The organism is Pedobacter sp. Leaf41, from assembly GCF_001422545.1.
GTDB lineage: Bacteria > Bacteroidota > Bacteroidia > Sphingobacteriales > Sphingobacteriaceae > Pedobacter.
The window spans coordinates 57,672-173,014 of sequence record NZ_LMLE01000006.1 but is presented as its reverse complement, the minus strand read 5'-3'; the positions used below and the strand labels follow the sequence as shown (position 1 = coordinate 173,014).

The 115,343-nt window shown below is 37.2% G+C and carries 111 protein-coding genes, 6 tRNA genes and 2 pseudogenes (1 of these 119 only partly in view); 64 read left to right on the top strand and 55 right to left on the bottom strand.

Annotated features, from left to right (window positions below):
- Positions 1-264: 264 nt before the first annotated feature.
- The 9 genes and pseudogenes from hisG to ASE92_RS07960 all read left to right on the top strand — a co-directional run bounded on the left by hisG (position 265) and on the right by ASE92_RS07960 (position 9,033).
- Complete coding sequence (gene hisG / locus ASE92_RS08000) at positions 265-1,116, top strand: ATP phosphoribosyltransferase (protein ID WP_056849584.1); 852 nt, start codon at positions 265-267, stop codon at positions 1,114-1,116.
- Between the two features lie 60 nt (positions 1,117-1,176).
- Positions 1,177-2,460 carry a histidinol dehydrogenase gene (gene hisD / locus ASE92_RS07995; RefSeq protein ID WP_056849583.1) on the top strand — a complete coding sequence of 428 codons (1,284 nt, stop codon included), beginning with the start codon at positions 1,177-1,179 and terminating at the stop codon, positions 2,458-2,460.
- 73 nt (positions 2,461-2,533) lie between these two features.
- On the top strand, positions 2,534-3,574 hold the full coding sequence (gene hisC / locus ASE92_RS07990) for a histidinol-phosphate transaminase (protein ID WP_056849582.1): 1,041 nt from the start codon (positions 2,534-2,536) through the stop codon (positions 3,572-3,574).
- A 4-nt stretch (positions 3,575-3,578) separates the two neighbouring features.
- Positions 3,579-4,712: a bifunctional histidinol-phosphatase/imidazoleglycerol-phosphate dehydratase HisB gene (gene hisB, locus ASE92_RS07985; protein WP_056849581.1), complete on the top strand. Its 1,134-nt coding sequence runs from the start codon at positions 3,579-3,581 to the stop codon at positions 4,710-4,712.
- A gap of 210 nt (positions 4,713-4,922) precedes the next feature.
- Positions 4,923-5,513 carry an imidazole glycerol phosphate synthase subunit HisH gene (gene hisH, locus ASE92_RS07980; protein ID WP_056849580.1) on the top strand — a complete coding sequence of 197 codons (591 nt, stop codon included), beginning with the start codon at positions 4,923-4,925 and terminating at the stop codon, positions 5,511-5,513.
- Positions 5,514-5,566: 53 nt separating this feature from the next.
- Positions 5,567-6,316 carry a 1-(5-phosphoribosyl)-5-[(5-phosphoribosylamino)methylideneamino]imidazole-4-carboxamide isomerase gene (gene hisA, locus ASE92_RS07975; protein ID WP_056849579.1) on the top strand — a complete coding sequence of 250 codons (750 nt, stop codon included), beginning with the start codon at positions 5,567-5,569 and terminating at the stop codon, positions 6,314-6,316.
- Positions 6,317-6,395: 79 nt separating this feature from the next.
- Positions 6,396-7,307: pseudogene (hisF, locus tag ASE92_RS07970) on the top strand (imidazole glycerol phosphate synthase subunit HisF); the annotation flags it as partial.
- Positions 7,308-7,430: 123 nt separating this feature from the next.
- Positions 7,431-8,021, top strand: a pseudogene (gene hisIE / locus ASE92_RS07965) (bifunctional phosphoribosyl-AMP cyclohydrolase/phosphoribosyl-ATP diphosphatase HisIE); the annotation flags it as partial.
- Positions 8,022-8,112: 91 nt separating this feature from the next.
- Entirely contained in the window at positions 8,113-9,033 is a 921-nt protein-coding gene (locus ASE92_RS07960; protein ID WP_056849577.1) for a WD40 repeat domain-containing protein, read from the top strand.
- 79 nt (positions 9,034-9,112) lie between these two features.
- Here the strand turns inward: ASE92_RS07960 and ASE92_RS07955 are convergent, their stop codons facing one another.
- Positions 9,113-9,898 carry a C40 family peptidase gene (locus ASE92_RS07955; RefSeq protein WP_056849576.1) on the bottom strand — a complete coding sequence of 262 codons (786 nt, stop codon included), beginning with the start codon at positions 9,896-9,898 and terminating at the stop codon, positions 9,113-9,115.
- Positions 9,899-10,008: 110 nt separating this feature from the next.
- Between ASE92_RS07955 and ASE92_RS07950 the strand changes: the two genes are divergently transcribed.
- Entirely contained in the window at positions 10,009-10,458 is a 450-nt protein-coding gene (locus tag ASE92_RS07950; protein WP_056849575.1) for a universal stress protein, read from the top strand.
- 14 nt (positions 10,459-10,472) lie between these two features.
- Positions 10,473-11,726 carry a serine hydrolase gene (locus ASE92_RS07945; protein WP_056849574.1) on the top strand — a complete coding sequence of 418 codons (1,254 nt, stop codon included), beginning with the start codon at positions 10,473-10,475 and terminating at the stop codon, positions 11,724-11,726.
- 93 nt (positions 11,727-11,819) lie between these two features.
- Here ASE92_RS07945 and ASE92_RS07940 read toward each other — a convergent pair whose 3' ends face one another.
- Positions 11,820-12,170 (bottom strand): 4Fe-4S dicluster domain-containing protein, encoded by a 351-nt coding sequence (locus ASE92_RS07940; RefSeq protein WP_056849573.1) that lies wholly within the window; start codon positions 12,168-12,170, stop codon positions 11,820-11,822.
- Between the two features lie 78 nt (positions 12,171-12,248).
- On the opposite strand from ASE92_RS07940, the gene ASE92_RS07935 reads away from it, so the two are divergent.
- The 6 genes from ASE92_RS07935 to dnaJ all read left to right on the top strand — a co-directional run bounded on the left by ASE92_RS07935 (position 12,249) and on the right by dnaJ (position 18,290).
- Positions 12,249-13,265, top strand: coding sequence for an acyl-CoA reductase (locus tag ASE92_RS07935; protein ID WP_056849572.1), 1,017 nt, complete (start codon positions 12,249-12,251; stop codon positions 13,263-13,265).
- 64 nt (positions 13,266-13,329) lie between these two features.
- Positions 13,330-15,240, top strand: a complete 1,911-nt coding sequence (locus ASE92_RS07930; RefSeq protein ID WP_056849571.1) for a gliding motility-associated C-terminal domain-containing protein — start codon at positions 13,330-13,332, stop codon at positions 15,238-15,240.
- A 51-nt stretch (positions 15,241-15,291) separates the two neighbouring features.
- The gene (locus tag ASE92_RS07925; protein ID WP_056849570.1) at positions 15,292-15,495 is read left to right on the top strand and encodes a hypothetical protein; all 204 of its coding nucleotides are present in this window, start codon (positions 15,292-15,294) and stop codon (positions 15,493-15,495) included.
- A gap of 1 nt (position 15,496) precedes the next feature.
- On the top strand, positions 15,497-16,180 hold the full coding sequence (locus ASE92_RS07920) for a cell division ATP-binding protein FtsE (RefSeq protein ID WP_056849569.1): 684 nt from the start codon (positions 15,497-15,499) through the stop codon (positions 16,178-16,180).
- A gap of 275 nt (positions 16,181-16,455) precedes the next feature.
- A complete protein-coding gene (locus ASE92_RS07915) occupies positions 16,456-17,037 on the top strand; it encodes a nucleotide exchange factor GrpE (protein ID WP_056849568.1) in 582 nt (193 codons plus the stop codon).
- A gap of 89 nt (positions 17,038-17,126) precedes the next feature.
- Entirely contained in the window at positions 17,127-18,290 is a 1,164-nt protein-coding gene (gene dnaJ / locus ASE92_RS07910; RefSeq protein ID WP_056849567.1) for a molecular chaperone DnaJ, read from the top strand.
- A 72-nt stretch (positions 18,291-18,362) separates the two neighbouring features.
- On the opposite strand, the gene ASE92_RS07905 is transcribed toward dnaJ, so the two are convergent.
- Positions 18,363-19,313, bottom strand: coding sequence for a DUF3829 domain-containing protein (locus ASE92_RS07905; RefSeq protein ID WP_056849566.1), 951 nt, complete (start codon positions 19,311-19,313; stop codon positions 18,363-18,365).
- Positions 19,314-19,517: 204 nt separating this feature from the next.
- On the opposite strand from ASE92_RS07905, the gene ASE92_RS07900 reads away from it, so the two are divergent.
- Entirely contained in the window at positions 19,518-20,090 is a 573-nt protein-coding gene (locus tag ASE92_RS07900) for a 2'-5' RNA ligase family protein (RefSeq protein ID WP_056849565.1), read from the top strand.
- Here the strand turns inward: ASE92_RS07900 and ASE92_RS07895 are convergent, their stop codons facing one another.
- The gene (locus ASE92_RS07895) at positions 20,091-22,385 is read right to left on the bottom strand and encodes a BamA/TamA family outer membrane protein (RefSeq protein ID WP_235527317.1); all 2,295 of its coding nucleotides are present in this window, start codon (positions 22,383-22,385) and stop codon (positions 20,091-20,093) included. It abuts the gene before it with no gap.
- Positions 22,386-22,495: 110 nt separating this feature from the next.
- Between ASE92_RS07895 and ASE92_RS07890 the strand changes: the two genes are divergently transcribed.
- The 3 genes from ASE92_RS07890 (at position 22,496) to ASE92_RS07880 (ending at position 23,591) form a co-directional block, all read left to right on the top strand.
- Complete coding sequence (locus tag ASE92_RS07890; protein WP_056849563.1) at positions 22,496-23,242, top strand: RNA methyltransferase; 747 nt, start codon at positions 22,496-22,498, stop codon at positions 23,240-23,242.
- Between the two features lie 70 nt (positions 23,243-23,312).
- Positions 23,313-23,386 (top strand) — tRNA-Cys (locus tag ASE92_RS07885).
- 34 nt (positions 23,387-23,420) lie between these two features.
- Positions 23,421-23,591, top strand: coding sequence for a hypothetical protein (locus tag ASE92_RS07880; RefSeq protein WP_010602219.1), 171 nt, complete (start codon positions 23,421-23,423; stop codon positions 23,589-23,591).
- A gap of 149 nt (positions 23,592-23,740) precedes the next feature.
- Here the strand turns inward: ASE92_RS07880 and ASE92_RS07875 are convergent, their stop codons facing one another.
- Entirely contained in the window at positions 23,741-24,136 is a 396-nt protein-coding gene (locus tag ASE92_RS07875) for a tyrosine-type recombinase/integrase (RefSeq protein WP_082454975.1), read from the bottom strand.
- A gap of 375 nt (positions 24,137-24,511) precedes the next feature.
- Positions 24,512-24,859: a helix-turn-helix domain-containing protein gene (locus ASE92_RS07870; protein WP_056849561.1), complete on the bottom strand. Its 348-nt coding sequence runs from the start codon at positions 24,857-24,859 to the stop codon at positions 24,512-24,514.
- Positions 24,860-24,984: 125 nt separating this feature from the next.
- On the opposite strand from ASE92_RS07870, the gene ASE92_RS07865 reads away from it, so the two are divergent.
- From ASE92_RS07865 to ASE92_RS07830, 9 genes are all read left to right on the top strand, one after another.
- Positions 24,985-25,776 carry an SDR family oxidoreductase gene (locus tag ASE92_RS07865; protein WP_056849560.1) on the top strand — a complete coding sequence of 264 codons (792 nt, stop codon included), beginning with the start codon at positions 24,985-24,987 and terminating at the stop codon, positions 25,774-25,776.
- 20 nt (positions 25,777-25,796) lie between these two features.
- Positions 25,797-26,114, top strand: coding sequence for a hypothetical protein (locus ASE92_RS07860; protein WP_056849559.1), 318 nt, complete (start codon positions 25,797-25,799; stop codon positions 26,112-26,114).
- A gap of 206 nt (positions 26,115-26,320) precedes the next feature.
- Entirely contained in the window at positions 26,321-27,343 is a 1,023-nt protein-coding gene (locus ASE92_RS07855) for a hypothetical protein (protein ID WP_157255689.1), read from the top strand.
- A 187-nt stretch (positions 27,344-27,530) separates the two neighbouring features.
- Complete coding sequence (locus ASE92_RS07850) at positions 27,531-28,244, top strand: hypothetical protein (protein ID WP_056849557.1); 714 nt, start codon at positions 27,531-27,533, stop codon at positions 28,242-28,244.
- A gap of 97 nt (positions 28,245-28,341) precedes the next feature.
- Positions 28,342-29,823, top strand: a complete 1,482-nt coding sequence (locus ASE92_RS07845) for a hypothetical protein (RefSeq protein ID WP_056849556.1) — start codon at positions 28,342-28,344, stop codon at positions 29,821-29,823.
- A 259-nt stretch (positions 29,824-30,082) separates the two neighbouring features.
- On the top strand, positions 30,083-31,111 hold the full coding sequence (locus ASE92_RS07840; protein WP_056849555.1) for a hypothetical protein: 1,029 nt from the start codon (positions 30,083-30,085) through the stop codon (positions 31,109-31,111).
- 159 nt (positions 31,112-31,270) lie between these two features.
- Complete coding sequence (locus ASE92_RS21355) at positions 31,271-31,408, top strand: hypothetical protein (protein ID WP_200926372.1); 138 nt, start codon at positions 31,271-31,273, stop codon at positions 31,406-31,408.
- A 9-nt stretch (positions 31,409-31,417) separates the two neighbouring features.
- A complete protein-coding gene (locus ASE92_RS07835) occupies positions 31,418-31,837 on the top strand; it encodes a DUF6620 family protein (protein ID WP_369817408.1) in 420 nt (139 codons plus the stop codon).
- A gap of 149 nt (positions 31,838-31,986) precedes the next feature.
- Positions 31,987-32,349: a DUF2200 domain-containing protein gene (locus tag ASE92_RS07830; RefSeq protein ID WP_056849554.1), complete on the top strand. Its 363-nt coding sequence runs from the start codon at positions 31,987-31,989 to the stop codon at positions 32,347-32,349.
- Positions 32,350-32,372: 23 nt separating this feature from the next.
- On the opposite strand, the gene ASE92_RS07825 is transcribed toward ASE92_RS07830, so the two are convergent.
- From ASE92_RS07825 to nudK, 4 genes are all read right to left on the bottom strand, one after another.
- Positions 32,373-33,404 carry a quinone-dependent dihydroorotate dehydrogenase gene (locus ASE92_RS07825; protein WP_056849553.1) on the bottom strand — a complete coding sequence of 344 codons (1,032 nt, stop codon included), beginning with the start codon at positions 33,402-33,404 and terminating at the stop codon, positions 32,373-32,375.
- A gap of 180 nt (positions 33,405-33,584) precedes the next feature.
- A complete protein-coding gene (locus tag ASE92_RS07820) occupies positions 33,585-34,259 on the bottom strand; it encodes an NAD(P)-dependent oxidoreductase (protein WP_255352343.1) in 675 nt (224 codons plus the stop codon).
- 118 nt (positions 34,260-34,377) lie between these two features.
- Positions 34,378-34,788 (bottom strand): Rrf2 family transcriptional regulator, encoded by a 411-nt coding sequence (locus tag ASE92_RS07815; RefSeq protein ID WP_056849551.1) that lies wholly within the window; start codon positions 34,786-34,788, stop codon positions 34,378-34,380.
- A 128-nt stretch (positions 34,789-34,916) separates the two neighbouring features.
- Positions 34,917-35,501, bottom strand: coding sequence for a GDP-mannose pyrophosphatase NudK (gene nudK / locus ASE92_RS07810; RefSeq protein ID WP_056849550.1), 585 nt, complete (start codon positions 35,499-35,501; stop codon positions 34,917-34,919).
- Between the two features lie 238 nt (positions 35,502-35,739).
- Here nudK and ASE92_RS07805 point away from each other — a divergent pair, with 238 nt between their 5' ends.
- The 6 genes from ASE92_RS07805 to ASE92_RS07780 all read left to right on the top strand — a co-directional run bounded on the left by ASE92_RS07805 (position 35,740) and on the right by ASE92_RS07780 (position 43,578).
- Complete coding sequence (locus tag ASE92_RS07805; RefSeq protein ID WP_056849549.1) at positions 35,740-37,647, top strand: ABC-F family ATP-binding cassette domain-containing protein; 1,908 nt, start codon at positions 35,740-35,742, stop codon at positions 37,645-37,647.
- A gap of 239 nt (positions 37,648-37,886) precedes the next feature.
- Positions 37,887-39,164 carry a DUF5103 domain-containing protein gene (locus tag ASE92_RS07800; RefSeq protein WP_056849548.1) on the top strand — a complete coding sequence of 426 codons (1,278 nt, stop codon included), beginning with the start codon at positions 37,887-37,889 and terminating at the stop codon, positions 39,162-39,164.
- A 140-nt stretch (positions 39,165-39,304) separates the two neighbouring features.
- Positions 39,305-40,270: an SUMF1/EgtB/PvdO family nonheme iron enzyme gene (locus ASE92_RS07795; RefSeq protein WP_056849547.1), complete on the top strand. Its 966-nt coding sequence runs from the start codon at positions 39,305-39,307 to the stop codon at positions 40,268-40,270.
- 35 nt (positions 40,271-40,305) lie between these two features.
- Positions 40,306-41,625, top strand: a complete 1,320-nt coding sequence (locus ASE92_RS07790) for a Gfo/Idh/MocA family oxidoreductase (RefSeq protein WP_056849546.1) — start codon at positions 40,306-40,308, stop codon at positions 41,623-41,625.
- A gap of 68 nt (positions 41,626-41,693) precedes the next feature.
- On the top strand, positions 41,694-42,626 hold the full coding sequence (locus ASE92_RS07785) for an FAD:protein FMN transferase (RefSeq protein ID WP_235527316.1): 933 nt from the start codon (positions 41,694-41,696) through the stop codon (positions 42,624-42,626).
- Positions 42,627-42,651: 25 nt separating this feature from the next.
- On the top strand, positions 42,652-43,578 hold the full coding sequence (locus ASE92_RS07780; RefSeq protein ID WP_056849544.1) for a hydroxypyruvate isomerase family protein: 927 nt from the start codon (positions 42,652-42,654) through the stop codon (positions 43,576-43,578).
- A gap of 60 nt (positions 43,579-43,638) precedes the next feature.
- Here ASE92_RS07780 and ASE92_RS07775 read toward each other — a convergent pair whose 3' ends face one another.
- Entirely contained in the window at positions 43,639-45,129 is a 1,491-nt protein-coding gene (locus tag ASE92_RS07775; protein ID WP_056850019.1) for an alpha-amylase, read from the bottom strand.
- Between the two features lie 355 nt (positions 45,130-45,484).
- On the opposite strand from ASE92_RS07775, the gene ASE92_RS07770 reads away from it, so the two are divergent.
- Together ASE92_RS07770 and ASE92_RS07765 are read left to right on the top strand one after the other, a co-directional pair.
- The gene (locus ASE92_RS07770; protein WP_056849543.1) at positions 45,485-46,006 is read left to right on the top strand and encodes an acyl-CoA thioesterase; all 522 of its coding nucleotides are present in this window, start codon (positions 45,485-45,487) and stop codon (positions 46,004-46,006) included.
- Between the two features lie 69 nt (positions 46,007-46,075).
- Positions 46,076-47,266, top strand: a complete 1,191-nt coding sequence (locus ASE92_RS07765) for a cation:proton antiporter (RefSeq protein WP_056849542.1) — start codon at positions 46,076-46,078, stop codon at positions 47,264-47,266.
- Here ASE92_RS07765 and ASE92_RS07760 read toward each other — a convergent pair.
- From ASE92_RS07760 to holA, 4 genes are all read right to left on the bottom strand, one after another.
- On the bottom strand, positions 47,256-47,855 hold the full coding sequence (locus ASE92_RS07760) for a hypothetical protein (protein ID WP_157255688.1): 600 nt from the start codon (positions 47,853-47,855) through the stop codon (positions 47,256-47,258). The two genes, ASE92_RS07765 and ASE92_RS07760, sit on opposite strands and share 11 nt — an antisense overlap.
- Positions 47,856-47,902: 47 nt before the next feature.
- Positions 47,903-48,307: an EVE domain-containing protein gene (locus ASE92_RS07755; RefSeq protein ID WP_056849540.1), complete on the bottom strand. Its 405-nt coding sequence runs from the start codon at positions 48,305-48,307 to the stop codon at positions 47,903-47,905.
- Between the two features lie 130 nt (positions 48,308-48,437).
- Positions 48,438-48,797 carry a VOC family protein gene (locus tag ASE92_RS07750; RefSeq protein ID WP_056849539.1) on the bottom strand — a complete coding sequence of 120 codons (360 nt, stop codon included), beginning with the start codon at positions 48,795-48,797 and terminating at the stop codon, positions 48,438-48,440.
- 133 nt (positions 48,798-48,930) lie between these two features.
- Positions 48,931-49,953 carry a DNA polymerase III subunit delta gene (holA, locus tag ASE92_RS07745; RefSeq protein WP_056849538.1) on the bottom strand — a complete coding sequence of 341 codons (1,023 nt, stop codon included), beginning with the start codon at positions 49,951-49,953 and terminating at the stop codon, positions 48,931-48,933.
- 124 nt (positions 49,954-50,077) lie between these two features.
- On the opposite strand from holA, the gene ASE92_RS07740 reads away from it, so the two are divergent.
- A complete protein-coding gene (locus ASE92_RS07740; protein ID WP_056849537.1) occupies positions 50,078-50,536 on the top strand; it encodes a type I restriction enzyme HsdR N-terminal domain-containing protein in 459 nt (152 codons plus the stop codon).
- A gap of 270 nt (positions 50,537-50,806) precedes the next feature.
- Here ASE92_RS07740 and ASE92_RS07735 read toward each other — a convergent pair whose 3' ends face one another.
- The 7 genes from ASE92_RS07735 to ASE92_RS07700 all read right to left on the bottom strand — a co-directional run bounded on the left by ASE92_RS07735 (position 50,807) and on the right by ASE92_RS07700 (position 62,453).
- A complete protein-coding gene (locus ASE92_RS07735) occupies positions 50,807-51,997 on the bottom strand; it encodes a Gfo/Idh/MocA family protein (RefSeq protein WP_056849536.1) in 1,191 nt (396 codons plus the stop codon).
- Positions 51,998-53,362 carry a DUF1080 domain-containing protein gene (locus ASE92_RS07730; RefSeq protein WP_056849535.1) on the bottom strand — a complete coding sequence of 455 codons (1,365 nt, stop codon included), beginning with the start codon at positions 53,360-53,362 and terminating at the stop codon, positions 51,998-52,000.
- A 251-nt stretch (positions 53,363-53,613) separates the two neighbouring features.
- Positions 53,614-54,969, bottom strand: coding sequence for a Gfo/Idh/MocA family protein (locus tag ASE92_RS07720; RefSeq protein ID WP_056849533.1), 1,356 nt, complete (start codon positions 54,967-54,969; stop codon positions 53,614-53,616).
- Positions 54,970-54,984: 15 nt separating this feature from the next.
- Positions 54,985-55,848: a sugar phosphate isomerase/epimerase gene (locus tag ASE92_RS07715; RefSeq protein ID WP_056849532.1), complete on the bottom strand. Its 864-nt coding sequence runs from the start codon at positions 55,846-55,848 to the stop codon at positions 54,985-54,987.
- 846 nt (positions 55,849-56,694) lie between these two features.
- Entirely contained in the window at positions 56,695-59,385 is a 2,691-nt protein-coding gene (locus ASE92_RS07710) for a valine--tRNA ligase (protein WP_056849531.1), read from the bottom strand.
- A 433-nt stretch (positions 59,386-59,818) separates the two neighbouring features.
- The gene (locus ASE92_RS07705) at positions 59,819-60,451 is read right to left on the bottom strand and encodes a Uma2 family endonuclease (RefSeq protein ID WP_056849530.1); all 633 of its coding nucleotides are present in this window, start codon (positions 60,449-60,451) and stop codon (positions 59,819-59,821) included.
- Positions 60,452-60,479: 28 nt separating this feature from the next.
- Positions 60,480-62,453: a heavy metal translocating P-type ATPase gene (locus tag ASE92_RS07700; RefSeq protein WP_056849529.1), complete on the bottom strand. Its 1,974-nt coding sequence runs from the start codon at positions 62,451-62,453 to the stop codon at positions 60,480-60,482.
- Positions 62,454-62,999: 546 nt separating this feature from the next.
- On the opposite strand from ASE92_RS07700, the gene ASE92_RS07695 reads away from it, so the two are divergent.
- Together ASE92_RS07695 and ASE92_RS07690 are read left to right on the top strand one after the other, a co-directional pair.
- On the top strand, positions 63,000-65,036 hold the full coding sequence (locus ASE92_RS07695; RefSeq protein WP_056849528.1) for a M13 family metallopeptidase: 2,037 nt from the start codon (positions 63,000-63,002) through the stop codon (positions 65,034-65,036).
- Between the two features lie 261 nt (positions 65,037-65,297).
- On the top strand, positions 65,298-66,074 hold the full coding sequence (locus ASE92_RS07690) for a DUF2625 family protein (protein ID WP_200926368.1): 777 nt from the start codon (positions 65,298-65,300) through the stop codon (positions 66,072-66,074).
- A 13-nt stretch (positions 66,075-66,087) separates the two neighbouring features.
- On the opposite strand, the gene ASE92_RS07685 is transcribed toward ASE92_RS07690, so the two are convergent.
- The gene (locus tag ASE92_RS07685; RefSeq protein WP_056849527.1) at positions 66,088-66,432 is read right to left on the bottom strand and encodes an MmcQ/YjbR family DNA-binding protein; all 345 of its coding nucleotides are present in this window, start codon (positions 66,430-66,432) and stop codon (positions 66,088-66,090) included.
- Between the two features lie 113 nt (positions 66,433-66,545).
- On the opposite strand from ASE92_RS07685, the gene mnmD reads away from it, so the two are divergent.
- From mnmD to ASE92_RS07650, 7 genes are all read left to right on the top strand, one after another.
- Positions 66,546-67,220: a tRNA (5-methylaminomethyl-2-thiouridine)(34)-methyltransferase MnmD gene (mnmD, locus tag ASE92_RS07680; RefSeq protein WP_056849526.1), complete on the top strand. Its 675-nt coding sequence runs from the start codon at positions 66,546-66,548 to the stop codon at positions 67,218-67,220.
- Between the two features lie 112 nt (positions 67,221-67,332).
- Positions 67,333-68,280, top strand: a complete 948-nt coding sequence (locus ASE92_RS07675; protein ID WP_056849525.1) for an aldo/keto reductase — start codon at positions 67,333-67,335, stop codon at positions 68,278-68,280.
- Between the two features lie 81 nt (positions 68,281-68,361).
- Complete coding sequence (locus ASE92_RS07670; protein ID WP_056849524.1) at positions 68,362-69,471, top strand: AI-2E family transporter; 1,110 nt, start codon at positions 68,362-68,364, stop codon at positions 69,469-69,471.
- 3 nt (positions 69,472-69,474) lie between these two features.
- Positions 69,475-69,771, top strand: coding sequence for a hypothetical protein (locus ASE92_RS07665; RefSeq protein ID WP_056849523.1), 297 nt, complete (start codon positions 69,475-69,477; stop codon positions 69,769-69,771).
- 35 nt (positions 69,772-69,806) lie between these two features.
- Positions 69,807-70,256, top strand: coding sequence for a hypothetical protein (locus tag ASE92_RS07660; protein WP_056849522.1), 450 nt, complete (start codon positions 69,807-69,809; stop codon positions 70,254-70,256).
- A gap of 10 nt (positions 70,257-70,266) precedes the next feature.
- Complete coding sequence (mazG, locus tag ASE92_RS07655) at positions 70,267-71,073, top strand: nucleoside triphosphate pyrophosphohydrolase (RefSeq protein ID WP_056849521.1); 807 nt, start codon at positions 70,267-70,269, stop codon at positions 71,071-71,073.
- A gap of 1 nt (position 71,074) precedes the next feature.
- Positions 71,075-71,470 carry a hypothetical protein gene (locus tag ASE92_RS07650; protein WP_056849520.1) on the top strand — a complete coding sequence of 132 codons (396 nt, stop codon included), beginning with the start codon at positions 71,075-71,077 and terminating at the stop codon, positions 71,468-71,470.
- Here the strand turns inward: ASE92_RS07650 and ASE92_RS07645 are convergent.
- A complete protein-coding gene (locus ASE92_RS07645; protein ID WP_235527315.1) occupies positions 71,467-71,841 on the bottom strand; it encodes a YchJ family protein in 375 nt (124 codons plus the stop codon). The two genes, ASE92_RS07650 and ASE92_RS07645, sit on opposite strands and share 4 nt — an antisense overlap.
- Positions 71,842-71,919: 78 nt before the next feature.
- Here ASE92_RS07645 and ASE92_RS07640 point away from each other — a divergent pair, with 78 nt between their 5' ends.
- Both ASE92_RS07640 and ASE92_RS07635 read left to right on the top strand, forming a co-directional pair.
- Positions 71,920-72,720, top strand: a complete 801-nt coding sequence (locus tag ASE92_RS07640; RefSeq protein ID WP_056849518.1) for a tRNA pseudouridine(38-40) synthase TruA — start codon at positions 71,920-71,922, stop codon at positions 72,718-72,720.
- A gap of 51 nt (positions 72,721-72,771) precedes the next feature.
- Positions 72,772-73,185 carry a hypothetical protein gene (locus ASE92_RS07635; RefSeq protein ID WP_157255687.1) on the top strand — a complete coding sequence of 138 codons (414 nt, stop codon included), beginning with the start codon at positions 72,772-72,774 and terminating at the stop codon, positions 73,183-73,185.
- 89 nt (positions 73,186-73,274) lie between these two features.
- Here ASE92_RS07635 and gyrB read toward each other — a convergent pair whose 3' ends face one another.
- Complete coding sequence (gyrB, locus tag ASE92_RS07630) at positions 73,275-75,233, bottom strand: DNA topoisomerase (ATP-hydrolyzing) subunit B (protein WP_056849516.1); 1,959 nt, start codon at positions 75,231-75,233, stop codon at positions 73,275-73,277.
- 888 nt (positions 75,234-76,121) lie between these two features.
- Here gyrB and ASE92_RS07625 point away from each other — a divergent pair.
- The 3 genes from ASE92_RS07625 (at position 76,122) to ASE92_RS07615 (ending at position 78,280) form a co-directional block, all read left to right on the top strand.
- Positions 76,122-76,721 (top strand): OmpH family outer membrane protein, encoded by a 600-nt coding sequence (locus tag ASE92_RS07625; RefSeq protein ID WP_056849515.1) that lies wholly within the window; start codon positions 76,122-76,124, stop codon positions 76,719-76,721.
- 65 nt (positions 76,722-76,786) lie between these two features.
- A complete protein-coding gene (locus ASE92_RS07620) occupies positions 76,787-77,263 on the top strand; it encodes a nucleoside deaminase (protein ID WP_056849514.1) in 477 nt (158 codons plus the stop codon).
- A gap of 246 nt (positions 77,264-77,509) precedes the next feature.
- On the top strand, positions 77,510-78,280 hold the full coding sequence (locus ASE92_RS07615; RefSeq protein WP_056849513.1) for an EcsC family protein: 771 nt from the start codon (positions 77,510-77,512) through the stop codon (positions 78,278-78,280).
- Here ASE92_RS07615 and ASE92_RS07610 read toward each other — a convergent pair.
- Complete coding sequence (locus tag ASE92_RS07610; protein WP_056849512.1) at positions 78,277-78,678, bottom strand: RNA-binding S4 domain-containing protein; 402 nt, start codon at positions 78,676-78,678, stop codon at positions 78,277-78,279. The genes ASE92_RS07615 and ASE92_RS07610 overlap by 4 nt on opposite strands.
- Before the next feature lie 188 nt (positions 78,679-78,866).
- Between ASE92_RS07610 and ASE92_RS07605 the strand changes: the two genes are divergently transcribed.
- Both ASE92_RS07605 and ASE92_RS07600 read left to right on the top strand, forming a co-directional pair.
- On the top strand, positions 78,867-79,685 hold the full coding sequence (locus ASE92_RS07605) for a 2,3,4,5-tetrahydropyridine-2,6-dicarboxylate N-succinyltransferase (protein ID WP_056849511.1): 819 nt from the start codon (positions 78,867-78,869) through the stop codon (positions 79,683-79,685).
- A 32-nt stretch (positions 79,686-79,717) separates the two neighbouring features.
- Positions 79,718-80,905, top strand: a complete 1,188-nt coding sequence (locus ASE92_RS07600) for a glycosyltransferase family 1 protein (protein ID WP_082454973.1) — start codon at positions 79,718-79,720, stop codon at positions 80,903-80,905.
- On the opposite strand, the gene ASE92_RS07595 is transcribed toward ASE92_RS07600, so the two are convergent.
- Entirely contained in the window at positions 80,906-81,472 is a 567-nt protein-coding gene (locus tag ASE92_RS07595) for a DUF4136 domain-containing protein (RefSeq protein ID WP_056849510.1), read from the bottom strand.
- 196 nt (positions 81,473-81,668) lie between these two features.
- On the opposite strand from ASE92_RS07595, the gene ASE92_RS07590 reads away from it, so the two are divergent.
- The 4 genes from ASE92_RS07590 to miaA all read left to right on the top strand — a co-directional run bounded on the left by ASE92_RS07590 (position 81,669) and on the right by miaA (position 85,476).
- On the top strand, positions 81,669-82,235 hold the full coding sequence (locus ASE92_RS07590) for an L-threonylcarbamoyladenylate synthase (RefSeq protein ID WP_056849509.1): 567 nt from the start codon (positions 81,669-81,671) through the stop codon (positions 82,233-82,235).
- Positions 82,236-82,345: 110 nt separating this feature from the next.
- On the top strand, positions 82,346-83,752 hold the full coding sequence (locus tag ASE92_RS07585; protein ID WP_056849508.1) for a CCA tRNA nucleotidyltransferase: 1,407 nt from the start codon (positions 82,346-82,348) through the stop codon (positions 83,750-83,752).
- A 98-nt stretch (positions 83,753-83,850) separates the two neighbouring features.
- Positions 83,851-84,495 (top strand): hypothetical protein, encoded by a 645-nt coding sequence (locus ASE92_RS07580; protein WP_056849507.1) that lies wholly within the window; start codon positions 83,851-83,853, stop codon positions 84,493-84,495.
- A gap of 75 nt (positions 84,496-84,570) precedes the next feature.
- A complete protein-coding gene (gene miaA, locus ASE92_RS07575) occupies positions 84,571-85,476 on the top strand; it encodes a tRNA (adenosine(37)-N6)-dimethylallyltransferase MiaA (protein ID WP_056849506.1) in 906 nt (301 codons plus the stop codon).
- Between the two features lie 46 nt (positions 85,477-85,522).
- On the opposite strand, the gene ASE92_RS07570 is transcribed toward miaA, so the two are convergent.
- From ASE92_RS07570 to rpsU, 22 genes are all read right to left on the bottom strand, one after another.
- A complete protein-coding gene (locus tag ASE92_RS07570; protein WP_056849505.1) occupies positions 85,523-86,797 on the bottom strand; it encodes an SGNH/GDSL hydrolase family protein in 1,275 nt (424 codons plus the stop codon).
- An 11-nt stretch (positions 86,798-86,808) separates the two neighbouring features.
- Positions 86,809-88,032, bottom strand: a complete 1,224-nt coding sequence (locus ASE92_RS07565) for an OmpP1/FadL family transporter (protein WP_056849504.1) — start codon at positions 88,030-88,032, stop codon at positions 86,809-86,811.
- An 89-nt stretch (positions 88,033-88,121) separates the two neighbouring features.
- Positions 88,122-88,433 (bottom strand): DUF3467 domain-containing protein, encoded by a 312-nt coding sequence (locus ASE92_RS07560; RefSeq protein WP_056849503.1) that lies wholly within the window; start codon positions 88,431-88,433, stop codon positions 88,122-88,124.
- Between the two features lie 134 nt (positions 88,434-88,567).
- Positions 88,568-92,854: a DNA-directed RNA polymerase subunit beta' gene (gene rpoC / locus ASE92_RS07555; RefSeq protein ID WP_056850016.1), complete on the bottom strand. Its 4,287-nt coding sequence runs from the start codon at positions 92,852-92,854 to the stop codon at positions 88,568-88,570.
- A gap of 91 nt (positions 92,855-92,945) precedes the next feature.
- Complete coding sequence (gene rpoB, locus ASE92_RS07550; protein ID WP_056849502.1) at positions 92,946-96,749, bottom strand: DNA-directed RNA polymerase subunit beta; 3,804 nt, start codon at positions 96,747-96,749, stop codon at positions 92,946-92,948.
- Between the two features lie 157 nt (positions 96,750-96,906).
- Positions 96,907-97,284: a 50S ribosomal protein L7/L12 gene (gene rplL / locus ASE92_RS07545; RefSeq protein WP_029279312.1), complete on the bottom strand. Its 378-nt coding sequence runs from the start codon at positions 97,282-97,284 to the stop codon at positions 96,907-96,909.
- 64 nt (positions 97,285-97,348) lie between these two features.
- Positions 97,349-97,870: a 50S ribosomal protein L10 gene (rplJ, locus tag ASE92_RS07540; protein WP_056849501.1), complete on the bottom strand. Its 522-nt coding sequence runs from the start codon at positions 97,868-97,870 to the stop codon at positions 97,349-97,351.
- Positions 97,871-97,872: 2 nt separating this feature from the next.
- Entirely contained in the window at positions 97,873-98,571 is a 699-nt protein-coding gene (gene rplA, locus ASE92_RS07535; protein WP_025143259.1) for a 50S ribosomal protein L1, read from the bottom strand.
- A gap of 20 nt (positions 98,572-98,591) precedes the next feature.
- Positions 98,592-99,035, bottom strand: a complete 444-nt coding sequence (rplK, locus tag ASE92_RS07530; protein WP_010601094.1) for a 50S ribosomal protein L11 — start codon at positions 99,033-99,035, stop codon at positions 98,592-98,594.
- Between the two features lie 165 nt (positions 99,036-99,200).
- Positions 99,201-99,830 carry a hypothetical protein gene (locus ASE92_RS07525; RefSeq protein WP_157255685.1) on the bottom strand — a complete coding sequence of 210 codons (630 nt, stop codon included), beginning with the start codon at positions 99,828-99,830 and terminating at the stop codon, positions 99,201-99,203.
- 2 nt (positions 99,831-99,832) lie between these two features.
- Positions 99,833-101,056 (bottom strand): SprT-like domain-containing protein, encoded by a 1,224-nt coding sequence (locus ASE92_RS07520; RefSeq protein ID WP_157255684.1) that lies wholly within the window; start codon positions 101,054-101,056, stop codon positions 99,833-99,835.
- Between the two features lie 293 nt (positions 101,057-101,349).
- Complete coding sequence (gene nusG, locus ASE92_RS07515) at positions 101,350-101,889, bottom strand: transcription termination/antitermination protein NusG (protein ID WP_029283241.1); 540 nt, start codon at positions 101,887-101,889, stop codon at positions 101,350-101,352.
- 9 nt (positions 101,890-101,898) lie between these two features.
- Complete coding sequence (gene secE / locus ASE92_RS07510) at positions 101,899-102,096, bottom strand: preprotein translocase subunit SecE (protein WP_025143264.1); 198 nt, start codon at positions 102,094-102,096, stop codon at positions 101,899-101,901.
- Positions 102,097-102,188: 92 nt separating this feature from the next.
- Positions 102,189-102,262: transfer RNA gene (locus tag ASE92_RS07505), tRNA-Trp, on the bottom strand.
- Between the two features lie 61 nt (positions 102,263-102,323).
- Positions 102,324-103,511 carry an elongation factor Tu gene (tuf, locus tag ASE92_RS07500; protein ID WP_056849498.1) on the bottom strand — a complete coding sequence of 396 codons (1,188 nt, stop codon included), beginning with the start codon at positions 103,509-103,511 and terminating at the stop codon, positions 102,324-102,326.
- 120 nt (positions 103,512-103,631) lie between these two features.
- A tRNA-Thr gene (locus tag ASE92_RS07495) sits at positions 103,632-103,703 on the bottom strand.
- Between the two features lie 76 nt (positions 103,704-103,779).
- Positions 103,780-103,855: transfer RNA gene (locus tag ASE92_RS07490), tRNA-Gly, on the bottom strand.
- An 88-nt stretch (positions 103,856-103,943) separates the two neighbouring features.
- Positions 103,944-104,026 (bottom strand) — tRNA-Tyr (locus ASE92_RS07485).
- Between the two features lie 37 nt (positions 104,027-104,063).
- Positions 104,064-104,136, bottom strand: a tRNA-Thr gene (locus ASE92_RS07480).
- A gap of 230 nt (positions 104,137-104,366) precedes the next feature.
- The gene (gene hpf / locus ASE92_RS07475) at positions 104,367-104,714 is read right to left on the bottom strand and encodes a ribosome hibernation-promoting factor, HPF/YfiA family (protein ID WP_056849497.1); all 348 of its coding nucleotides are present in this window, start codon (positions 104,712-104,714) and stop codon (positions 104,367-104,369) included.
- 14 nt (positions 104,715-104,728) lie between these two features.
- Positions 104,729-105,613 carry a tyrosine-type recombinase/integrase gene (locus ASE92_RS07470; protein WP_056849496.1) on the bottom strand — a complete coding sequence of 295 codons (885 nt, stop codon included), beginning with the start codon at positions 105,611-105,613 and terminating at the stop codon, positions 104,729-104,731.
- Between the two features lie 158 nt (positions 105,614-105,771).
- The gene (gene rpsU, locus ASE92_RS07465) at positions 105,772-105,966 is read right to left on the bottom strand and encodes a 30S ribosomal protein S21 (protein WP_010601088.1); all 195 of its coding nucleotides are present in this window, start codon (positions 105,964-105,966) and stop codon (positions 105,772-105,774) included.
- A gap of 166 nt (positions 105,967-106,132) precedes the next feature.
- On the opposite strand from rpsU, the gene ASE92_RS07460 reads away from it, so the two are divergent.
- Positions 106,133-106,507 (top strand): hypothetical protein, encoded by a 375-nt coding sequence (locus ASE92_RS07460; protein WP_056849495.1) that lies wholly within the window; start codon positions 106,133-106,135, stop codon positions 106,505-106,507.
- Positions 106,508-106,590: 83 nt separating this feature from the next.
- Here ASE92_RS07460 and ASE92_RS21350 read toward each other — a convergent pair whose 3' ends face one another.
- From ASE92_RS21350 to ASE92_RS07450, 3 genes are all read right to left on the bottom strand, one after another.
- Positions 106,591-106,767, bottom strand: coding sequence for a DUF6496 domain-containing protein (locus tag ASE92_RS21350; protein ID WP_200926367.1), 177 nt, complete (start codon positions 106,765-106,767; stop codon positions 106,591-106,593).
- Between the two features lie 192 nt (positions 106,768-106,959).
- Positions 106,960-108,111: an acyl-CoA dehydrogenase gene (locus ASE92_RS07455; protein ID WP_056849494.1), complete on the bottom strand. Its 1,152-nt coding sequence runs from the start codon at positions 108,109-108,111 to the stop codon at positions 106,960-106,962.
- Positions 108,112-108,480: 369 nt separating this feature from the next.
- Complete coding sequence (locus tag ASE92_RS07450; protein WP_056849493.1) at positions 108,481-109,380, bottom strand: ComEA family DNA-binding protein; 900 nt, start codon at positions 109,378-109,380, stop codon at positions 108,481-108,483.
- 92 nt (positions 109,381-109,472) lie between these two features.
- Here ASE92_RS07450 and ASE92_RS07445 point away from each other — a divergent pair, with 92 nt between their 5' ends.
- Positions 109,473-111,224 carry a lysophospholipid acyltransferase family protein gene (locus ASE92_RS07445; protein ID WP_056849492.1) on the top strand — a complete coding sequence of 584 codons (1,752 nt, stop codon included), beginning with the start codon at positions 109,473-109,475 and terminating at the stop codon, positions 111,222-111,224.
- A gap of 311 nt (positions 111,225-111,535) precedes the next feature.
- Here ASE92_RS07445 and ASE92_RS21470 read toward each other — a convergent pair whose 3' ends face one another.
- On the bottom strand, positions 111,536-111,661 hold the full coding sequence (locus ASE92_RS21470; protein ID WP_255352342.1) for a GNAT family N-acetyltransferase: 126 nt from the start codon (positions 111,659-111,661) through the stop codon (positions 111,536-111,538).
- Positions 111,662-112,622: 961 nt separating this feature from the next.
- Between ASE92_RS21470 and ASE92_RS07435 the strand changes: the two genes are divergently transcribed.
- Both ASE92_RS07435 and ASE92_RS07430 read left to right on the top strand, forming a co-directional pair.
- Positions 112,623-113,792 (top strand): hypothetical protein, encoded by a 1,170-nt coding sequence (locus tag ASE92_RS07435; protein WP_235527313.1) that lies wholly within the window; start codon positions 112,623-112,625, stop codon positions 113,790-113,792.
- A gap of 124 nt (positions 113,793-113,916) precedes the next feature.
- The gene (locus ASE92_RS07430) at positions 113,917-114,192 is read left to right on the top strand and encodes a hypothetical protein (RefSeq protein WP_056849490.1); all 276 of its coding nucleotides are present in this window, start codon (positions 113,917-113,919) and stop codon (positions 114,190-114,192) included.
- On the opposite strand, the gene ASE92_RS07425 is transcribed toward ASE92_RS07430, so the two are convergent.
- Positions 114,189-114,431 carry a hypothetical protein gene (locus ASE92_RS07425; protein WP_157255683.1) on the bottom strand — a complete coding sequence of 81 codons (243 nt, stop codon included), beginning with the start codon at positions 114,429-114,431 and terminating at the stop codon, positions 114,189-114,191. The two genes, ASE92_RS07430 and ASE92_RS07425, sit on opposite strands and share 4 nt — an antisense overlap.
- Before the next feature lie 60 nt (positions 114,432-114,491).
- Between ASE92_RS07425 and ASE92_RS07420 the strand changes: the two genes are divergently transcribed.
- Positions 114,492-114,800 (top strand): hypothetical protein, encoded by a 309-nt coding sequence (locus ASE92_RS07420; protein WP_056849488.1) that lies wholly within the window; start codon positions 114,492-114,494, stop codon positions 114,798-114,800.
- Positions 114,801-114,856: 56 nt separating this feature from the next.
- On the opposite strand, the gene ASE92_RS07415 is transcribed toward ASE92_RS07420, so the two are convergent.
- Positions 114,857-115,343, bottom strand: partial view of a hypothetical protein gene (locus tag ASE92_RS07415; protein WP_056849487.1) — the final stretch only. The gene runs 968 nt beyond the window's last position; 487 of the gene's 1,455 nt are visible here — the last part of the coding sequence; the start codon falls outside the window, past its right edge; it ends in the stop codon at positions 114,857-114,859.

Below are 115,343 nucleotides of genomic sequence, written 5' to 3'. Positions count from 1 at the left end.
TTGTAATAAGTGAGCAACAGCAATTATAAAAATGCAAATGAGGCAAATTAAGTGCCATTATTTTTTGATTTACCGATGCAAACGTTATATTTGCCAATGCATATCAGCTAAAGTATTGATACTGGCAGAAATAAATATATGAATTTAACTTTGAACCATCACTTGCATTTACACCATCGCCGATAGGCGATATGATATGTTTGTTTTGTACTTCAAAACTTTTTTTCCGTAAAATTATTTCTTGTTCATTCTATATTCAATACTTTGAAAACACTAAAAATTGCTATCCAAAAATCGGGTAGGTTAAACGAAAAATCCGTAGAAATATTAAAAAATTGTGGTCTTTCTTTCGAAAACTACAAGAGTTCATTAATATCAACTGTTCAAAATTTTCCATTAGAAATTCTTTTTCTTCGCGATGATGATATTCCAGAATACGTTCAGGATGGCATTGCTGATTTAGGTATCGTTGGCGAGAATGTGATCACTGAAACTCAGGCTAAAGTTGAGTATTTACAAAAGCTTGGCTTTGGAAAATGTACCCTAAAAATTGCAGTCCAAACCGGTAGCCAAATTCAGAATTTGGAGGATTTAAATGGCAAAGCCATCGCTACTTCTTACCCGGTAATTCTTGAAAAATTCTTAACAGAAAAAGGAATAAATTCTGATATCAGAACCATCTCTGGTTCGGTAGAAATTGGCCCCGGTTTAGGATTGAGTGATGCCATTTTTGACATCGTTTCTACTGGCGGAACTCTTAAAAGTAATGGACTAAAACCATTCGCAGATGTGATGCAATCCGAGGCTGTTTTAATTGGAAATAAATCCATTTTAGATAACCGGGAAGTTGTAGAATTGCTACAAAGAATTCGTTCGGTTTTAAGCGCAAAATCTAACAAATATGTGGTGCTTAATGTATCAAAGGATAACCTGCAAAAAGTTGTCGATTTATTACCAGGTGTTAAAAGCCCAACGATAGTTCCCTTGTTCGAACCCAACTGGGTTGCGGTTCATTCTGTGATTGCTGAAGAAGATTTCTGGGAGAAAATCAATAGTCTAAAAGCTGCTGGAGCTGAGGGAATTTTAGTGATGCCAATTGAAAAAATTATCACTTAAAATAGCCCAAAAAACACCTACTTATACATTAACTATTAGTTAATTTAAAATCATAACACCTTGAAAGTCTACAATTATAAAGATTTATCTACATCAAAGATCAAGGAATTGTGTTCGAGACAAATTGAAGACGATAAATTGGTTGAAGAACGCGTTGCAGATATTATTAAAACTGTTAAAAGTGATGGAGATAAAGCACTCTTTAATTTCGCCAAAGCATTTGATAAAGTAGAATTAGAAAAGCTTTATTTAGATGCAGAAGAATTGAAAGTCATTGCATCAACCATTCCTGCGGATGCGAAACAAGCAATTGAAACAGCTTATCAAAACATCAAAACTTTTCACCAATCGCAACTTAAAACTGAAGATAGAATTGAAACGATGCCTGGAGTAGTTTGCTGGCGAGAATCCAGGGCGATTGAAAAGGTAGGCCTCTATATTCCAGGCGGCACTGCAGTTTTACCGAGCACTTTCTTGATGTTGGCTACACCCGCAATAATTGCTGGCAGCAGAGAAATCGTAGTGTGCTCACCCCCACAAAGCGACGGCAAAACGAATTGTTACCTTGCCTATTGTGCTTTACTTCTAGGTATCGAGAAAATCTATCTGATTGGCGGTGCCCAAGCTGTTGCCGCAATGGCTTTCGGAACAGAAACTGTGCCCCAAGTTTATAAGATATTTGGTCCAGGAAACCGCTACGTCACAACAGCAAAAACAATGGTTCAAAATAAGGCTGCAATAGACATGCCCGCAGGCCCATCAGAGGTTTTAGTGATTGCTGATGATACTGCCAATCCGTCATTTATTGCTGCTGACTTGCTAGCTCAAGCAGAACACGGAGTTGATAGTCAGGCTATTTTAGTTTCTACCTCAAGTGAGATCATAGCTGATACTCTTCAAGAACTTCAAAAACAATTATTTGATTTGCCTAGAAAGGAAATTGCAGCGAAAGCTATTGAGAATTCTTACGCTGTTTTAGTCAATGATTTAGAGATTGCTATGGAATTTTCCAATGAATATGCGCCAGAACACTTGATTTTGGCTACAAGCGATTTCGAGAACCTTATTCCACTGATAATCAACGCCGGTTCGGTATTTTTAGGAAACTTTACTCCAGAGAGTGCTGGTGATTATGCATCAGGAACAAATCATACTTTACCTACAAGTGGCTTTGCTAAAGCTTATTCGGGTGTGTCAACTGATGCTTTTCTTAAAAAGATAACTTTTCAGTATTTGTCGGTCAATGGGTTAGAGAACATTGGAGATACTGTTGAAACACTTGCAGCTGCCGAAGGCTTGCAGGCACATAAGAATGCAATTACGATTAGATTAAAAGCGATATGAGAAGTTAGATATGAGATTTGAAGAAATAGAGTGGATTTATCTTCAGATCTCACGTCACAAATCTCCTTAAAAAATGGACATTAACGAATTAGTAAGAGAAAATATAAAAAACCTTAAACCATATTCTACTGCCAGAGATGAGTTTAAAGGACAAGCATCTGTATTTTTGGATGCCAATGAGAACAGCTATGGTTCTCCCCTACCCGCAAATTATAATCGCTACCCAGATCCACTACAATTGGAATTGAAAGATGCCATTAGTAAGATAAAAGGGGTGCCTATTGAAAATACCTTTTTAGGCAATGGAAGTGATGAAGCAATAGATTTGCTTTTCCGAGCGTTTTGTAACCCAGGAAAAGACAATGTAATCGTTCTTCCACCAACATATGGCATGTATGAAGTTTCTGCAAATATAAATGATGTAGAAATTCGCAAAGTCAGCTTGCTGCCGAATTTCCAATTAGACATGGAAAAAATTGCAGAAACGATTGATAAAAACACGAAATTAATCTTCATTTGTTCGCCAAATAATCCAACAGGAAATTCGATAAACCGCGAAGATATTGAAACAATTTTAGCCAACTTTAAAGGCATCGTTGTGGTTGATGAAGCATACATAAATTATGCTCGCCAAAAGACCTTTATTCAGGAGCTAACCGAGTATGCAAACCTGGTAGTTTTACAAACTTTTTCGAAGGCCTGGGGGCTTGCAGCTTTGCGTTTGGGAATGGCGTTTTCATCGCGAAAAGTGATTGATGTTTTGAACAAAATTAAGCCCCCTTACAACATCAATCAGGCCACACAGGATTTAGCTTTTGAGGCGTTAAAAAACATTGCGCAAGTTAACGATTGGATCAAAGAATCTGTCGCCGAAAGAGACCGTCTTTCCACTGTTTTGAATACATTAGATATTGCTAAAAAAGTCTATCCATCTGATGCCAATTTTATATTAGTAGAAGTGACGGACGCAACTCAGATTTATGATAATTTGGTTGATGAAGGAATCATCGTTCGCGACCGTTCGAAAGTGACTTTGTGCGAAGGTTGTTTACGAATTACCGTTGGAACGAGAGAAGAAAATGATAAACTATTATCCATTTTGAAAACGAAATAAAAAGATGAAGAAAGTATTATTTATAGATCGCGACGGAACCTTAAATATTGAACCGGAAGATGAGCAGGTAGATAATTTTGCGAAGCTGAAATTTTATCCACGATCGTTGTACTACCTATCCAAAATTGCAGCAGAGATGGATTACGAATTGGTGATGGTAACGAATCAGGATGGATTGGGAACACCATCCAATCCAGAAGAAAATTTTTGGCCAATCCATAATTTCATGCTGGATACTTTTGCAGGAGAAGGTGTAAATTTTAGCGAAATTATTATTGATAGAACTTTTGCAAAGGATAATGCCCCTACCCGCAAACCCGGAACAGCTTTACTTACCAAATATTTAAATGGAGATTACGATTTGCAGCACTCATACGTCATTGGTGATAGGTTGAATGATGTGGTACTGGCCAAAAATTTAGGAGCGAAAGCTATTTTTCTACGCCAGAATGATGCACTCGGGTCTACAGAAGCTTTAGATAAACATGAAACCCTGCTTGAGATCATTATCCTCGAAACGCAAAAATGGGAAGATGTCTATAATCTTTTAAAAGCAGGCAGCAGAAAAATTAACCACGTTCGCAAAACCAACGAAACCGATATTACCATTAATTTGGATTTGGATGGCACCGGGAAAGCTAAAATTGAAACGGGTTTAAACTTTTTCGATCACATGCTCGATCAGATAGCCAGACATGGCAGTGTTGATTTGGAGGTTATTGCCAAGGGCGATTTACACATTGATGAACACCACACCATTGAAGATACAGGAATAGCACTTGGTGAAGCTTTTGCCCAAGGATTAGGCAATAAATTGGGCATCGAGCGCTATGGCTTCTGCTTGCCGATGGATGATTGCTTGGCTCAAGTTGCCATTGATTTTGGTGGCCGCAACTGGATTGTTTGGGATGCTGAATTCAAACGTGAAAAAGTTGGAGATATGCCAACCGAGATGTTTTATCACTTCTTCAAATCTTTTAGTGATGCTGCGAAATGTAATTTAAACATAAAAGCCGAGGGCGAAAACGAACATCACAAAATTGAAGCTATATTTAAAGCTTTTGCAAAAGCAATTAAAATGGCGGTTAAACGTGATGCAGAGAAAATGGTTTTGCCGAGTACGAAGGGAGTATTGTAAGGTAGAGGGCTGAAAGTTGGAAGGTCGAAGATTAATGCGCAAACTTCAAATTATAAACCTGATAGTAGCGAACACAGATCCCGATTTTTCATCGGGAGGAGTAAAGCGAATAGCAGGACCACAGCACCAATGAAAAACTGACATTCGTTTTCAAATTTTATAAAAAAGTGTCTTGTCTTGATACTCGATACTAAATACTTGATACTAATTATGATTGGAATAGTGAACTACGGAGCGGGGAATATTTTTTCTTTAACCGCTGCTTTAGAAAGGCAAAACATCACTTACGGAATGGTAAATACGGAGACTGATTTAGATAAATACAGTCATATTATCATCCCTGGGGTTGGCCATGCGGGTGCAGCGATGAAAAAACTGGAACAAACCGGTTTAGTTGGTGCAATCAAGGCCTTAAAAAAACCTGTACTTGGCATCTGTGTAGGCATGCAACTCATTACCGAACATTCGGAAGAAGGAGATGCAGAACTATTGGGTATAGTACCCGTGAAGACTAAAAAGTTTGAAAAGACATTGCAAATCAAGATTCCACATATGGGCTGGAACGATGTCGAGCATAAAAACAATTCATTGTTTGAGGGTGTTGAAGATAATGCACAATTTTACTTTGTTCATTCGTACTTTATTGAATATAACCCTACTTTTGACATCGCCTCTGCCAACTATGGACTAAAATTTTCGGCAGCAGTACAAAAAGATAACTTTTACGGCGTTCAGTTCCACCCGGAGAAATCGGGAAAAGCTGGCGAACACATATTAAAAAATTTTTCAAACTTAAGTTGAGGAATGGCTCATATTTAGATAACTTTTCACTTTCAATTTTTAACTAAAAAAAAATGTATATAATTCCTGCAATTGATATTTTGGACGGAAAAGTAGTTCGCCTGCGAGAAGGCGATTACAATCAGAAAACCGAGTATGATGTTTCTATTGCCGATATGATAGAAAAATATCGTTCAAATGGAACTGATTTTATCCATATCATTGATTTGAATGGTGCAAAAGGCGATTTTAGCAACCAGAAATCACTTTTCGAAATCATTAAAAAAACCGAAATGAAAGTGCAGTACGGCGGTGGAATCCGTACGATTGAGCAGGTAACTAATTTACTTGATGCAGGAATTCACCGCGTGATTGTAGGTACGCAAGCGATTACCAATCCTGATTTCTTGCAGGAATTGAGCGAAGCTTTTGCGAAAAAAGACAACTATGCAAACCGGATTGTGATTGCTATTGATGTTTTGGATGAAGTAATTAAATATTCTGGTTGGATGGAAAGTTCGCCGATTAAATTAATGGATTACGTTGATAAATGTTTGGCTTTAGGCTTCTTCCGTTTTTTATGTACAGACATTAGCAAAGACGGAAAATTAGGCGGCGCGGCTGTTGATTTGTACAAAAAATTGTTAGAACATTCTCCAATGATTAAGTTAATTGCATCAGGAGGTGTAAGTTCGATGGAAGATATTCATGAATTAGCTAAATATCCTATTAGAAGTGTAGTGGTTGGAAAGGCGATTTACGAGGATAGAATTACCATTGAGCAGATTAAAGATTGGAATTTGAAGATGTTGAGCTCGATATAAACCCCTAAATCCCCTAAAGGGGACTTTACCTACAAAGGTTTAAAAACATAAAGTTTATAAAACGTATACAGAAGCTAATGAAATTGAAAGGCAAAGAAGTCTTGAAGCGCTTGGCATAACTGTAATAAGGTTTACAAATAATCAATTACATAATAATTTAAATGCTGTTTTGGATAAAATAAAGGAAACCATACAGACTAAGCAATTTGCACCTCTCCCTTCAGGGGGATTAAGGGGGTTAAGTAAAAGAATAATTCCCTGCCTAGATGTAAAAGACGGTCGCACGGTAAAAGGCGTAAATTTTGTTGATTTGCGTGATGCCGGTGACCCGGTAGAACTTGCGGCACAATATGCGCAGCAAGGTGCTGATGAACTGGTTTTTTTAGATATCACTGCCACACACGAACGTCGCAAAACGATGATAGAGATGGTGAAATCTGTAGCTAGGCAATTGAACATTCCGTTTACTATTGGTGGCGGTATAACCGAAATTGCAGATGCTGAAGCCTTATTAAATGCTGGTGCAGATAAAATCAGTATTAATTCTGCGGCAGTAAAAAACCCAAAGTTAATAGAAGATTTAGCTAAAACTTTTGGTGTACAATTTGTGGTTTTAGCAGTTGACACCAAACATATTGATGGCAAAAACATTGTTCATTTAAATGGAGGAAGATTGATAACTGAACTAGAAACTGAAGCGTGGATTAAAAAAGCGGAAGATTTAGGTGCCGGAGAAATTCTTTTAACCTCAATGGATCATGATGGCACAAAAGCTGGTTTTGACTGCAACTTGTTAAGCAAAATAAACAAGATGATTAACATTCCAATCATCGCATCTGGGGGAGCAGGAAAAACTGAACATTTTACAGAAGTCTTCCAAAAAGCCGGTGTCGATGCCGCATTAGCTGCTTCGGTATTTCATTACGGTGAAATATTAATTCCAGATTTGAAACAAGAATTAAAGAGGAACGGAATTCCTGTTAGGATATAAATAAACTCGTCATGTCTTGCTGCGGCAGGCAGGCGAGGCACGAATCAATCTTAAACCTAAGTAGGAAAAAAACCATCGCTTTAGGATTGCTTCGTACCTCGCAATGACCAAACTTTAAAGAAACAAATGAATATAGATTTTAATAAAAGCGACGGTTTAGTTCCAGTAGTGATACAAGATGAGCAAACATTAGAAGTGCTAATGTTGGGTTACATGAATTCCGAAGCATTTGAGAAAACACAAGCTGAAGGTAAAGTAACTTTCTTTTCTCGTTCTAAAAACCGCTTGTGGACCAAGGGCGAAGAAAGTGGTAATTTTCTGTTTGTAAAATCTATTCACATCGATTGCGACAATGATACAATATTAATTAAAGCGAATCCTATTGGTCCAACTTGCCATACAGGCAGTAGAAGCTGCTTCAAAACAGATTACAACCAGAACTTCATTTTCGAGTTGGAGAATATTATCAATGATAGATATGAAAATCCTGTTGAAGGCTCATACATCAATAAAATGCGCAGCAAAGGCTTGAATAAAATAGCGCAGAAGGTTGGCGAAGAAGGTGTAGAAACTGTCATCGCCGCATTGGCAGAAACTGAAGCGGATTTAATTGGCGAAGCAGCTGACTTACTTTTCCACCTCACTTTTTTATTGAAAGAAAAAGGTTTATCGATTAAAGATATTGCTAAGAAACTAGAAAGCAGACATCAATAAGGTAACGAGTTACGGGTTACAAGTTTTTGGGGCAAATTGCCTAATCTAAATCCTAACCTGTAACTCGCAACATGCACCCCATAACTCGAATATGCTTAAACATTTCCATACCTTTCCTGGTCATCAAAATCCTGTTTATGCTTTAGCAAATGCTGAGGAGAATGGTATTTTCTATAGTGCAGGAAATGACAAAGGAGTTGTAGAATGGTCATTAGATACAATGGCTTTCGTAAAGGTAAAAACGCCTGTACAAAGTTCGGTTTACAGTTTGCTTAGCTATAATAATTTGTTATTCATTGGCGAAAGAAGTGGGGCATTTAACGTTTATGATTTAACTAAACAGGAAATCATAATAAGAATTAATGCGCACCCAAAACCAATTTTCGATATCCAGGTAGCAAAAAACAAAAATGAATTGCTAACTACAGGTGAAGATGGTTCGGTTGCAGTTTGGTCGCTAAATGATTATTCGGAAATTTATCGGTTTCAGGTCGCTTATGATACAGTTAGGTGCATTGCAATTTCTCCCGATGAAACTGAAATTGCCTTTGGCTGTAAAGACCACTTAGTAAGGATTTATAATTTGGCGGATTACAGTTTAAAACAAGCTTTGGAAGGTCATTCGTTACCCGTTACTTCTTTAGCTTATCATCCAACTGGGAAACATTTAATTTCTGGAAGCAGAGATGCGCAATTGAAAATATGGAATTGCTCCCAAAGGGGTGCCTATGGCACTAATTACGAATTGGCACAAACTATTCCAGCGCACATGTTTACGATTTATAACATTGTCTTTCATCCAACCCTTCCCTATTTTGCAACGGGCAGTCAGGATAAAAGCATTAAACTTTGGGATGCAGAAAACTTTAAGCTTTACAAAATTTTAAGTCTAGAAAAAGGAGAATTCGGACATACACATTCTATTAATAAGATTATTTGGAGCAGAGATGGCAAATACTTAATTTCTACTGGTGATGACAGAAAAGTATTGGTTTGGGAGATGGAAATCTAACCCTAATTTGAAAATTGTCAATTAAAATTGGAAAAGGTGCTACCATAAATCAGTTTACATTATGGTGCGACCCTATCATTTATTCCACAAACCTTTTAATAATTCGCAACTTATGGCTGTAAACGCCTAATTCTCTATTAAAAATCCCTTGATCATCAATTGGATCAATTTTAACTTTTGCTGATGAGTGGATAATTTCATTCGGACTCAGCATAATACCAACGTGTGTAATTTTACCCTCAGCATTATCAAAGAAAGCTACATCACCAGGTTTAACTTCCGCTAAAAACCCAACCAATTCGCCTTGTTCTGCTTGCTGTGAGGCATCTCGGTTTAACTTAATATTTAACAGTTTAAAAACAGTTTGTACATATCCCGAACAATCGAAACCGAAAAGGTTACGGCCACCCCATAAATAAGGAATATTTTGAAAAAATTTAGCTGTGGATTCGATTTCAGTTTTAAAATCTGTCTTCGATGTATCATGAGGCTCAAAGTTAACCTTGAATTTTTCTTGGCCAGCAAAACAAAAGCCATCAGCTAAATACGGTATATTACTTGCCGGACTTAAATGATAAACACTACCATCGGCAGCAGTTAAAACATTACTGAAACTTAAAGGAGCCAATAAACCACAACTATTCATTTCTACAAATTGTGTATCCGAAATTGCAGCCAGTTGTCTAAAATCCATCCAGCCTTCGTAGCCATCGTAGCCATTTTTTACCAGCCACCATCTATCGTCTTTTCCAATAACCTCTACGTAATCACCGAACAATAACTGCGAAACTATCTCTGCCCTATCTGATGGTTCAGCCCTTAAAGGAGCTACTGCAATTCTACAAATACCGTATTGATTTTCCATTTAATTTTGCTCGTTGAATTGGAAGTAAAACTAACAATTTACAATCAATGCCTAACATTTTGAATTGAAATTTGTTAATTTTATGATGTTCACATTTAAATCTGCTCGTTATGAATTTTAAAAAGATATTAATTGCTGTAGATAATAGCACTTGTTCAGAAAAAGCTGCTAAAGCCGGATATGATATGGCTGAAAAGTTTGATGCTGAGGTTGCATTGGTAAACATTATTGAGCCGATCCCTGCCAATGTAAATCCCGATTTAACGTTAGCGCCTGTTTTTTTAGAAACTTACGATAACAGCGAAGAAAACAGCCATGTCTTACTGAAAGAGATGGAAACCAAATTCGGTAATGGGATAAAAACAACTTATTTGAGTGTGGTAGATACGGCCGCCCACGGAATTATTCAACAATCTGATGAGTGGGGATCTGATTTAATTGTGATAGGAACCTACGGCAGAACTGGCTTGTATCATTTTTTAATGGGAAGTGTTGCTGAGCATGTGGCAAGAAAATCTGCTTGTCCGGTATTGATTATTCCTAATAAATGCGACATTTAGGAAGACACCTTATTATGAAAAAATTCATTTACGCACCATTATTTTTCCTGTTGCTTACGTTTAATAGTTCGTATGCACAACTAAATGAGGTTAAAAGTTCGATATCGTCAAAAGAACTTTCTAAAATTGATAGTCTTTTCAAACAATATCTTGATAGCGGATGGATTAAAGGCATTACTGCAAATATTGCCGTTGATGGCAAAACAGTGTATAATAAGGCCTATGGAAACCAACTGAATCGTCCGTTTAAAACAGATGATATTTTGAGAATTGCCTCGCAAACCAAGGCCATAACCTGTGTAGCGGTGATGATGCTTTTTGACGAGGGAAAATTTACACTGGATGATCCCATTTCTAAATTTATTCCGGCATTTAAAAATCCGAAAGTGCTTGATAAGTACAATAAAAAAGATGGTAGCTATACCACGGTGCCAGCTAGACGCGAAATAACCATTAGGGATTTACTTACACACACTTCAGGTTTAGGATATGCGCAAATAGGATCGCCAGAGATGAACGCCATATACGCTAAAGCTGGTATTGAAGCTGGGTTTGTAACGAATAAAAAACTTTTAGAAACCGAAATTAATAAATTAGGAAAGCTGCCGCTCGCTTTGCAGCCTGGCGAAAAGTGGCAATACAGTCTGGCTATGGATGTTCTAGGGAGATTGGTAGAAGTAACGTCAGGTTTAAGTCTGGATCAATTTTTTAGAGAAAGAATCTTCCGCCCTTTAGAAATGAAAGATACCTACTTTGCGTTGCCCAAAGAGAAACAAGATCGATTAGCAACGGTTTACACCGAAGACGAAACTACAAAAACTGTAAAACCTTGGGTAGATGGTGCGTTTCCAGGGGCAACCGTTAACTATCCAATCAATAACAACGGCTACTTTGCTGGCGGTGCCGGTTTGGTTTCTACTTCAAAAGATTATGGTTTGTTTCTCCAAATGCTGTTAAATAATGGTGAATTAAATGGAAAAAGATTATTGTCTAAACGAAGTGTAGATTTGATGACCACAAACCAAATTGGCTCTATTCCCTTCGGCGATAACTATTTTGGCTTGGGGTTCGAAGTCATCTCTGAAAAAGGAAGTAAAAAACTTGGCCAAAGCACCGGTTCATATGGTTGGGGTGGCTTTTTTGGTTCTAATTTTTGGGTAGACCCAAAAAAGAAAATGGTTGCTCAAATTTATGTTCAACAATGGCCACTTTCTCACAGCAAGTTGAGCGAGCAATTTAAATCGCTCGTTTATCAAGCCTTTCAATAATTATAGGCACAAAAAAATCCCGAATTTCATCGGGATTTATATTCATCTTAAGCTTTAAATTTTGTGAAAATTTAAAATCGTATAGTCACAATCTTAATTCTCCTGGTGTAACCAGGCTTTTTTCGCAAGTAACTCTTCTTCCGTTTCACGAATATCCTCATCGTCTACGCAACAATCTACCGGACAAACCGCAGCACATTGTGGCTCATCATGAAAGCCTTTACACTCCGTACATTTATCAGATACAATGTAATAAACTTCATCAGAAACAGCTTCTTGCGAAGAATCAGCTTCGATTTGTTGATTACCAAAATCGATGATACCATTTAGATTTGTACCATCAGAAAAACGCCATGCAGTACCGGCATCGTAAATTGCGTTATTAGGACATTCTGGTTCGCATGCCCCACAATTTATACACTCATCTGTTATTTTAATTGCCATGTTTTCGTCTAATTCTTTTGCTTAGTTTACCTTTGCGATGCAAATATAGCACTTAATCACTTAATAATAATTCTAAATATGTCAGGTTTAACTAAAGAAAAAGTAATAATTGCCTTCAAAAAATTAGGAATAAAGCTTACAAACCCTACTGACATACTAGGAAATGCAATTTATGCTGCAGAAAACAGCAATGCCTGGTTTACCGCAGAAAATATAAAAAAGTCTTTATCCTCATTTGCAGAGATGTTAAACGAAGCTGATGTTGAGCAGTGGTTCAAAACGATCAGCTTCAGTTCATCACCGAAAAAGATTGGTTTAATCCTGGCAGGCAACATTCCTATGGTTGGTTTTCATGATGTTTTGAGTGTAATTGCTTCTGGAAATATTGCCATGATTAAGCTTTCTTCATCAGATGATAAATTAATTAAAGCAGTAATTGCTGAGTTGCTAAACATTGAACCTGCATTGGCAAGTAAAATTGAATATGTAGAACGATTAAAAGATTTCGATGCAGTTATCGCCACTGGAAGTAATAATTCATCTCGTTATTTTGATTATTATTTTGGCAAGGTGCCAAACATCATCAGAAAAAACAGAAATAGCGTTGCTGTGATTAATGGAACTGAGACAAAGGAAGATATCGAAAATTTGGGCAATGATATTTTCGACTACTTTGGTTTAGGCTGTAGAAATGTTTCAAAAATATATCTTCCTAAAGGCTACGATATTGCCAACTTTTATGAAGGCATTGAAAGCTTTCAACCCATTATTAATCATTTTAAATATAATAATAACTACGATTATAATAAATCAATCTATCTCGTAAATGCAGCGAAACATTATGATAATGGCTTTTTGTTGTTAAAAGAAGATGAAAGTTTGAGTTCTCCTTTGGCTGTTATTTTTTATGAAGAATATGATAATATTCAACAATTAGAAGAAAAATTAAGTTTGCAGACAGATAACATTCAATGTGTTGTTACAAAGGAAAGTTTGACAATTAATACATTCCCATTTGGAGAAAGTCAGCACCCTAAGCTCTGGGATTATGCTGATAATGTAAATACCGTCGAATTTCTAAATAGTTTGGTCTAACGCTTTTTTTTAGGCCTGTTTTTCAGTAAATTATTCACATATTCGTTAACGCTCATTGCCAGCGATGCTAAAACCAAATAAAATAATCTTAATTCTGCTTCTGTTTCTGAGTGGGATTAAATTATTTGGGCAAGAGTGTACCGGGGCACTGGGCGATCCGGTAATCAATTTCGATTTTGGGCGTGGCTCAGCGCTTTTTGGGCCATCGTTAGGAGGCATTACCAACTATAAATTCGTTGCTGGTACTCCCTCCGATGGAGATTATACCATTTCTAAAAACACCTTCGGTATGCTCAATCAAACGAGTGGTTGGCACCAAATTACCAATCATACACCTAACGATCCGGATGGTTATATGATGATTGTTAATGCCTCTACGAACCCTGGTATTTTTTATCAGACTAATTTACCCTCATTATGCTCAGGTACAACATACGAATTTGCCGCCTGGGCAATCAATATTTTAAACTATTCAGGAAAAAAGCCAAATCTTACTTTTCAAATTGAGACCAAAATGGGTCAGATTTTGAAGACCTATATTACTGGCGATATCTTAGATGGCCCTACACCTCAATGGATTAAATATTCTACTACATTCACAGTAGGAACAGAAACTGATCTTGTACTTAAAATCATCAACTCTGGTCCGGGTGGTGTTGGAAACGACTTGGCTTTTGATGACATTACTTTTAGAGCATGTGGTCCTGTAATTACTCAGAAGATAGACAATAGCGAAAATGTAAATGCTAATTTATGCGAAGGGCAAAGTGCTAATTATCAGTTCGAGGGCAATGTTTCTAATGATGTTTATGTTAATCCACGGTATCAGTGGCAATTGAATACCGGAAGCGGATGGAACGATATCGCAGGGCAAACAGCCACTACATACACAGCCATTTTCAATAATGCAACCGCAGGCATTTATCAATATCGTTTAGTTGCTGCAGAAGCCGACAATATAAATTCGATAATTTGCAGGGTTGCATCTCCGCCTGTTACTATTAATGTTACCGCCTACCCGATAGCAAAAGCAGACAATTCAGGCCCCGTTTGTATGGGCGAAACTATCCAGTTAAATGCATCTGGCGGAACATCCTACAGCTGGAAAGGACCAAATTTTTCTTCAACTGATAAAAACCCAACCATCTCAAAAGCCACCAAAGCGGTGGCCGGAGATTACGTTGTAACCGTAACCACCAATGGTTGTACAAGCACAGCCACAACATCCGTTTCTGTGCTTGATCAACTATCAGTTTCTACCAACATTTCAGAAGCTACCCTTTGCGAGGGAAATTCCATCGCACTTTTAGCTTCGGGTGGAACAGCCTATAAGTGGACTCCAATAGCTGGACTCACTGATCCAACCATTCCAAACCCCATTGCCTCTCCCAACGAAAACACCGTTTACCGTGTCGAGGTTTCAAACGGCAGATGTGTAGATTATGCCGACATCAACATCTCTGTAATAAAAAAGGCTGTTGCCGATGCCGGAAAAGATGTAAAAATCCTTACCGGACGATCAACTAAACTTAACGGAAAGATTAAAGGTGATTATGACTATTTTTACTGGACACCAAGTGATTACTTAGACGATCCACTAAGTTTAAGTCCAACAGCAACACCTCCAACTGATATTATTTATACCTTAACCGCTGTACCTAAGTTTGGTTGCTCAACCGGGAGTGACGATGTATTGATAAAAGTTTATCCAAAAATCGTAATCTCCAATACCTTTTCGCCAAATGGCGATGGAATAAATGATATTTGGGAGATTCCAGCAGCTTACGCCTTTCCGAATCCTCTTGTCAAAATTATTAACAGAAACGGACAATTGGTTTACCAGAGCACCGGCCCGTTTAAACCCTGGGATGGAAAATTAAATGGAAAAGATCTTCCCTCTGCTGTATATTATTACACCATCTACTTTAATAGTGACTTCCGAACCTTTAGCGGCTGGATCAATCTGATTAGATAAAAAGCCATTCTTGCTTTCGCTTATCGTTTTGAAATGCTATTTTTGAGCACAATGTATATCGTTAAAGTTAAAGGCATCGCCAAAATTCCAGATTACGTACAATTACGAGATGATAAGTTTACCTTATTGGCTTACTTTAGGGTAGATCGTCCAGATAAATCTTTGGAAAAACTGGGTTTGGGCGATAAACAAGAGTACATTATGAAAATGGTTAAAGATTTGCCTTTTGGGCAAATTGCTAAATTAGAAATATAAAATGGCAGGACACGCAGTAATTCATTTAAGCAATGTTGATGTTTTTCAACAGAAACACTTAGTACTCTCAAACGTAAATTTACACATCGAAAAAGATGAATTTATTTTCTTAATCGGTCAAACAGGTTCGGGTAAAAGTAGCTTACTGAAAATTTTATATGGCGATTTACACATTGGCAACGGCGAGGGAAATATTGCCGGTTTCGATTTAAAAAATTTAAAAGAAAGTCAGGTGCCGTTTTTACGCAGAAAATTAGGTGTAGTTTTTCAAGATTTTCAGTTGTTAACGGATAGAACCATAGAAAAGAATCTGGAGTTTGTTTTAAAAGCCACAGGTTGGAATGATCAAAAACTAATTGACGAGCGCATTAAAGATGTTTTAGATAAAGTGGGTTTACGTTCGAAGATAAAGAAAATGCCACACGAAATTTCTGGAGGCGAGCAGCAACGGATTGTAATTGCAAGAGCTTTACTTAACGACCCGGAAATTATTTTGGCCGATGAGCCAACTGGAAATTTAGACCCAGAAACTTCAGAAGAAATTGTAACACTTTTAAAGCAAATTAGCCAGGGCGGAACTGCGGTTTTAATGGCTACCCACGATTACCATATTATCCGCACTTTTCCATCCCGTATTATTAAATGCGAAAATGGAGTGGTGCTCGAAGGCGCACAAATAGCCTAATGATTTTAGAGTTTAGATTTACGATTTTTGATCCGGCACCTGCCGTAAGAATTTTAGGTTTGGTTATTGCAAAATCAAATCTATAAAAACCGTCGTTTGGAATCACAAACTTAAGTCCATCCATTTTGATTTCTGCCAAATGGTAAATCAAAAATCTACAATCGTATTTCTTCTGTCAATCTGTTCAGATAAAGCCACATAAATCTGACAGCTTGGCTGATTTACGTTTATGGCAAAATAGTTGAGATTAACACAAAAAAATTCAGCCTAGTATTATGTTTAATAAGAAGAAAAATAACGATAAAGAAGAAAATATAATGAATCCTGAAAATTCATCAGAAAATGCTGCTGAGAATGCAGAAAATACTGATGCCACTATAAAAGAAACTGAACAAGCGCCAGAATTATCTGTAGAAGAAAAATTGCAAGCTGAGGTGCAACAACTTAACGATAAATACTTGCGTTTATATGCCGAGTTTGATAACTACAAACGCCGTACTCAAAAAGAACGCGTTGAGTTACTACAAACTGCTGGTAAAGATGTAATTGTATCATTATTACCTGTTTTGGATGATTTTGATCGGGCGTTAAAAGCGATGGAAACTGCTGCAGATGTTGCACCAGTTAAAGAAGGAATTCTATTGGTGAGCACTAAATTGAAAAATACATTATCTCAAAAAGGTTTAAAAGATGTGGAAAGCATCAATCAGCCATTTGATACAGATTTTCACGAGGCAATTACCAATATTCCTGCACCTACCGAAGATTTAAAGGGAAAAGTGATCGATGAAGTTGAAAAAGGTTATACATTAAATGATAATGTAATTCGCTTCGCTAAAGTTGTAGTTGGAGCGTAAATTAATTATTGAATGTTAGAATGTGAAGGATTGAATGATTATACATTCTATCACTCGATCATTCAAAATTCAATCATTTTAAAAAGAAGATGAGTAAAAGAGATTATTACGACGTATTAGGCGTTAGCAAAAGTTCGGCTGCGGACGAGATAAAGAAAGCCTATCGCAAGATGGCTATTAAATATCACCCAGATAAAAACCCTGGCGATAAAGCTGCTGAAGATAAGTTTAAAGAAGCAGCCGAAGCTTACGAAGTGCTAAGTAGCCCAGAAAAAAAGCAACGCTATGATCAATTTGGGCATGCGGGTGTTGGCGGTGCCAGTGGCGGCGGTTATGGTGGCGGCGGAATGAACATGGATGACATCTTTAGTAATTTTGGAGATGTTTTTGGTGGTCATAATCCTTTCGAAAGCTTTTTTGGCGGTGGTGGCGGTGGCCAGCAACGCGGCGGCCGCAGGGTAGCTAAAGGTTCTAACCTGCGTATTAAAGTTAAGTTAACCCTTGAAGAGATTGCCCATGGTGCAGAGAAGAAAATCAAGGTTAACAAATTAATCGTTTGTAAAACTTGCGATGGCTCTGGAGCAAAAGACAAATCATCAGTAAGTACTTGCGGTACTTGTGGAGGTAGCGGACAAGTGCGTAGGGTAACCAATACCATTTTGGGCCAAATGCAAACCGCCTCTACCTGCCCTACTTGTAATGGTAGCGGTCAACAAATTACGGCAAAATGTAATGTTTGCCACGGCGATGGCGTTGTACGTGGCGAAGAAACCATCACCATTAACATTCCTGCTGGTGTGAGCGAAGGCATGCAGTTAAGCATGAGTGGAAAAGGTAATGCAGCACCAAATGGCGGTATCCCTGGAGACTTGATTATTTTAATTGAAGAAATTCCTCACGAAACATTAAAACGCGAAGGAAATAACATAGTTTACGATTTACATTTAAGTTTTGTTGATGCTGCTTTGGGCATGAGCCTTGAAGTGCCAACAATTGATGGAAAAGCGAAAATCAAAATCGAACCTGGAACGCAGAGCGGAAAATTATTACGCTTAAAAGGAAAAGGTTTACCAGAAGTAAACTCCTATCATAGAGGCGACGAAATTATTCACATCAACATTTGGACACCTAAAGCTTTAAGTAGCGATGAACGCAGTGCACTTGAGAAATTACGTGAATCTCCAAATTTCAAGCCGCAACCCGGCAAAAACGATAAAAGCTTCTTCGAAAGAATGAAAGAATATTTTGAGTAATTAATTATCGATAGAACATAAAAAAAAACCGATGGCTCTCGCTATCGGTTTTTTCATTTTCAGGTACCCCAACTAGTCAACAAAACTGTTGTAACTAGTGCGCATATATTCGTGCTTTCTAATTAAATTTTCTGTATCATTTTCTGTTATTTTACCAGATGTTGCAGCATCCCTCATCACCTTTTTGGTTTCTATTAAAAACTCTTTAAAGCTTTCGTTAAAACGCTTGAAAGAATCATCCTTACCTGGAAACTTAGCCGCATTTGGGGCATCCATTTCGGTATGTTTTTTGTTTTGTGCTTCCAATGCGGTGTACGCAGTCTTTATTTTAGCTTCATCAACTTTATAATTTTTCGATTCCAAAATTAGTTTATTAAAATCAGCTACCGCTTTACGGTCGTCTTTCATCGCAAAAATATATTCTTTAAGTGGATGCGTTTTCAAAATAATTCGTTCTGCATCATCACCAATTACTTCTAATTTCGTTAATAACTGATCATCATATTTGTAATAAGTTTTACTCATTGCATAAATAGAATCAACAAGCGCTTTGCCTTTTACACCTTTATCATCTTTGAAATCTTCTGCTTTAATATAGTCGTCAAGCGACTTATACGTATTCTTCATTTTTTCAAATGATTCATTGAGTGCTAATACATTATCCTTAAAAAACTTCTGATCTTCACCGCTTAAAACTTTTGGTGGTGTTTCAGGTTTCATGGTTGATTTGCTAAAATGCGGAACGGAAAAAGGTGTTATAATACCTATAAACGCATATTGATTATTAGGTTGTTCCAGTCCTCTGGCAATGCGTTGCACATTGCTCTCCATGCTTTTCAAGTAGGTATTGTTTTTATCTGTGTAAGCGACTAAAACGTTGTTATATTCTACTATTTGATTGGCCTCATCATTACTGGCCTCGGCATATTCGGTTTTAGCATTCTCAACTTTTTTATCCCCGCCTTTACATGCAGAGAATGAAATCGCTGTTGCGACAATTAGTAGTTTGATAGGTAGTTTCATCTTTCGCTTTTGTTTATATCTGATTTATTAATTAAATGACAGTTGTTTTTAAATAAATGCTTAACAATGATAGCTTCGGGATGTTTGTTGAAACAAATGCTTTGTTTGAGGGATGACTAATCAAAACTAAATTTTATTCGCCTTTAAACGAAATTTATTTTCACTTTAAAATTATTTTTACTAATTATTTTAGTAATTTTAATTATGGAAAATTTGTTTTTGGTATGTTTAATCCCTCCGAAAGACGTTGTGGACGATATCCATGATTTAAGAAATTTTATTTCTGAAAAATTTACAGTTTTCGAATCTCTTAAACGCCCTGTACACCTAACTTTATATGATCCGGTGAGGATAACCTCACTTTCGCAAGAGGAAAATTTTTTCAGCGCACTAAATAATGCCTCCTATTCCGAGTCGTTTGATCAGATATTACTGAATTTCAATTCCTTTCCAGAACATACATTTTACATTGATGCAGAACAGAATCAAGGCATTATCAATTTGAAAAAACAAATAGATGAAGAACTTAAGCCGATGAAATTAGTTGAAAAAAATAGGCTGAAATTTAAGCCACACGTAACATTAGCATTTAGAGACTTAAAGCCAGAAGTTTACCGGGAACTTATTACTGAGTTTAAGGATCGTAAGTTTAAAAGGAAATTTTTAGTTTCAGCGTTTTCAGTTTATAAACATGATGGCAAAACATGGCAGGCCTTTAAAGAAATTCCATTTAAATCTCCATCAGAAAAGCCAAAACCACTAACACTTTTTGGTTGATTAAAAAGGCATACCGATACCAAAATTATACTGAACAAATCGATAAGTATCTGGAGTATGCGTTAAATTATATTGTTCCTTAAACGCTTTTGAACCCGAAAACATTTTGCCGATTACCCATTGATCGCCACTCCCAAATTGTGGATCTTTTAATTTCAAACCTACATCAAACCTGAAAACAAAATACTGAACATCGTAACGCAGACCAAAACCAGTACCGATAGCCACTTGTTTAGCTAGTCTACTCAATTTGAAAACGGTCAATTCATCTAATTCGGTAACTTGCTGACTAATCGATTCCCCTAAACGAACATTCCAGATATTACCAGCATCTAAAAATGCTGCTCCTCTTAAGGTTGCCCCAAAAAACTTTTTCGCCAGTGTAAAGCGATACTCAAAATTGGTTTCAAGGCGCATTGTTCCCAATTGATCTAATCCAAACAACGCCTTTCTTAATGTCTCTGAGCCAATAACTTCTCTGTTGTAATTACCAGGGCCTACAGTTCTAGCCTGCCAAGCCCTTAAACCACTAGATCCACCAGCAAAAAACTGTTTCTCGAACGGAATACCTGTTAAAATAGAATTCCCGTAAGAATAGGCAATTCCAGTATTTAGGCGAGCAATAAATTGCCTTTCGCCTCCGAGGTGTTTATACCATCTTAAATCTACCTCTGGCCTAACGTATTGGTTAAAAGGCAAACCGAGGATACGTGCAGGGTTATCATTGGCTGGGTCGCTATCCGATCCACCAAGCTTGGAAATGCCTTGCAAAAGGTTGCCAGCGATATCAATATTTGCCCTTAAATAAAAGAATGTTCGCAATTGGTTTAACTTATCGGCATTTAAGGTATAACTGTACTTCATCCCTAAAGTTAAATCCTGACGCCTTAACAAGGTTGCATAATAAAGATTATTTGCAACTTCATTTACATCCAAACTATCGCTTAAATTACCAAAACGATATTCGAAATTTAAAGGCGTAAAGGAATGCAGTTTTGATTTCGTTTCAAACCAATCATAAGTGATCGAGTTGATAAAAATATTCCTTACAGAAACATCTTTCTGCAAGGCATAAATATAACTGGAAGAAAATGTAGTATGCGGCATACCATTCCCCCCCAATACCGGATTGTAAAACGGAATAATTAGGCGTGGAACGGTAATACTTGCACTAACAGAGAAATCGCGTTGATAAATATCTCTAAATGGAGATGCACCATTTCCTATCCGAGATTGTAATCCACCTTTTACCTGAAACTCAAATCGCTCTGCGCCCCTAAATAAATTATTATTAGTATAAGTATTACTGATATTAATGCCCACCGTACCACCATTAAAAGGCACTTCACCCTCTATCCTATTGCTCATCACCTTTTGGGGCGTAACCATGATAATTGGATTTATTTTATTGCCCGTGCTATCGCGATTGAAATAATCGATTTTAACATTTTTGAAAATATTCAATTCGTACAAACGATCGTAAGTTAAATTTTCATTTCTAATGTCGTAAAGTTCGCCCTGTTTTAAGAAATCATAGCGAAGAATAGGGGTTTTCCTATATCTTTTCGATAAATCGGTAAATGAAACACCGCCAGTAGTATCTCTGTTTACGTAATTACGCAACGAATCTGGAAAACCATCCGGACTAGGTGCAATAATCATATAGGTTGTGCCGATTTTGTACTGTTTGTGCGGCCCCGTGGCTGGGTTGGTAATATTTAAACGCAAATTTACTCTTTGTGGCTGTTCGGTTTCAATCACATCAAAATTTACATAAGGACGTAAGAAATAGAAGTAACCATTCTCTTTCATCACCCGGTAAATCTGTTCACGTTCATACGTTAACGAATCTACATCATAGCGCATACCAGGATGTAAACGCGTAAAACTCGATTTATTTCTATCATAAACATCCTTAACTGATTTACTAAAGATGGAGTCGCTCATTTTTGCTACATACGATGCCTTACCCTGGTTTGCCTTGAAATCAATTTCTGCTTTCTTGTTTTCTACTTTAATTTCAGCGGCAACCTTTGCATCGAAATAACCTTTACCCGTCAAAAATTTCTGAATCTGATTTCTTGATATTTCTACCAGTGCACTATCCAAAATTGCTGGAGGCGTACCAAAGGGTTTGATGTTATTGGTTTTATAACGGCCATCTTTAGTATTAAACAAATTGTATAGCGGTACGTTGATGCTAAAAGCCGATGGCGGACGAATATCTTTTTGAACATAATTATAAGCCTGCTCCTCAAATTGCGCATCTACACTATCAATTGTAACCTTTTTCACAATTGATTGATAATCGGGAATATACTTTGTGGAAGAACAGCTCTGAATTAAAACAATAATAAATAGTAATATTGCAGTGCTTTTCAGTTTTATATTTATCAAGTATTGGTATGCTTTCAAAGTCTCAAATTAGTTTTATAAAGTCATTGCATCAAAAAAAATATCGTAAAGAGCACCGTTTATTTTTGGTTGAAGGCATAAAATCAATTCAAGAATTTATCCATTCGAGCTACCAAATCCACAGCATATTTTACAACAGCGAACAATCCAATTTGTTACCCAAATTGCCTGCAAATATAAACTTATTTGAAGTAAACAACGTTGAATTAGGTAAGATTAGTACTTTGCAAACGCCACAAGGTTTTTTGGCGATTTTACATATGCCGAAAGACCGAAAAATAAATCCAAAATCGTTGCAAAATCAATTTACATTGGTGTTGGATGGCGTTCAAGACCCAGGTAATATGGGTACCATTATTAGAACTGCAGATTGGTTCGGCTTTGATAAGATTATTTGTTCTGAAGATACCGTAGAGGCTTTCAATCCTAAAACTGTACAAGCCACGATGGGCTCTTTGGCCCGGGTTGAAATTTATTACGAAAACCTTCCATTATTTTTAGAATACAATAATTTGCCAGTTTTTGGTGCTTTGCTGGATGGCGAATCTATTTACAAAACCAATTGGGGCAGCGAAGGCTTGATTGTGTTAGGCAATGAAGGGAAAGGAATTTCTAGTGAGGTGATCAGTAAAATAAATAAGCCAGTAACCATACCGCGAATTGGAGCAGCCGAATCTTTAAATGTAGCAGTAAGTGCAGCAATTTTTTGCGCTGAATTAGTGCGGGTTAAAAATTAAGACTTATAATAATTAAGATATTATTTGCGCACTAATTAATAATTGCTATTTTTGCAACCTTGAATTTCAAGGTCGAGTGGCCGAGTGGCTAGGCAGAGGTCTGCAAAACCTTCTACAGCGGTTCGAATCCGCTCTCGACCTCCATTTGTACAAATAAAATAATTAAAAGGTTATTACCATGGCAGTTACCAGATTAAAAAGAAAAGACAGAAGGAATAAAAATACAGCTCACCAAGAGGTAGCATTTTTAAAAAGAGCAACTAACATTGAGTTAGGAAGTCGCTCTGCTCAACCTAAAAACGATCAATTAGCTAAAAACAACGCTGTTTTAGCTGGTTTAGCAAAATAGTTTTTAGCGAGTTTTCTCGAAAACATTTAAAGCATCTTTCTGATCAAAGGATGCTTTTTTTATGCAGTATAATTTTTGTTAAAAATCAAGTGGGCTTTGAACCCTCTGCTTTGCAACATCGGTAATGTGGGTATAAATTTGCGTCGTATTTAAACTATTATGTCCGAGAAGTTATTGAATGTACCTAATATCCGTTCCATTTTTAACAAATGGGTAGCGAAACTATGGCGCAAAATGTGTGGTGAAACTTTCTTGGTAATTTTGGCTGCAGCTTCTTTCAAAACTATTTGCACACTTCGAGGCGAATATTGTAAACCAGATTGCCCTTCGAATAAATACAGCTTAGGGCGACATAATTTGAAATAATCCCTCAACAACGGCAGCACAGTTGGTGGCAGCATCACCTGCCGATCTTTCTTACCCTTTGCCTGATAGAGATTAATTACCCCATTTTTTGAATCAATATTATTGATTTCTAAATTAATTAATTCGCTCAATCTTAAGCCACAACCATATAATAAACTTAAAATCGCCTTATGTTTCAGGTTCTCAAGTAAGCCAAGTGCACAGCTGCAGTTTTAGATACTTTAGATAATGACATATTGGCAAATAACACTTGAGTCAGAATGGGTCGCTTACAGTCGGGAGCATATGATAATTTCGATAAAAAATATCCATTCCGTATAAAACTGTATCAACTAATTAATGGATAGTATTAAAACAGTGTTGAAAAAACCAATGTTGGTTGGAATAATACAAAAGAATGTTTTCACTATTTGAGGCCACTGAAAAACTAAAAATCTCTGACGACTCTGGATTTTTAGCAATTGTAAAACTACTAAAGCAGAATCCGCCAGAATTGAAAGCCGACGTGATGTGCAATTGCCGGTAAATACTTCCATTATCAAATTCCTGATTCTCTACTTTAAAATGAGATTCCGCAATCGTTCTTCATGCTCGTCTCCCCAGTTACCCAAAGCAGAAATTACAGGAATTAAGGTTTCCCCAAAATCTGTTAAACTGTATTCGACTTTTGGAGGAACAACAGGATAAATAACTTTTGAAATTAATTCGTGTTCTTCCAATTCTTTTAACTGAATATTTAGAACCCTGCGTGAAGCCTCTGGTATTTTCCTTTGCAATTCACTGGGACGTTTATGTCCTTGTTCAATAAACCAAAGCAAACGAATTTTCCACTTGCCATAAAGCACCTCACCAATTAAATCAAGGCCACAATTTAGGTTCAATGGAATTTTTCTGTCTTTCATAAAGCAAACTTAGTTCAATGTTCCAAATTGTACAATAGGGGAAAAATTTAACCCTATGCAATTCGATATTCCGTACTTGTTCAAACCTTTTGTATACGCCAATTTTGCCCATAAATAATTATACAATGGAACAATTTAATTTTAGCAATGAATTATCGGGCAAAATTGCCTTGGTAACAGGAGGCACAAAAGGAGCTGGAGAAGCGATAGCGGAAAGGCTTTTACAAGCTGGCGCAACCGTTATTATTACAGCACGAAATGCACCTGAAAAAGAAAACAACAATTTGCATTTCATTTCTTCCGATTTGAGCAAGGCAGAAGATTCACAAAAAGTAGTCAACGAAGTACTTTCTACTTATGGCAGGCTCGACATTTTAGTCAACAACCTTGGTTCTTCGGTAACGCCTGCTGGTGGTTTTGCTGCATTAAAAGATGAAGATTGGGAATCGACGCTGCAAGCTAACTTGCTTGCTCCTGTACGATTAGACAGAGGATTTTTACCACAAATGATTGAACAAAAAAGTGGAGTCATTATTCATATCGCCTCTACACAAGGCAAACTACCATTATACGATTCTACTTTGCCTTATGCAGCTTCAAAAGCAGCATTGATAAATTACAGTAAAAGCTTATCAAACGAAGTGACGCCAAAAGGAGTTCGAGTACTCACTGTATCACCAGGATGGATCAATACTACAGCATCAAAAGCATGGCTGGGTGAAATTGCGAGAAATGCAAATAGCAGCATAGAAGAAGCTCAACAAGGTGTTATGGATGCCTTAGGTGGGATACCGTTTGGCAGACCTGCAGAATCAGAAGAAGTAGCGGAATTTGTTGGCTTTTTGGTTTCACCAAGAGCTAATTATTTAACAGGAACCAATTTTGTAATCGACGGGGGAACAGTACCCACAATTTAATAATCTAAAAGAACAAATATATGAGCTTACCAAAAGTAATTATCGATTTAGTAACAGCGCAAAACAATTTTGATAGCATAGCTTATGCCAATTGTTTTAATGAAACAGCCGTAGTTTTTGACGAGGGCAAAACGCACGATGGAAGAAAAGAAATAGAAAATTGGATTGAAAAAGCCAATAAAGATTATCAAGCGACAATGAAACCCATTGAATATCTAAATGCCGATCAAATATTAAAAACTGAAGTCTCAGGTAACTTCCCCGGAAGTCCTATTGTTTTGGACTATCACCTGGAAATAAAAGACGGTTTAATCCAATATTTAAAAATTACTGGTTAATTAAAAATTTAAGTGCCAGCCAAATTGAACAATTCAATCATTAATCGATATCTATTCTTTTCTCAAATCTGCTAAATTGATTCACTCATTCTAGCGGTAGTTTTGGAAAAGATTTTTAAAACCAATAACAATTGGTTATCATCGAATTCACTACATGGCCAAGCGAATTATAATTCACCTGCCATTTAAATTAATTAAGCATTATTTTGAGCAACCAATTAGATAGTGCTATGATGTACAAATTGATTACCCTGGCTTCAACTGCTTTAAGTTTGCTATCAAACGTTTCTCCTGCAGAGAATAATTATAACGCAAACCTATCGGATGGCGCTGTTCGAAACACTATAGGCAGATCACAAATCGCAAGAAACCAACTTAATATCTTTAGGGTGGTTGCCATGGGAGACAAAAACCCAAAAGCTTTCATTTCCGTTTCTGATATTTATAACGACACTTTAGCCATACCGTCAACTTACGTTAACAATCAAAAAAACATTTCATTCGATAAACTGAAGTACTTCGAGCTGCAAACAGCTTACCGTAAAAAACTGCTCAAAGGAATGCTTCTAAAAGAAACGGATACCGTATTTATGTACGATTATAAACTGAATCAACTGACTAAAACCCCAGTTATTCGATTAAAAGCTGTTGCGCACTTAACGCCCTACGCGGATAAAGGTGAGCAAATTACGATATGGGATTACATGATTGGTTTTGAAATTGGAGACAAGCTTTTAAGAAAATCGGGTTCAAATTACTATGAAAATCTACTAGTCTATATCGGTAGCAATAATCCGTTCTTGCCGGGGAAAATGCAATTGGTAAAATGGAAAGAAATCAATAAAAAACAATTCCCTATTTCAAATCACAATACGTTAACTAAGGGCGATAAAGAAGCCTATTACAGTTTTTCAGGTGGTTCAGTTATCTATTATATTAAAGATATTTTAACCGACGGAACTATAACCGAGAGGGATTTTATTGCAATCAGCACGAAAGATAAAGTGGTTTTGAAAAATGAGAAATTTACAAATAGTGAAGGATCATCAATAGCTCCTCTAAATTTTGTGGCTGGAAATAAAGAAGAAAATCAATGGGCAGGTTACCTGTTTAAAAACAAACCAGGTGTTATTTTTGGTTTCGAGTACCATTCTTTTGGTTGCCCAAGCATTATTGTATTAAACAAAGCCTCTGGTAATATCGCCATTAACTGCGACAACCGACATTAAGTATTACAGTTTTTTACGTACTCACCCAAAATGTGGAAAAAAGCGCTCCCACTCCCATTTTCAAATATTCAACAGAATGGAACGAATATAAAATAAAGGTCTACGGATAATAACAACGTCTTATTCTTCTAGCATCAAGATGTATTTTTAGTTAGTTAATTTACATACACCAATTAAACTAAAAGACATGAGCACCACACTAATTATCGTTCTTGTTGCCATGGTGGCTATATACGGAGGCATTTTCTATTTTATGCAGATAAAAAAGAAGAAGCAATCAGAGATGTTTCTCAACACAAATTTTAGCGCAGAAATGAATAAAGCCGCCATTTATAAAAACAACTTTTTAAATGGAGAACTTTCCTTTATTAGTGAACAGATGGAAGGCAAAATGATTGATGCCTTTAATTATGCCAGCCTAAATTACACGACGAAAGATTCCATCAAAGATAGCGTGAAAGATAGCTTAAAGGGAATGGCAACGTTAGGAACAGTTAGATTTCATTCCGTTCAAACCCCGAAATATCTGGTTTTAAGCGGAGATGATTTACACCTCTTTGATACAGATACTGATGGAGAAATCTCCAGCCATTTTGTTTTTAAACCTGCTCGTTTGCTGGTCTCGTCAATTACCGAGCTTCCGCTTGAAGGGACAATAAAAGCATATGCCAGGCAAAAAGGAGATCAAGTTAAAGCTTTTAGAATTTCCTTGGCTACAGACGAAAGTCCGATAGAGCTTATCCTATTTTCTGCATTGTTGTTCAGCTATCCTAACACGGGTTTAAGTGCTTTTTCATTGAACGTACAAAAAAACCTTGAAGAAATTATTATTGGCAATGATTTCCTTAAAAAGTTGGGCGATCGTTATCCAAATCTAAGGGTATCGGGTCTAGTGGCTTAACATATTTAAAATCTTTGATTTCTAAAGTCCACCTCGATTAGATGTTAAATTAGCCTTCGTTGGCTATTCGTTCTTAAATCAATCAACGCAAAAAGACATGAAAATAATAAAGCTTATCACATTAATGAACTTAGTAATCGTCTTTGCTTCTTGCAACGGACAACAAGCAAAATCAAATCACCAGAATAACCAGCTCTCAACAGATACCGTGAATCAGTTCGTGATAGGAGGTTACATGATCATGCCCAAACTAAAAGAGGTTCGGGCTTATAAAATGATTGGTGGTGCAAATTGGGATGGCTACACTTTTGAGAAAGATCCAAAAATTGATTATGATAAGACAACTTTACTTGCCATTGGGAACAGCATTTTTTTTAAAGAATACTTCCCTTTCAAATTTGATTTAGACAAGCTAAAAATCATTCTACGTGATGAGTTTTACTTCCTCTCTAGAGACGACAAAAATATCTATTATACATCTGAACGAATTAAGGCTGTTAAAGTTGACATTTCAAATTTCACTGCTGTTAATGATTTTGTTTATAAATCCAAAACAGATGGAAACCTGTATTTCCTTGATATCAAATCCTATGCGCTCGCTCCGGTTGCCATACCAGTTGATGAGCCATCTTTGAAACATATTGCAGCAAATTATTTTTATGATAAAAACGGATTATATTTCTTTGGCGACCATTCTAAAATTAATTCAAAAGGCTATTATGACGACCATGTAGATAAATCGGAGAAGCTGATGGATGGAAGCAATATAGTGCCAGTGATTTCTAAAAAATACTTTTCTTACAACAACCAAGTTTTCGCGATTGACGATAACTCCATCAAGAAGCTAAATATAGATCAGCGTAAAATAATCGAAATTAAAATTAACGATACAGAATCATTTATTACGGATGGAAAATCGATATACAGTGATTTAAATTACGGCTATGATGATAGTGGACGTAACGAAAAAGGCTATTATGGTATTTGGTATCCCAGCCTTTACTCCAACATTAATCTTCAAAAGATTTTCTCTCCTTTCCTATATTTCCAAAAAGAAGGTAAGGCCGTAGTCTTCAATAAGTACGATCCAAATACCTCAACAGGATTACTTGTTAAAATTGACAATAAAAATTATTTATTGACAGATAAAAAGAAAATGGAAATAGAGCATGTACTATTTTACAATCCAGAAACTAAAAAAAATGAGGTTTTTGAAGAAAAGTATATCAAAACGTATGCTTTAGACGGGTTTATGCAATATAAGGACAAGCTATACTTTAACGGAATGCCTGTTGAAACTTCAAAGCTGAAAATGGAGAAGTTAAGGCAAATTCCAAACAGTAATTACCTTACTGATGGCGAATCAATTATATATTTAGGTAATATTGGGGGCTATCGCAGTGTAACGAAGGGCCGTGTGGAATATGCTGTTTTTGATGATTTAATTTTAAAAAACGTTTTTACAGATAAAATGAAAGCTGTGAATCCTGATTTGATCACGGATGGTATTTCTTTAATCAGCAGGGCGCAAATAGTGAAGATAAAAGATCTGCATCTAAACGTCAAGATTCTGGAATAATCATCTGCAAAGTTTGATTACTTCTTTCATTACTGCCGCTAAACACCGGAAGGTTTAAGAAAAATCTTGTCCTAAAGCGCAACTATCTAAAGTTTCAGATCTCAAATTTTAATTTTATAAGTTCTGATCTCAGTAACGAATAATAGGTGAACCCCGACAGATTCTAAACTAGATCTTGCGAATCCTAATTAAATTAATTCTGATAAGTGCCAACGCTTATCTTATGCAATGTAAATTGAATTAAAAAAATCCCTTAAACATGAGTGCAATAAAAACGTTATTACTGCTTTGTTTTACTTTCTTATTGATAAGTTGTAGTTCGCAGGAAAAGGAAAGCTACTGGAAAGTGAATGACATTTACAGAGAAAATAAGGAACCATTTAGGGGGCTTAACGGCGACCTGATGCAAGAGGTAGTAGATTATAATTTCCACTTTATAAAGCGAAATGATAGCCTGTTTTTTGAACTTCCCGAAAAATTCACAATCGACATAAAAAAACTCAAAAATTTCCGTCAGCTCCAAATTCCTAATAAAGACTATTATGAAATTTATGCAAACGAGTTTGATGGCGATGCTTTCAAAATCAAATTTAAAGATAATGCCACCCTGTCGGATTCGAAAAATACGATTTTAGAATTTACGAAGCTCAGTAAGGAAAAATACGTTAAAAGTATTAATGACGCAGTCCTTCGTCAAAAAGAAATGCAAAAAAAGGTTGAAAATTTGAAGCTTGAGCTAGTCAAAAACCCCCAAATTGTTCTCAACCCGATAACTAAACTACCGCAAAAAACAGATACCTTAATAAATAATCAGGGAAGGGAAATTCTCATTAAAACTCCGAAAGAAATTGAGATTAAAGAATCAGGAGACTTAAAAAATCAGGTTTTTGGGAACATCAAAATTGGAACTCTAAAAGATCGCTCTATTATTTATGATCTCCACCATAAAGAGAATGATTTTGGGTTGAAGCAACTTACCATCTGGATGTCGACAGATACAACAGCTTTTAATATGGATAGCTTTTTGGCGAGACAGCCCAATATCTTAACTTATAAACGTGACAAAAATAGTGTTGTCGGTTATGAAATTGTATTTGATGAAAGTAGCAATCAGGCAGTTGTACAATCTTTGTTCTGTTTAAAATATTATCAGATAGAAAACACACATATTTTCATTTATGGCGATGCATATCGATCGCAAATGAAAAATGTGGACAATAAAACGGAGATGAACAAGATTTTGAATTTTAATTATTTGCTCTCTGAAAATATCTCCATTGCTCAATAACATTTTAAACCCACTATTAAAGCCTAAAGTTTAATTTTTAAATCCAAAATCTATAAATGATGAATTCGCAAACTATAGAAATTATCGAGGCCAATATTCCCGTCGTATGGGGAGATCATTAAGAGATCATAATAACCAAACCAACTAAACTTTATCGCCATGAGCAATCCATTATTAGAACCTATTCACGGGGTAAGCATCCAAGATTATGCGGCAATTTCAGCAAAAATGGCTTCTGGAATTGATGTCAAAGACATTTGCAAACTAATAGGTATCGAACCTGCAGTTTTTGAATAAGCCTCGGCAATTTGGATTACGAGGATGCAGGAAGACCACACATTTGAAGTAACCACGGAATTTGGAAAATATTTCGGAGAGGCCGATCAGCATCCAAAACTCGGAGCTCTACAGGCATCACTTATAGAGGAAGGTGCAATAAACCTGGAAAAAATGAAGACAGACCGCTATTTTTATGAAGAATTAAATGGTGCCAGGCAAGCCGCTTATGAATATGGTATTTATGGGGCGCAATGGATCGAAGAAAAATTTGGAATTAACCTGGGCGACTTCCAGGCCGTAGCCTTGCAATGGATGCCGATCACAAATGATGAGCCTTTTGAAACTTTAGACTTGTTCAATAAATATCGAGAAGAAAAGCAAAAGGAATATGCGGCAATTTTTGCCTCAGAACAAGGGGGTAATCTTGCGGATGATATGGAATTTTAAACCAAGCCGCATAATTACTTAGCAATTTTATGCATGCTTGAAATTCGAACACGGATTCGAATAGCTTTTTATGATTCAACTTTTGAAAACTAAAAGCAATATATTTTTTCCGTTTTTTCCTATTTTTATCCTTCGGAAAAACTGGAAAAATGCAAGAAAATCCATCTCATAACGAAAAAATTGCCAGGTTAACTTTTGCGGGGGTATATCCACACTATGTAACCAAAGTGGAAAGCAAAGGCAGAACGGAACAAGAACTAAAACAAGTGATAGAATGGTTAACTGGATTTAATGAGCACAAACAACAGGAGCTTGTCGACCGAAAAGTGACCTTTGAAACTTTTTTCGAGCAGGCTAAACTGAATATTAATGCAGAAAAAATTACAGGTGTAATTTGCGGCTATCGCATTGAGGAGATTGAAAACCCGTTAACTAGGCAAGTAAGATATTTAGACAAGCTGGTTGATGAACTGGCAAAAGGCAAAAAGATGGAGAAAATATTAAGAGTATAATCCCCATGGATCTTTTAATAACCCTACTTAACCAAACTTTTGCAAATTGATTTGATTAGTCCGGGACCTTCGTAAATAAAACCCGTATAAAGCTGAACCAAACAGGCACCAGCGTCCAATTTATCCTGGGCATCTTTTGGGGAATGGATTCCGCCAACCCCAATAATCGGGAAAGCTTTATTCGATTTTTCTGAAAGATAGCGAATCACTTCCGTAGAACGCTCTTTAACCGGTTTACCACTTAGGCCGCCCATTTCTGCGGCTAAAGTTTTTTCGGTGGCCAAATTTTCACGGCTAATAGTTGTATTGGTAGCGATAATGCCGGCTATTTTTGTTTCTGCTACAATTTCAATAATATCATCGAGTTGTGCATCTGTTAAATCAGGTGCAATTTTTAGTAAAATTGGTCGAGAGATATCGTTTTTTCTATTTCGTTGCTGCAGTGTATTCAAAATATTTTTCAGCGGTTCTTTTTCTTGCAGTTCTCGCAACCCTGGAGTATTTGGGGAACTTACATTAACTACAAAATAATCTACCACATCAAATAGTCGGTCAAAACATTTAATGTAATCACTTACGGCATCTTCATTCGGCGTTGCTTTGTTTTTACCGATGTTTCCACCCACAACTATATCCGGATGTTTGTCTTTAAGCAATCGCAAACGCTCTGCCATTACATCAACGCCCTTATTATTGAAACCCATTCTATTGATTAAGGCTTCATCATTTGGCAAACGAAACATGCGTGGTTTATCGTTACCTGGCTGTGGCATTGGCGTTACTGTACCTACTTCGATAAAACCAAAACCTAGGTTGCTTAGCGCCTCCACATACTCACCATTTTTATCAAAACCCGCAGCTAAACCTACGGGATTTCTAAATTTTATACCGAAAACCTCCTTCTCCAAACCTCTTATATGAACATCGAAACTGCTGCGAATGATGGTTTTACCCAAAGGAAACTTATCATTAAACCACTTTAATCGCTTAACAACGAAATAATGAACATTTTCGGGGTCAAACTTGAAGAAAATTGGTTTAATAAGGCGATACATGCCACGAAGATAAATAAAATATGGAAAATGGAAGGTAATGGAAGATGGAAAATGTTAGATGCTTAATATAAAAGGATTGCAACTTAAGTAGCGATTGGTACCTGTTCGCAAATCGTCAGTTGAAATTACATTATTGTATTTTACATCAAAGTTCCCGTCTCCCATTAATAATTTATTTCCCTAGTACGCTGCAGTAAATTGCTCTTGATGATGTGCATCATTCTCCAATTCATCTGCCAAAACGATACTTAAATCTTCAACAGATAAAATTGAGCGACCTTCTTCATTGAAAACCGGTGAAGTTTTACCTAAACGATATGTTCCAGTTTTACCGATTGTAATACCTGGATGCATTTCAATAGCGGGACTGAAAAACACCCAATCCAATTCTTTTTCTTGTTTTAAAGTATTGAAATAATCTCTTACAGCAGATGCTCCAGGATAAATTTCCTTTGGAAAATCAGGACCATCAACCAACTGTTTTCCGTCAATTTGCAAAGTTCCGGCACCCCCAATAAAAATGTATCGTTTTACTCCCGATGCTTTTACTGCTTTCAGGATTGCCTCTGCCCCAGCCAAAGTATCATCGTAAAGATTTGGATTAGTCCAACCCGCGTTAAATGCGCTTATTACCGCACCTGCTCCCTTTAAAGCCTCTGCAAGTTGATCGGTATCCAAAACATCTACCGCAACTTTACTTACTTTTTCGTCAGCGTTTTCAATTTTGGTGGTGTCACGGGCAATGGCAACCACTTCGTTCCCACGGCTAACTAATTCATTTAAAAGGGCTTTACCTACAAATCCTGAGGCGCCTATCAGTGCTACTTTCATGTTATTTAATTTTAATTGGTGAATATTTGATTTTTGAATGAGTGATTATTGTAATGAGTGAATTTTGAATGAGTGAATGAATGAATAAGATTAGAAGATCATAACTGAAACTTATTTTATTACAGTTTTGGATAAAAAATTTTTATTTAAATTTTAATGCGAAATCAGCCAGTGTCTGCGTTGATAAATTTTCGATTAACGCGTTTTCTGCATCGCTGTAAAGTGTATTTAAATGTTGATTAATTTGTTTCCCTATCGGGCATTTAGGATTTGGCTCGTTTTTACTTTGCCCTAGAATATTGTTGTTTTTCACCGCTTGATAAACTTCACCGAGATTAATTTCAGATGCGCTTTTTGCCAAAAATGAACCTCCGCCTTTCCCCTCTTTGCTATCAACGAAACCATGCTTACGTAAATTAATGATCTCCTTTCGTACCAGTACAGGATTAATGTTAATACTTCCAGCCAGGTAGTCCGAGCTCACTACTGCACCTTTCGCATCATCGAGCAAGGTTAAAATGTGTAAGGAAATCGGAAACCGGCTATTGTTCATTCTGTAATTATTTTTATTACAGTACAAATGTAGGGAGATTTATTTAACATCAAAATATATCAGGATTTATTTTTTTAAATAAAAATCCTAGACCCAAGAAAATAGAATGAGGCAGATCGCTCGATGGATTAGCCCATCAAATTATTTATTTGCGCATACTGCAATAACATAATGGTTTTGCCATCTTTAATCTCACCGGTTGCAATCATCTGCAGGGCATTTGAAAAAGGCAGTTCTAAAACCTCAATGTTCTCTTGTTCCTCATGATGGCCACCGCCGTCGCTTACTTTCATCTCTTTTGAATATTCTGCTACGAAAAAATAAAGAATTTCGGTAACAGAACCAGGCGACATATAAGCTTCAAAAACCTTTTTAACCTCGCTAATTTTATAACCTGTTTCTTCTTCAGTTTCGCGTTTAATGGCCGTTTCAGGGTTATCTTTATCCAGCAAACCAGCGCAGGTTTCAATTAACATTCCGCTCTCATTGCCATTGATGTAGGTAGGCAACCGAAATTGACGTGTTAAAATAACCGTTTGATTTGCTTTGTTGTACAGCAAAATTGTAGCGCCATTTCCCCGATCATAAGCTTCGCGTTCCTGCGTTTCAATTACACCACCTTTGGTTTTATACTCAAATTTGATTTTGTTTAAAGTGTACCAATTATCTGACAGGATTTCCTTGCTAATAATTTTAACGTTTTCGTTGCTCATGGCTGTTTGGTTTTGTAACCAAATGTATTATTATTTTATTGGGGATGACTACTGAAATAGATTCTTGCGTGTTCATCATCATTTAATCTTGACGACCGATTTTCTAGATTTCGCCTAAAAAACAGAAATTATAGTTTCTTTACTTTCCTAAATCTGAAAAATTGGCTATATCAAGCTAATTTCCTATTTAATTTTCGACATAAAACAAGCCTTTAAAATTCGTACTTTTGCAGCCGAAATGATTTCAATAAATAATTTAACATTCCTAATTGGCTCAAGAGCCTTATACGACGAGGCGAACTGGCACATTAAACCCGGTGATAGAGCGGGTTTAATTGGTGCCAACGGTACAGGAAAATCAACACTTTTAAAAATAATTGTTGGCGAGTATGCGCCTAGTTCAGGCACGGTTTCTATGTCAAAAGACTTAAAAATCGGCTACTTAAACCAGGATTTGCTTTCTTACGATTCGCACCATAGCATTTTGCATGTGGCCATGGAAGCTTTTGAGCGCCAAAACCAGCTGCACGACGAAATTGAAGAGCTACTGAAAAAAATTGAAACTGATTATAGTGAAGAAGTTTTATATAAGCTAAGCGATAAGCAACAGGAATTTGAAGCCTTGGATGGCTACAACATTGAATATAGAGCAAATGAAATTTTGGCAGGTTTGGGTTTTAGTACAGCAGACCAACACCGTCCACTAAATACCTTTTCTGGGGGTTGGCGTATGCGTGTAATGCTGGCCAAAATTTTATTACAAGACCCCGATATTTTACTTTTGGATGAGCCGACCAACCACATGGATTTACCTTCCATTAAATGGTTGGAAACCTACCTGGCAAGTTTTGAAGGTGCAATTGTAATCGTTTCACACGATAGGTATTTCCTTGATAAAATTGTAAACCGTACGGTTGAATCTCGCAAAGGAAAGTTAAACGTTTATGCTGGAAATTACAGTTTCTATGTTGAAGAAAAAGCACTACGTGGAGAAATTCAAAAGGGTGAGTTTAAAAATCAACAGGCAAAAATTAAGCAGGAAGAGCGTTTGATCGAACGTTTTAAGGCAAAAGCATCGAAAGCTAAAATGGCGCAATCGCGGATGAAAGCTTTAGATAAAATGGAACGCATTGATGATGTTGATGATGATAACCCAACGGTTAATTTCAGTTTTAAATTTACCAAGCCATCAGGCCGACATGTAGTTCGGATTGAACACGCCACCAAACATTATCCTAACGTTCACATTCTTCAAGATGCTGAAGCAGTAATTGAGAAGGGTGATAAAATTGCCTTGATTGGTGCGAATGGAAAAGGAAAATCGACCTTATTGAGGATGATTGCCGGTACCGAGAAATTTGAAGGTTTCTGCGAAACCGGTCATAATGTAACCACAACCTTTTTTGCCCAGCACCAGTTGGAGTCGTTGCATCTTGACAATGCCATTTTGGAAGAACTACAAGCTTTTGCCCCGAAACATACAGATACAGAGTTACGTAGTATTCTAGGCTGCTTCCTGTTTACAGGAGATGATGTTTTCAAAAAGATTAAGGTGCTATCTGGAGGTGAAAAATCTCGTGTGGCTTTAGCAAAATCATTAACAACAGATTCGAACTTTTTAATTCTCGATGAGCCTACCAATCACTTAGATATTCAATCTGTTAATATCTTGATTCAGGCTTTACAACAGTTTGAAGGCACATTTATAGCCGTTTCTCACGATAGGTATTTCCTTGATAATGTTGCAAATAAAATCTGGTTTATCGAAAATGAACAGATTAAACAATACCCTGGCACTTATGCCGAATATGAAGAGTGGAACAGCAAACGTGAAATTCCGGCATCGAAACCTATTCCGGTAAAGATGCCTGAAAAGAAGAAAGAAGAGCCAAAAGCTGTTGCGCCAAATACCGCCAGTCAATTAAAAAAATTGAATGATGGATTGAAAAAAGTAGAAGAATCCATTGCAGAACTGGAAGCAGCAGTAAAAAATATTGAAGCAGAATTGGCTGATGAAAATGTTTACAGCAAAGCTGATAAATTGGCCGAAGCCAACAAACGTTATTTAGCTGCGAAACAGGATTTAGATAGCAACCAAACGAAATGGGAAGATTTAGCTGCCGAAATTATGGAGCTGGAAAGCTAGTTTTTGCCGCAGATTCGCAGATTAAAAAATTAGGCCACAGAAAAAATTCTGTGGCTTTTTTATTGTTGTTCTTTGCCACGGAGACACGGCAAACGAGAGCAAAATCTTCTAATGAAACTTATCCTAAATAGACGGTTTAGACATACGATTCAATAACATACATAATGCTTTTTAGAGCAATTAAAAAAATATCTGTGGTTATCCTTTTCATCTGTGGTTAATACTATTTACTTTTAACCATGCAAAAACTAATTGTAATACTTTTATTTTTCATCCCCACCCTAAGCTTTTCACAAACCGATAAAAACTTCGTTTACGAGAATAAAATATACCTCCCGAATATTAAAACGGTTCTTTGTTACAACAGCACCCGTGAGCAAAGTTTGCCGGTTATTCAGTTAAATTCATCAGAAACCATTACCTTTTCATTCGATGATCTGTTGGCTGGAACTAAAAATTATTGGTATTCTATAGAGCATTGTACTTCAGACTGGCAACCATCAAGAATATCAACAATAGATTATCTAGGCGGCTTTAATGATGATAGAATCATCTATTACCGTTACTCATCAAACACCACCAGGAAGTATACCCACTATGAATTAAATTTCCCTAATACACAGATACAGCCGAAAATTGGCGGAAATTATTTATTAAAAGTTTACCTCGATGGCGATAAAAATTCGCCAGTAATATCGCAGCGTTTTTATATTGTAGATAATCAGGTGGCCGTGGCAGCAGAGGTTACCAAATCTATGCAGGTGGCAGATCGGAATACAAAGCAAAAGATCAATTTTACCATCAATCACAGCATGCCTATTCCTAATCCTTATCAGGATTTGAAGGCGATTGTGATGCAGAATTTCAACTCCAATACCGCACAACTAAATACCCGTCCCTCATTTATCCGTCCTAATCAACTTGTATTTAACGATTTGACCACCAACGATTTTTGGGGTGATAATGAATTCAGAAAATTTGACACCAGAAGTTTACGTTACAAAGCAGATAATGTGAAAGATATTTATCGCGATAGTGAATCGGTAAACGTAATGCTTTTTCAGGATGCGCCTAGAAATACCGGTGCTTTTGCCAATCAATATGATGAGAACGGCAATTTCTACATCAAAAATACTGATGGAAGAGACGACAAAACTGAAGCCGAATATATGGGGGTACTTTTCACATTGAATGCTGCTGCCCCATCAGCCAATGGCGATGCCTATGTAATTGGTCATTTTAACAACTATACTTTAAGTAAAGAGAACAAAATGATTTATGATGCCGGGCGGAAACAGTTTTACGTTAATATAATGCTGAAGCAAGGGCTATACGATTACGAGTATGCCTGGTACAATAACGAAACCAAGACTCTGGAAAGTCAGCCTTTTGAAGGCTCCTTTTTCGAAACAGAAAACACCTATCAAGTTTTTGTGTATTATCGTCGCCCAGGTGCGAGATGGGAAACCTTAGTTGGCTTTGCCAATATCAGTAATAAAGCAATCGATAGACGCTAGTGCGAAGAACTGCGATTAATTGTCAACTATACCTTTATTGTTACATTAAATTTCGTCAGTTTAATATTGGTTAATTACTTTAGTAATCAGATTATTGAGTAACCGTAAATCCTTTTCAGCAGGCATTTCTAACCAAAATTATGTTTAAACCAATTTTCGCATTTGCATTAATTTCAATTAGTTGCCTGCAAGTCTATGCTCAGGAAACTCCAAAATCGTATACCCAGAATATTAACGGCACCAGGTTGAGCTTTGACATGGAGTCAATTCCTGCAGGTACATTTTATATGGGAAGCAAAACTGGAAAACCTGATGAACAACCCGTTCACCAGGTAAAGTTAGATGCTTTCTGGATGGGCAAATGCGAAGTAACCTGGAATGTTTTCGAACCTTTTTTGTATCGTGATTTCGAAAAGCAAGCCAGTACCGCGGCTATTCCTGCAGAGGTTGATGCGGTTACCCGGCCCACAAAGCCTTATTTGGATATGACTTTTGGTATGGGAAAAGAAAACCAGCCAGCAGTGGGCATGACCCAATATAACGCCATCCAGTTTTGTAAATGGTTGTATGTACGAACTGGTATTTTTTATCGCTTGCCTACCGAAGCAGAATGGGAATATGCCTGCAAAGCAGGATCTAGCACAGCATATTTTTTTGGCAATGAGGCCGCAACATTAAGTGATTATGCATGGTTTGCCAATAATAGCGATAATAAAACACATCCGGTAGGACAAAAGAAGCCAAATGCTTGGGGTCTGTTCGATATGCATGGCAATGTGAGCGAATGGACCTATGATCAGTATGTTGCTGATTTCTACAAACTCGGCGAAAGTAAAATAGCTGAAAACCCTGTCGCTAAGCCAGAAAAGCTATACCCACATGCTGTTCGTGGCGGCTCTTACGATGAAGCAGCTGAAAATCTTCGATCAACAGCGAGGTTGGCTTCCGATCCATCCTGGAAACAGCTTGATCCGCAAATTCCGAAAAGCAATTGGTGGTTTCCTGAAGCCCCTTTTGTTGGCATGCGCCTGGTCCGCCCGGTTAAAGCCCCAAGTAAAGCAGAAATAGAAGCCTATTATAATAAACAACCTATAAAAGATTTATAAACCGAACTAATAGAACCACAAACCCAAAATCAGGAATGAAAAACGAACCAAACACAAACGATAGAAGAGATTTTTTAAAATCATCTGCCTTGCTTGCAGGTGGCGCTATGTTAAGCAGCATTCCTCTTGCCGGAGCCTATGCTTCGGGAAGCGATACCATTAAAATTGCCTTAATAGGCTGTGGAGATAGAGGTACGGGTGCAGCATTTCAAGCCCTAGGCACTAAATTCAACATCAAACTCGTAGCCATGGCAGATGCTTTTCAAGATCGTTTGGATAGCAGTTACCAATCTTTAAACACCAAATTTGCCAACAAAATGGACGTGCCTAAAGAACGTCAATTTGTGGGTTTTGATGCTTATTTGAAAGCAATTCCTTTGGCAGATGTAGTATTGCTTGTTACGCCTCCTGGTTTCAGACCAATCCATTTTGAAGAAGCCATTAAGCAAGGAAAACATGTTTTTATGGAGAAACCTGTTGCAGTTGATTCACCGGGAATTCGAAAAGTTTTAGCCGCAGCAGAAATTGCCAAAAGCAAAAAGCTCAACGTTGTTGTCGGGTTGCAGCGCCGTTATCAAGCCAACTATCGCGAAGCGATGAAACGTGTTCAAGAGGGTGCCATTGGCGATATCGTTTCTGGACAGGTGTATTGGAACAGTGGCGGTGTTTGGGTTCGTCCGCGTACGGCAAATCAAACTGAAATGGAGTACCAAATGCGAAACTGGTATTATTTTAACTGGCTATGTGGCGATCATATTGTGGAGCAGCACGTCCATAACATCGATATCGCAAATTGGATAAAAGGTACGCATCCCGTCTCAGTTCAGGGTACAGGAAGCAGGGCCTGGAGAACAGGAAAAGATTATGGAGAAATTTATGATAACCACGCTGTAGAATTAACCTATGCAGATGGATCGGTGGTTTATAGCCAATGCAAACATTTCGAAGGCGTTCCTAACCGGGTTGATGAAACTTTCCAGGGTACTAAAGGAAAAATTTATTTATCAGCCGGAAACCAGGCAAAGTTGTGGGATTGGAAAGGGAATGTAATTTATAATCACAATACAAAAGGAAATGCAAATCCATACCAAACCGAACATGATGAGCTTTTCGATGCCATCTCAAAAGGTGAGTATAAATTTGATAATGCTGAATATGGCGCCCATAGCACTTTAACCGGGATAATTGGCCGATATGCAACTTATTCTGGACAAACCATTAAATGGGATGAAGCCTTAGCTGCCGACAATAGTTTAATGCCCGAGCGTTTTGCCTGGGACGCAAACCCTAAGTTGATGCCTGATGCGAATGGATTATATCCAATTGCTATGCCCGGAAAAACCAAGGTGTTATAATTGAAATAATGTACCGATATCTGTTTCTCTGCCTTCCGTTGATCTTTTCGATTTTCAGTTCTAAAGAATTGAGCCAATATAAGATTACAGGGTTAGCTCAGGGAACAGACTATCACATTATGTATTATGCTGCTGATAGCGTTGCTACAAAAAGTGGAATTGATAGCTTGTTGAATGAAATTGATTCATCAATGTCTCTTTACAAAAAGGGCTCGCTCATCAACCAATTTAATTCATCAACGAAGGGAGCGAAACCCGACACATATTTAAATGCTGTTTTAAAAAGAAGTTTTGAAATTAATCGTGACACCAAAGGCATTTTTGATATCACGGTTGCGCCATTAGTCCAAGTCTGGGGATTTGGTCCAGCAGAAAACAACCGGGAACCAAGTGCAGAAGAAATAAAAACCATTTTGAAGTGCACAGGAATGGAGAAACTGAAACTAGAAAACAACATGCTGTTAAAATCATCGCCTTGTGTAAATATCGATCTTAATGGCATTGCACAAGGTTATAGTGTAGATCTGATCGCAAATTACCTGACCACAAAAGGGATTAAAAGCTTTGTAGCCGAACTGGGTGGTGAAATTAGAATTGCCGGCCCTAAACCAAACGGAACCGCAATGAAAATCGGCATTGAGGGGCCAGATAAAGATGGCACACCAGTAATCAGACATATTGCGGTTTTAAACAGCGGAGCGATTACAACATCGGGCAATTATAGAAAATTCCATCAAAGCGGGAGAAAGGTAATCTCACATTTAATTGATCCGAAAACGGGCTATCCTTTGGATAATGAAATGATCAGTGTAACCGTATATGCAAAAGATGCCATTACAGCTGATGGGTATGATAATGCTTTGATGGGCATGCATCTAGATGATGCCTTAACATTTGTAGCTAATCGCAAATACCTGGAAGCTTATTTTGTTTACCGAAAAAAGGATGGATCTGTAGCCGATACCTTATCAAATGGATTTAAGAAATTAATTAAAAACTAAGTCTTTACATTTTAAAAACCAACAAATGAAAAGAAGTGAATTTATAAGAAATAGCCTGTTAACCGCAGGCGCCATTACAGCCGGAGCTGGATTTACAGAAACCTTTGCTGCTGAAAAATCGACCGCGATACTGAGTGACAAAACTTTTAATATGGATTATGCGCCACACCAGGGGATGTTCGCTAATCACGCGGGTAAAAATTTTCTCGATCAGATCCAATTCATGTACGATAAGGGTTTTCGCTCTATTGAAGACAATGGTTACTTAAACCGACCTGTGGAAGAGCAAGAAAAGATTGGCGCCTTATTGGCTCGACTTGGGATGCGAATGGGAGTTTTCGTTGTAGATGGCGGCGATAACTGGAAAACTTCTTTAACCACGGGTAAAAAAGAATTTAAGGATAAATTTGTAGAAACCTGCAAAAAATCAGTTGATGCAGCCAAAAGATGTAATGCGAAATGGCTTACAGTTGTTCCAGGTTTTTATGAGCGCAACTTGCCCTATGGAAATCAGTTTGCAAATGTAATTGATGCGATGCGAGCCGGGGCCGAAATTTTCGAACCACATGGCTTAATCATGGTATTGGAAACACTAAGTGATACGCCAGAACTGTTTCTGCAGAAAACTAACGAAACTTATGCTGTATGTAAAGCCGTTCAAAGCCCGGCTTGCAAAATTTTGTACGATATTTACCACATGCAGCGCACAGAAGGCGATTTAATTAAAACGATCGACCGTTGTTGGGATGAAATTGCCTACATCCAAATTGGTGACAATCCGGGTAGAAAGGAACCTACCACCGGAGAAATTAACTATAAAAATTTGTTTAAGCACCTTCATAAAAAAGGCTATAAAGGTGTGATGGGCATGGAACACGGAAACTCGCAACCTGGAAAAGAAGGCGAGTTAGCTGTAATTGCTGCTTATAGAAAAGAAGATAATTTTTTGTAAAAGTTAGATGGTAGTTTAAAGGTCAGGATTACTCATCTCGACCTTTAAACTACCATCGATTTATTCGGTTTTTAAAACCCAAACCGATACGCTACCGGCGTTACAGTGAAATTCTGCCCAGCCATTTTCATCAATTACCACTTCCTGTTCTCGATATCCAAGTGCATCAACAAATGTTTTTCCAGCAAAATTCTGCCCGAGTTCCATCGCTTTAAATCCTTCTTCACCCGTGCTTAATAAGACCGCTACCCCACTGTTTTCGTGTTCTTCGTCTCCAGCTCTTGTCCAACCCACACAGTTATTGTGGTCAAAATAATCGCGTTGCTCCCCGTAAGCTAAATGAGCTCTAATTTTTATCATGATGTCCAGGCCTGGTAAAATAGCGAGGTCGATATGTGTATCATCTCCTTCAGGATTTTTATCATCATAAATCCCCCCGTATAAATCCGGGAAAAACAAACACGGAATTCCTTGCTCTCTTAGTAATATGATGGAATATGCCAATGGTCTAAACCAGAATTCTACGTAGCTTTCCAAGGCCTGCAAAGGCTGAGAATCATGATTATCGACAAACGTTACAGCAAGTTCAGGCGAGATGGAAATCAGTGTATTATCAAGAATAGTGCGCATATCAAAACCGTTTCCATCCTTGCTGGCGAGGAAGAAATTATGATGCAGCAGGGAATCAAAAATCTGGGTTTTGCCTTCCATTAACCGCAGGTATTCTTCTTGCGATTCGGTATTTTCTACATTCCAATCTTCGGCAACAATAAAAAACCTCTTATTAAACTTGGCCTCCAGATGGTCAATCCATTCCTTAATAAAATCAGGATTAATGTGTTTAACCGCATCCAACCTAAATCCATCGATGTTGGTAGTTTCCACAAGCCACTCTCCCCAATATTTCAACTCCTCTACAACGGCACGATTGCGGTAATCAATATCATCGAACATGAGGTAATCGTAATTACCCAGTTCAGTAGATGGAACATCCTCAAAACCTTCGCCCAAATGATTTTGGATGGAGTAAATTGCAGTTTCTTTCAGATCTTCTGCCCAATCTACTCCACTAAAACATTGATGGTCCCAAATAAATTGTGAGTATTTCCCTGCCCTATTTGGAAAAGTGAATTTGGTCCACGCTTCAATCTCGAAAACATCGCTGGTGAATTCATTTCTATTATCGGGATTAACAGTTCTCACAGGCACTTTTTCCAATTCATCGCCGCCGGCTTTGTGATTAAAAACAATATCTGCAATGGCTGAAATTCCTTGATCTTGAAGGCCCTTAATGGCTTTCAAATATTCGTCTTTAGAACCATAACGTGTGTTTACACTTCCCTTTTGATCGAACTCTCCAAGATCGAAAAGATCATAAACATCATATCCAACTGAATATCCACCTGTACTCGCTTTATAGGCTGGCGGTAACCAAACCCCAGTTACCCCGATTTCTTTCAAATGCGTAGCTTCTTGCGCTACTTTACTCCATAAATTTTGTTCTTCATTGTAATACCAATGAAAATATTGGATTAAGGTTTGATTCTGCATTAATTTAATTTTAAGATATGATAACATGAGTTTCTGGCAATTGTTTTTCCAGAAATGTAAGCTAAAAGTAAATCGGTAAGTATTTAAGGAGATGGTTTAAAGATAGCCCAATTTATATTAAAATATATCTAGCGCAGTAAACAGGTTTCCCATTTGAACTGCCGATTGTACCTAAACCTGATTTAACGGAAATCCTTTTAAAATTTGACGCATATTCTTTGAATGAAGCACCAAAAAATTTTAAAAGATTGAAGTGATAGCAGGACGAACGTTAAGCTGAGGTAGAAGCCTTGCTTTTCAAATGATTAATGGAATGCTGATTTAAGGCACATTTTATTTACTTTTGCGCTTGAATATGAGCTTAAAAAAGAAATTTGCCAGAGAGAGTTTTACCATTATGAATGAACTGGTATTACCCAACGATACCAACACACTCAACAATTTAATGGGTGGCCGTTTATTGCATTGGATGGATATTGCTGCAGCTATTTCTGCTCAAAAACACTGCAATCGTATTGTAGTGACTGCTTCTGTAGATAACGTTTCTTTTAAACACCCCATCAAATTAGGCGATGTAATTACCATCGAGGCGAAAGTTACCAGAGCTTTTAATACATCGGTAGAAGTGAGGCTGGATGTTTGGGCAGAAAATATTCCCAGTGGTGCACGCCAAAAAAGTAATGAAGCCTATTATACTTTTGTAGCGGTAGATCAAAGCGCCAGAACCATTCCGGTACCCGAACTAATTGCAGAAACTCCAGAAGAAATTGAGCTTTTTGAAGGTGCGTTAAGAAGGAGACAGTTGCGCCTGGTTTTAGGCGGCAAAATGAATCCGGACGATGCCAGCGAATTGAAAGCGCTATTTTTTAAAGCATAATTTTTACAAAAAACTTCTTGGTGCTTAACATGTTTGTTTTATTTTAGTAGCTTAACATTCGCTAAAAATATGACTACATATACCATACTGATAATTTTAAGCGGATTAGTTATCTTCTCTTATCTGTTTGATTTAGTGGCAAGTAAAACTAAAATACCATCGGTTTTACTACTGCTTTTGCTGGGTATTGGCCTTCGTTTTTTAGTAGAGAACTTAAAAGTTCACACCTTCAATTTTCTATCCATTTTACCAACTTTAGGTACCGTTGGTTTAATTTTAATTGTTTTTGAAGGTTCATTAGAGCTTAAATATGATCGAAATAAAAACAAGATTATCAAGAGTGCATTTTTCTCAGCGCTAACAGTGTTACTCGGCACAGCCACCATTATCACCGTAATTATTTACCAAATTTCGCATAAAGATTTATACACCTGCATTGCTAACGCTATACCTTTCAGTGTAATCAGTTCTGCCATCGCCATTCCCTCCGCAGCAGCGTTGGGTGGTAAGGATAAAGAATTTGTGGTGTACGAATCTTCGTTTTCTGATATTTTAGGGATCATCATTTTTAATTTTGCAATTACCAATCATTCGCTCACCACATCGGCCTTTATTGGACTAGGTTTAAGTACATTTTTGATTATCCTCTTATCGGCAATTGCTTGTATTGTTTTACTTTATATCATGGGCAGATTGGTGCACCACATTAAATTTTTCTTGATTATTTCCATTTTGATACTCGTGTATGCCATCGGCCAATCTTATCATTTATCGTCGCTGGTATTAATTCTGAGTACAGGATTATTTTTGAATAATGCCGATACCATTCAAAACGTTTGGTTCAGAGGGGTATTTTTATACAAAAATCTCTCTGCTGATTTATCTCAACTGTACCAGTTATCAGCAGAAAGTGCATTTATTTTAAGGACCTTTTTCTTCGTTATTTTTGGCTTTACCATGAATATAAACGAACTTAATAATTTGCCCATTATTGCCAACGGACTTATTATTTTAGCCTCAATTTATGTGATCAGACTTATTTTCCTGAAGATTTTTAAGAAAGATTCGATTGCCCCAATTTTATACATTGCCCCAAGGGGATTGATTAGCATATTGCTTTATTTCAATTTACCAGCTTCGCTGAAAATTGCTGAGGTAGGAACATCATTCTTGTTTCTGGTGGTATTGGGATCTAGTTTGGTAATGACTTTAGGAATAGCATTCAGCAGTAAAAAAGTAGAGGAAAACACTACGGCTTAAAGCCCGCCGACAATGTTTTAATTTTGTTAAGCTCGGCCAGGGTATTTGGATTCTGCTGATAGTAAACCGAATAGTAATTAAGTGCTTCCAGTTGACTATAATCAAACCCTCTACTGAATTTATAGTTAGCAATGCTTGGATTTATATTATGCAAAGACCCGGCAATAATATTTGCAACGCCTTCCATCGCTGTTCCAAATATTGCCCCGCCAACAGCTCCAGCAAGTTCTTCATCTGGTGTAGGCTCTTCTCTTCCCCATTTGTCTACCGCTTTTCCTTGCTGGTTGGTGTATTTGTATTCATTGGGATCTTTCTTTCCAACGTATTTAAAAACATAACTCTGCAATTCATAGCTTGCTTTCGTTACCCTTAATTTTATTGACTTTATTTCGGATGTTTTTATTTCATGGTATTTTTCATCAGAATAAAGCAGAACCGTTTGAGAATCTATTTTAAAGAACAAGCCTTTAATTTTGCTATCATTCGTTTTTACAATGGCGATGTAGGGCTTAATTCCATCCGAAATTTGCGCTTTGCAAAACAACATACTGATTGATAAAATAGCTACAAATAGTATTCTTGTTTTCATAATACGGTATTTAAGACTGAAATAATTATCCTGGGTTTGCTAAAAATTTAACTGCCCATTTCTAAAATCTTATCAAATTCTTCCGCTTTTAGCGGCATTACAGAAAGGCGCCCCTGGCGAACCAATGAGATATCAACCAAGCTAGGTTCAGCTTTAATTTGCTCAAGAGATACCGGAGTTCTTAAGGTTTCAACCGGTGATAAATCTACCACTACCCAATTGGCATCATCAGTTGTCGGATCCTGATAGAATTCTTTTACCACTTTGGCAATTCCAACCACATTCTTACCTTCGTTGCTATGATAGAAAAGAACCAAATCGCCTTCTTTCATGGCTTTTAAATTATTTCTAGCCTGATAATTGCGCACACCATCCCAAAAAGTTCTTCCATCTTCGTTAAACTTTTGCCAGCTATATTTGAAGGGTTCTGATTTTACTAACCAATGATTCATATAAAGATTTAAGATTCAAATCTACAATTAAGAGTTGATTTTATAAACCAGAATTGTCATAAAATAACAATGGCGATTCCGTATTAGAAACGCCATTACGATAAATTCTATCTGAAAATCTTGAACTACGTTAACCTTCAAATGTTGGATTTTCTATTAAGCCAATTACATTACCAAAAGGATCGAAGATGCTGCCCACCCAAATTTGTCCACCAACGTTATTTGGAGCTTGATGAATTTCGACTTCCAATTCGCTAAAACGTTCAAAAGTTTTTGTAATATCATTAACGCCCCAGTAAGTGATAGAATGGTTGCCATTACTGTAAGCTGAATCATCAGGATCTAAACCTAACTCAAAACCTCCAATGTTATAGCCAACATAGTAAGGTTCATCAAAATAGGGTTCAATATCGAAAACCTTTTTGTACCATTCTTTGGCAGCAGTTAAGTCGCCAACATAATAAACTATAGTTCTTAATCCTTGTAACATAGGGTTTAGGGTTTAGGGTTTAGGGTTTAGGGTTTAGGGTTTAGGGTTTAGGGTTTAGGGTTTAGGGTTTAGGGTTTAGGGTTTAGGGCAACCTTTCGGTTTATAAATTGTTTAATGGAAACTGAAAATTAATTTAATGTACTATCTTGAAAACCAATTCTTTAAGAAGATCGCCATCGCTAACATTGCCCGAACTTTCTAAGCCTTTACTTTTCAAATCGTATTCTCTGAGCAAGCTAATTACCTGAAAGACTTTTCCGGTATGATAATTTCTGGCCGCAACTTCATAATCTTTTATAAAAAAAGGAGGAACACCCAAAGCGGAAGCCGCATCTGCCTTATTTGGTATATAATGATATTTCAAAAGCTTTGTAAAGTAACCAGCCAAATTAGCTAACACCATTACAGTGGGATTTGCTTTTGGGTTACTGGCAAAATAATTAATAATTTTATTGCATTTCAAAACATCGCGAATAGCCAAGGCTTTCTGTAATTCGAACACATTGTACTCCTTACTAATGCCAATATTTTTCTGCACTAAATCCGTATTGATGGTTACATCTTTAGGTACATTCAGCATCAGCTTTTCAATCTCATTCGCAATTTTGGAAAGATCGGTTCCTAAATATTCGGCCATTAAAGCCGAGGCTTGCTGATCTATTTTATAACCTTTTTTTTTGATGAAATCTTCAATCCAGGGAACGAGTTTATAATCTCTAACAGTGTCTGATTGAAAAATCAACCCACTCTTATTGATCGCTTTATAGATTTTTTTACGCTTATCGAAATTCGCATACTTATAAGCAAGTACTAAAATGGTACTAGGCAAGGGTTTTTCGAAATAATTGAGTACAAATTCTGCCTCTTTACTGCCAGCATCTTCTTTTCCCCATTTTAAATCCTGTGCTTCTTTTACAATTACCACCTGATAATCAGACATCATTGGATAGCGCTTTGCGGCGCCTAAAACCGTCGCCATATCCGTATCCTTTCCATATAAAACTGTTTGATTAAACCCTTTTTCGGCATCATTCAACAGCTTATCTTCAATATAATCGGTTACCTGATCGATATAATAAGATTCTTCCCCATGTAAAAGATAAACAGGTTTGAATTTTCGGGCTTTAATATCCTTTATAATTTCGGCAGCAGTCATTGCCGTAAAATTACAATTTAGCTTTTATGATTTTGATAAATGTTTATAAACAATATTAACTTTGACCATTATTAATTACAGGGCATTAGTAGCCCTAAACTAACAACTTCCGATTCACGACTGCATGTTCAACCCTACCCCACTTAATCTTCCGCCGTATCCGTTTAAAATTACTAGGAAAGATGATGTAGTTTTTATTTTCGATGAATTAAGGAAGAAACACTTGGTGTTAACACCCGAAGAATGGGTGCGGCAACATTTCATACAGGACTTGATCGCCAGCAAAAAATTCCCAAAAAGCCTGATTCAAATTGAAGGTGGACTGGTTCTGAATCAACTACAAAAGCGAAGCGATATTCTGGTTTATAACACTGCAGGTGAAAAGTTAATGCTTATTGAGTGTAAAGCTCCGAAGGTTAAAATTACGCCTTCTGTGTTTGATCAGGCATCACGATACAATTCCATTCACCAGGCCAAATGGATTGTTTTAACAAACGGTTTGCAGCATGTTTACGCCAAAATGGATCTGGAAAAGGGAAGCTTTGCTTTTGCACAAGAGATGCCGGAATACTCAGAGTTGTGATGTTAAATATTAGAAATGTCAGTCTGAGTCTGTCGAAGACCTTATTCATGTAATATCCCTCGACAAGCTACAATTTACGCTTTTATTTTCCGTCCTTTGCGATCCCGATTCTTCATCGGGAAAAGCTTCAGGGGAGTGCCTTTGGAACAATCTCATTTGATAGCACACTACCTAGAATGAGATTGCTTCGTACCTCGCAATGACGACCGTCCTAAACGTTATTCATATTGCTTTTAGGAAATAGATTAAACCTCAGAATAACAATTATCCTTACAAACTATACTCCTTTTTCCAAACCTGTTTATTACCAGAATAGATGGCTTCGTTACACATAGCCACGCAAATAGAAGCCTGCGTACCCGTATTGATGTTAGATACCGGTTGTGCGCCACTTGTAATTGATTGATGAAACTGATCCAGGGCATAGTTGGTTCCATCCATCGTGGGCTTATCCAAAATAGGGATTCCACCATCTTTGTTGATCACAATTTTGGTAGCACCGGTCACGCCATCAACAATTCCCAATTCCTTTCTGGTTACTTCCTCAGGGTAAAAAACCCCGGTATTGGTGAGTAGCGAAACGGAACCTTTGGTTCCTTTAATTTTAAAAAGATAACCATCATGTGCATTGCCGCAGGTGGCGCCAAAATTTCCAATCATTCCTTTCTCCTGATAGCGCAAAGTGGCCTGGATGTTGTCGTAAGTTTCCCGTCCATCTTTAAAAATATCTATCCCTCCCGAACCCATAATTTCATCTGGCTGCGTTTCGAACGCCCAATTAATGAAATCGATTTGGTGAGATAGGAGTTCTGCGGCTAAACCGCCGGAGTATTCTTTGTACATCCTCCAATTTATTTTTCGCTCCAAATCAGCACTCGGAACACTTCTGCGCCAGGTTCCATTTCTGTCCCACCGGCAATCAATCTGCGAAACCTTGCCCAGGTAACCACTTTGAATCATATCCTTAACCTTAAAATAAAGCGGCGAATAACGGTATTGATAACCTACCTGAAAAATCTGTTTAGGATATTTTTGAACCAGCTTTTTTAACTCCAGTGCTTGGGCAATATTATAAGTCATTGTTTTTTCTACATACACATGTTTACCAGCCAGAACTGCGTCTTTTGCAATTTTAAAGTGTTCGCTTAAGTGTGTGGCAATAAAAACAGCATCTATATTTTTATTATCAAAAACCTGCTTGTAATCCTTGATAGGCCGTGCATCGGCAGGAACGTACTTTTCTGCCTCTTTTAGTCTAAAATCTAAAACATCGCAATAAGCTACTGCCTTAAATTTCGCCGGCATTGATTTAATAACCGATAAAACTCCTTTGCCACGATCTCCGCAACCAATCATTGCAATATTGATTACTCGATCTGCACTAAACGCGTACAAAGCATCGCCAACTAATAATCCCGAGGCTAAAGCTGCCGAACTTTTAACAAATGACCTGCGATGCATCTATAATTTCTTTATTTTGATGGTTCTGAAATCGACCTTATTTCCATGATCCTGAAGCAGAATATGCCCTTTTGGCGCTTCTCCAAAGTTTTTCCAATCTTTGTATTTACTTATCGCAACTAGCTTTTTAAACTCTTCCGATCCGCGTACATATTCTAAAACTTTAACCCCATTTAAATAATGTTCAACTTTGTTATTTGGATAAACTACTAAGCGGCCATTGTTCCAGCTGCCGATTGGACGAAGATAACGGGCTTCTTTTTTAGACGTCATTAAATCGTATAACGAGGCTAAAGTACGGTTTCCATCTCTGCCTAATTTCGCATCGGGATGTAGCACATCATCTAAAACCTGATATTCCAAACCGATAGCCGAACCTGTATTTTTTTCGCTTAACGTAACGAAATATTTTACCCCACTATTTGCTCCAGGGGTAAGCTTAAATTCGAACGACATATCGAATGCGGCAAACTCCTCTTTGGTAACGATATCACCGCCATTCGTAGATTCGGCTCCGCCAGATGGCTCCACGCCAATTACTCCATTTTCAATTTTCCAACCCTTTGCCGGGAACGTTGTTTTGTAAGCCCCAACCCACCCGGCGTTGCTTTTACCATCAAAAAGGAGTTTATATCCTTCTGATTTCTCGTAACCAGACAAGGTATTGGGAGTTAAATTCACGGTGTATATTCCTTTCGGAAAAGATTTCGACTTCAATCCTTCTGTTTGGAGATTGATATTTTTGAAATAAACCTTTTTTCCATCGTTTTCAAGGTTATTTCCAATCCCATGCACTTGCAAACCAATGAAACCTGATTGATCTAGGGTATCAATTACATAGGCAACAGGAGTTCCGTTTACCCAGGTTTTTAATTCGTTGCCAATGTTTTCTATTCTATAGTGATTAAACTCATTCTTTTTATAAAGCGGCTTAGCTGACGGATTTAATTCCAAGGGATAGAGCCATAATCGCCTGGCTTCATCATAAATCCCACCCGTCCACGATCTCGGTGTAGGGTCTATTTCCATTTGTCTTCCGTACACTAATCCTCTCCCGTTATTTCCCTCAGACTTAATATGACTTCGCGTTTGCACTCCAGAATTTGTATTTTCACCTTCGAGCTTAATATCGATTTCGAGCACAAAATCGCCGTATTCCTTTTCGGTGATCAAAAATGAATTTGGCGTTCCCTTAGTCATGGTACCCACTATCGCTCCATCTTCAACTTTGTAAGGCGCTGTTCCGGCTACGGCTTTCCAACCGTTTAGTGTTTTACCATCGAAAAGTGGTTTAGCTTTTTGTGCAGCGGCAGATAAACTGATGATTGAAAGCGCAAGAATGCCGTATGTTTTAATGTTTAACATGGTTGATTAATAATTTTTATGAGATGATAGTTGTTGATACATCACGAAAGTCCAGAGCACTATTTCTACGTTCTACTAAACCCCAGCCTAACAAATTTTTGGGAATCTCCATACCAAGCCACATCGCTGACTTAAATACAAAAATTTTCAGCTGGCAATTTTGTTTCTTTTGTTGGTAAAAGAAAAAAGGCCCGTCTGGCCAAGACAATAAAAATAATCGTTTCATTCCTCACAATGATGATGTATTGAAATTAATATTTAAAAATTTTTCCGTTTGCAATCACTTCTTGTTTGTTTTCGTCAAAAGTTGCTTTCGCTCCTGTACGAACCGCAGCATTAGTCATGATGTTGGCAATGGAGTGCGAATAGCCAGCCTCTACCGGAGCATTTGGCATTTTACGACTTCTAACACACTCCATCCAGTTTCTCATATGACCGGAAGTAAGCGAATCGCCGCCCATATTTGCACCTGTAGCTGCCTTTATTTCGGTTTTACTCAAATCGAAATTTGGTAGCAGGTTGGCTTTCATGCCCATCGCGGCAGCTTCCTTTTCTTTTAATCCACCTTTTGGAGATACTTTATTGGTAATCAAATTTAATTCACCCCCATTAGAGTAATAAACTTCGCCAACATCGCCAACGCTGTTTTGCATTCTGGAAGTGAAAGTAACCTGAAATCCATCTTCTGTATTGGGCTGACCATAATCGAAAACTGCAACCATCGAATCCCAGTTCCTACGGCCATCTTTCCAGGTGTAAATTCCACCGTTAGCTACTACACTTCTCGGATGTTTCAAATTGGTAAACCAATGAACCGTGTCGATTTGGTGAGACATCCACTGCCCCGGCATTCCTGATGAATAAGGCCAGAATAAACGATACTCTAAATACTTTCGTGGATCGAAGGCTTCATTTGGCCGGTTTAATAAAAATCTTTTCCAATCGATATCGGCCTCTTTTAGCTTTGCCACCAACTCAGGTCTACGCCATCGCCCGGGTTGATTTACGTTCCAAACCAAGTCTACAGCGGTAATCGGCCCGAATTTTCCCTCCTGAATAAATTTTGCGGCGTTTGCATAATTTTCACCACTTCTTCTTTGAGAACCAATCTGGACAATTCTATCGGTTGCTTTAACAGCTTTAAGTGCCGCTTTTGCATCATCCATCGTTTCGGCGAAAGGTTTTTCCACATAAGCATCGCAATTGGCTTTAACCGCTTCAATGGTATGCAGCGCATGCTGAAAATCGGCTGTACTGATAATCACAGCGTCCAAATCTTTAATGGCATACAGCTCGTCGTTATTTTTACAAGCTTTAATATCATGACCAAATTTTTCTTTGAGATGGGCAATACCTAAATCCCGGCGGTAGTTCCATAAATCTGAAAGACCAACGATATCGAAATTCAATTCTTTGTTGTGATTTAGAAAACAAGGGAGCAAAGTATCTTTAAATCGATCTGAAAACCCAACCACACCAACTCTAACCCTATCGTTAGCACCGATTATTCGTCCGTAGCTTTTGGCACTCATACCCATTGTGCCGGCGTAGGTTGCCGCAGCAAAAATGGCAGATTGTTTAATAAATTTTCTTCTGGAATTTTCCATGGAATAATTGAGTAATTAGTTATTATAAACGTTTTCGATTTGTTTGCTTAAGTATTTGAAGCAGAATTTGATTTGCTCTTCCGAATAGTTGCTTCCTGCCTCCACAAAAATTGGCCCTTTATAGTTAGCCGCCTTTAGTGCCGCAAGGTATGGCGTAAAATCATCACCCTTAATTCCGGGCAATGTCCGCTCTGCGTCCTCCGCAATTTCGCAGTGAATAAGTAAATCTTTTGCATCAATAATATTTTGAGGAGGCTCGTGCTCGCGTCGCATGTGAAAAATATCTGCATTTAGCCTGAAGTTGGGATGGTTAACTGACCTGACAATTTCAGCTGCTGACTTCACTGTATTGATAAAATTGGTTTCTTTAGTTTGAAGATTTTCCAGCGCTATTTTAACCTTATATTTGGCGGCAATTGTTGCTATCTTTTTACAAAGTGATACAAATGCACCTGTCGCTTTTTTAACATCGTAACCATCAGGTAATCTGCGTGCACCCCCACTCCCTAAAACAATCCTACTAACGCCGGCTTTTTGGGCACGATTAAATAGACTATCTACATAGCTAAGTACAACTGGCTCATTAACATCCGGACCGGCGATTTTCATATTGCCGGGAAACATCACATTGCACATATATAATTTCGATCGCAGTTTCCCGATCGACCGAAGATTACTATTAAATTGTTCTCCCGATAGCGAAGGTGAAATCATTCTGCCAACTGATTCTCCAATAAACTTAAATCCAGCGGCATGAATTAAACTATCTTTTTCTATCGGCGCAACGATACCCAGTGGAAAAAATGATTTATTTCTCGATTGAAAACCAAACACAAAAGGGGAAAGAAGAAGTATGAGAATGATCGTTCTTAGTTTCATGTTCAATTTTACTTAGAAGATATTTTATACACCTTCTCTATTTAGGTAAAATGTAGTTTATATTCCATTTGGTTAGTGGTTTTTAAACCATATATATCCACAAAATAAGATTTTTAGTGGAAAAACATTCGAACGGTTTAGTAACATTTTAGAAACGAGGGAAGAAAGTTGGTGTGCTGCCCCGAATCTTTGCGATCAAAATTTAATTAGAAACCTCACCCTATGAAAGGAAGAGGTTATTGTAGATGCAGTGCATCCCTCTACTTGAAGAGAGGGAAATGAAAGTTGGCAGTTTGAACCTATGTTGAAAAGGCACAATCCGCAATGCCCTCTCTTTAAGGAGAGGGAGAGCAGAAAAATTGCCGGATTACAACCATTAATAAGGTGAGGTTATTAAGGCTTGAAGCTCTCTTAAAAATATATTTTGTTAAAAACTCCACCCTATTAAAGGAAGAAGTTATTGTAGATGTAGCGCATCCCTCTCCTTGAAGAGAAGGAAACGAAAGTTTGCATTTTGAACCTATGTTGAAAAGCACAATCCGCAAAGCCCTCTCTTCAAGGAGAGGGAGAGCAAAACGATTGCCGAAGCACAACGATTTATAGGGTGAGATTATTGAGCTTTGAAGTTTTCTTAAAAATTCATTTTATTAAAAAAACTTACCCTATGAAAGGAAGAAGTTATTGTTAGATGTAGTGCATCCCTCTCCTTGAAGAGAGGGAAATGAAAGTTGGCAGTTTGAACCTATGTTGAAAAGGCACAATCCGCAAAGCCCTCTCTTTAAGGAGAGGGAGAGCAGAACAATTGCCGAACCACAACCATTAATAGGGTGAGGTTATTATCAAACGCTAGCCAAGCATTAACAGGCTTTCCTCAATAATCTTTATTTTGGCTTCGGCATCTGCTTTTTTATTGCGCTCGTTTGCGATAATTTCTGGTTTGGCATTTTGAACGAAACGTTCGTTGCTCAGTTTGGCATCAACCGATTTTAGGAAACCCTGTAAATAAACCAAATCAGCATTTAAACGGGTGCGTTCTGCATCAATATCAATATTTTCTGTTAAGGGAATAAAAAATTCATCTTTACCAGCCATAAAAGCAGTTGCACCTGCAATCTTATCATCCACCATTTCAGCCTCAGAAACATTTGCTAATTTGAATATCACATTCAACCATTTCTTATAGTCAATCTCAGAATTCACTTTTAAACTTAAGGGCAAGGCTTCTTTCGGAGAAATCTGTTTTTGATTACGAACATTCCTAATTTCGGCAATTACAGTTTTAATCACCTCCGCGTCTTTTAATAAACTTTCGTCTATTGAGCCACCTTTCGGATATTCGGCAACGATACAGCAATCCATTTCTCCCCGTTCAGCAAATAAATCATCATGCCATAATTCTTCCGTTAGGAAAGGCATATTGGGGTGCAATAACTTAATAATATTCTCGAAAAACGAGATGGTTGCTTGATAACTTTCAGCATCAATTGGCTGTTGATAAGCAGGTTTAACCATTTCTAAATACCAGGCACAGAAATCATCCCAAACCAGCTTGTAAGTGATCATTAATGCTTCTGATAAACGGTATTGTTTAAAATTCGCCTCAATTTCTACAAGCGCTTCCTTGAAACGATTTTCGAACCATGACATGGCCTGGGTATTTGGATTTTCCAAGCTTTCATCAACTTCCCAACCTTTAACCAAACGGAAAGCATTCCATATTTTGGATGCGAAATTTCGTCCCTGTTCGCAGTAACTTTCATCGAACATTAAATCGTTGCCTGCGGGCGATGACATTAACATACCCACACGCACTGCATCAGCACCATACTTTTCTATCAATCCAATCGGGTCTGGAGAGTTGCCTAAAGATTTAGACATCTTACGACCCAGCTTATCACGCACAATTCCGGTTAAATAAACATTTGTAAATGGTTTCTTGCCCATAAACTCATGTCCGGCCATAATCATACGTGCCACCCAGAAGAATAAAATTTCAGGTGCCGTAACCAAATCATTGGTTGGATAATAGTAATTTATATCCTTATTATCAGGATTTTTAAATCCATCAAAAACCGAAATTGGCCATAACCAGGAAGAGAACCAGGTATCCATTACATCCTCATCTTGCCTTAAAAAGGGCTCTAGCTGATGCTTAAAACCAGCTTTTTCAGCTTCTGAATAATTTTCGTCTAAATGTTTTTTCTTCCAAAATTCTTCTAAAGCTTCATCTTTCGTTTTAGCAACTACCCAGTTTCCTTTATCATCATACCAAGCCGGAATGCGTTGCCCCCACCAAAGCTGACGAGAAATATTCCAATCGCGAACATTCTCCATCCAGTGGCGATAAGTATTTTCGAATTTATTGGGAATCAGGTTAACCTCACCGTTTAAAACGTCATCCAAAGCCGGCTGAGCCATTTCTTTCATCTTTACAAACCACTGCATAGAAAGTTTTGGTTCAATTGCAGCATCTGTACGTTCCGAGAAACCAACCTGCGATTTATAGTCTTCAACTTTATCCAGATGACCAGCCTCTTCCAGCATTTTGGCAATTTTTTTACGGGCAACAAACCTGTCCTCACCCACTAAAATGACCGCCAATTCATTTAAGGTTCCATCATCATTCAAGATATCGGTTACGGGCAAATTGTGTTTCACACCTAGCTCATAATCGTTCAAATCATGTGCCGGAGTAACTTTTAAACAACCTGTACCAAACTCAATATCAACATATTCATCCTCTATAACCGGAATTTCATGGTTCACCAATGGCACAAAAACCTTTTTACCTTTTAGGTGGGTAAACCGTTCGTCGTTCGGGTTAATACAAATTGCGGCATCAGCCATTATCGTTTCCGGACGGGTAGTTGCAACAACAAGATAGTCAGAAGTCTTAAGTCCGGAGTCAGCAGTCTTTTCACCAACAATAGTATAGCGAATGTAATATAGTTTTTGATTTACTTCCTTACGGATTACCTCTTCATCAGATACGGCAGTTTTACCTGCCGGATCCCAATTTACCATCCGGATACCGCGATAAATCCAACCCTTTTTGTACAAGTGAATAAAGGAATCGATTACGGCTTCAGAAAGATCTTCTTCCATCGTGAAACGCGTACGGTCCCAATCGCAACTTGCACCTAATTTCTTTAATTGTTCTAAAATAATCCCGCCGTATTTCTCTTTCCACTCCCAGGCGTATTTCATAAATTCCTCGCGGGATAGGTCTTTTTTATTGATGCCTTGTTCCTTTAACATCGCCACTACCTTTGCTTCGGTTGCGATAGATGCATGGTCAGTTCCCGGAACCCAGCAAGCATTTTTGCCTTGCATACGGGCTTTACGAATCAAAACATCCTGAATGGTATTATTTAACATGTGCCCCATATGCAGCACTCCGGTAACATTTGGCGGTGGAATTACAATAGTGTAAGGTTCACGCTCATCAGGCTCGGAATGAAAAAACTTTTTCGATAGCCAATAGCTATACCATTTATCTTCTGTTTCTGCAGGATTGTACTTCGTGGAAATGCTCATGAAAAATTATTCAGTATCAATTTGAGTGGCAAAAATACGTTTTTAGGGTCAAAACTTAAAGTAGAATTCATTTGAAAAGCCAGGCCTGCATTTCATTGCAAAGTCAGTCCTGCTTTTCGTTGCAATCTTTTCGCGAAAGTCATTCTAAGCTTGTTTAAGCCTGCATCAAAAAGTATTTACACTACAATCAGGTTTAGAAAATTCTGTTTGCTACACCTTTAATTGTTCGGCCAATACAGATAGCATATTTTGGCTGAAGCCAACCAACAAAATTTAAAAGGTCAGGCAGCTAGAGCAACCTGCAATGAAATGTGAATAAATTATCGGGTTTTCCTTTCATTGCCGTTGGTTTAAACCAACGGAAAAAATTAGAAACCTCCTTATAACTTTCGAAGTTCATTGCCGTTGGTTTCAATCAACGGTAATCAAAACCCTAATCCAAATCTGCAAAAACATCATCCAGAAGAAGCTCGAAACCAGGCAAAACAGAGGAAGTAATTTTTTCACTCAGGGTAAATATTTTTGAAGGCTGAAATTTACCAATATTGTTAAGAGTATAAATAAGAATGCTTTGATCACTTTGGCTAACCACCCAATATTCTTTCACACCAAACTCTTCATAAACCTGATATTTATTTAGCAATTCCTTTTTATTATTCCCTGGCGAGAGAATTTCAACAACAATATCAGGAGCGCCAATACAACCGCGATAATCCAATTTACTTTTATCGCATATTACACAAATATCAGGCTGGAGCACTGTAAAGACATCCTTATCAGCTTTACTTTCCTTTGGGAAGCGAACATCAAAAGGAGCAGCATAAAATTTGCAAGGCTGGCCTTCCAAAAAATTCCCAATTTTCATGAAAATGTTTCTAAATATTTCCTGATGCACCCGTGAAGCAGCAGGACTCATCTTAAAGATTGTTCCTTTAATCAGCTCTACTCTCTCTTCAAAAAGCCAGTTTAAGTAATTTGCATAGCTATAAGTCAACGATGCATCAATATCATTGAATTGACGAACGGGTTCATCATGTATTTCAGGATATGGAATCGGCTCAGACATAACCAAATATACTCAATTCTGTAGTAAATTAAAACTGCATCTTTTGAATCCTGACGGCGTTCAAGATAGCCAATAATGCTACTCCAACATCTGCGAACACTGCTTCCCACATGGTTGCCACGCCACCTGCCCCTAAAATTAAAACCAATGCCTTTACTGCAAAGGCCAAAACTATATTTTGAATGACTACTTTCCTAGTTGCTTTACCAATTTTGATTGCAGTTGCAATTTTCGACGGCTGATCAGTCTGAATTACCACATCTGCTGTTTCTATAGCCGCATCGCTACCCATAGCGCCCATTGCCATACCAATATCACTGATCGCTAAAACAGGCGTATCATTTATTCCATCGCCGACAAAAGCTACAACTTTAGTTTTATCTTTTTTAATTTCTTCGAGTTTAGCAACCTTATCTTCCGGCAGTAAATCGCCGAAATAAGAATCAATACCTAAAACAACAGCCACCTTTTTTACAATCGATGTTTTGTCTCCACTTAACATGACAACCTGTTTTACGCCATTTTCATGCAGTTGTTCAATAGCCAATACTGCATCCTCTTTAATTTCATCGGCAATTAAAACGTAGCCGGCATATTTTCCATCTACAGCCAGTACCACAATACTTTCAACTATATCCTTTATTTTAATGTCGAAATCAATTTTAAATTTCTCCAGAAGTTTAACGTTTCCGGCCAGAACTTCTTTGCCGTCAACAACCCCTTTTAAACCCATTCCAGCAATTTCTTCGATATTTTCGGCAGCATGGAGTTCTTTTTCCGCGGCATATTCTACAATGGCTTTTGCAATAGGGTGTGTAGATTTTCCTTCAACAGCAGCTAATAATGTTATAAATTCCTCTCTATCAATTAAACTCTCCACCTGCTGAACGTTGAACACACCTTTGGTAAGCGTTCCGGTTTTGTCCATTACAACCGTGTTTAGTTTGGCGATCAGATCTAAAAAGTTGGAGCCTTTAAACAAAATTCCGTGAGCAGAGGCAGCGCCAATTCCACCGAAATAGCCAAGGGGAATAGAAATAACCAAGGCACAAGGACAAGAAATAACCAGAAACACGAGTGAGCGGTATAGCCAGGTTTGAAAATGATAATCTTTACCCAAAATTAAAATCGGGACAGTAACCAAAGCCAACGCCAAAAAGAACACGATTGGCGTATATATTTTAGCAAATTTACGGATAAACAATTCTGTTTTTGCTTTACGGGTTGTGGCATTTTGTACCATCTCTAAAATCCGCGAAAGCGCACTATCTGCAAAAGCTTTGGTTACTTTAATTTCAATAACCCTATCCAAATTGAGCATTCCCGCTAATACCTTTTCGCCTTTATTAATGGTTTTTGGCTTACTTTCACCTGTTAAAGCAGCGGTATTGAAACTGCTTTTATCTGATAACATTTCGCCATCTAAAGCGATTTTTTCACCGGCTTTAACCTGAATAATTTCCCCAATGGCTACTGTTTCCGGATTTACGGTTTCGTATTTTCCGTTTCGCAACACGCTGGCTACATCAGCCCGAACATCGAGCAAGGCAGAAATATTTCTCTTCGCCCGATTCACTGCGGCCATTTGAAAAAGCTCGCCGATAGTGTAAAATAACATGACCGTAACGCCCTCAGGGTATTCTCCAATAGCGAAAGCGCCAATGGTTGCAATAGACATTAAAGAAAATTCGGTAAAAAAATCTTTGGCTTTAAAAGTTTCCCAAACCTCTTTTAAAACCGGAATGCCTACAGGTAAATAAGCTACAATATACCAATACGGACGAATAATTTTAAATGCATCGATCTTTAAAAAATTATCAAATACAATACCAATAAGTAACATGATTAACGTTACTGTTGCGGGCAAATATGCTTTAAAAGATGACGGATCGCCACCGTGATCATGATCTTGCTCATCACCCTCTGCGTGCTTATGCTGGTGCTGATCTTGGTGTGCTTTGCTACTGCAACAGTTATCGTCTTTATCGTGTGGATGACTCATTTATTTCTTTCTCGTTGTGAAAAGCAACGTCAGTTCCTCTTCGGTTTTTGTGTTCCCGCTACCGTTTCAAATCCTCACCCGATGAAAATCGGGTTCCGGGTTTTCCACTTTATCGGGTTTAGGTGGCTAAAATAGGAGTACTATCAGAAGTCTACTAAACCCGATTGTAGCGAAAACAAAAAGCTTTCTCTGCTTTTGTTGCAGCAAAAACTGGGACTACAAATCCGATGGTATACCGACCGCTCATTTCCAAATCCCCTGATTAAAATCAAATTTATAGAAAACAAAACTTATTATTCTAAATCATTCTCGATAGTTAAAAATTTTCAGCCCACCACAATAATTTATGTTAAAAAATGTTAATACTGTAATAAGATTCAAAAATCATGAAATCCTTAAAATTCCATTTTTCGCCAGCTGAATTTATTAGACGTTTGGGCTTAGCCAAAATTTACTATTGGTTTAACAAGTAATATTCTTGGTATATTGTTTCAGTATTAATTAGTATTTCATAAATTTCGCTGTTAAAACTAACTTTAAAAGCGAATGAAATACCAAAATTTGAAAAGTTATTTTGCAGGGCTAGCTATAGTTGCTGCTGCCTTTTCTGCAAATGCACAAACCACCAGAAAATTTATCGACCCGGCAAATATGGATTTATCCGTAAAACCAGGCGATGATTTCTACACTTACGCAAGTGGTACCTGGATAAAAAACAATCCTGTCCCAGCAAAAGAAACCCGCTGGGGATCATTCAACGAGCTTCGCGATTTCAATATTAATGCCGTAAAATCCTTAGTAGAAGAAGCTGCCGCAGATAAATCTGCGCCTGCAGGTTCGGTGAAACGTAGAGTGGGCGATTTTTTCGCTGCCGCGATGGATACGGTTGCCATAGAAAAATTAGGCTACACCCCTATTAAGGCCGATTTAGAAAAAATTAAACAAATTAAGGATATTCAAGGCGTGCTTGACCAGGTGGCTTACATGCGTGTAAGTGGAATTGGAAGCCCAATGTTTGGCCTTGGCGTTGGTCAGGATCGTAAAAACGTTAACAAATACATGGTTAACATTGGCCAGGGCGGAACCACCCTGCCTGATCGTGATTATTACCTGAAGGATGATTCAAGAAGCGTAAAAATTCGTGAAGCCTATAACACTTACATTACTACCCTGTTTACTTTAACTGGAAGCACACCTGAAGAGGCCAAGAAAAAAGCAGAAACAGTATTCAAAATTGAAAAGCAGTTTGCCGAGGCACAAATGAGCCGCTTAGAGATGCGTGATCCTTATGCAACTTACAACAAACTTACTGTTGCTGAATTGAACAAAAAAACGCCTGACATTAACTGGGCAAATTACTTAACCAAGTTTAAAATTAAAGGTCAGGATACTTTATTAGTTTCTTCTCCTAAATTTATGACCAGCCTTGATGGGATGTTAAAATCTATCCCGGTTGCAGATTGGAAAACTTACTTAGAATGGAATGTTTTAAAAAGTTCTGCCGGAAGTTTAAGTTCTCCATTTGTCAAAGCAAGTTTTGCTTTTACCCAGGCACAAACCGGCCAGAAAGTTCAAACACCACGTTGGCAACGCATGTCATCTTTAACAGATGGCACTATTGGCGAATTATTAGGTCAGTTATATGTGGCTAAATACTTTAAACCAGAAGCGAAAGCCCGTATGGATGCCATGATTGTAAACCTTCGCAAAGCGTTCGAAATCAGAATTAAAGGTTTAGAGTGGATGAGCGATGAAACAAAGAAAAAAGCGCTGGAGAAACTTGCCGCATTCGAACCTAAAGTGGGCTATACCACTAAGTGGGAAACTTATACAGGTTTAAACATTAACAGAGGAACCTATTTCCAAAATCTTCGCAATGCAAGCGTTTGGGGGTACAATGAAAATGTTAACCGATTAGGTAAACCGGTAGACAGAACTCGTTTCGGTATGACGCCACCTACGGTAAATGCATCTTACAGCCCAACAATGAATTCAATTACCTTTCCTGCCGGGATTTTACAATTTCCATTCTTCGATCCAAATGCGGATGATGCTCTAAACTATGGTGGAATTGGCGCAGTTATCGGACATGAAATGAGCCATGGTTTTGATGATAGCGGCAGCCAGTATGATGCAAAAGGTAACTTAAAAAACTGGTGGACTGCTGAAGACCGTAAAAAGTTTGAAGAAAAAACAAAAGCTTTGGGTGAGCAGTTTGATGCCTACACTGTTTTAGATACTGTTCATGTAATTGGTAAACTAACAATGGGCGAAAACATTGGAGATTTAGGTGGACTTAACGCCGCTTATACTGCCTTTAAAATGACTAAACAAGGTCAGAGCAATGAGAAAATTGATGGTTTTACACCAGATCAACGTTTCTTCCTGGCTTGGGCGCAGGTATGGAGAGGAAATATTCTTCCAGAAAGTGCCGCTCAGTTAATTAAAACAGATCCACACTCACCTGGTCCGTACCGTACAATTGGCGCTCCGGTAAATATGGATGCCTGGTACCAGGCGTTCGACGTAAAACCTGGCGATAAATTGTACAAAAAACCAGAAGACAGAATTAGAATGTGGTAACACTGAAGTAGAAGATTGAAGGCGAAAGCCCTCAACATCAATCTTTAAATCCCTATAGTTTTTCATCTCGAAGAGGAATATCAAACCTATCATGCAAACGTCCCGGCTATCCGGGACGTTTTGTTTTACCAGGGTTTTCTGCAACATGTAGCAGCTAGAACAATATTCATCAATAAATTAAGAAAGCTGAGCAACAAAAAATATGGTTAGTTTAGTAAATCTTAAATATCATCTTATCTTTGAATAACATAATTATCATACATGAGAAGCATTATTAAAGCACTTTTTATTTTAGGTTTAGCCTTGTCCTCTAATATCAGTTTTGCACAGGATAACTTGATAAGTCTGGATGCCCTGATCAATAAAACCGATCCTGCGTGGCCATTAGTTAAAAAGTGGATTGATGCAGCAAAAAACAAAGTTGAGGTTCTGCCTGTAGATTCTGCTAAAGCGAAACAGACTTTATATAACGCTCAGGTTTCTACCTACGCCACCCTCGGATCTGTAATTTACAATACCGGAGGTATCATGGTTGATAATGGTTGGATCAGAATTTTAGGATCGGGAAGTGAGCGTTTAAACAGAGATATTGCCAGCTGGAATAAAGAAAAAACCATTAAAGAATATGGTGATAAAATCCCTTACCTATTAATTGCCGACGATGCAATCGGCGGGTTTTTCGCTATAAATTATGGCGGTTTGGGGCCCGATATTAAAAATGTTTATTACCTCGAACCGAATACGTTAACCTGGCAACCGCTTGGAGCCGGATATGGAGAATTTTTAATTTTTTGCTTCGATAGTGATTTAAATAAATTTTACAAAGGCTTACGTTGGAGCACCTGGAACCAATTTATTGGAAACCTGGAGGGAACCAAAACCTACAGTTTCCGACCATATTTGTGGGAGAAAAATACCGATATAGAAAAATGCAGTAGAAAGCTGGTTGGCATTGAGGAAATGTATCGTTTTAACATCTTAAAATCGAAAGAACTTAACGCAGATGCGGGAATCAAAAAAGACGATTCAAAACAGTAATTCTGAAAGCAATCTATAATTCCTGATATTTAGCCTGTGTTTTCTTCGAAAGTTTGGCTAATACCAAAGCTCTTGACTGCGCTACAAGACTTTTTAGTTCCTTGTCGTTAAGCACATCCAAACTGGCAACCTGAATCCATTGGCGTTTTGCTAGGTGATAGGCTTGCGCAATTCCATCTCTCGCTGTCAAGGCATCGAAATCGTCAGGGTTGCATTTAATGGAGAAACTTGATCCGGAATCAATCGCGACGATCACATAAATCTTCTCCTCAATCATGAAACACAAATGATCCCATTTCATGCCTTCGGTAGTACCTGGTAAACTTAAGCAGTATTCTCTAAATGATTCGATATCCATTATTCTTTTGTTTTGAAGGTGGACAAATGCAAATTTCACTATGTTTGTACCTGATTACGAAAGTAACAATTCTTCTCTTAATCATGAGAATCTTATAATCCTTTATCCTGGTCATGAATATTCTTACCCAAACTGCCGACGGTTCTAATACACTTTACAATGAAACGATAGGCGAACATTATCATAGTAAACACGGCGCCTTGCAAGAAAGTAAACATGTTTTCATCAATGCTGGCTTAGTGCATGCTTCTGCTGAAAAAACTGAAATATCGATTTTGGAAGTAGGCTTTGGAACGGGACTCAATTTTCTCTTGAGCGTGGATTATTGTATGCAAAACCAAATCAAACTTGATTATGTGAGCATTGAAGCATTTCCACTTGCCCTAGATGTGTTAAATGCAACAGGTTATGCTGCATTCGTATCGCCAGATATCTGGGAAAAATTTATCACCAACTATGATCAAAGTTTAAAATCGAAGCAGCATTTATCTTCGCACTGCGAGTTAGAAATTGCGCACACCGAACTTGCAACTTTTACTACAGATCAGAAATTTGATGTAATTTATTACGATGCTTTCTCTGTTCAACACCAGCCTGAAATGTGGAGCGATGAAATTATTGCCCATGTTTGCAGTTTTTTAAAACCGGGCGGAACCTTTGTAACCTATGCCATTACCGGGAAACTAAAAAGAGCAGTCAAAGCTTGCGGTTTCTCAATCGAAAAACTGCCTGGAGCACCAGGAAAAAGGGAAATGCTTAGGGCTACCAAAGGAATGGAAAATGAATAATAAGGTAAATATTTAGCGCCAGTTCTCACCTATCCTTTCTGACACAAATCCGACCTGCTGAAGAAAACCACTTTTGCATATAATTGTTGATGCTATACTAATCATCATTATTATGGAAAAAAGAACTTTAGGAAAAACCGACTTAACTATAGCGCCCATTGTATTTGGAGGAAACGTTTTCGGCTGGACAATAGACGAGCAGAAATCATTTGAAATATTAGATCACTTTGTTGGAAGTGGATTCAATTTTATCGATACCGCGGATGTTTATTCGACATGGGTTCCTGGTAATAAAGGCGGTGAATCAGAAACGATAATTGGCAACTGGCTAAAAAAGACGAACAAGCGCCAGGAAATTGTAATTGCTACCAAAGTAGGCTCTGACATGGGTCAGGGTAAATCCCTTAAAAAAGACTATATCATTAATGCTGTAGAACATTCGCTTTCGCGTTTGCAAACGGACTACATCGATTTATATTTTTCACATTTCGACGATGAAACTACGCCTGTTGATGAAACATTGGGAGCCTATGAATCACTAATTAAGGCAGGAAAAGTACGGTGGCTTGGTGCCTCGAATTTTTCGGCTGATCGTTTAAAAGAATCTTTGCTCTTCTCTGCAAACAACAATATTCCACGCTACGAGGTTTATCAGCCCGGCTACAACCTTTTTGATCGGGAAGAATTTGAGCAATCACATGAAAAAATCTGTCTCGACCATGGGCTGGGTGTTATTACTTACTATTCCCTGGCAAGTGGATTTTTAACAGGAAAATACCGCAGCGAAGATGACTTGAAAAAAAGTCAGCGAGGTGGTGGTGTTAAAAAATTCCTAAACGAAAGAGGTTTTAAAATTTTGGATGCGCTAGATCAAGTTGCAGAAACGCATGGCGTTGAGCAAGCATCGGTAGCGTTAGCATGGCTACTGCAAAGGCCTTCAGTTACAGCCCCCATAGCAAGTGTTACTGATTTAAGTCAGCTAAAATCATTTACGGAAGCAGCAAATCTAACACTAACTGCTGAAGATATTTCTCTTTTAGATCAAGCGAGCAGCTATTAAAAATATTCTCTTATATTTAAATGCCCGATTAGTGAAACAATTAATCGGGCATTTTGTATTAAACAGGATTTTTATATAACCATGAAAGAAAAACTCACTTTTCTACCCAAGCTCGCCCTTGTATTATTCTGTTTAATAAGTTTAACCTACATCGCTATTTTAGGGCATTCGTTGTTGGCGCCACTTTTATTTTCTTTACTGATGGCAATTCTACTTTTGCCAGTGAGTAACTTTGTGGAGCGAAAATTTGGATTCAAGCGAAGCCTTTCTACCATTTGTTCCGTTATCCTAATGATTGCCGTAATCGGTGGAATAGTTTATTTTTTTGGCAATCAACTGAGTTCATTATGGGCAGACTGGCCACTGCTGAAAGAAAAAGCGAATGTTTCTTATCACGAGTTACAGAAATGGATTTCAACTACCTTCCACGTAAATACTGAAAAGCAGCTTGCTTACTTAAATGATAGCACTGAAAAAGCGCTCGCTACCAGCGCCACCATTGTAGCCACTACCCTGGCTACATTATCATCAACCTTGCTGTTTATGGGTTTTACGCTACTTTTCACCTTCTTTATACTCAACTACCGCCGAGTACTTTTCACATTTTTAACTTCAGTTTTTGCAGCACAACATAAAGAAAAGGTTACCGAAATTGTGAACCAAATACAGTTCATCATCAAAAAATATATCATTGGTCTATTTTTACAGATGCTAATCGTAACTGTTTTGATGATCACCGTACTAAGTTTACTGGGGGTAAAATACGCTGTTTTACTTGGCCTTGTGGCCGGAATCTTCAATGTTGTACCCTACCTCGGAATTTTCTTTGCCTTGCTGGTAAGTTGCTTAATTACTTTTGCCACTGCTGGTGCTGGTAAGGTACTGCTTGTTTTAATCGCTTACATTGGTGTTCATGCTATTGATGGCAATATATTGATGCCTCTTGTAGTAGGTTCCAAGGTAAAAATCAACGCATTATTTGCCTTCATTGGTATTATAGTTGGCGAGATGATCTGGGGAATATCAGGCATGTTTTTATGTATTCCGTACTTAGCTATTTTAAAAATTATTTTCGACCGTGTAGATACCTTGAAACCGTGGGGCATTTTAATGGGTGAAGAACATAAACCAGAAAAGAAGAAGCGGGTGTACCGCATCACTAAGAAGATTAAATTAGAAGAAAAGGATTAACAAATGCCTGAAAATAGGTCACCTCACATATTAAGTACATCAGCCAATTTATTAGGGATTTGCTTCGTTGTATTAACTTCGCTAAAGAAGTTAAACCTGGCAGATGATTCTATAATTGATGAATTTGCGGTAGTAGCAGTGATGCTTTTTATGACGAGTTGTATATTATCATTCGTATCAATGCGAAGGGAAAGACAGGAAAGTCAGAACTTGGAGAAAGTGGCCGATTTTGTTTTTCTAACTGGTTTGGTAGTGCTATCTGTAGCTACTATTTTAATTGCCTTCAACTTAATCAAGTAATTTTGCCAGGTGTAATTTATTATTAACTCCGGAAAGTGAAACCTCTATTTATTCTTCTTGTTGTTTATATAGCATTGATGGCTTTCGGTGGCCATACTTCGTTCGATAAAGGCGACATTTTCGCAGGAAATATTGCGATGTCGGTGATGTTGCTCTTTACTGCAATTGGGCACTTCAAATTTAAAACTTCCATGGCTGCGATGATTCCGCTATTTATCCCCAAAAAAGTAGAAATTGTAATCTTTACAGGAATACTAGAAATTGCTTTTGCCGTTGGGCTTTGTATTGAAAGTAGCCGCTATTATTCCGGAATCGGCCTGATCGTTTTCTTATTGGCAATATTACCAGCTAATATTTATGCTGCAAAACATCAAATTAACTATGAAAATTTATATCAACCGGGGCCAGGTGTAAAATATTTATGGTTTAGAATTCCTTTTCAGCTTTTCTTAATCGCCTGGGTTTGGTACTTTAGCGTTCGCTAATAAAAATACCATGCCGAAGAATCCTATTCCTGTTACCGCAAGTAATCCCGCTGACGCTTTTAACCGCCTGCTAACTGTTTTAGATACCTTGCGTACGCAATGTCCTTGGGATAAAAAACAAACTATGGAAACCTTGCGCCACCTTACCATTGAAGAGACTTACGAGTTAAGTGATGCCATACTGGAAGGCGATTTAGAGGAAATAAAAAAAGAACTAGGCGATGTAATGATGCATTTAGTATTCTATTCAAGAATCGCTTCAGAAACCAAAGCTTTCGATATTGTTGATGTTTTAAATGGCGTTTGCAATAAGCTAGTTAACCGTCATCCTCATATTTATGGTGATGTAGAAGTGGAAAATGAGGAAGATGTAAAAAGAAATTGGGAACAAATCAAACTAAAAGAAGGCAATAAATCGGTTCTAGCTGGCGTTCCAGCATCATTGCCCGCCTTGGTAAAAGCAGCCAGAATTCAGGAAAAAGCCCGCGGAGTTGGTTTCGATTGGGAAGATAAAAGTCAGGTTTGGGAGAAAGTTGAAGAAGAACTTCAGGAATTTAAAGCCGAATTTAATGTTGCAGATCAAACCGCAATAGATATAGACAAGGCAGAATCAGAATTTGGTGATGTGCTTTTTTCATTGATCAATTATGCCCGATTTATCAACATCAACCCCGAAAATGCTTTGGAAAAAACAAATAAAAAGTTTATCAAACGTTTCCAATACTTAGAAACCAAGGCAAAGGAAAATGGTAAAGCCCTGGCAGATATGACGCTGAGTGAAATGGATATTTATTGGAACGAAGCAAAGAAATTGTAGCATGAAGTTAGGAGAAAACGAAGCCGCGAAAAATCTAATTGGTATCATTACTTTTAATGTTACTGCAACGCAAACTGTTGATGGAGGTGTTATTCCGTGGGTTAACACAGCCAAGGCAAATGAGGAAATCTTGAATCTGATAGATGCTGATGAAATCGTAATATCTGAACATGAAATTACTGTAGTTATCGATTACCCGCTAACAAGCCCAACATCTTTTCAGTTGTTTTCTGCTATCGGTTTCTCCCGGAAGTTATTACTGATAGAAATTAGAGAGCAGTTTTTAAGCCTAGCCAAAGCAGAAACATTAGATGTTTTAGCGATTGATTTGGTAGCCTTGGATGTTTACAGAACCAATTCTGATAAAATCGAAATCACTCTGGATATTGATGTTTAATAAAAAACACCATCAACATAATACCATTTCCCTTCTTCCAATTTGAAGTTCGATTTTTCATGGAGCACTTCAGTTTGAAATCTGCTATTCAAATAATAGGCCTTGAATTCAACTTTATCATACGTTTCTGAAATAATTTCTAGCTTTAGCCATTTAGTGTTTTTAGCACTTTTTAGATAAGCATCTTTCGAATTTCCTTTACGTTTACTGATGTGCGTAGTTTCAAAAAGGTAATCTGCATCTGCTACAACAAAGGCCGAATATCGAGAACGCATAAGCATCTCGGCTGTTGGCGCATTGGTAACTTTTAAATGGTATGGCTGGCAGCAATTTTCATATTCTAGTTCCGTTCCACAGGGACAAATCATCATTTGGCTTTTGATTAACGAACAAATTTAGGATTAAATATTTCCTCTGCTAAAATTTCCGTAAAATTGCACTCGAAAATAATGAGGTATTTCTTTCACATTGCATATCAAGGACAGTACTTTAGTGGTTGGCAGAAACAACCTGGCGTTAAAAGTGTACAAGAGGTTATTGAGCAAACCCTTTCTAAAATATTAAAGTTGCCAATTGCTATTAATGGCTGTGGAAGAACGGACGCTCATGTTCATGCAAGTCAATTTTTTTTTCATGCAGATATAGAAAAAACGATTGATTTTGATTTGCTGTATATCCTAAATAAAGCACTTCCCTATAACATTGCTGTGTTCGACATTATCAAAATGGAAGGCAAGCCACACGCCCGTTTTGATGCCGTTCAACGCAAGTACGATTATTTTGTACACACCTACAAAGATCCTTTTCTGAGTACACAGAGTTCATTTTATCAGGTCAATGATCTTAATTTTGATAAAATGAAAGCTGTGGTAAAGCTTCTGCCAAAATATAAAGATTACAGGGCTTTTTGTACTCATCCAGACAAGTATGAACATACCATCTGCAATGTAATGGAAGCCGATTTATCCGTAAATCCGAAAGGAGATCGTTTCCGGTTTCACATTGCGAGCAACCGTTTTCTCGGCAAAATGATTCGCATTACGATGGGTAAAATTTTAATGGTAGGTAAAAATGAGCTGAGTGTCGATGAGTTTGAAAATGACCTGATCACCCTGCAAGCATCAAAATTATCATTGCCAGCGCACCCAACCGGATTGTATTTATCAAAAGTAACCTACCCCTACTTAAACCTAGAACCTAGAACTGATTTTATTAGCCCCTTACTCGGAACTGAATGGATTTCGGTATAATTGTAGCATTTTTAATGTCAGTTTCGTTTTACCAATAAAACAAGAACAACAATGATGAAAACGCTTAGCTACATCCTCCTTTCAGTTTTATTAACCAGTTTCGGTTGCAAGAAAAAGAACCTAGAAACCAACTCAAGCATCGAATTTGCATTGAACAAATCGCAGATGGTTAATTCTGCAAACGTCACAGTAACCAACATCAACGATAACCGATGTCCTCCAAATGCAGACTGTATTACCGCTGGTAAGGCTGAGGCGCAGCTCTCGGTAAAAGTTAATGGCGAAACCAAAGATTTAACGCTGTGCATTGGCGGAGATTGTAACAAAGTCGGCCTATCAGATCAGCAAACTTTCAGTGTTGCAAGCGTAAATTACACCGTTAAACTTGTTGAAGTAAATCCATACAATACTTTTGAAAAAGCGGTTGTGCCAAAAACGGTAAAGCTGCAAGTAACAAAAATGTAATTCCGATTTAAGTCTATAAAAAAACCCTCTTCAAAATTAATCTTGAAGAGGGTTTTTTCTTGCCTTTGAACTTTAGTGTTTCAGCTTATTTAAGCGTCAATTTTGGCATATTTTGCATTACGCTCAATAAACTCTCTACGTGGGGCAACTTCATCGCCCATTAACATAGAGAAAGTATGGTCGCATTCTGCTGCACTTTCAATTGTGGCTTGTAATAAAGTACGGGTAGCAGGATTTAATGTAGTATCCCAAAGCTGCTCGGCATTCATCTCACCCAAACCTTTATAACGTTGAATGTGTACACTATCTTCTTTACCTGCACCTTTTAAACGTTGTACAGCAGCATCGCGTTGTACGTCATTCCAGCAGTATTCAAATTCTTTACCTTTTTTAACCTGATAAAGCGGTGGTGATGCAATGTAAACATATCCAGCTTCAATTAAAGCCCTCATGTAACGATAAAAGAAAGTCAGGATCAACGTTGTAATGTGCGAACCGTCGATATCAGCATCCGTCATGATTACGATTTTGTGATAACGAAGTTTCGTCATGTTCAAAGCCTTATCATCTTCTGGCGTACCAATGCTTACACCTATAGCCGTAAACATATTTTTGATCTCGTCGTTTTCGTAAATTTTGTGCTCCATCGCCTTTTCCACATTCAAAATTTTACCTTTTAAAGGTAAAATAGCTTGAATGTTTCTATCGCGACCTTGTTTAGCGGTACCACCCGCCGAGTCACCCTCTACAAGGTAAATTTCACATTTTTCAGGATCACTGTCAGAGCAATCGGCTAGTTTACCTGGCAAGCCAGAACCACCCATGACACTCTTCCGTTGAACCATTTCACGAGCTTTACGAGCCGCAGCACGAGCAGTAGCCGCCAAAATCACTTTATTGATGATCATTTTAGCTTCTTTGGGATTTTCTTCCAAATAAGCACCTAACGCCTCACCAACCGCGATATCTACAGCACCCATCACCTCACTGTTACCCAACTTAGTTTTGGTCTGCCCTTCAAATTGAGGCTCTTGAACCTTAACAGAAACTACAGCAGTTAAACCTTCTCTAAAGTCATCACCAGTGATTTCCATCTTCAGGTTTTTCAACAATCCTGATTTATCAGCATAACTTTTTAAAGTACGTGTTAAACCTCTACGGAAACCAGCAATGTGTGTTCCACCCTCATGTGTATTAATGTTGTTTACGTACGAGTGAACATTTTCCGAGTAACTGTCATTGTATTGGAAAGCCAACTCTACCGGAACTCCGTTTTTTATACCGTCAATATAAATTGGTTCAGGTAAAAACGATGCACGAGTACCGTCCAAAAACGTAACGAACTCTTTTAAACCACCTTCTGATTGAAAAACTTCTGATAAAAATGAACCATCTTCCAACGTTTCACGCTCATCAGTAAGTGTTAGTTTAATTCCTTTGTTAAGGAAAGCCAATTCGCGTAAACGACTGGCAAGAGTATCATATTTATATTCAGTAGTTTGCGTAAAAATAGTAGCATCCGGACTAAAAGTTACGATCGTACCACGCTTATCGGTAGTTCCAACTTCTTTCACATCATATTGCGGAACACCAATTTTATATTCCTGCATCCAAATTTTACCCTCGCGATGCACTTCTGCCTTCAAATCGGTAGATAATGCATTTACGCAACTTACCCCAACACCGTGTAAACCCCCAGAAACTTTGTAAGTATCCTTATCGAATTTACCACCTGCGTGTAAAACCGTCATTACAATTTCAAGCGCCGATTTATTTTCTTTCGTATTAATACCAGTCGGAATACCACGACCATTATCCTCTACTCTAATCGAATTTCCTTCTAAAATTCTAACGTCAATAGTATCTGCATGACCGGCCAAAGCCTCGTCAATCGAGTTATCTACCACTTCGTAAACCAAGTGGTGCAAACCTTTTACACCAGTATCACCTATATACATCGAAGGGCGCTTACGCACCGCTTCCAAACCTTCTAAAACCTGTATATTATCTGCCGAATAATTTGACTTTAAATCTTGTTCTTCGCTCATATATTAATTAAAAACTATAAGTATCAAAAATACGGAAATTTTGGCAATTAAACTAATATGTGGATAAGTTTTAAGAGGTTAAAAACTTATCTATAAAACGGCTTATCGGGCATTTAAATGAGGATTTGGAAAGCAAAATCAGCTCTTCCAATAGATGTCAGTCCCGCTGTTTATTACAAGGCTCAATGAAGAATTGAGCGCTTTCCATTTTCATCGGGTTTAGGTGGCTAAAATCTGCAACTATCAAGAACAAAAATTCGAATTAAACCTCGTCAAACACATGAAACGTTCCTACAGAACGAAATACCAAATCTTTATTCTTTTTATACCGAGGAGACGTTCTGATGGGACGACGGAACTGTTTAAATAACAGCGTTGGTGACATGATCACATTTCAATTTGCTAGAGTTGCTTACAATATTTAAATGATGGTATAAGCCTTAATTGAGGTACTAAAAAAGCAAGCAACGTATTTTCGTTCCGTAGGAACGTTTCCTCGGCAGAAAATGTTTCATTGACAAGAGAAACAGACAACGCATTTTTTCGTTCCTTAGGAACGTTTCCTGCGAAAAAACAACAATTGAATTCATATTCTTTGAAACGTTTCTTAGATTTTGAACCCTGCAACCATAAATTTAAGCACTACCAGCGCCACTTAAACCCGACAAAAGCGAACACGTCTCCCGATTTTTTTTATCGGGAGAGGTAAAGCGGCTGGCGGGACAAGCTTTAAAACAGAACACCACATTTGCTTTTCAAATAATAATTGACAACTAAACTTCGTTAAATCAACCTATAAACGATTATAATTGAAAAGTTTATGGGCAGAAACTATTTATTGCATACTTAATTATCATTTTTATCTTTGCTGAAATTTATTAAACAATAATGGAAAGAAGAACCTTTAAAACCTTTGGTTTATTTGCGACTGCTGCTTTAATTACAGCATTTTCTGCATGTCAAAACAAAGACGCTAAAACAACTGAAACTAAGAAAACAGATAGCACCACAGCAGCAGTAGCGCCGAGCGAAAAAATTGTTTACGTCAACTCTGATTCTTTATTAACTAAATATGAATACTTCAAAGATTTGAAAGTAAAATTTGAAGGTAAAACTAAAAATGCTCAGGCCGATATGCAAGCTAAAGGTCAGGCTTTTCAAAGAGAGTTGGCTCAATACCAACAATCTGCTCAAACTTTATCTGCTGATCAACGTAAATCGACTGAAGAACGTTTAGGTCGTAAACAACAAGAATTACAATCTTACCAACAAAATGCTGGTGCAGCGTTACAAAACGAGCAAGCTGCCGAAAACGAAAAACTTTATGATAAAGTTGCTGACTATTTAAAAGGTTATGCGAAAGAAAAAGGCTATAAAATGGTTTTAACCTACTCTAAAGGGAACAGCGCTATTTTATTTGCTGATGAAACTTTAGATGTAACATCAGAAGTGATTAAAGGCTTAAACGCTCAATACAGCAAGAAATAAATTTGAAGTAGAAATATAAAAATGCCCCGATTCATCGGGGCATTTTTTTTGCTTAAATATTTATCATGAAAAACGATCACGAAGAATTTATGCGCATGGCTATTGCGCTATCGATACAAAATGTTACAGAAAGTATTGGTACCCCATTTGGAGCGGTAATTGTGAAAGATGGAAAATTTGTTGCCGGCTCGGCCAATAAAGTTACTTCTACCAATGATCCAACAGCACATGCTGAAGTTTCGGTCATTCGTTTAGCCTGCCAGAAATTAAACACTTTCGATTTAAGTGGTTGTGTAATTTATACGAGTTGCGAACCTTGCCCAATGTGTTTAGGAGCCATCTATTGGTCTCGGATTAAAACAATTTATTTTGCCAACACCAAAGTTGACGCAGAAAATAACGGCTTCAGCGATAAGTTTATTTACGAAGAACTGGAAAAGCCAATGAATAAACGGTCGTTACCTGTGGTACAAATGATGCGAGATGAAGCGATGCAAGCATTTAAACTCTGGGGCAATTCAGCAATGAAAATAGATTTTTAAAAACCAGGTTCAGCTTTTTGCTGAAACTGTTTTCGTCGCCGATAATAAATTTAATCTGAATTCCTTCTTTTATGTAAGCACTTAATACGTCAAATCTTGCAGTGTTTTAGCATCCACAAATACATGCAAATCTTCTTGTCTTAAGAACCCTGTAATGATTTCATGGATAAATAGACTTAAAGTTGAACTTAAAACATCAATAAAGAATTAAAAATTTAAGGAACAATTTTTGCAACAGACTCAAATATGAATTATGAACAAAAAATAACGAGTGAAGTTGATTTCTGGAAATTTAAAATTTTACAAAAGCCATCACTTTTTAATAAAGTGACTAATTCTGTTCAAAAAAAAATTAACAGTTATATCCCTGATAAAGTTCACAATGCGATAACCACAGCAATAAAACAAATGGTTAAAGCCGTACTTTTTGGTTCTACATTTACCACTTCGAAACCATTAACCGATTTGACATTGATGCATCGAGAAGCATTAATTAAACAGAAAATCGAAAGTTATAAGAAAACAGGAGCAGCAGAAGGTGGAATTACAGGAGCAGGAGGATTCTTGATGAGCTTAGCTGATTTTCCTCTATTGCTGGGCATTAAGATGAAAATGCTTTTCGATATTGCTGCCGTTTATGGTTACGATGTCAAAGATTATCGCGAGCGTTTATTTATCCTTCACATTTTTCAACTGGCATTTTCTAGTAAAGAAGAGAGCCAAAATATTTTTGTTAAAATGCAGGATTGGGATAATAAAGCACATCAACTTCCAACAAATATCGATGAATTTGACTGGCTTACCTTTCAGCAGCAATACCGAGATTATATTGACTTGGCTAAGCTGGCTCAAATGCTACCATTTGTTGGTGCTGCAGTGGGTGCGGTTGCAAATTACAAATTGATCGATAAGTTAGGAAAAACTGCTATGATGAGCTATAGAATGCGTTTTTTCAGCTTGCAGTATGCAATAATAAGTACTGACGAAACTGAAAATCAGAATTTGAAAATTAGTTAATCTTCATCATCAAACAAACCACTAATTAAGTCATCAGTCTCTCTCCGGTCTTTTTTAGTTGGTCGGCCAGTTCCCCGATCTCGCTTTAAGTTAGGCGAGTGAAATGCTGATTTAAAAGCATTGGTTTCCTCTAGCGGTGTTAGATCTTTGTATTTAGTTAAGGCAGTTGGTGAATCTGTTCTGTTATAAGAAAAATCAACAACTTCAATCACTTTCTTTTCTATTCCTTTTGATACCTGATAAACATCGCCAATCTTCACGATAGCTGAAGGCTTTATATTTTGCCCTTTTAATTTCACACGGCCAGCTTTACAAGCTTCAGTAGCCAGGCTTCGAGTTTTAAACAACCTAATCGCCCACAAGTATTTATCTATCCTAAGTTTTTCCGTTTCCGCCATGATGCTTTGTTAGTTGGTGTTGTTTACAAGGTGCATATCCTAAAAATCCAAGTCTGCAACTTATAAAAACCAAAGTTAAGCAACCTAAACTAAAAACGAAACCACCAAACTGATCAAAAAAAACCAAACACCTAAAAATCTAAAAAACCAAAAAAATTGAGTTATTTTGCGTAAAATTTAAAAACATCATGTATTCAGATTTAAAGAAATTAATTGAAGCCGCTTGGGAAGACAGAACTCTTTTAAAGTACAGCAACTATTGCGAAGCTATTGAAACCGTAATTTTAGGATTAGATAAGGGTGAAATTCGTGTTGCTGAACCAGTTTTGAACTCTTGGGGCATTAATGAATGGGTAAAGAAAGCGGTAATTTTATATTTCCCAATTCGCGAGATGAAGGAAATAAAAAGCGGGCCATTTGTTTACCACGATAAAATGGACTTAAAAACCGATTACAAAGCAACTGGAGTTCGTGTGGTGCCAATGGCAAGTGCTCGTTACGGTTCGTTTTTGGCTAAGGGTGTTATCATGATGCCATCTTATGTAAATATCGGTGCGTATGTTGATGAAGGTACCATGGTTGATACCTGGGCTACTGTTGGTTCATGTGCACAAATCGGAAAACGGGTTCACTTAAGCGGTGGAGTTGGTATTGGTGGTGTTTTAGAACCTGTACAGGCTGCTCCGGTAATTATTGAGGATGATGCGTTTTTAGGATCGAGAGCCATTGTAGTGGAAGGTGTAAAAGTAGAAAGAGAAGCAGTTCTTGGTGCAAACGTGGTTTTAACTGCATCGACTAAGATCATTGATGTAACTGGCCCAACTCCTATCGAATATAAAGGTATCGTTCCAGCTCGTTCAGTTGTAATTCCAGGAAGCTATACTAAAAAATTCCCATCAGGAGATTATCAAGTTCCATGTGCTTTAATTATTGGTAAACGTAAAGAAAGCACAGATAAAAAGACTTCACTTAACGATGCGTTGAGAGAAAACAATGTAGCAGTATAGTAATTAGTTAAGAGTTGAAAGTGGAAGGTAATATGGTGCAAGAAAATCGCGAAAGTTTGATTTCTCTGCAAGAGAACTTTCAACTTTCAACTTTAAACATTAAACTCCGAATTGGTTTCGACGGTAAACGGGCTGCGAATAATTTAACAGGCTTAGGCAATTATAGCCGATCGTTAATTGAAGCCTTATCCAAACAATTTCCTGAAAACCAATACCTTGTTTATTCGCCAAAAGTAAAATCTTCAAGGCAGATAGATGCTTTTTTCGAAGTGGAAAACATTCAGCTTAAACTACCAATAAACGGAACCTTTTTGTGGCGCTCACTAAATATTCTGAAAGATTTACTGAGAGATAAAGTTCAGATTTTCCATGGCCTAAGTCATGAAATTCCTTTCGCTATTCAGCATACAAAAATCAAATCCATTGTTACAATTCACGATTTAATCTTCCTTCGTTTCCCACAGTACTATAAATTTATCGATCGGAAATTGTACGAATGGAAGAGCAGATCTGCCTGTAAAAGAGCTGATCAAATCATCGCAATAAGCGAAAAAACGAAGGCAGACATCATTGAATTTTACGGCATAAATCCTGAAAAAATTGAAGTCATTTATCAAAGTTGCGATGATAGTTTTAAAACGCCCTTTCCTCAAACTACACTTGATAAAATCCGAACCACTTATAAATTACCTCACAAATACTTATTAAATGTTGGCACCATTGAAAATCGGAAAAACCTCAAACTGATTGTCCAAGCACTTAAAGATGTGAACGAAGAATATAAGCTGGTAGTGATAGGAAAGAAAACAACCTATTTTAAAGAAGTAGAAAAGGAAATTAAGCTTTTAAGATTGAGCGACAGAATTATTTTCCTTAAGAACATTCCTTTTGCAGATTTGCCAGGCATCTACCAAATGGCTAGTGTATTCGTTTACCCCTCTTTTTATGAAGGATTTGGGATCCCCATTATAGAAGCCCTGTATTCTGGAATACCCACAATTGCGGCGATTGGTTCTTGTTTAGAAGAAGCTGGCGGGCCAGACAGTATTTATGTCAACCCCAATGATCCCGAAGGTTTATCAGCAGCAATAACTCAGGTGTTATCGTCTTCAACGCTACAAAACGAGATGAAACAAAAAGGGCTGGAATTTGTTCAAAAATTCAACAGCCCTCTAGTAACGCAGCAATTAATGCATTGCTATCAAAAAGTTTTAAGCTAATTATTTAGCTGCAAGTGCATTTGGCGGATACTGCGCCAAAATTTCTCTTACGCCTGTATACAATCTTTCTTCTCGTTTATTTAAATTATCAAGGTTAAAGCCAGAGCCTCTTCCATGCCAAAATAATATTTTTTTGTCAGGATCTAAAAAGTCGATAATGATGGTTCCTTCTATGTATTGGTTAACATAAGTTGGACCACCGCCCCAACCCCAGCCTCCCCAGCCACCACGCCAGCCCCAGCCGCCGCCCCAACCCCAACCACCAAAGCCAGAGTTGTACACGTCAGTTTTTTCTCTTCCTACCACAACAAGGTTTACCAGCATACTAGGTTTATCAGCCTTAACAAATCCTTTTGCGTTCATTTCAGCTTCTACAGCAGCCATCAATCTGCGTTTATCAAGATTATTAAGCCTTACCCGCTCAATTCCTTTGTCGTAGAAATTGTAAGTTTTATAGGTGCTGAAATCTACGTTTTTATCGTAGTCGGATGCTGTCCGAAGACTCGAACATCCTGTTAATGCAAATACGACTGTAAATATCATTAGTAGTGTTTTAAATGTTTTCATTTGTGCGTTGTTTTTATTTGAATAACCTGAAATAAATATAGTGATTTTGTATATACAAAAATACCGAGATCAATAATTTTACAATTTTATTGTCAATTAAAAAACGAATAAATATTGATTTAGTTTTAGCTTATAGCGCTTAGCTTTAGGATATTATGAAAATTTAACATTTGATAGAAAAAGCTAACTTTGCAGTATGTTAAAAGATGTAATTAATAGCGCTTTAGAAGTGATTAAAAATGGGGGAGTAATCCTCTATCCTACTGATACCATTTGGGGTTTAGGTTGCGATGCCACTAATGCCGATGCGGTAGAAAAACTGCTTAAAATCAAGAATCGGCCAGCAGAAAAAAGCCTGATTGTGCTTTTGGATGTGGACAGCAAGCTTCAAAGCTATGTTAAAGAAATTCCTGAGGTGGCCTATGATTTAATTGAATACGCAGAAAACCCCTTGACAATCATTTTTTCTGATGCAAAAAATTTAGCTTCAAATGTGATCAATACAGATAGAAGCGTAGGCATTCGTATAGTTAAACATGATTTTTGTACGCCACTCATTCAGCGGTTTAAAAAGCCTATAGTATCAACATCAGCAAATATAAGTGGCAAACCATCACCACAGTTTTTCGATGATATCGACCCTGAAATTATCGAAGCTGTCGATTATGTGGTAGACTTTCAGCAAGAAGACCGCAGCATCAAAAAAGCATCTACTATCATGAAACTTAGGCCAAGCGGTCAATTTGAATTCATCCGCAAGTAAATTTTAGTACTTTTGTAACCTATTTAAATCGCCTTTGCCCCTAAATTTTTAGGGATGTATGTGTATATGCTAATCCCAAATGATCAAGATAGCATGACGATTTCAAAACTATGCAGCAACATCTTCAAAATCCAATTTTTAAAACACTATCTGCTATTGCCGATAAAAATAACACTGAAGCCTATGTTATTGGGGGTTTTGTGAGGGATTTATTTTTAAACCGACCTTCAAAAGATATTGATGTGGTTGTGGTGGGCAGTGGCATTGAATATGCCGAAGCCGTTGGCAAAAAGTTAAATAGCAAAGTGGCTATTTTTAAAAACTTCGGAACTGCAAATATAAAATATCAGGATTTAGAAGTCGAATTTGTTGGGGCGAGAAAAGAATCTTACCGATCAGATTCCAGAAAACCCATTGTAGAAGATGGTAGTTTAGAGGATGACCAACTCCGCAGAGATTTTACAATCAACGCCTTGGCTATTAATTTAAACGCCAATCACTTTGGCGAACTGTTAGATCCTTTCAATGGACTTAAAGATTTAGAAAACAAACTCATCCGTACGCCATTGGATCCCGAGGTAACTTTTTCCGATGATCCCTTACGTATGATGAGGGCAATCCGCTTTGCCGCACAATTGAATTTCGATATAGATCTGGCTGCCTTAAACGCAATTAAGACGCAGAAAAAAAGAATTAGTATTGTTTCCAAGGAGCGAATTACCGATGAAATGAACAAAATCATTTTATCGCCAGTTCCTTCTATTGGTTTCAAACACCTGTTTAATACAGGCTTGCTGGAAATTATTTTTCCTCAAATGGCTCAGCTTTATGGTGTTGAAATTATTAAAGGAAAAGGACATAAAGATAACTTTTACCATACGCTTGAGGTATTAGATAACATTTGCGCAGAAACTGATGATTTGTGGCTGCGCTGGGCTGCAATTCTGCATGACATTGCCAAGCCCGCTACCAAACGTTTTGAAGAAGGCCACGGCTGGACGTTTCATGGCCATGAAGATAGAGGAGCGAAAATGGTTCCGAAAATCTTTGCTCAGCTTAAGCTTCCATTGAACGAAAAAATGAAATTCGTGCAGAAGCTGGTTCAATTGCATTTACGCCCAATTGTTTTAGCACAAGAAACTGTTACCGATTCTGCAGTGAGAAGACTTTTATTCGATGCTGGTGAAGAAATTGAAAGTTTAATGATGCTGTGCAACGCTGATGTTACCACCAAAAACGAATATAAAAAAACTAAATACCGACGAAATTTTGAACTGGTTAAGATAAAGCTGAAAGATGTTGAGGAACGTGATCAACTTCGTAACTGGCAACCACCAATAACCGGACTTAATATTATGGAAACTTTTGGTTTACCAGCAGGTAAAGAAGTGGGGCTAATCAAAAATGCGATACGCGAAGCTATCCTCGAGGGAGAAATTAAAAATGATTACGATGAAGCATATCACTTTATGCTAAATCAGGCAAAACAAATGGGTTTAAATCCTGTTAATAAGTAATTTAATGCCCATACATCAATTAAACGCAACCTTTTTATATTTTTTGTTGTTTGTGGTAATATAAATTAACTTTATTTTTACGGTTCCAAAATACAATAATGGCTATTTATAAATTTAGAATTACTTTCGAAGATTTTGATGATGTTGTGAGAGAGATCGACATTAAATCAAACCAAACTTTTGAAGACCTGCACAAGGCTATTCATAAATCTACTGGTTACAATGCCGAAAAACCATCATCATTTTATGTAAGTACTGATAATTGGCTAAAAGGTGATGAAATTGCCTACTTACCCAATGAGCGGAAAAAAGACCGGGTGGTTTTAATGGAAAATTCTAAGTTAAGTGGTTTTATTGAAGATCCTCATCAAAAATTTTATTACATCTATAATTTCGATCGACCTTACGATTTTCATGTGGAATTAGTGAAAATCGTTTTAAATCCTGATCCGAATATCGAATATCCGTTTCTAGCAAAGAGTACTGGTGAGGCTCCTAAAATCATGGAGCAAAATGGTCCGCAATCGGTTGACCCTCGAGGTGCTGTTGCAGCAGCAAGTGAATTTGATTTTTTAAATGAAATGAACTTTGTTCCAGAAGATACAGACGAATTGGAAGCAATGGGTGAAATGGGAATCAATGAGAAAGAATCAGATGATGATGAAGAAAGTGAAGATGATGAGTTTGGTGACGAATTCTCTGACGGAGATAACTTCGATGATGATCAAAAAGAGGATTATTAATCTATCCCATAATTAAAGTAAACTTAAAGCTGTCAAATATTTAAATTTGACAGCTTTTGTTTTTAAATCCAGTTTATGCCGAATAAAAAGACGCTAATATCTATCGTTGGTCCAACCGCTATTGGAAAAACAGCTTTGGCTATTCAAGTTGCTCAACACTTTAATACCGAAATTATCTCGGCAGATTCTCGTCAGTTTTTTCGGGAGATGGAGATTGGTACCGCAAAACCTTCTCGTGATGAACTTGCTGCCGCAAAACATCATTTCATCAATTCACATTCGATTACTCAACTGTTCAGCACCGGCGATTTTGAAATAGAAGGCCTGCAAAAGTTAACGGAAATTTTCGATCAGCATCATACAGCGATCATGGTCGGTGGATCTGGCTTGTATGTGAATGCGCTAATTAATGGTTTGGATGAAATGCCAGAAATTGATTTATCTATAAGAGAAAAATTAAATAAACGATTTGAAATAGAAGGTTTGAGTAGCATTCAAGAGCAACTTTCTATCCTTGATCCCGAATATTTTGCGAAGGTGGATCAAAACAATCCGCAGAGAATGATCAGAGGTCTGGAAGTATTTTTATCCACTGGAAAAAAACTTTCGTCGATGCTTTCTGCTACAAAGAAAGTACGTCCGTTTAATATGATTAAATTTGGCTTGAATACCGACAGAGCCTTTTTATACGATCGAATTAATCAGCGTGTTGATCAAATGATTGCTAATGGCCTGGTAGAGGAAGTGAAATCTTTAAGGAGCTTCAGAAAATATAACGCTCTTAACACCGTTGGTTACAGTGAAATTTTCGACTATCTGGATGGCAAAATCGCGTTAGAAGATGCCATTAATGCCATTAAACAAAATACGCGAAGATTTGCAAAAAGACAGTTGACTTGGTTTCGTAGAGACGAAGAGATAAAATGGTTCGAGCCTAATGATACGGAAAATGTGATTAGCTATATTGAAGATAGATTATAACTAAAAAAGGATTCACAAATTGTGAATCCTTTTTTGTTGAAGTTGATTATTTATCTGGGAACTTCACACCTCTATATTTAGTAATATCAATGGAAGGAATTGTAGAATTGTATTTGCTATTAATGGCATCAATAAACACATTTGCAATTACCGCGTTTCCTCTTGGTGTAAGGTGAATGCCATCCAATGAAAATGCGCCACCAGTGATAAAAGCCGAATTAATATTAATTCCCTGAATAGCGATACCAGCTTTAACCATATTTAAATAAGTGTAAGTATCTGCTACTGCTAAACCTTTACTATTAGCAAGCGATTTAATTGTACTGTTGTAGCTGTTTACATAATCTTTAACGCGTATAATCTCATCTTTATCCAGCACCCAATTATTGGCAATTGGATTTCTTGGATCCAGTCCATATGGAATTGTTCCTGTGCCAAACAAACCAGCAGTTTGGAAAGGTAAACGAATCAAATCTTCGCCGGTAGCGGCTCTAACACCAGTTCCAGTTTGGATAAATACTGCAACAGCAGCCGGATTTATTGCTTTAGCAGCCGCTAATAACGCACCCACTGTTACGGTATTAAAATAAGGCACAGCCGTAACATCAGGAATAGTTCCTACCACCCCTTTTTGACCGCCAGCAGTTAATGCATTTATCAAATTAGAATACAACATTGAAAATGTAGCCTTATCCGTCAACACATTTGTTGCGTCAGTGGTTACGCCTCCATTTGTTGCCCAGCCCAAGGCGTCGTTATTTCCTAACCATAAAGAAAAAAAGCTGTGATTTCTGCCTTGTATAAACTGAAAATAAGTTGTTGTTCCTACTTGTGTATCACTGAGTAAACGCTCCATATACATATTTGCAGCACTGTAAGGGGCCGCAAAAGCCAAATCAACACGCATTCCCGGAATGCCCAGGTTCTGAACTTCTCCGGTATACTTTGCCAAATGGGTTGCATCTCGATAAGCAAGATTCGTGGTAACGTTGGCCAGAGTTGGACTTCCATTTACCAAAGCCGATAAGGTTAAATATCCAGAACCATTTGCTTGAGCATCAGCGAAAAATGGCGAGGTGAAAGCTCCGCCACCCACTGTAGCCATTTGTGCAGCCAATAAATTCGGATAGGCTACTTTTTGCCCCTCTAGGTAAAGGCCACCGTCTGCAAAACCAGCAGTGAGTGAATTCCCAACAGCAATATATTTACTGAAATTTGCTTGCCCGGCGGTGGTGCCTGCAGGTGTTTCAATTTCTGGCTTACATGAAGCTGCGAATAAAACAACGGCAGCAAAAAGACTATTTAATATATATTTTTTCATTTAAATTTCTCCTACCACTTATAAGTTAATGAAAGACCAGGTGCATAAACTAACGTTTTGAAAGTGCCATCTAAACCAGTTTCTATATTTTTTTGCTTACGCGATTGAACATCTTCAAAGAAAAACGAAGCATTTACTTCAAAACGGCTTGTCGGTGCATAGCCTACACCAGCACTTAGAATATAACGATTTGCGTCTGGAGCTTCTGGCGTAACATATCCATCCTGGACAGGAGAAAATGCATAACCCACCCCAGCTCGTAATGATACTTTTTCAGATGCCTTGTGATCTACACCTAATTTAAACGAAGATCCATCGCGATAATTGCGGGCAGATTTCGTATCAGCCAAGGCAGGAGTGTTCACAGCATAATCAAAAGCCAATTCCTCGTAAACTCTCCACTGTACCCAACTCGCATCAAACGCAAGAGTAGTACTTTTTGAAAGTGGAATACCAATACCTAGAGTCGTTGTAGATGGCAATGGCAACTCTGCATTAAAAGTATTTCCGGCTGGGAAAGATGACCTTAATGACTCGGGAACATCAAAAGTTGCCGATCCACCATCCAATTTGGTAATTACTTTTGATTTATGAACCACCGCAAAGGTAATATTGCTTAATGTGTTAATGTATAAACCTGCATTCCATCCATAACCACTTCCAGTTCCTTCTAAAGTGGCATGACCGGAGCGTCCGTCAGGATAGTTCACAGGCAATGCCCTTTGTAAATTAACATCTCCGTGATTATAAACGAAGCCTGCTCCAATACCAATCCGATCGGTAATTTTAACACTTAAGGTAGGTTGAAAATAGATTGCCTTCAGGTTTAATGATGTCAATGCATATCTGCCAGACCAATCGTTACCCCAATCTACCAAACCTCCAAATGGAGTATAAACACCAAAACCTAACTTCCATTTATTTGATTTCGGACCCCAAACGGCATAAGCTTCAAAAGGCGGTGCAATTTTATTTTTAACGTTTTCAGTGATGTTTGATCCGTTTTGCTTAAAAGCAGATTTAAAAAGTAACGGATTAACACCCGCAGAAATAGAATTTTTTTCTAAAAAAGTAACTGCACCAGGATTGAAAAAAACTGAAGCTTCGTCCAAAGCCAGTGCCGAGCCGGCGCCAGCCATTCCTATTTGTTTTTGTCCTTGTAAATTGACTTGGAAACCTTGTCCCAGCACCCATAGCGGAGCAGAAAATAATAAGGCTAATAAAAGTTTTCTCATAGTTTAATATATGGTTATAGCAGAATGCCTACTATGCTAACATAGCAAGCAAAAATTTGTTTTTAAGATGACCCTGAAAACTTTGCAGGCTATGCTTGAGCGGTTGGCCCTCCAAAACCCATTGGAAACGGTGGTTCCTCTTGCGTTTTGATTCTACCGTTTACCGCTTCAAACTTCTGGATATTGTCATCCAAAGCAACAAGTAATCGTTTGGCGTGTTCTGGCGTTAAAATAATTCTTGATTTAACTTTTGCCTTCGGAATTCCCGGCATTACACGAATAAAATCTAACACGAATTCGGTATTGGAATGGGTAATAATGGCAAGATTTGAAAAAATACCTTCAGCGATTTCTTCAGATAGCTCTATGTTTAATTGATTTTCGTTTTGTTGTTCTTCCATGATGTGGTAAATTTTGCACTGTTCTTAATAGAGCATTTAAAGGTAATATTTTATCATTAAGACTAAAAAAATATTTAAAACAAAAAGGGCTGCTTCAAATAAATGAAACAGCCCTTTTAAAAATATGAAGTATATTATGCTTCTACTTCTTCTTGTTTCGAAGCCAATAACTTATCGTATTCTTCTTGAGAACCAACAATGATTCTTTCGTAACCACGTACACCAGTACCTGAAGGGATTAAGTGACCAACGATCACGTTTTCTTTCAAGCCTAACATGTTATCGCGTTTACCTGCAATCGCTGCCTCATTTAATACTTTCGTAGTTTCCTGGAACGAAGCCGCAGAAATGAACGATTTAGTACCTAATGATGCACGAGTAATACCTTGTAAGATAGAACTAGCTGTTGCTGGTCTTGCATCTCTAACCGTGATCTGTTTCAAATCTTTACGTTTCAATTGAGAATTTTCGTCTCTTAATCTACGCAATGATACAATTTGACCTGGTTTTAAATCTGTCGAGTCGCCTGCATCTTCCACAACTTTTTTGTCGTACATTGCATCGTTCTCTTCTGCAAAATCCCAACGATCTACAGCGTTATTTTCTAAGAAAATAGTATCACCTGGATCTTCGATGTGAACTTTCTGCATCATCTGGTGAACAATTACCTCGAAGTGCTTATCGTTAATTTTTACACCTTGCAAACGGTAAACCTCTTGAATACCATTTACTAAGTATTCTTGAACCGCTGCCGGGCCTTTAATTGATAAGATATCTGCAGGAGAAATTGAACCATCTGATAAAGGCATACCGGCTTTCACAAAGTCATTATCCTGTACAAGGATGTGTTTCGACAATGGAACAAGGTATTTTTTAACTTCACCATCTTTAGATTCGATTGTAATCTCACGGTTACCACGTTTAACACCACCTAAAGTTACTACACCATCAATCTCAGTTACTACAGCTGGGTTTGAAGGATTACGAGCCTCAAATAACTCCGTTACACGAGGCAAACCACCTGTAATATCTCGGGTTTTACCAGTTGCACGAGGAATTTTAGCGATAATCTGACCAGTTTGAATCGCTTCGCCTTCATCAACTGAAACGTGAGCACCTACTGGAATGTTATAACCTTTGATAAATTCACCTTTCTTATCAACGATTTGAACAGAAGGGTTTTTAGTTTTATCACGTGTATCAATAATTACTTTTTCACGGTGACCAGTTTGCTCATCTGATTCTTCACGGAAGGTAACACCCTCAATGATCGCATCAAACTGTGCTTTACCGGCAAATTCTGAAAGAATAACCGCGTTGTACGGATCCCACGAACAAATTTTATCTCCTTTAGATAACTTATCTCCTTCTTTTACGAACAAGAAAGCACCATAAGGAATGTTGTTGGTAACGATCACTCTGCCTGTACCTGGCTCAACAATTTTAAACTCACCTGAACGACCCAATACAACTTGTACTGTACCATCTTCAGTTTGTGTATCAACTGTACGGATATTTTCGAATTCGATAACACCATCAAACTTAGCAACAATGTTTGATTCTGCAGCAATGTTTGATGCAGTACCACCCACGTGGAAAGTACGAAGTGTTAACTGTGTACCCGGCTCACCGATTGACTGTGCTGCAATTACACCAACTGCTTCACCTCTTTGAACACGTTTACCAGATGCTAAGTTACGACCATAACATAATGCACAAACACCACGTTTAGCTTCGCAAGTTAATACTGAACGAATTTCAATACCTTCTAAAGGAGATTCTTCGATCAATTTAGCAACTTCTTCATTAATATCTTCGCCCGCACCTACTAATAATGTATTATCCAAAGGATTGTATACATCATGTAATGAAGTACGACCTAAAATTCTATCAAATAATGGTTCAACGATATCTTCCTGATCTTTTAAGGCAGTAGTGTACATACCTCTTAAAGTACCACAGTCGTTATCGTTAACAATCATATCCTGAGCAACGTCATGTAAACGACGAGTTAAGTAACCCGCATCCGCCGTTTTTAAAGCCGTATCCGCCAAACCTTTACGAGCACCGTGAGTAGAGATGAAGTACTCTAATACCGATAAACCTTCTTTAAAGTTTGATAAGATCGGGTTTTCAATGATATCACCACCTGAACCTGATTTTTGAGGTTTCGCCATCAAACCACGCATTCCGCAAAGCTGACGAATCTGCTCTTTCGAACCACGTGCACCTGAATCAAGCATCATGTAAACTGAGTTAAAACCTTGGTTATCCGACGATAACTGAGTCATAACGAAAGTAGTTAACCTGTTGTTGATACGAGTCCAGATATCGATAATCTGGTTGTAACGTTCGTTGTTGGTAATGAAACCCATGTTATAGTTGTTTCTTACCTCTTCAACTTCAGCTGCAGCCTGCTCTAATAAAGTATGTTTTTCTACCGGGATGTTTACGTCCTGTAAGTTGAACGATAAACCGCCTTGGAAAGCCATTTTGAAACCTAATTCTTTGATATCATCTAAGAATTGAGAAGCACGGGCCATACCAGTCATTTTTACTACTTCACCGATAATATCTCTTAACGATTTTTTAGTCAACAACTCATTGATATAACCTACCTCTTCAGGTACCAATTGGTTAAATAATACTCTACCAACAGTAGTCTCTGTTAATTTATTAACGATAGAACCATCGTTTTGCTTAACATTTACCCTCACCTTGATGAAAGCATGGAGATCTAATTCTTTCTCATTGTAAGCAATAATTACTTCCTCTGGAGAATAGAAATTAGAATCCTGTCCTTTTACTACTCTTGTATCATCAGTTCTACGGCCTTTAGTAATATAATAAAGACCCAAAACCATATCCTGAGAAGGTACTGTAATTGGTGTACCGTTTGCAGGGTTTAAGATATTGTGTGCAGCCAACATTAATACTTGGGCTTCCAAAATTGCTGCGTTACCTAGTGGTAAGTGGACAGCCATCTGGTCACCATCAAAATCGGCGTTGAATGCAGTACAAACTAACGGGTGTAATTGGATCGCTTTTCCTTCAATTAATTTTGGCTGGAAAGCCTGAATACCTAATCTGTGTAAGGTAGGTGCACGGTTTAATAATACCGGGTGACCTTTCAATACATTTTCTAAGATATCCCAAACTAATGGATCTTTTCTATCAACGATTTTCTTAGCAGATTTAACTGTTTTTACCACACCACGCTCAATCATCTTACGAATAATGAATGGTTTGTAAAGCTCAGCAGCCATATCTTTAGGAATACCGCACTCGTGTAATTTGAGGCTAGGCCCAACAACAATTACCGAACGAGCTGAATAATCCACACGTTTACCTAATAAGTTCTGACGGAAACGACCTTGTTTACCTTTCAAGATATCTGAAAGTGATTTCAAAGCACGGTTACCTTCAGTTTTAACCGCGTTAACTTTACGTGAGTTATCGAATAACGAATCTACAGCTTCCTGTAACATACGTTTCTCGTTACGTAAAATTACCTCTGGTGCTTTAATCTCGATCAAACGTTTTAAACGGTTGTTACGGATAATTACACGACGGTATAAATCATTTAAATCTGAAGTCGCAAAACGACCACCTTCTAATGGTACTAATGGACGTAATTCTGGTGGAATAACCGGAACGATTTTAACAATCATCCACTCAGGGCGATTCTCAATACGTGTATTAGCACCACGGAAAGCTTCAACAACCTGAAGACGTTTTAAAGCCTCATTTTTACGTTGTTGAGAGGTTTCGTTAGCAGCCTGGTGACGTAAATCATAAGATAAAGTATCTAAATCAATACGTTTTAATAAATCTTCTAATGCTTCAGCACCCATTTTGGCGATGAATTTATTAGGATCTTTATCGTCTAAGTATTGGTTTTCTTTAGGTAATTTATCTAAGATATCTAAATATTCTTCTTCCGTTAAGAAGTCCATATAGTTGATACCTTCTTCGGCCATTAAGCCTGATTGAATAACTACGTAACGCTCGTAATAGATAATTAAATCTAATTTTTTAGTAGGTAAACCTAATAAATAACCGATTTTGTTTGGTAACGAACGGAAATACCAGATGTGCGCAACAGGAACCACCAAAGCGATGTGTCCCATACGCTCACGACGTACTTTCTTCTCTGTTACCTCAACACCACAACGATCACAAACAATACCTTTATAACGGATACGTTTGTATTTACCGCAATGACATTCGTAATCTTTTACCGGACCAAAAATACGCTCACAGAACAAACCATCACGCTCAGGTTTGTAAGTACGGTAGTTAATGGTTTCCGGTTTCAACACCTCACCGCTTGAACGTTCCAAAATAATTTCTGGAGACGATAAGCTAATCGTGATTGATGTGAAATTGCTTTTTAATTTATTATCCTTTTTGTAAGACATATCTCTTTCTTTAATGATCGAAGGATTGAGTGATTGAATGATTGAATGACAGCTACCCATCATTCACTCATTCACTCATTCTTTCATTCAATTAGTCTAACGTAATATCTAAACCTAAACCACGTAACTCGTGTACCAATACGTTGAACGATTCTGGAACACCCGGGGTTGGTAGGTTTTCACCTTTAACAATGGCTTCGTAAGTTTTCGCTCTTCCGATTACATCATCCGATTTAACGGTTAAGATCTCTTGAAGAATATTAGCTGCACCGAATGCCTCTAATGCCCAAACCTCCATCTCACCAAAACGCTGACCACCAAACTGGGCTTTACCACCCAATGGCTGTTGTGTAATTAATGAGTATGGTCCGATTGAACGGGCGTGCATCTTATCATCAACCATGTGACCTAATTTCAACATGTAGATAATACCTACAGTTGTAGTCTGATCGAAACGCTCACCTGTTAAACCATTGTATAAGTAAGTTTTACCTGAAGCAGGAACGCCCGCTTTAGCAATCCACTCTTCTACCTCTTGGTGTGTAGCGCCATCAAAAATTGGAGTTGCGAATTTCACACCCAATTCCTGACCTGCCCAAGCCAAAATAGTTTCATAGATCTGACCAAGGTTCATACGTGAAGGTACACCTAGTGGGTTCAACACAATATCAACCGGAGTACCATCAGCTAAGAAAGGCATATCTTCATCACGTACAATACGTGCTACAATACCTTTGTTACCGTGGCGACCCGCCATTTTATCACCTACTTTTAACTTACGTTTTTTAGCCACATAAACTTTTGCCATTTGTACAATTCCCGATGGAAGCTCATCACCTACACTAATCGCAAATTTATCGCGTTTGTAAGCTCCAAGTTCTTCGTTAACACGGATACCGTAGTTGTGAAGCAACATTTTAATCATCTCATTTTTGTCGTCATCAGTTGTCCATTTGTTAGGGCTGATGTGCGCAAACTCAAGATCTGCTAAAATTTTCTGAGTAAATTTAGCGCCTTTAGGTACTAATAATTCTTTGTAAATATTAAATACACCTTGAGATGTTTTTCCATTTACAATTGTGAATAATTTGTCTACTAATTCTGCTTTTAACTTCTCAGTGATGTTATTGTAGCTCTTATCTAATTTCTCAATTGCCGATTTTTCTTCAGCTTTTGTAGTTTTCTTAGCACGGCTGAATAACTTAGTATCAATTACCACACCTTGAATTGAAGGAGGAGTTTTTAAAGACGCATCTTTAACATCACCTGCTTTATCTCCAAAAATTGCACGTAGTAATTTCTCTTCTGGTGAAGGATCAGATTCTCCTTTTGGAGTGATCTTACCAATTAAAATATCACCCTCTTTTACATCAGCACCAACACGGATAATACCGTTTTCATCTAAGTCTTTTGTAGCCTCTTCAGAAACGTTCGGGATATCTGGTGTTAATTCCTCTTCGCCACGTTTAGTATCACGTACTTCTAATTCAAACTCTTCAATATGCAATGAAGTGAAAACGTCATCACGAACAATACGCTCGTTAATTACAATCGCATCCTCAAAGTTGAAACCTTGCCAAGGCATGAAAGCTACTTTCAAGTTTCTACCTAATGCCAATTCACCATTTTCTGTTGCATAACCTTCACAAAGCACTTGTCCTTTAGTAACTTTCTGACCTTTCTTAACGATTGGTTTTAAGTTGATACAAGTATTCTGGTTGGTTTTTTTGAACTTAATTAAACGGTAAGTTTTGCTATCACCTTCAAATGAAACTAAACGATCATCTTCGTTACGCTCATATTTAATTGTGATTTCGTTAGCATCTACATACTCAACAACACCATCACCTTCAGCGTTGATCAATGTTCTTGAGTCACGGGCAACGCGACCTTCCAAACCTGTACCAACAATTGGTGCTTCAGGACGTAACAATGGTACGGCCTGACGTTGCATGTTCGATCCCATCAAAGCCCTGTTCGCATCATCATGTTCTAAGAACGGAATTAACGAAGCAGCAATTGAAGTAATCTGATTAGGAGCAACGTCCATTAAGTCTAATTTCTCAGGCTCAATAATCGGGAAGTCACCCTCATAACGTGCTTTAACGCGTGGTGTTATAAAGTTACCTTTATCATCATATTCTGCATTAGCCTGAGCAATGGTTTTACCATCTTCATCTTCTGCAGATAAATAAATAACGTCTGAATCAACCACTACCTTACCATCTTCAACACGTTTGTATGGTGTTTCGATGAAACCTAAATTATTGATTTTCGCATGCACACAAAGTGATGAGATTAAACCAATGTTTGGTCCCTCAGGAGTTTCGATAGTACATAAACGACCGTAGTGAGTGTAGTGAACGTCACGTACCTCGAAACCAGCTCTTTCACGTGATAAACCACCTGGACCTAAAGCTGATAAACGGCGTTTGTGCGTAATCTCTGCTAATGGATTCGTTTGATCCATAAACTGAGATAACTGATTTGTACCAAAGAAAGAGTTGATCACTGATGATAACGTACGAGCGTTAATCAAATCAGTTGGTGTAAACACCTCGTTATCGCGAATGTTCATACGCTCACGGATTGTTCTAGCCATACGGGCTAAACCAACACCAAATTGTGCGTACAATTGCTCACCTACCGTACGTACACGACGGTTTGATAAGTGATCAATATCATCCACTTCTTCTTTTGAGTTGATCAATTTGATCAAATATTTAACAATTGCAATAATATCTGCTTTTGTTAAAACTTTAACCTCATCAGGGGTATTCATTTTCAATTTACGGTTAATGCGGTAACGACCAACATCACCTAAATCGTAACGTTTATCCGAGAAGAATAAACGATCAATGATACCACGAGCAGTTTCCTCATCAGGTGGTTCTGCGTTACGCAAAGCACGATAGATGTTTTCAACAGCTTCTTTCTCTGAGTTAGAGGTATCTTTTTGTAATGTATTATAAATAATGGTATAATCTGCCTGACTAGCGCCATCTTCTTTTGATAAGATGATGCTTTTTACGCCAGCTTCGATAACCATATCAATGTGTTCGTCTTCTAAAACGGTTTCTCTTTCAAGAATCACTTCATTACGGTCGATAGAAACTACCTCACCTGTATCTTCATCTACAAAATCTTCAACCCATTTCTTTAAAACTCTTGCAGCCAGTTTACGACCGATATATTTCTTTAAACCTGATTTACTAACTTTTACTTCGTCAGCAAGATCAAAAAGTTCTAAGATGTCTTTATCAGAATCGTAACCGATAGCACGTAATAAAGTGGTAACCGGGAATTTTTTCTTACGATCGATGTAAGCATACATCACGTTATTCACGTCAGTAGCAAACTCGATCCATGAACCTTTGAAAGGAATAACACGGGCAGAATACAATTTGGTTCCGTTAGTGTGACGGCTTTGGCCGAAGAACACACCTGGAGAACGGTGTAATTGCGAAACGATAACACGTTCTGCACCGTTGATAACAAATGTACCTTTTGGTGTCATATACGGGATAGTACCTAAATACACATCCTGAATAATGGTTTCAAAATCTTCATGTTCAACATCGTTACAAGAAAGCTTAAGCTTTGCTTTTAATGGAACATTGTAGGTTAATCCACGCTCAATACACTCGTGTATATCGTAACGTGGCGGATCAACAAAATAATCAAGAAACTCTAATACGAAGATATTTCTTGAATCTGTTATTGGAAAGTTTTCAGCAAACACTTTAAACAAACCTTCGCTAGAGCGATCGTCTGATGTGGTATCTATCTGGAAAAATTCTCTGAATGATTGCAATTGCACATCCAGAAAATCCGGATAGTCTATAATGTGCTTACTAGTTGCAAAATTTACTCTTTGTTCGACTGTCTTTGCCAATGGACTAAAAGATTTTAGTTTAAGAATAAACTATTTGTTTGGTTCGGATTTTAAACAGGCTCATTAACCAAACAAAATGAGATGTTTATAAACAGGTAAAGACACCAACATTTTCAGTCGGTGTCTAATACATTTTTAGCCTAGCTAAATTAAGTGATTACTTAATTTCAACTACTGCTCCAGCTTCTTCTAATTGTTTTTTAAGAGCTTCTGCTTCGTCTTTAGTAACACCAGCTTTTAATTCTTTTGGTGCTCCATCAACTAAGTCTTTAGCTTCTTTCAAACCAAGACCTGTTAAGTCTTTTACAAGTTTAACAACTGCTAATTTAGCGCCACCAGCTTCTTTAAGAATTACATCAAAAGATGTTTTTTCTGCAGCAGCAGCAGGTGCATCACCACCAGCAGCAGGACCAGCAACTACAGCAGCAGCTGCAGGCTCGATACCATACTCGTCTTTTAAGATTTGAGCTAATTCGTTAACTTCTTTAACGGTTAAGTTTACTAATTGCTCAGCAAACGATTTTAAATCTGCCATTTTATTAAGATTTTAAATTTTTACGTAAAATAATTTTGTTTTATTTGCGAACTTAAGGTGTTCGTTAACCTTCTCTTTCTTGAAGAGTTTTAACAATTCCTGCAATTTTGTTACCGCCTGATTGAAGCGCAGATAGAACATTTTTAGCTGGTGATTGTAATAATCCAATGATATCGCCAATAAGCTCTTCTCTTGATTTTAAGCTTACTAAGTTATTCAATTGATCATCACCAACATATACTGATGAATCTATGTATGCTGCTTTAAGCACAGGTTTATCAGAAGTTTTTCTCAAAGTTTTAATCAACTTAGCCGGAGCGTTTGCTGTTTTTGAGAATAATAATGATGATGAACCTTTAAGCGCTTCGTATATCTCAGAAGCATCGCCATCTAAACCTTCAATCGCTTTGCGAATTAAAGAGTTTTTAGCAACCTTCATAATGATATCACCTTCGAAACATTTGCGGCGGATGTTATTAATCTGCTCAACAGAAAGGCTAGAAGTATCAGCAATATAAAAATTGCCATACTCTTGCATTTGTCCTTGTAGTTCTAAAACTACGTCGTTTTTTTCTTCTCTGTTCATGATTAAATCCCCGCTACTGATTTAGTTTCAATTGCAATCCCAGGACTCATTGTAGAAGACACGTGAATGCTTTTAAAATAAGTTCCTTTTGCAGCAGATGGTTTTAATTTTGAAATTACTTGAATGATTTCAAGTGCATTCTCATAAATTTTGTCTGCTGGGAATGATACTTTTCCTATCGAGGCGTGTATGATACCCGTTTTGTCTACTTTAAAATCGATCTTACCTGCTTTAACCTCAGTTACAGCTTTACCAACTTCGTTAGTTACTGTACCTGATTTTGGGTTAGGCATTAAGTTCCTTGGACCTAAAACACGGCCCAATTTACCTACCTTAGCCATACAAGCTGGTGTAGTGATAATAATGTCTACATCGGTCCAACCACCTTCAATTTTAGCAACATACTCGTCTAAACCAACGAAGTCTGCGCCAGCTGCTTTCGCTTCTTCTTCCTTATCAGGAGTTACTAAAGCTAAAACACGTACAGTTTTACCTGTACCGTGTGGTAAAGTAGCAATACCACGTACCATTTGATTGGCTTTACGCGGATCTACTCCTAAAGATACATCAATATCAACTGAAGCATCGAATTTAGTAGTAGTGATTTCTTTTACCAAAGCAGCAGCATCCTTCAAAGTATAAGCTTTACCAGCTTCTATTTTAGCATGTGCCTTTTTTTGATTTTTAGTTAATTTCGCCACTGTTGTAAACTGTTTTTTAATTAATTGTTCCAGGGTGCGTCACCAGAAACGGTGATTCCCATACTGCGTGCTGTTCCAGCAACCATACTCATTGCAGATTCGATTGTAAATGCATTTAAATCAGGCATTTTATCTTCAGCAATAACTTTAATCTGGTCCCAGGTCACCGACCCAACTTTTTTACGGTTAGGCTCAGCAGAACCACTCTGTAATTTAGTAGCATCTTTTAACTGGATAGCTACCGGAGGGGTTTTGATGATGAAATCGAATGACTTATCAGCATAAACAGTAATTACAACTGGCAATACTTTACCTGCTTTATCTTGGGTACGAGCGTTGTACTGTTTGCAAAACTCCATAATGTTCACCCCTTTAGCACCTAATGCAGGTCCTACTGGTGGCGATGGATTTGCCGCTCCGCCTTTGATCTGTAATTTGATCATTGCACTGACTTCTTTTGCCATTTTGTGTTTTTTGTTTATTTAAAACTCAATGTTAAATATTGGAAGCATGTAACATTTATTTTCCTTATAGTTCCTATAAAACTTAAAGGACTGCAAAGATATGGATAATCTTGCAGTCCTACAATAGATTAGGAAAAATATATTTTATATTATATCTTTAAGTTTTTAATACCTAGTTTCCACTTTGAAATATGTATCAAACAGATCCCATAAATCTATAATAGCTTTTCTCCCTTTTCTACCAGGACATTTTTCATTATAATAATCTGGTGCATAAAAAAATAATTCTTTAATACTATCTTTAGTAATAAGATGTAGATAAATCTCACCACCATCTGATATTGCGTACCTAGAATGTTTTTCACCACAGCCTTCTCCATCAATCTTATCATCGTTAATATCCCACATTTTTAACTTGGAAGATTTAGACCAAAATTGATTTAAACTATCTAAACTTAAATAATGGGGGTTAAAAAATACGTTAATGTCAACAGGTATAAAATATATCAAATTTCCATTTTTCTTTAAAAACATATCTCTAAATGCTTTTGGAATATTTTTAACCTTATGATCCAGTTTTGTATTACTTTTATAGGTATAGGTTGTTATGGTGTCCCCTACCTTACTCAAAATTCTATAGCTTGGAATATTAAAAGTACCTACAAATTGTAATATATAAGTACTGTCTGCATTTTTTTGAAAAAATTCATGCAGGGGGGTTATGCCTACGTTATTCTGTGCTTTAGCATCCAAAGAAAAAAAACTAATTATAAATAAACAGATTATAACTCTCATAATTATTGTTTTTTGGGGCATAAAGGTGTACTATTATCGGCAAAACCATAATGATGAGCATTTTCCAAACCTTTCATTGTAGAAAAGTCCATTGTTAGATTTGTTGCTCCAATTTTAAAAGTATCATTCTCATAATTCTCTTTCCATAATGATGTACCTTGAACACCGCTCCAAGCCATTGCAGTAGCTTCTTTTAAATCTAAGTTAGGATAAATAGATTTCATAATATTTACAAACGGTGTAATATAATTTTTAGAAATATCCTCATGATTTTGTCCATGATTAATAGTGCTCCCTTTTTTATACTGTAGGTAAGCATGCAATGTTTCATGTATTATGGTTGCAACAGCATATTCTTGTGTTGAGTTCTTTAACACATCTTCATTTAGTAAGATTGAACACTTGAAAATACCCCCATCATAATTATATCCTGTAGTTCTGCCATCAACTACTTTCCCTTTATTATCATATAGTTCGGGTACGTTACTAATACCTACTTTTACCTTAGTGTTCGCATCCAAACTGGATATAATTTTACTAATTGTATCTGTAAAGTTTTTGCCACTTACTCCCTTTGCTTTCGCAAGTGCAGTCTTTAAACACTCATTGGTTAAACTATCAATAATCTCCCTATTTACGTTATTTTCTCCTGTTCCAGTGCTACTGCCACCACCATAAGAATTATTTCCCGTACAAGTAGTATATAAATAACTCTCAGAAATAACCTGTCCAGTATTCCCATTAAAAGTTGTCCAGTACCAATCTGTACATACTGGCTCAACAGGTACTTCTGGTGGTGCTTGCATAGTCATTAAAAGTTTATCTCTTAGCCCAATTGTTCCATTCTGAAAAAACTTAACTTTCAGTTTCGAACTGACCTTACCGTTAATAAATTGTTGTCCATATTTAAACGTGTGTGCAGCATCTAAAACTAAAACATTGCCGGTAAAATTACTATTCAAATCTTTTCCACCTTGAAATATAACTGTCAAATCTCTTATCGTTTCAGGTAAATCAGCATTTACAACTTCTATTAACTTAGCTGAATAACTTCCTAGTGAATCAGCAATAATCAATTGTGAAACAACCCTATTATTTCCTGTTTCCAATTTGAAATTTGAAGGCATAATTAAATAATTTATCTCCTTATCTTTAAAATATCTCGACTTTATCCCAATTAGGTATATAAAAAATATTTTTCTCTGACGAAAACCAACTCTTTGCATGTGAAATGAGTTCAGTGTTTGAAATCATACTTTCGCTTTTCTTACACGAATTAAAGATAAATAACGAACCTACCACCGAGCAGCAGAAGAACACAAAGCGTTTTGAAAATAATCTTTTCATTTTGTTAATTTAGATTCTTAGAATAAATGACTTTTTGAGAGATGAGATAAACGAATATACTAATAAAACTTATTTTACAAAATACCATGAACGCAAAAAGCTTTCCCTCTTGAGGAAAGCTTTTATTATATCTTAAAAAACGTAGATCTAAAACCTACAATCGTAAATCAGCTTATTCTTTTTCTACTTGCATGTAGTTAAGTTCCAATGGTGTTTTACGACCGAAAATCTTAACCATTACTTTTAATTTTTTCTTCTCTTCGTTCACTTCTTCAATCACACCAGAGAAACCATTGAAAGGTCCATCCATAACTTTAATACCTTCACCAACATAGTAAGGCACATTCATGGTTTCGCCTTGCTCGCTCATTTCATCAACCACACCTAAAATACGGTTAACTTCTGCCTGGCGCATTGGAATTGGATTACCAGCTTTATCACCTAAGAAACCAATAACACTATTAATTCCTTTAATGATGTGCTCTAATTCTCCATCTAATGTTGCTTCGATTAAAACATAACCAGGATAAAAGTTACGTTCTTTGGCAATTTTCTTACCATCTTTCATTTGGTAATATTTTTCCATCGGTATTAAAACCTGAGGAACCAAATGAGAGAAACCTAAACGGCTGATCTCAGCATCAATGTATTGTTTTACCTTCTTTTCTTTACCGCTAACCGCCCTTACAACGTACCACTTTAGATCGCTCATTAGTAAATATTAATTAGAAAGTGATTTATAAAAAGTATCTAACACAAATGTAGAGCCTTTATCCATTGCAAAAATAACCAATGCAATAATTAAAGAAGCCACTAAAACAAGAATCGCAGAGCTTTGCAACTCTCCCCAAGTAGGCCATGTAACCTTATTGGTCATTTCATCGTATGATTCTTTTATAAACTCAACTACTTTAGCCATATTTATTATAATGATTAAATGATTGAATTAGTGAGTGAGAGAATGCTTAACATTCAATCATTAAAACATTCACTAATACAATCATTATTTTTTGGCACGGGAACAAGGATTCGAACCCTGATCAAAGGTTTTGGAGACCTCTATTCTACCGTTGAACTATTCCCGTGGATAAAATTAGCTAATTAGCATAGAAGCCAATTAGCTAATTTTTATATAATAGCTTAAAATTAAGCTAAGATTTCAGTTACCTGACCAGCACCTACTGTTCTACCACCTTCACGGATAGCGAAACGTAGACCTTTTTCCATTGCGATAGGAGAAATCAATTTCACAGAAATTGTAACGTTATCACCTGGCATTACCATTTCAGTACCTTCAGCTAGTGAAATTTCACCAGTTACATCTGTAGTACGGAAATAGAATTGAGGACGGTATTTGTTAAAGAATGGCGTGTGACGACCACCTTCAGCTTTTGATAATACATAGATCTCAGCTTTGAAATCAGAGTGAGGAGTTACTGAACCTGGTTTACAGATTACCATACCACGACGGATATCAGTTTTCTCAATACCACGTAACAATAAACCTACGTTATCACCAGCTTCACCGTAATCTAAAATTTTACGGAACATCTCAACACCAGTTACTGTAGATTTTAAGTTCTCAGCACCCATACCTAAGATCTCAACTGGATCTCCAGAGTTGATTACACCACGCTCAATACGACCTGTAGCAACAGTACCACGACCAGTAATTGAGAATACATCTTCAACAGGCATTAAGAAAGGAAGTTCAGTTAAACGTGGAGGAATTGGAATGTAGCTATCAACAGCATCCATTAATTCCATAATTTTACCAACCCATTTAGCATCACCGTTTAATCCACCTAATGCAGAACCTTGGATTACCGGAATATCATCACCTGGGAAATCGTAGAAAGATAACAATTCACGAACTTCCATTTCAACTAGTTCTAATAATTCTGGATCATCAACCATATCCACTTTGTTCATGAATACAACCAATGAAGGTACACCAACCTGACGAGCTAACAAGATGTGCTCGCGAGTTTGTGGCATTGGACCATCAGTAGCAGCAACAACGATAATTGCACCGTCCATTTGAGCAGCACCAGTTACCATGTTCTTCACATAATCCGCGTGACCTGGACAGTCAACGTGTGCATAGTGACGGTTAGCTGTTGAATACTCAACGTGAGCTGTATTGATTGTAATACCTCTTTCTTTTTCCTCTGGAGCAGAGTCAATTGAATCGAATGAACGTGCCTCAGTTAAACCAGCATCAGCCAAAACTTTTGTAATAGCTGCTGTTAAAGTTGTTTTACCGTGATCGACGTGACCGATTGTACCGATGTTTAAGTGCGGTTTACTGCGGTCAAATTTTTCTTTTGCCATTTTATTTATAACTAATTAGTAGGTTAACTTTTTATTATTTTTATTTTTTGTTATTTCAACACAAAAAACCTTGTCTACTCTGTAATATATAACAGATTTAACAAAGCTTTATTACACCTGAGCCAACTATGGGAATTGAACCCATGACCTCTTCCTTACCAAGGAAGTGCTCTACCGCTGAGCTAAGTCGGCTTTTCCAATTATCAATCTTCAGTTTTGTCAGTTATCATAAAACTGCAACCTTTAATTGCCAACTGCTCAACTTTATTGGAGCGGAAGACGAGGTTCGAACTCGCGACCTATAGCTTGGAAGGCTATCGCTCTACCAACTGAGCTACTTCCGCTTTTAACAAATGATAGAATGATTGATTTGGGAATGATTGAATTACTATACTCACTCATTTTCTTATTCACTCATCCACTCATTAATCGTGGGGAGAGAAGGATTCGAACCTTCGAAATCTTGCGATAACAGAGTTACAGTCTGTCCCATTTGGCCGCTCTGGAATCTCCCCTACTTTATTTTAAAATACCAACACTTTAAAATAAAAGAGCCTCCTATCGGAATCGAACCAATGACCTACTGATTACAAGTCAGTTGCTCTACCAGCTGAGCTAAGGAGGCTTTTAATTTTGTGCAATGATACGAAAAATCTTCATTTTTCATACTATTAGCGTGTTTTTTAAAAACTTTAATCTTTTAAAAGAACTTACCTTTTCTTTGTTGCTTAACACCGTTTCCGAAAGGGAATGCAAATATACACACTTATATTTCACTTCAAAATAAATTTGAAAAAAAATAGCGAACATTTTCTGTTCGCTACCCTATAAATTATACTTTATTTAAATATACACTTAATAATCAGTCGCTTCGCTTTCAGTTAAAATTGCTTTATGCTCACTTAATTTTGCACGTGTTTTTTCTTTGTGCTTCGTGATTTGTTTCCTCAACGACTCAATCGCTAAATCAGTCGCCTCTTCAAATGATTTACATTGTTCTTTAGCGAAGAGTGTTCCACCCGGCACAATGAGTTTAATCTCACTGATCTTATTGGCTTCATCCTCTACGTTCTCTAATTTTAAATACACTTCGCCGCTAATGATTTGGTCAAAAAACTGATCTAGCTTATTTGCCTTTTTCTGGATAAAGTCTAACAACTTACTATCTGCACTGAAGTGGATTGATTGAACTCCGATTTTCATTTTTCCTCCTTTTTTTACGCCTTTGGATGGGCTTGTTTATAAATTGTTTTTAATCTTTCAATTGAATTGTGGGTGTAAACCTGGGTTGCAGCCAAACTGGCGTGGCCCAAAAGTTCTTTAATGGCATTTAAATCTGCTCCTGCATTTAACAGGCTTGTCGCATAACTATGCCGCAACACGTGTGGACTTTTCTTTTCATTGGTTGATATGTGGTTTAGGTATGAGGTTACAATACGGTATATTAGCTTTGGATATGCCACTGCACCTGTATTCGTAACGATTAAGTTAAACAAATTGTTATTAAAATTCTGCAATTTTTTTTGATCAATGTAGCTATTGATCTGATTAATAAGTTGTTTATTTACTGGAATAATTCGCTCCTTATTTCTTTTACCCAACACCTTAATCGTTCCTGAATAAGTATCTACATCAGCTTCTTTTAATTGAATAAGCTCAGCCAGTCGGATTCCTGTACCAAAAAGTAATTCGATAACCAAATGATCTCTAACAGATTCAAAACTATTATCAAAATAATTTTCCGAATCAAGCAAAACGTTCATTTTCTGCGAATCAACAAATACCGGAAGACGTTTTGGAATTTTAGGAGCCTTGATTAAAAGTGTAGGATTTTGACTTACCTGCTCTTCCCGCATTAAAAACTTATATAAACTTCTTAAAGCAGAAATTTTTCTGTTGATCGTGTTCTCTGAAGTTTTTCGCTCCATCAAATCAACCATATAGCTTCTAATGTGCGTATGCTTAACTTCTGTAAAGTTTATTTCGAAAGTGGTATGAATGTATTGCTCAAACTGATCCAAATCAGTTTGATAGGAAGTGATGGTATGCGAAGAATAGCGCTTCTCGTGAGTTAAATAGGTAATAAAACTTTTTAGCAACATTTAATATCTCCTGCCAGGTATAGATATGAAGTTACAAATTGTTTTGATATAAAGAAATCATTAACTAATTGTTTATTGTAAAGATTTCGATGATAGCCTAAAACAAAAAAGTCCCGACCTAAAAGATCGGGACTTTAATATTCTATATCGTGAACAACTTATGAAGTTGTATCTTGATTCATATTCTGAATGTAAACAGCATGTTTAATTTCAGTACGACGAGCAACGGATTTTTTCTCGTATGCTTGGCGACTACGTAGTTCTCTCAATACACCAGTTTTTTCAAACTTTTTCTTGAAACGTTTTAGGGCTTTATCTAATGATTCGCCGTCTTTAATGTTAATAATGATCATAACGCTGAAATACCTCCTCTCGTGGTTTTTAAATTATTCCCCTATTAGCGGGGCTGCAAATGTAAGTAAATAATTGAATATGAGAAAGATTTTTAAAAACAAATTTTATTCAAACATTAATTGTTTTATAATGATCTTTAATTACTTTTAGTGATACATTTAATATATGACAACCGGTAAGAAAACAATCTCGATCATTGCAGTTTTAGTAATTATTATTTTAGGCATAGTATTTTACTATCGTTATTTCTTCGTTTTTGGCGAAGGTGTAAAAGCTGGCGAACTTAACTTTGTTGTTAAAAAGGGTTATATCTTCAAAACCTACGAAGGAAAAATAATTCAGACCGGCTTGAGATCACGAACTACCGGAAGTGTGCAAAGTAATGAATTCGAGTTTTCAATTGCAAACAAAGAACTTGCTGAAAAGATGATGGCCAATAGCGGTAAATTTTACGAGCTGCATTATAAACAATACAATCATGCTTTACCCTGGAGAGGATTTAGCGAATATGTAGTAGACAGTATTATAACCGCTAAGTAGTCTTTAGTCTTTAGTCTTTAGTCTTTAGTCTTTAGTCTTTAAATCAACTGACCTTTGCTCAACTTGTTTTACAAATAACAGATTTAACTTTTCTTTTTCGGAACTTTTGCGCCTTCTTTTTTCGCCTCCGATAAACCAATGGCTACCGCTTGCTTCTTGGAAGTTACTTTCTTGCCAGATCCTGTTTTAAGCTTTCCCTCTTTCATCTCATGCATCGTTTCCTCAACCTTTTCTCCAGCTTTTTTAGAATATTTTGCCATAGCTTTTGTGATTAGTCATTAGTCATTAGTCAAAACCGCAGTTAACAAAGCTTGGTTTTAAAAATTTAGCAAAAAAAAATCCGGAGGTGGTTAAACACTCCGGATTACTCATAATGTATATTTGGTTTAATAAGTTTGAGATCGAGGTTGAGCTTAAGCAATGCTAAATCTTAACCTAAGCCTTAGCTTCAACTAATTCAATATTTCTCTGGCGATAACGATCTTTTGTATTTCTGATGTGCCCTCTCCTATTGTACACAATTTACTATCGCGATAAAATTTCTCTACCGGGAAATCTTTGGTATAACCATATCCCCCAAAAATCTGAACTGCTTCTGTAGCCACTTTAACGGAAACCTCCGAAGCGAAATATTTAGCCATAGCCGATTCTTTCGTCATCGGCAAATGCCTGTTTTTTAAATCAGCTGCCTGTCTGATTAACAATTCTGAAGCTTCAATTTCAGTCGCCATATCAGCTAGTTTAAAACTTATGGCCTGGAAGCTGGAAATAGGTTGTCCGAATTGCTGGCGTTGTTTCGAGTAAGCAACTGCAGCATCAAAAGCACCCTTTGCAATTCCTAAGGCTAATGCGGCAATAGAAATCCTTCCCCCATCCAATACTTTCATCGCTTGTTTAAACCCTTCGCCTACATTACCCAACACATTGGCTTTAGGCACACGGCAGTTATCAAAAATCATTTCTGTAGTTTCTGAGGCCCGCATACCTAATTTATTTTCTTTTTTGCCTGCCGAAAAACCTGGCGTTCCGCGTTCCACCACAATTGCAGAAATCCCTTTCGAACTTCCCTGCTCCCCTGTTCTTACCATTACAACTGCAATGTCTCCACTTTTACCATGGGTGATCCAGTTTTTTGCGCCATTAATGATGTAATCATCGCCGTCTTCAACGGCAGTGGTCATCATCCTTAATGCATCAGATCCGGTATTGGCCTCTGTTAAACCCCAGGCACCAATCCATTCGGCAGTAGCTAGTTTTGGTAACCACTTTTGTTTTTGCTCCTCATTGCCGAAAGCCAAAATATGCCCCGTACAAAGTGAATTGTGTGCAGCAAGTGATAATCCAATAGAACCACAAACTCTCGCCACCTCTACAATTACATCAACATATTCTTGATAACCCAAACCCGAACCACCATATTCTTCAGGAACTAACACACCCATTAAACCCAAATCGCCTAATTGCTTAAACAACGCTACAGGAAAATGTTGCGCTTCATCCCATTCCATAATATTTGGACGTATGTTTTTCTCAGCAAAATCGCGGACCATAGCCTTTACATTTTGTTGAGTTTCTGTTTCTGAAAAATTAAAGCTAACGCTCATTAAATTTATATTTTAAGTTAGTTCTGGCAATTATAAACAATTATTTCATAGTTAATTGCCATTATAAATTTGCATGTATACAGAATGAAATGGTATTCGGTTCAATAACATTAATGATTAATTTTAAAGGTATAAATACGGCACAGCAGCTATTTTATATTTTTTAGTTCATTACGTATGAATTTTAGTTATTTGCAAAAGTTTAAATTAAATAAACCCGATTAAGCAGAAATACTTTTTTTTGAAGAAACCTTGAAGGTACTGTAATGCTGAGGCACGAAGCAGCTGCAACCGAAGCATAACAAAAGTTAAAAAAAGATTGGAGTGAAAGCGGGAGTATCGAAACCGATTAGCACCTCAATTGCTTTTCTAAAAAGATATATAAGGTGTAATTTTATCGATTAATTCTTGATTGAGGATCAGGACTTTCTTTAAATCAGCCGGACCACTATAATTCCCATGCTGTTTTCTGTATTGGATAATGGCATTGATCTGTTTGTAGGAAAGATATGGATTCCCTTTCAAGTCGTTAAATTGTGCGGTATTAATATTGAGGATTTTTAGCGCTACCGGACTTACTGAAATCTGATTTTTAATCTCCGCGTAACGAACCGAATCTAAACCATAAACTTCCATTAGCTGCTCTTTTTTATGGAAACCACCTAAACGTTCCCGATACTTTAAAATTCGATTAGCAAATGTACCACCAACACCTTTTATTTCATCAAGCTGGGCAGAATCTGCAGTATTGATATCGATAATTGTAGGAGGTTTTTTAACATATTCCTTTTTTTCAAAACCAAAATCTTTCTTTGGATAATGGCTGGCCTGATTCTCAATGTTAACAAATGGAAATAGTTTTCTATACATCTTTGGCGAAATGGTGTACATCTTTTGAAGATCTTCAGCCTTATAGAATTTACCGCCTTTATTAGTATAATTCACAATAGCTTGCGCCTGTTTTACAGATAAACCTAAAGATTGCCATCCTTCAACACCTAAACTATTCGGATCAAAATTAAATAGTTTTGCCTTCCTGGATCCTCCCGAACTTTCAATTCGATCTCTGTTATAATGAAAATCTTGTTGGTCGGTTATTTCTAATTTATGGATTTTGGCTAGTAAATCAGGACTGTCCTTTTCTACCGTTTGCACCTTCTCGTATATAATAGGTATCGCCTTTAATATGATGATAATAAATATCAACAACAGTAATCCATTGAATTCGCCCTTACTGAAACCAAAATGTTTATTGAGCCAAATTCTCATGTGTGATATGACGTGTGTATTATAAATATAAATCTTATTTTTGGGATTGCAAAGCTCACGGGTTTTAGCTATCAACAATCTAAGAATATTATATGAAGATCATTACTACCTCTGAGTTTGCGAAGGCAACCAAGATAGATAAACTCGGTGTGCCAGGTTTGGCCGGCTTGATGATGGAGCTCATGAAACTGAATGACATTAACGATGTTTTTGCTCAAAATCAACACTTTAAAGGCTTAGAATTTGTAGATAAGATTTTGGAAACCATTGGAGTTTCTATTGAATTCGACGAAGATGATTTAAAGAGCATCCCTAAAACGGGGCCATTTATTGCCATTGCAAACCATCCTTATGGCGGGGTTGAAGGTTTGGCCCTAGTGAAACTTTTATGCACTGTCCGTCCGGATGCGAAGGTAATGGTCAATTTCATTTTGAAAAAAATACCTAATCTAGATGAATTTTTTGTAGCGGTAAATCCCTTTGAAAATGTACAACACTCATCGAGCATAAGCGGTTTAAAAACTACTTTCGATTTACTTAGAAATGGAATACCAATAGGAATATTCCCTGCGGGTGAAGTTTCTACCTTCAAATTAGATGCGCAACAAGTTACCGATAGAATGTGGCATCCGGTAGTTGGGAAGCTAATAGCGAAGGCAAAAGTTCCGGTTGTTCCCATTTATTTCCACGGTAATAATGGCGTTTTATTTAATATTTTAAGCTTTATTCATCCTACCCTTCGTACTGCTAAACTTCCATCTGAGTTTTTGAATAAACAGGGTTTAACCATCAAAGTTCGTGTTGGAAAAGCGATTGCTCCATCAGAGGTTTCGCACATGAATAGCAGCAACAAGCTAATGGATTTCCTTCGTGCCCGTACCTATGCGCTTGGCGTTGGTTTAGATCAGGAAAGAAGATTATTTAATCCGCTTAAATTATTTAAGATTAAGAAAAAGCCAGCAGAGATTATTGAAGAAACTTCTCGTGAGTTGATTAAGACCGAAGTGAGCAAGCTGGAAGATTTTAAAGTATGGACAGAAAAAAACTACGAGGTTTATATTGTTCCTACATTAAAAATTCCAAACATTTTACGGGAGATTGGTAGACTTAGGGAAATTACTTTTCGCGAAGTTGGTGAGGGAACCAATAAAAAAATCGATTTAGATAATTACGATATTTATTACAACCACCTATTTATTTGGGATAAGGATCTCGAAAATATTGTAGGTGCCTACAGAATTGGAAAAGGAGATGAAATTTTAGAAAGCATGGGTCGCAGAGGTTTTTATCTTTCCGAACTTTTTAAAATGAAAGATCAGTTTTACCCTATGCTAAAACAAGGCATTGAACTGGGCAGATCGTGGATTAGAAAAGAATATCAGGGTAAACCGCTTCCATTATTCTTATTGTGGAAAGGTATTTTAAAGTATCTTATTGATAACCCTCAATACAGATATATGTTCGGACCGGTGAGTATTAGCAATAGTTTTTCTAAATTTAGTAAGGCGCTGATTGTTGATTATATCACTAAAAACCATTTTGATTATGAAATGGCGAAATACGTTAGGCCACGTAATAAATTCAAAGCAGATTTGCTTCCAATCTCAACCGACACTTTGGTTGACAGCAGTGAATCTTTTAAAGATTTAGATAGCATTATTGGCGACATTGAAAATTCGCATATTAAAATCCCTGTTTTATTAAGGCAGTATATGAATTTGAATGCGAAGATCATTTCTTTCAATATAGATCCGAAATTTTCAGATTGTCTGGATGGTTTCTTAGTAGTAGACACACATAATATTCCGCCAGAGATGTTGGAAAAACTAGGCAAAAACTTATAGCTTTAAAATAAAAATACCCAGACATCCATCTGGGTATTTTTGTTATCAACTAACCTAAACTTTATAAATACTAACCAAATATTTATGCCACAAATATGAGGATGTATTGTTAAGAAGAAATTAACTCTCTGTTATAAAATTTGCAGAAAATTTAAGCACCTAGATGATAAATTTCTGCTCTGCCTTAATGTAAGCTAGTCTAATGCCTTCCGCATAATAATGTCAGTTTGCGCTTCATCGCCCATTTTAAATACATGCTTACTAAATGGAACAAAACCATTTTTTTCATAAAACCTGATTGCCTTAGGGTTTTATTCCCATACGCCTAGCCACATCGATTTTTTATGGGATTGATATGCAATTTCGATTGCCTTGTTATAAAGCAATTGCCCAACGCTTTTACCATGGTATTCGGCTTTCACATAAATGCGCTCAATTTCTAATGAGTCGCTTTCCTGAAGCTACCATTGACGTTATTTGTTAAGTAGCTATAAATAAGCGGATTAAGCTCGACTTATTTTTGCAGTTTTTAAGGCCAAAGTACTGTTTCTCCGTTCTACTTTAAACCGGCCTAACAAATTTTTGGGGCTGTACTGTTCAAGCCCAAGCAGAAACTTTAATACAGAAATTTTCAGCCGGCAATTTTGTTTCTTTTGTTGTCAAAAGAAAAAAGCCCGTCTGGCCAAGACAAATAAACACCCCGTCCGCAAAGTGCGGCCACCCCTCTAAAAGAGGGGAATACAAATTGCAGAATAAAAAGCCCTGTGATAACGTCAATCATATTGATTTTTATGAAATAAATTAACCTCAGTTTGAGCATCATTCATATTTACCTTTAAGTAGCCAATTACTGGCCCTTCATCAAGGGCAATAAAAAATAAAGAATCGGTAACTCTGCCTACCTTTCTCGTCACTAAAACTTGTAAACAAATAATCTTGCATAGTTTGCTCGGAATTGCTACTCGAAAAAGTTTCGTAAAAAGTTTTTTTGGCGATGTCTTGCACAATTGCAAAATCGGCTACCCCGGCTGATGAAATCTTAACATTGCTCATGAGATTAAATTTAGATGGTTTATTTTAATTTATACAAAAAAAGGTTACAACAATCGCTGTTGTAACCTTTATCTAAATTAACGCTCTCAATCTTTATGATTGTGATGCAAGGCTCTCACCCCTTGCATTGGCAAAAGTATAATTTAAGTTTGAATTAACAACAAAAATTTTCAAAAATTTCTATCTAATCTATAATAGCGTAAAATCCGTGTTAAATATACGTGAACAACATCCAAAATTCTTAACATAAAGAAATTGTTGCTTTTAGGTTAATAAGATGTAAATTTAATGTAACCAAATATGAATGAATTGAAAACAGGCTTTAACATAAATAAATTTCGACAGATGTTGCTCACATACATGCTGCTCTGTGGAATTTCCGTAATGGCTCAAAATCGATCATTTGAATTTTATGATGGTACTTTTAACTTCAATTTAGATTCATCGTTAATTATTTCTACCGTTAATAAGCCAACGACTGCCGAGGCCCTAAATTTTTATAGTAAAATCGAGTCAGCAGATACCCGAACAATCATTTCAGCACTTAAGGCTTATCAGGAAAAAGATCATCTTAACGATTGGATCTACTATCAACTGATCAGAAAAACGGCCGAAGAGATTAGTCCGAAGGCAGAGAATTACTTTCGTTATACGCTTTACAAATGGTATTTACTAAGTAAATGCGGCTACGATGCCAGAATTGCAATCGGCAATAATCAGATTGTGTTTTATGTCAATAACGATGAAGATATCAGCGATATCCCTTTCTTTATGATTGGTGATAAAAAATATATGTGCTTAAATTATCACGATTATGGAAAACTATTTAAGCAGAGTGTTTACGTTCCTGTTAAACTTAAGATACCAGAAGCCACCAAACCCTTTTCTTATAAGGTAACACGAATGCCCGAGTTTAAACCTGAAACTTATGAAGAAAAGGATCTTCAATTTAGCTATAAACAAAAGGTTTACCACTTTAAATTAAAAGTGAATGACGAAGTACAAAAAATATTCAAAAACTATCCGGTAGTAGATTACGAAAGCTATTTTAATATTCCATTGAGTAGAGAAACCTACAGCTCTTTGATTCCAATTCTGAAAGAAAACACCAAACACCTGGATCAAAAAAACGGGGTAGATTATTTAATGCGATTTACCCGATATGCTTTTTTATATGAAGATGACGGCCAGAATTTCGGTAAAGAGAAAAGATTATCTCCAGAACAAACTTTACTAAATAAATATAGCGACTGCGATGACCGGGCAGCATTGTTTTTCTTTTTGGTGAAGGAAATATATAATTTACCGATGATTGCCTTGCTCTACCCTACACACTTAACAATGGCCGTTCAGTTTGATAAACCCGTAGGGAGTTTCATTACCTATCAAGGCAAAAAATATTCCTTCTGTGAACCCACTCCACAAACGCAAAATTTAAAAATTGGCCAGATTTCAAACAATCTAAAAAATGCCAGTTACGAAATCGTTTACGCATACGAGCCAATTAAAAAATAGTCGTATTTCGATAATTGATGTTAATTTAATATTAACAAAACGTAATCTTATTGCTAAAAACCGAAACTATACTGCTTTTAAGGTACTTTAGTTCACTAAATAATTTTAGTTAAAAACAAAACCTATGTCGGTAGTCATTTATAATATTTTAAAAGAATTTTTTGTTGAGGTTCATGGCCACCCGGTTAAGGCCAGAATTATGTCGCCGATTAATGACGAGAAAAGCTTTAAGTTTCAAATCAGCCACTATTTTAAAAGCAAAAGTGATGCCGATGCGAATGAGCCGGCTGCAACATTTACCTCTTACGCCAACGCGGAAAGGCATTTGTTAGCTTACCTGGAAGCCTTTCAAAACACCTTGGATTTAGGTGGCGAGATAGCTGAAGGAAGTAATTTCTAAATATTTTCTTTATCGTCTTTTTCTGGCTGGATTTCTTCATCAATCATTTCCTGCTCGAATTTCTTTTTGTCTTTTTGGTTTCTCTTAATGATAAATACAATTAACAGAACCACTATTATGGCCACTACGATTACAACTGGCAAATTTACACCCATGGTTATTTCTTTAGTGATGAACAGATCATTATAAATATAACACAAAATATTTTTGATGTTAACTCCCAATCCTACGCTTAACATAATCATAATATTAATTTAACTTCACGAAATTTTATCTTTGGAGAAATCCATATGAGTTAAATGAAGAAGAATAAATCCAGGTCGAAAAAGCAATCGGCAAGCAAAAAATTACGTAAAGAATTAGAATCTAAATTAACACTAGCATTTAACGAATTTGTAAACCAGGTAGGTAAACCAAAAAAGACAGATAAAGTGATAGAGAAGTTTGCAAAACAACTTTCGAAGAAAGTAACCTTATTGCAGAAAGACGATTCTATTACACCTTTTATAAAGGAAGATGATAATTTACTCGTAACAGCAGTTGACGAGGCCATTGAAAAGAAAGTGAGTAGAAAGAAAGATAAAACGGATGCAAATAAAAACGCATAAAAAAAGGGTCAGAATTAATTTCTGACCCTTTTTTTATATAGTTTAACTTCTCAAAATTATTTCACTGCGCCCGGAGTAGTATAAGCTAGTACTTGAGGATCAGCATCAGCCCATCCAGAAGCCCAATTTACCGAACCAAAAGCACCTTTATAATCTACCTTATCAAAGAAAGCATTAGAAACTTTAGCATTAGTAAATGATGCCCCAGTTGCTGCCGCTGAGTTAGCCGACAAAGTGAAGTTTGCAACCGCTGCCAATCCACTTGCTGCGAAATCTGTTCCATAAGCATACGGAGTATTAAACAGTGTGCTTGCGAAAAGCGCTGACCCAAAAGTATTATCAGCACGTAACTTGGATTCAATAGCTGCTGCTACTGCTGTATTACTTACACTTACTTCGGTATTTTTTATACCGTAAATTAAGTTATTAGCAATAACCATACTTCCTGTGGTGAAATTTGCTGAAGTAGAACCAGCAGTTATAACTTTAGTGTCATCAATGTAAATTCCAATTGGGAAACCAGAAATTACTGAGTTTAATAAA

Excerpts from the sequence above, each read along its gene's own strand:
- ASE92_RS07845 (WP_056849556.1), top strand. The coding sequence starts at position 28,342 with ATGAAAATAATAAAGCTTATCACATTAATGAACTTAGTAATCGTCTTT.
- ASE92_RS07605 (WP_056849511.1), top strand. The coding sequence starts at position 78,867 with ATGTATTCAGATTTAAAGAAATTAATTGAAGCCGCTTGGGAAGACAGA.
- ASE92_RS07670 (WP_056849524.1), top strand. The coding sequence starts at position 68,362 with ATGAAAGAAAAACTCACTTTTCTACCCAAGCTCGCCCTTGTATTATTC.
- ASE92_RS07695 (WP_056849528.1), top strand. The coding sequence starts at position 63,000 with ATGAAATACCAAAATTTGAAAAGTTATTTTGCAGGGCTAGCTATAGTT.
- ASE92_RS07570 (WP_056849505.1), bottom strand. The coding sequence starts at position 86,797 with ATGAAAAAATATATATTAAATAGTCTTTTTGCTGCCGTTGTTTTATTC.
- ASE92_RS07955 (WP_056849576.1), bottom strand. The coding sequence starts at position 9,898 with ATGGAAAATCAATACGGTATTTGTAGAATTGCAGTAGCTCCTTTAAGG.
- hisC (WP_056849582.1), top strand. The coding sequence starts at position 2,534 with ATGGACATTAACGAATTAGTAAGAGAAAATATAAAAAACCTTAAACCA.
- ASE92_RS07690 (WP_200926368.1), top strand. The coding sequence starts at position 65,298 with ATGAGAAGCATTATTAAAGCACTTTTTATTTTAGGTTTAGCCTTGTCC.
- ASE92_RS07945 (WP_056849574.1), top strand. The coding sequence starts at position 10,473 with ATGAAAAAATTCATTTACGCACCATTATTTTTCCTGTTGCTTACGTTT.
- gyrB (WP_056849516.1), bottom strand. The coding sequence starts at position 75,233 with ATGAGCGAAGAACAAGATTTAAAGTCAAATTATTCGGCAGATAATATA.
- ASE92_RS07905 (WP_056849566.1), bottom strand. The coding sequence starts at position 19,313 with ATGAAACTACCTATCAAACTACTAATTGTCGCAACAGCGATTTCATTC.
- ASE92_RS07470 (WP_056849496.1), bottom strand. The coding sequence starts at position 105,613 with ATGTTGCTAAAAAGTTTTATTACCTATTTAACTCACGAGAAGCGCTAT.
- ASE92_RS07525 (WP_157255685.1), bottom strand. The coding sequence starts at position 99,830 with ATGAGAGTTATAATCTGTTTATTTATAATTAGTTTTTTTTCTTTGGAT.
- ASE92_RS07770 (WP_056849543.1), top strand. The coding sequence starts at position 45,485 with ATGAGCTTAAAAAAGAAATTTGCCAGAGAGAGTTTTACCATTATGAAT.
- ASE92_RS07600 (WP_082454973.1), top strand. The coding sequence starts at position 79,718 with ATGGTGCAAGAAAATCGCGAAAGTTTGATTTCTCTGCAAGAGAACTTT.
- ASE92_RS07780 (WP_056849544.1), top strand. The coding sequence starts at position 42,652 with ATGAAAAGAAGTGAATTTATAAGAAATAGCCTGTTAACCGCAGGCGCC.
- mnmD (WP_056849526.1), top strand. The coding sequence starts at position 66,546 with ATGAATATTCTTACCCAAACTGCCGACGGTTCTAATACACTTTACAAT.
- ASE92_RS07425 (WP_157255683.1), bottom strand. The coding sequence starts at position 114,431 with ATGTTAAGCGTAGGATTGGGAGTTAACATCAAAAATATTTTGTGTTAT.
- ASE92_RS07825 (WP_056849553.1), bottom strand. The coding sequence starts at position 33,404 with ATGTATCGCCTTATTAAACCAATTTTCTTCAAGTTTGACCCCGAAAAT.
- ASE92_RS07710 (WP_056849531.1), bottom strand. The coding sequence starts at position 59,385 with ATGAGCATTTCCACGAAGTACAATCCTGCAGAAACAGAAGATAAATGG.
- ASE92_RS07665 (WP_056849523.1), top strand. The coding sequence starts at position 69,475 with ATGCCTGAAAATAGGTCACCTCACATATTAAGTACATCAGCCAATTTA.
- rpsU (WP_010601088.1), bottom strand. The coding sequence starts at position 105,966 with ATGATCATTATTAACATTAAAGACGGCGAATCATTAGATAAAGCCCTA.
- ASE92_RS07930 (WP_056849571.1), top strand. The coding sequence starts at position 13,330 with ATGCTAAAACCAAATAAAATAATCTTAATTCTGCTTCTGTTTCTGAGT.
- ASE92_RS07830 (WP_056849554.1), top strand. The coding sequence starts at position 31,987 with ATGCAAGAAAATCCATCTCATAACGAAAAAATTGCCAGGTTAACTTTT.
- ASE92_RS07445 (WP_056849492.1), top strand. The coding sequence starts at position 109,473 with ATGAAGATCATTACTACCTCTGAGTTTGCGAAGGCAACCAAGATAGAT.
- ASE92_RS07735 (WP_056849536.1), bottom strand. The coding sequence starts at position 51,997 with ATGCATCGCAGGTCATTTGTTAAAAGTTCGGCAGCTTTAGCCTCGGGA.
- ASE92_RS07650 (WP_056849520.1), top strand. The coding sequence starts at position 71,075 with ATGAAGTTAGGAGAAAACGAAGCCGCGAAAAATCTAATTGGTATCATT.
- mazG (WP_056849521.1), top strand. The coding sequence starts at position 70,267 with ATGCCGAAGAATCCTATTCCTGTTACCGCAAGTAATCCCGCTGACGCT.
- ASE92_RS07890 (WP_056849563.1), top strand. The coding sequence starts at position 22,496 with ATGCTTTCAAAGTCTCAAATTAGTTTTATAAAGTCATTGCATCAAAAA.
- hisH (WP_056849580.1), top strand. The coding sequence starts at position 4,923 with ATGATTGGAATAGTGAACTACGGAGCGGGGAATATTTTTTCTTTAACC.
- nusG (WP_029283241.1), bottom strand. The coding sequence starts at position 101,889 with ATGAGCGATCTAAAGTGGTACGTTGTAAGGGCGGTTAGCGGTAAAGAA.
- hisB (WP_056849581.1), top strand. The coding sequence starts at position 3,579 with ATGAAGAAAGTATTATTTATAGATCGCGACGGAACCTTAAATATTGAA.
- ASE92_RS21355 (WP_200926372.1), top strand. The coding sequence starts at position 31,271 with ATGAGCAATCCATTATTAGAACCTATTCACGGGGTAAGCATCCAAGAT.
- ASE92_RS07620 (WP_056849514.1), top strand. The coding sequence starts at position 76,787 with ATGAAAAACGATCACGAAGAATTTATGCGCATGGCTATTGCGCTATCG.
- ASE92_RS07720 (WP_056849533.1), bottom strand. The coding sequence starts at position 54,969 with ATGGAAAATTCCAGAAGAAAATTTATTAAACAATCTGCCATTTTTGCT.
- ASE92_RS07625 (WP_056849515.1), top strand. The coding sequence starts at position 76,122 with ATGGAAAGAAGAACCTTTAAAACCTTTGGTTTATTTGCGACTGCTGCT.
- ASE92_RS07950 (WP_056849575.1), top strand. The coding sequence starts at position 10,009 with ATGAATTTTAAAAAGATATTAATTGCTGTAGATAATAGCACTTGTTCA.
- ASE92_RS07715 (WP_056849532.1), bottom strand. The coding sequence starts at position 55,848 with ATGAAACTAAGAACGATCATTCTCATACTTCTTCTTTCCCCTTTTGTG.
- ASE92_RS07870 (WP_056849561.1), bottom strand. The coding sequence starts at position 24,859 with ATGAAAGACAGAAAAATTCCATTGAACCTAAATTGTGGCCTTGATTTA.
- ASE92_RS07420 (WP_056849488.1), top strand. The coding sequence starts at position 114,492 with ATGAAGAAGAATAAATCCAGGTCGAAAAAGCAATCGGCAAGCAAAAAA.
- ASE92_RS07900 (WP_056849565.1), top strand. The coding sequence starts at position 19,518 with ATGGAAAATTTGTTTTTGGTATGTTTAATCCCTCCGAAAGACGTTGTG.
- ASE92_RS07595 (WP_056849510.1), bottom strand. The coding sequence starts at position 81,472 with ATGAAAACATTTAAAACACTACTAATGATATTTACAGTCGTATTTGCA.
- nudK (WP_056849550.1), bottom strand. The coding sequence starts at position 35,501 with ATGAGCAACGAAAACGTTAAAATTATTAGCAAGGAAATCCTGTCAGAT.
- ASE92_RS07585 (WP_056849508.1), top strand. The coding sequence starts at position 82,346 with ATGCAGCAACATCTTCAAAATCCAATTTTTAAAACACTATCTGCTATT.
- ASE92_RS07635 (WP_157255687.1), top strand. The coding sequence starts at position 72,772 with ATGATGAAAACGCTTAGCTACATCCTCCTTTCAGTTTTATTAACCAGT.
- ASE92_RS07840 (WP_056849555.1), top strand. The coding sequence starts at position 30,083 with ATGAGTGCAATAAAAACGTTATTACTGCTTTGTTTTACTTTCTTATTG.
- ASE92_RS07615 (WP_056849513.1), top strand. The coding sequence starts at position 77,510 with ATGAATTATGAACAAAAAATAACGAGTGAAGTTGATTTCTGGAAATTT.
- ASE92_RS07645 (WP_235527315.1), bottom strand. The coding sequence starts at position 71,841 with ATGATGATTTGTCCCTGTGGAACGGAACTAGAATATGAAAATTGCTGC.
- ASE92_RS07450 (WP_056849493.1), bottom strand. The coding sequence starts at position 109,380 with ATGAGAATTTGGCTCAATAAACATTTTGGTTTCAGTAAGGGCGAATTC.
- ASE92_RS07920 (WP_056849569.1), top strand. The coding sequence starts at position 15,497 with ATGGCAGGACACGCAGTAATTCATTTAAGCAATGTTGATGTTTTTCAA.
- ASE92_RS07740 (WP_056849537.1), top strand. The coding sequence starts at position 50,078 with ATGTTCAACCCTACCCCACTTAATCTTCCGCCGTATCCGTTTAAAATT.
- ASE92_RS07675 (WP_056849525.1), top strand. The coding sequence starts at position 67,333 with ATGGAAAAAAGAACTTTAGGAAAAACCGACTTAACTATAGCGCCCATT.
- rplK (WP_010601094.1), bottom strand. The coding sequence starts at position 99,035 with ATGGCAAAAGAAGTCAGTGCAATGATCAAATTACAGATCAAAGGCGGA.
- rplJ (WP_056849501.1), bottom strand. The coding sequence starts at position 97,870 with ATGAACAGAGAAGAAAAAAACGACGTAGTTTTAGAACTACAAGGACAA.
- ASE92_RS07960 (WP_056849577.1), top strand. The coding sequence starts at position 8,113 with ATGCTTAAACATTTCCATACCTTTCCTGGTCATCAAAATCCTGTTTAT.
- ASE92_RS07685 (WP_056849527.1), bottom strand. The coding sequence starts at position 66,432 with ATGGATATCGAATCATTTAGAGAATACTGCTTAAGTTTACCAGGTACT.
- ASE92_RS07755 (WP_056849540.1), bottom strand. The coding sequence starts at position 48,307 with ATGAATCATTGGTTAGTAAAATCAGAACCCTTCAAATATAGCTGGCAA.
- ASE92_RS07460 (WP_056849495.1), top strand. The coding sequence starts at position 106,133 with ATGACAACCGGTAAGAAAACAATCTCGATCATTGCAGTTTTAGTAATT.
- ASE92_RS07730 (WP_056849535.1), bottom strand. The coding sequence starts at position 53,362 with ATGTTAAACATTAAAACATACGGCATTCTTGCGCTTTCAATCATCAGT.
- ASE92_RS07580 (WP_056849507.1), top strand. The coding sequence starts at position 83,851 with ATGGCTATTTATAAATTTAGAATTACTTTCGAAGATTTTGATGATGTT.
- ASE92_RS07520 (WP_157255684.1), bottom strand. The coding sequence starts at position 101,056 with ATGCAAAGAGTTGGTTTTCGTCAGAGAAAAATATTTTTTATATACCTA.
- ASE92_RS07925 (WP_056849570.1), top strand. The coding sequence starts at position 15,292 with ATGTATATCGTTAAAGTTAAAGGCATCGCCAAAATTCCAGATTACGTA.
- ASE92_RS07765 (WP_056849542.1), top strand. The coding sequence starts at position 46,076 with ATGACTACATATACCATACTGATAATTTTAAGCGGATTAGTTATCTTC.
- ASE92_RS07860 (WP_056849559.1), top strand. The coding sequence starts at position 25,797 with ATGAGCTTACCAAAAGTAATTATCGATTTAGTAACAGCGCAAAACAAT.
- ASE92_RS07880 (WP_010602219.1), top strand. The coding sequence starts at position 23,421 with ATGGCAGTTACCAGATTAAAAAGAAAAGACAGAAGGAATAAAAATACA.
- ASE92_RS07565 (WP_056849504.1), bottom strand. The coding sequence starts at position 88,032 with ATGAGAAAACTTTTATTAGCCTTATTATTTTCTGCTCCGCTATGGGTG.
- ASE92_RS07705 (WP_056849530.1), bottom strand. The coding sequence starts at position 60,451 with ATGTCTGAGCCGATTCCATATCCTGAAATACATGATGAACCCGTTCGT.
- ASE92_RS07775 (WP_056850019.1), bottom strand. The coding sequence starts at position 45,129 with ATGCAGAATCAAACCTTAATCCAATATTTTCATTGGTATTACAATGAA.
- rpoC (WP_056850016.1), bottom strand. The coding sequence starts at position 92,854 with ATGTCTTACAAAAAGGATAATAAATTAAAAAGCAATTTCACATCAATC.
- secE (WP_025143264.1), bottom strand. The coding sequence starts at position 102,096 with ATGGCTAAAGTAGTTGAGTTTATAAAAGAATCATACGATGAAATGACC.
- holA (WP_056849538.1), bottom strand. The coding sequence starts at position 49,953 with ATGACTGCTGCCGAAATTATAAAGGATATTAAAGCCCGAAAATTCAAA.
- ASE92_RS07435 (WP_235527313.1), top strand. The coding sequence starts at position 112,623 with ATGTTGCTCACATACATGCTGCTCTGTGGAATTTCCGTAATGGCTCAA.
- ASE92_RS07940 (WP_056849573.1), bottom strand. The coding sequence starts at position 12,170 with ATGGCAATTAAAATAACAGATGAGTGTATAAATTGTGGGGCATGCGAA.
- ASE92_RS07850 (WP_056849557.1), top strand. The coding sequence starts at position 27,531 with ATGAGCACCACACTAATTATCGTTCTTGTTGCCATGGTGGCTATATAC.
- rplL (WP_029279312.1), bottom strand. The coding sequence starts at position 97,284 with ATGGCAGATTTAAAATCGTTTGCTGAGCAATTAGTAAACTTAACCGTT.
- ASE92_RS07610 (WP_056849512.1), bottom strand. The coding sequence starts at position 78,678 with ATGGCGGAAACGGAAAAACTTAGGATAGATAAATACTTGTGGGCGATT.
- ASE92_RS07430 (WP_056849490.1), top strand. The coding sequence starts at position 113,917 with ATGTCGGTAGTCATTTATAATATTTTAAAAGAATTTTTTGTTGAGGTT.
- dnaJ (WP_056849567.1), top strand. The coding sequence starts at position 17,127 with ATGAGTAAAAGAGATTATTACGACGTATTAGGCGTTAGCAAAAGTTCG.
- miaA (WP_056849506.1), top strand. The coding sequence starts at position 84,571 with ATGCCGAATAAAAAGACGCTAATATCTATCGTTGGTCCAACCGCTATT.
- ASE92_RS07455 (WP_056849494.1), bottom strand. The coding sequence starts at position 108,111 with ATGAGCGTTAGCTTTAATTTTTCAGAAACAGAAACTCAACAAAATGTA.
- ASE92_RS07560 (WP_056849503.1), bottom strand. The coding sequence starts at position 88,433 with ATGGAAGAACAACAAAACGAAAATCAATTAAACATAGAGCTATCTGAA.
- ASE92_RS07865 (WP_056849560.1), top strand. The coding sequence starts at position 24,985 with ATGGAACAATTTAATTTTAGCAATGAATTATCGGGCAAAATTGCCTTG.
- ASE92_RS07790 (WP_056849546.1), top strand. The coding sequence starts at position 40,306 with ATGAAAAACGAACCAAACACAAACGATAGAAGAGATTTTTTAAAATCA.
- ASE92_RS07800 (WP_056849548.1), top strand. The coding sequence starts at position 37,887 with ATGCAAAAACTAATTGTAATACTTTTATTTTTCATCCCCACCCTAAGC.
- ASE92_RS07700 (WP_056849529.1), bottom strand. The coding sequence starts at position 62,453 with ATGAGTCATCCACACGATAAAGACGATAACTGTTGCAGTAGCAAAGCA.
- ASE92_RS07760 (WP_157255688.1), bottom strand. The coding sequence starts at position 47,855 with ATGAAAACAAGAATACTATTTGTAGCTATTTTATCAATCAGTATGTTG.
- ASE92_RS07750 (WP_056849539.1), bottom strand. The coding sequence starts at position 48,797 with ATGTTACAAGGATTAAGAACTATAGTTTATTATGTTGGCGACTTAACT.
- ASE92_RS21350 (WP_200926367.1), bottom strand. The coding sequence starts at position 106,767 with ATGGCAAAATATTCTAAAAAAGCTGGAGAAAAGGTTGAGGAAACGATG.
- ASE92_RS07640 (WP_056849518.1), top strand. The coding sequence starts at position 71,920 with ATGAGGTATTTCTTTCACATTGCATATCAAGGACAGTACTTTAGTGGT.
- ASE92_RS07590 (WP_056849509.1), top strand. The coding sequence starts at position 81,669 with ATGTTAAAAGATGTAATTAATAGCGCTTTAGAAGTGATTAAAAATGGG.
- ASE92_RS07815 (WP_056849551.1), bottom strand. The coding sequence starts at position 34,788 with ATGAACAATAGCCGGTTTCCGATTTCCTTACACATTTTAACCTTGCTC.
- ASE92_RS07795 (WP_056849547.1), top strand. The coding sequence starts at position 39,305 with ATGTTTAAACCAATTTTCGCATTTGCATTAATTTCAATTAGTTGCCTG.
- ASE92_RS07805 (WP_056849549.1), top strand. The coding sequence starts at position 35,740 with ATGATTTCAATAAATAATTTAACATTCCTAATTGGCTCAAGAGCCTTA.
- tuf (WP_056849498.1), bottom strand. The coding sequence starts at position 103,511 with ATGGCAAAAGAAAAATTTGACCGCAGTAAACCGCACTTAAACATCGGT.
- ASE92_RS07935 (WP_056849572.1), top strand. The coding sequence starts at position 12,249 with ATGTCAGGTTTAACTAAAGAAAAAGTAATAATTGCCTTCAAAAAATTA.
- ASE92_RS07915 (WP_056849568.1), top strand. The coding sequence starts at position 16,456 with ATGTTTAATAAGAAGAAAAATAACGATAAAGAAGAAAATATAATGAAT.
- hisA (WP_056849579.1), top strand. The coding sequence starts at position 5,567 with ATGTATATAATTCCTGCAATTGATATTTTGGACGGAAAAGTAGTTCGC.
- hpf (WP_056849497.1), bottom strand. The coding sequence starts at position 104,714 with ATGAAAATCGGAGTTCAATCAATCCACTTCAGTGCAGATAGTAAGTTG.